General features: G+C 61.8%; 76 protein-coding genes, 1 tRNA gene and 1 pseudogene. 47 read left to right on the top strand and 31 right to left on the bottom strand.

Annotated elements, in window-relative coordinates; genetic code table 11:
• The first annotated feature begins 103 nt into the window (after positions 1–103).
• The 14 genes from folP (at position 104) to ABWY06_RS25665 (ending at position 14,649) form a co-directional block, all read left to right on the top strand.
• Complete coding sequence (gene folP, locus ABWY06_RS25730) at positions 104–937, top strand: dihydropteroate synthase (protein ID WP_502948256.1); 834 nt, start codon at positions 104–106, stop codon at positions 935–937.
• A gap of 8 nt (positions 938–945) precedes the next feature.
• Complete coding sequence (gene glmM / locus ABWY06_RS25725) at positions 946–2,283, top strand: phosphoglucosamine mutase (RefSeq protein ID WP_353928424.1); 1,338 nt, start codon at positions 946–948, stop codon at positions 2,281–2,283.
• 65 nt (positions 2,284–2,348) lie between these two features.
• Complete coding sequence (gene tpiA / locus ABWY06_RS25720; protein ID WP_353928423.1) at positions 2,349–3,104, top strand: triose-phosphate isomerase; 756 nt, start codon at positions 2,349–2,351, stop codon at positions 3,102–3,104.
• A 4-nt stretch (positions 3,105–3,108) separates the two neighbouring features.
• A complete protein-coding gene (gene secG / locus ABWY06_RS25715; protein WP_353928422.1) occupies positions 3,109–3,489 on the top strand; it encodes a preprotein translocase subunit SecG in 381 nt (126 codons plus the stop codon).
• 10 nt (positions 3,490–3,499) lie between these two features.
• Positions 3,500–3,585, top strand: a tRNA-Leu gene (locus ABWY06_RS25710).
• Between the two features lie 309 nt (positions 3,586–3,894).
• The gene (rimP, locus tag ABWY06_RS25705; RefSeq protein ID WP_353928421.1) at positions 3,895–4,353 is read left to right on the top strand and encodes a ribosome maturation factor RimP; all 459 of its coding nucleotides are present in this window, start codon (positions 3,895–3,897) and stop codon (positions 4,351–4,353) included.
• 47 nt (positions 4,354–4,400) lie between these two features.
• Positions 4,401–5,882, top strand: coding sequence for a transcription termination factor NusA (gene nusA, locus ABWY06_RS25700; RefSeq protein WP_353928420.1), 1,482 nt, complete (start codon positions 4,401–4,403; stop codon positions 5,880–5,882).
• Between the two features lie 27 nt (positions 5,883–5,909).
• A complete protein-coding gene (gene infB, locus ABWY06_RS25695; protein ID WP_353928419.1) occupies positions 5,910–8,426 on the top strand; it encodes a translation initiation factor IF-2 in 2,517 nt (838 codons plus the stop codon).
• A gap of 135 nt (positions 8,427–8,561) precedes the next feature.
• On the top strand, positions 8,562–8,978 hold the full coding sequence (gene rbfA / locus ABWY06_RS25690; protein ID WP_353928418.1) for a 30S ribosome-binding factor RbfA: 417 nt from the start codon (positions 8,562–8,564) through the stop codon (positions 8,976–8,978).
• 4 nt (positions 8,979–8,982) lie between these two features.
• A complete protein-coding gene (gene truB / locus ABWY06_RS25685) occupies positions 8,983–9,900 on the top strand; it encodes a tRNA pseudouridine(55) synthase TruB (protein ID WP_353928417.1) in 918 nt (305 codons plus the stop codon).
• 94 nt (positions 9,901–9,994) lie between these two features.
• Positions 9,995–10,264, top strand: coding sequence for a 30S ribosomal protein S15 (gene rpsO, locus ABWY06_RS25680; RefSeq protein ID WP_213880640.1), 270 nt, complete (start codon positions 9,995–9,997; stop codon positions 10,262–10,264).
• Positions 10,265–10,446: 182 nt separating this feature from the next.
• Positions 10,447–12,552 carry a polyribonucleotide nucleotidyltransferase gene (gene pnp / locus ABWY06_RS25675; protein WP_353928416.1) on the top strand — a complete coding sequence of 702 codons (2,106 nt, stop codon included), beginning with the start codon at positions 10,447–10,449 and terminating at the stop codon, positions 12,550–12,552.
• A 103-nt stretch (positions 12,553–12,655) separates the two neighbouring features.
• Positions 12,656–14,071: a hypothetical protein gene (locus ABWY06_RS25670; RefSeq protein WP_353928415.1), complete on the top strand. Its 1,416-nt coding sequence runs from the start codon at positions 12,656–12,658 to the stop codon at positions 14,069–14,071.
• A gap of 221 nt (positions 14,072–14,292) precedes the next feature.
• Positions 14,293–14,649 carry a BON domain-containing protein gene (locus ABWY06_RS25665; RefSeq protein ID WP_353928428.1) on the top strand — a complete coding sequence of 119 codons (357 nt, stop codon included), beginning with the start codon at positions 14,293–14,295 and terminating at the stop codon, positions 14,647–14,649.
• A 110-nt stretch (positions 14,650–14,759) separates the two neighbouring features.
• On the opposite strand, the gene ABWY06_RS25660 is transcribed toward ABWY06_RS25665, so the two are convergent.
• The 9 genes from ABWY06_RS25660 to ABWY06_RS25620 form a co-directional block, all read right to left on the bottom strand.
• Positions 14,760–16,211, bottom strand: a complete 1,452-nt coding sequence (locus tag ABWY06_RS25660) for a rhomboid family intramembrane serine protease (protein WP_353928414.1) — start codon at positions 16,209–16,211, stop codon at positions 14,760–14,762.
• Between the two features lie 133 nt (positions 16,212–16,344).
• On the bottom strand, positions 16,345–16,629 hold the full coding sequence (locus ABWY06_RS25655) for a DUF2845 domain-containing protein (RefSeq protein WP_353928413.1): 285 nt from the start codon (positions 16,627–16,629) through the stop codon (positions 16,345–16,347).
• A gap of 34 nt (positions 16,630–16,663) precedes the next feature.
• Positions 16,664–16,966, bottom strand: coding sequence for a DUF2845 domain-containing protein (locus tag ABWY06_RS25650; RefSeq protein WP_353928412.1), 303 nt, complete (start codon positions 16,964–16,966; stop codon positions 16,664–16,666).
• A gap of 83 nt (positions 16,967–17,049) precedes the next feature.
• Positions 17,050–17,349, bottom strand: coding sequence for a DUF2845 domain-containing protein (locus tag ABWY06_RS25645; RefSeq protein ID WP_502948255.1), 300 nt, complete (start codon positions 17,347–17,349; stop codon positions 17,050–17,052).
• Complete coding sequence (locus ABWY06_RS25640; RefSeq protein ID WP_353928411.1) at positions 17,346–20,264, bottom strand: DUF748 domain-containing protein; 2,919 nt, start codon at positions 20,262–20,264, stop codon at positions 17,346–17,348. Before ABWY06_RS25640 ends, ABWY06_RS25645 begins: the two co-directional genes overlap by 4 nt.
• A 98-nt stretch (positions 20,265–20,362) precedes the next feature.
• Positions 20,363–21,379, bottom strand: coding sequence for a class I SAM-dependent rRNA methyltransferase (locus ABWY06_RS25635; RefSeq protein ID WP_353928410.1), 1,017 nt, complete (start codon positions 21,377–21,379; stop codon positions 20,363–20,365).
• A 160-nt stretch (positions 21,380–21,539) separates the two neighbouring features.
• Entirely contained in the window at positions 21,540–22,721 is a 1,182-nt protein-coding gene (locus ABWY06_RS25630) for an acetyl-CoA C-acetyltransferase (protein WP_353928409.1), read from the bottom strand.
• A gap of 156 nt (positions 22,722–22,877) precedes the next feature.
• A complete protein-coding gene (locus tag ABWY06_RS25625) occupies positions 22,878–25,184 on the bottom strand; it encodes a hypothetical protein (protein WP_353928408.1) in 2,307 nt (768 codons plus the stop codon).
• 125 nt (positions 25,185–25,309) lie between these two features.
• Positions 25,310–27,604: a hypothetical protein gene (locus tag ABWY06_RS25620; RefSeq protein WP_353928407.1), complete on the bottom strand. Its 2,295-nt coding sequence runs from the start codon at positions 27,602–27,604 to the stop codon at positions 25,310–25,312.
• Between the two features lie 884 nt (positions 27,605–28,488).
• On the opposite strand from ABWY06_RS25620, the gene ABWY06_RS25615 reads away from it, so the two are divergent.
• The 9 genes and pseudogenes from ABWY06_RS25615 (at position 28,489) to ABWY06_RS25575 (ending at position 41,373) form a co-directional block, all read left to right on the top strand.
• Positions 28,489–29,211, top strand: a complete 723-nt coding sequence (locus tag ABWY06_RS25615) for an ABC transporter permease (RefSeq protein WP_353928406.1) — start codon at positions 28,489–28,491, stop codon at positions 29,209–29,211.
• Between the two features lie 2 nt (positions 29,212–29,213).
• Complete coding sequence (locus ABWY06_RS25610) at positions 29,214–29,882, top strand: ABC transporter ATP-binding protein (protein ID WP_353928405.1); 669 nt, start codon at positions 29,214–29,216, stop codon at positions 29,880–29,882.
• Positions 29,879–31,603 (top strand): FkbM family methyltransferase, encoded by a 1,725-nt coding sequence (locus ABWY06_RS25605; RefSeq protein ID WP_353928404.1) that lies wholly within the window; start codon positions 29,879–29,881, stop codon positions 31,601–31,603. The genes ABWY06_RS25610 and ABWY06_RS25605 overlap by 4 nt, the downstream gene beginning before the upstream one ends.
• A gap of 13 nt (positions 31,604–31,616) precedes the next feature.
• Positions 31,617–34,142, top strand: coding sequence for a glycosyltransferase (locus tag ABWY06_RS25600; RefSeq protein ID WP_353928403.1), 2,526 nt, complete (start codon positions 31,617–31,619; stop codon positions 34,140–34,142).
• The gene (locus tag ABWY06_RS25595) at positions 34,142–35,509 is read left to right on the top strand and encodes a sulfotransferase family protein (protein WP_353928426.1); all 1,368 of its coding nucleotides are present in this window, start codon (positions 34,142–34,144) and stop codon (positions 35,507–35,509) included. Before ABWY06_RS25600 ends, ABWY06_RS25595 begins: the two co-directional genes overlap by 1 nt.
• Before the next feature lie 196 nt (positions 35,510–35,705).
• Positions 35,706–36,818, top strand: a complete 1,113-nt coding sequence (locus ABWY06_RS25590) for a sulfotransferase family protein (RefSeq protein WP_353928402.1) — start codon at positions 35,706–35,708, stop codon at positions 36,816–36,818.
• Complete coding sequence (locus ABWY06_RS25585; RefSeq protein ID WP_353928401.1) at positions 36,819–37,553, top strand: sulfotransferase family 2 domain-containing protein; 735 nt, start codon at positions 36,819–36,821, stop codon at positions 37,551–37,553.
• Between the two features lie 248 nt (positions 37,554–37,801).
• Positions 37,802–38,928 (top strand): annotated as a pseudogene (locus tag ABWY06_RS25580) (acyltransferase family protein).
• 498 nt (positions 38,929–39,426) lie between these two features.
• Complete coding sequence (locus tag ABWY06_RS25575; protein ID WP_353928400.1) at positions 39,427–41,373, top strand: acyltransferase family protein; 1,947 nt, start codon at positions 39,427–39,429, stop codon at positions 41,371–41,373.
• Positions 41,374–41,478: 105 nt separating this feature from the next.
• Here the strand turns inward: ABWY06_RS25575 and ABWY06_RS25570 are convergent, their stop codons facing one another.
• The 3 genes from ABWY06_RS25570 to ABWY06_RS25560 form a co-directional block, all read right to left on the bottom strand.
• The gene (locus tag ABWY06_RS25570) at positions 41,479–42,462 is read right to left on the bottom strand and encodes a hypothetical protein (RefSeq protein WP_353928399.1); all 984 of its coding nucleotides are present in this window, start codon (positions 42,460–42,462) and stop codon (positions 41,479–41,481) included.
• A gap of 598 nt (positions 42,463–43,060) precedes the next feature.
• The gene (acs, locus tag ABWY06_RS25565; protein WP_353928398.1) at positions 43,061–44,998 is read right to left on the bottom strand and encodes an acetate--CoA ligase; all 1,938 of its coding nucleotides are present in this window, start codon (positions 44,996–44,998) and stop codon (positions 43,061–43,063) included.
• 35 nt (positions 44,999–45,033) lie between these two features.
• Complete coding sequence (locus ABWY06_RS25560; protein ID WP_353928397.1) at positions 45,034–46,218, bottom strand: DJ-1/PfpI family protein; 1,185 nt, start codon at positions 46,216–46,218, stop codon at positions 45,034–45,036.
• Positions 46,219–46,347: 129 nt separating this feature from the next.
• Between ABWY06_RS25560 and ABWY06_RS25555 the strand changes: the two genes are divergently transcribed.
• A complete protein-coding gene (locus tag ABWY06_RS25555; RefSeq protein ID WP_353928396.1) occupies positions 46,348–47,337 on the top strand; it encodes a GlxA family transcriptional regulator in 990 nt (329 codons plus the stop codon).
• 91 nt (positions 47,338–47,428) lie between these two features.
• Here the strand turns inward: ABWY06_RS25555 and pgi are convergent, their stop codons facing one another.
• From pgi to dksA, 11 genes are all read right to left on the bottom strand, one after another.
• Positions 47,429–49,093, bottom strand: coding sequence for a glucose-6-phosphate isomerase (gene pgi / locus ABWY06_RS25550; RefSeq protein ID WP_353928395.1), 1,665 nt, complete (start codon positions 49,091–49,093; stop codon positions 47,429–47,431).
• An 86-nt stretch (positions 49,094–49,179) separates the two neighbouring features.
• Entirely contained in the window at positions 49,180–49,560 is a 381-nt protein-coding gene (panD, locus tag ABWY06_RS25545) for an aspartate 1-decarboxylase (RefSeq protein WP_353928394.1), read from the bottom strand.
• 66 nt (positions 49,561–49,626) lie between these two features.
• Positions 49,627–50,487, bottom strand: coding sequence for a pantoate--beta-alanine ligase (gene panC / locus ABWY06_RS25540; protein ID WP_353928393.1), 861 nt, complete (start codon positions 50,485–50,487; stop codon positions 49,627–49,629).
• Positions 50,484–51,284: a 3-methyl-2-oxobutanoate hydroxymethyltransferase gene (gene panB / locus ABWY06_RS25535; RefSeq protein WP_353928392.1), complete on the bottom strand. Its 801-nt coding sequence runs from the start codon at positions 51,282–51,284 to the stop codon at positions 50,484–50,486. Before panB ends, panC begins: the two co-directional genes overlap by 4 nt.
• Before the next feature lie 179 nt (positions 51,285–51,463).
• Positions 51,464–51,946: a 2-amino-4-hydroxy-6-hydroxymethyldihydropteridine diphosphokinase gene (gene folK, locus ABWY06_RS25530; protein ID WP_353928391.1), complete on the bottom strand. Its 483-nt coding sequence runs from the start codon at positions 51,944–51,946 to the stop codon at positions 51,464–51,466.
• Positions 51,943–53,337, bottom strand: coding sequence for a polynucleotide adenylyltransferase PcnB (locus tag ABWY06_RS25525; RefSeq protein WP_353928390.1), 1,395 nt, complete (start codon positions 53,335–53,337; stop codon positions 51,943–51,945). The genes folK and ABWY06_RS25525 overlap by 4 nt, the downstream gene beginning before the upstream one ends.
• 801 nt (positions 53,338–54,138) lie before the next feature.
• Entirely contained in the window at positions 54,139–55,575 is a 1,437-nt protein-coding gene (locus tag ABWY06_RS25520) for a sigma-54-dependent transcriptional regulator (protein WP_353928389.1), read from the bottom strand.
• Between the two features lie 33 nt (positions 55,576–55,608).
• Positions 55,609–58,563, bottom strand: coding sequence for a sensor histidine kinase (locus tag ABWY06_RS25515; RefSeq protein ID WP_353928388.1), 2,955 nt, complete (start codon positions 58,561–58,563; stop codon positions 55,609–55,611).
• An 84-nt stretch (positions 58,564–58,647) separates the two neighbouring features.
• Positions 58,648–58,824: a hypothetical protein gene (locus ABWY06_RS25510; protein ID WP_003095129.1), complete on the bottom strand. Its 177-nt coding sequence runs from the start codon at positions 58,822–58,824 to the stop codon at positions 58,648–58,650.
• Positions 58,825–58,948: 124 nt separating this feature from the next.
• Entirely contained in the window at positions 58,949–59,836 is an 888-nt protein-coding gene (gene gluQRS / locus ABWY06_RS25505; RefSeq protein WP_353928387.1) for a tRNA glutamyl-Q(34) synthetase GluQRS, read from the bottom strand.
• Between the two features lie 135 nt (positions 59,837–59,971).
• Entirely contained in the window at positions 59,972–60,415 is a 444-nt protein-coding gene (dksA, locus tag ABWY06_RS25500) for an RNA polymerase-binding protein DksA (protein WP_353928386.1), read from the bottom strand.
• Positions 60,416–60,610: 195 nt separating this feature from the next.
• Here dksA and ABWY06_RS25495 point away from each other — a divergent pair, with 195 nt between their 5' ends.
• Positions 60,611–61,783 (top strand): pyridoxal phosphate-dependent aminotransferase, encoded by a 1,173-nt coding sequence (locus ABWY06_RS25495; RefSeq protein ID WP_353928385.1) that lies wholly within the window; start codon positions 60,611–60,613, stop codon positions 61,781–61,783.
• Positions 61,783–62,490 (top strand): DNA/RNA nuclease SfsA, encoded by a 708-nt coding sequence (sfsA, locus tag ABWY06_RS25490; RefSeq protein ID WP_353928384.1) that lies wholly within the window; start codon positions 61,783–61,785, stop codon positions 62,488–62,490. Before ABWY06_RS25495 ends, sfsA begins: the two co-directional genes overlap by 1 nt.
• 167 nt (positions 62,491–62,657) lie before the next feature.
• On the opposite strand, the gene ABWY06_RS25485 is transcribed toward sfsA, so the two are convergent.
• A complete protein-coding gene (locus ABWY06_RS25485) occupies positions 62,658–62,975 on the bottom strand; it encodes a Rieske (2Fe-2S) protein (protein WP_353928383.1) in 318 nt (105 codons plus the stop codon).
• Positions 62,976–63,190: 215 nt separating this feature from the next.
• Positions 63,191–65,413, bottom strand: a complete 2,223-nt coding sequence (locus tag ABWY06_RS25480; protein ID WP_353928382.1) for a TonB-dependent hemoglobin/transferrin/lactoferrin family receptor — start codon at positions 65,411–65,413, stop codon at positions 63,191–63,193.
• Between the two features lie 136 nt (positions 65,414–65,549).
• On the opposite strand from ABWY06_RS25480, the gene ABWY06_RS25475 reads away from it, so the two are divergent.
• The 14 genes from ABWY06_RS25475 to ABWY06_RS25410 all read left to right on the top strand — a co-directional run bounded on the left by ABWY06_RS25475 (position 65,550) and on the right by ABWY06_RS25410 (position 79,761).
• Positions 65,550–66,251, top strand: a complete 702-nt coding sequence (locus ABWY06_RS25475) for an energy transducer TonB (RefSeq protein ID WP_353928381.1) — start codon at positions 65,550–65,552, stop codon at positions 66,249–66,251.
• A 22-nt stretch (positions 66,252–66,273) separates the two neighbouring features.
• On the top strand, positions 66,274–67,353 hold the full coding sequence (locus tag ABWY06_RS25470) for a hemin-degrading factor (protein WP_353928380.1): 1,080 nt from the start codon (positions 66,274–66,276) through the stop codon (positions 67,351–67,353).
• 122 nt (positions 67,354–67,475) lie between these two features.
• The gene (locus ABWY06_RS25465; protein WP_353928379.1) at positions 67,476–68,369 is read left to right on the top strand and encodes a heme/hemin ABC transporter substrate-binding protein; all 894 of its coding nucleotides are present in this window, start codon (positions 67,476–67,478) and stop codon (positions 68,367–68,369) included.
• Between the two features lie 50 nt (positions 68,370–68,419).
• Positions 68,420–69,403 carry a FecCD family ABC transporter permease gene (locus ABWY06_RS25460; RefSeq protein WP_353928425.1) on the top strand — a complete coding sequence of 328 codons (984 nt, stop codon included), beginning with the start codon at positions 68,420–68,422 and terminating at the stop codon, positions 69,401–69,403.
• Positions 69,403–70,170 carry a heme ABC transporter ATP-binding protein gene (locus ABWY06_RS25455; RefSeq protein WP_353928378.1) on the top strand — a complete coding sequence of 256 codons (768 nt, stop codon included), beginning with the start codon at positions 69,403–69,405 and terminating at the stop codon, positions 70,168–70,170. Before ABWY06_RS25460 ends, ABWY06_RS25455 begins: the two co-directional genes overlap by 1 nt.
• Before the next feature lie 17 nt (positions 70,171–70,187).
• A complete protein-coding gene (locus ABWY06_RS25450) occupies positions 70,188–71,069 on the top strand; it encodes a ChaN family lipoprotein (protein WP_353928377.1) in 882 nt (293 codons plus the stop codon).
• Positions 71,070–71,324: 255 nt separating this feature from the next.
• Entirely contained in the window at positions 71,325–71,813 is a 489-nt protein-coding gene (cdd, locus tag ABWY06_RS25445) for a cytidine deaminase (protein WP_353928376.1), read from the top strand.
• An 80-nt stretch (positions 71,814–71,893) separates the two neighbouring features.
• Entirely contained in the window at positions 71,894–73,153 is a 1,260-nt protein-coding gene (locus ABWY06_RS25440; protein WP_353928375.1) for a NupC/NupG family nucleoside CNT transporter, read from the top strand.
• 92 nt (positions 73,154–73,245) lie between these two features.
• Positions 73,246–74,064 (top strand): outer membrane protein OmpK, encoded by an 819-nt coding sequence (locus ABWY06_RS25435; protein WP_353928374.1) that lies wholly within the window; start codon positions 73,246–73,248, stop codon positions 74,062–74,064.
• Between the two features lie 74 nt (positions 74,065–74,138).
• Positions 74,139–74,912, top strand: coding sequence for a deoxyribose-phosphate aldolase (gene deoC / locus ABWY06_RS25430; RefSeq protein ID WP_353928373.1), 774 nt, complete (start codon positions 74,139–74,141; stop codon positions 74,910–74,912).
• Position 74,913: 1 nt separating this feature from the next.
• Positions 74,914–76,221 (top strand): thymidine phosphorylase, encoded by a 1,308-nt coding sequence (gene deoA / locus ABWY06_RS25425; RefSeq protein ID WP_353928372.1) that lies wholly within the window; start codon positions 74,914–74,916, stop codon positions 76,219–76,221.
• A gap of 11 nt (positions 76,222–76,232) precedes the next feature.
• Entirely contained in the window at positions 76,233–77,471 is a 1,239-nt protein-coding gene (locus ABWY06_RS25420; protein WP_353928371.1) for a phosphopentomutase, read from the top strand.
• Complete coding sequence (gene deoD, locus ABWY06_RS25415) at positions 77,471–78,181, top strand: purine-nucleoside phosphorylase (protein ID WP_353928370.1); 711 nt, start codon at positions 77,471–77,473, stop codon at positions 78,179–78,181. The genes ABWY06_RS25420 and deoD overlap by 1 nt, the downstream gene beginning before the upstream one ends.
• Positions 78,182–78,408: 227 nt before the next feature.
• Positions 78,409–79,761, top strand: a complete 1,353-nt coding sequence (locus tag ABWY06_RS25410; protein ID WP_353928369.1) for a diguanylate cyclase domain-containing protein — start codon at positions 78,409–78,411, stop codon at positions 79,759–79,761.
• Positions 79,762–80,034: 273 nt separating this feature from the next.
• Here ABWY06_RS25410 and ABWY06_RS25405 read toward each other — a convergent pair whose 3' ends face one another.
• From ABWY06_RS25405 to ABWY06_RS25385, 5 genes are all read right to left on the bottom strand, one after another.
• On the bottom strand, positions 80,035–80,835 hold the full coding sequence (locus ABWY06_RS25405) for a Crp/Fnr family transcriptional regulator (protein WP_353928368.1): 801 nt from the start codon (positions 80,833–80,835) through the stop codon (positions 80,035–80,037).
• Between the two features lie 103 nt (positions 80,836–80,938).
• Positions 80,939–81,211: a TfoX/Sxy family protein gene (locus ABWY06_RS25400; protein ID WP_353928367.1), complete on the bottom strand. Its 273-nt coding sequence runs from the start codon at positions 81,209–81,211 to the stop codon at positions 80,939–80,941.
• The gene (locus tag ABWY06_RS25395; protein ID WP_353928366.1) at positions 81,212–81,985 is read right to left on the bottom strand and encodes a class I SAM-dependent methyltransferase; all 774 of its coding nucleotides are present in this window, start codon (positions 81,983–81,985) and stop codon (positions 81,212–81,214) included.
• Positions 81,982–82,329, bottom strand: a complete 348-nt coding sequence (locus tag ABWY06_RS25390) for a pentapeptide repeat-containing protein (RefSeq protein ID WP_353928365.1) — start codon at positions 82,327–82,329, stop codon at positions 81,982–81,984. The genes ABWY06_RS25395 and ABWY06_RS25390 overlap by 4 nt, the downstream gene beginning before the upstream one ends.
• Before the next feature lie 73 nt (positions 82,330–82,402).
• The gene (locus ABWY06_RS25385) at positions 82,403–83,965 is read right to left on the bottom strand and encodes a bifunctional aminoglycoside phosphotransferase/ATP-binding protein (RefSeq protein WP_353928364.1); all 1,563 of its coding nucleotides are present in this window, start codon (positions 83,963–83,965) and stop codon (positions 82,403–82,405) included.
• A gap of 116 nt (positions 83,966–84,081) precedes the next feature.
• Between ABWY06_RS25385 and mrcB the strand changes: the two genes are divergently transcribed.
• From mrcB to ABWY06_RS25370, 3 genes are read left to right on the top strand one after another with little or no spacing between them, the layout of a single operon-like run.
• Positions 84,082–86,400 (top strand): penicillin-binding protein 1B, encoded by a 2,319-nt coding sequence (mrcB, locus tag ABWY06_RS25380; RefSeq protein WP_353928363.1) that lies wholly within the window; start codon positions 84,082–84,084, stop codon positions 86,398–86,400.
• Between the two features lie 10 nt (positions 86,401–86,410).
• Positions 86,411–87,124: a tetratricopeptide repeat protein gene (locus ABWY06_RS25375; protein ID WP_353928362.1), complete on the top strand. Its 714-nt coding sequence runs from the start codon at positions 86,411–86,413 to the stop codon at positions 87,122–87,124.
• On the top strand, positions 87,124–87,453 hold the full coding sequence (locus tag ABWY06_RS25370; RefSeq protein ID WP_353928361.1) for a YqcC family protein: 330 nt from the start codon (positions 87,124–87,126) through the stop codon (positions 87,451–87,453). Before ABWY06_RS25375 ends, ABWY06_RS25370 begins: the two co-directional genes overlap by 1 nt.
• A 24-nt stretch (positions 87,454–87,477) precedes the next feature.
• On the opposite strand, the gene ABWY06_RS25365 is transcribed toward ABWY06_RS25370, so the two are convergent.
• The gene (locus tag ABWY06_RS25365; RefSeq protein WP_353928360.1) at positions 87,478–87,918 is read right to left on the bottom strand and encodes a DUF4124 domain-containing protein; all 441 of its coding nucleotides are present in this window, start codon (positions 87,916–87,918) and stop codon (positions 87,478–87,480) included.
• 406 nt (positions 87,919–88,324) lie between these two features.
• Here ABWY06_RS25365 and ABWY06_RS25360 point away from each other — a divergent pair, with 406 nt between their 5' ends.
• The 4 genes from ABWY06_RS25360 (at position 88,325) to pssA (ending at position 92,587) form a co-directional block, all read left to right on the top strand.
• Complete coding sequence (locus tag ABWY06_RS25360) at positions 88,325–90,049, top strand: acetolactate synthase 3 large subunit (RefSeq protein WP_353928359.1); 1,725 nt, start codon at positions 88,325–88,327, stop codon at positions 90,047–90,049.
• A gap of 3 nt (positions 90,050–90,052) precedes the next feature.
• Positions 90,053–90,544: an acetolactate synthase small subunit gene (gene ilvN / locus ABWY06_RS25355; RefSeq protein ID WP_353928358.1), complete on the top strand. Its 492-nt coding sequence runs from the start codon at positions 90,053–90,055 to the stop codon at positions 90,542–90,544.
• A 47-nt stretch (positions 90,545–90,591) separates the two neighbouring features.
• On the top strand, positions 90,592–91,608 hold the full coding sequence (gene ilvC, locus ABWY06_RS25350) for a ketol-acid reductoisomerase (protein ID WP_353928357.1): 1,017 nt from the start codon (positions 90,592–90,594) through the stop codon (positions 91,606–91,608).
• A 151-nt stretch (positions 91,609–91,759) separates the two neighbouring features.
• Positions 91,760–92,587, top strand: a complete 828-nt coding sequence (gene pssA / locus ABWY06_RS25345) for a CDP-diacylglycerol--serine O-phosphatidyltransferase (protein WP_353928356.1) — start codon at positions 91,760–91,762, stop codon at positions 92,585–92,587.
• Positions 92,588–93,762 lie beyond the last annotated feature (1,175 nt).

The raw sequence follows: 93,762 nt of genomic DNA, 5'->3' as shown, positions 1-93,762 counted from the left end.
GTCGGGGTTAACGGGGTTTGGGCCATGGTGGGGGGTTTTGGCCCCGAGACGCCATTCGGTGGTCCGGCCGCCGACCACTGTGTCTGCCAGGCCTGTTCCCCCCCTGAGCCGGGTGCCTGGTGGCAGCCGGCTTCTCGACCTGTCCCGCCCCCAGGTGATGGGGATCCTGAATGTCACGCCCGACTCCTTTTCCGATGGCGGCCGCTTCGCCGCCGTCGACCTGGCGCTGCGGCATGCCGAAGCCATGGTTGCGGCCGGCGCCAGCCTGATCGATGTCGGTGGTGAGTCGACCCGGCCGGGCGCGCCAGTGGTTTCGGCGGAGCAGGAGCTGGCGCGGGTGGCGCCGGTGGTGGAGGCGCTGGGTCGGGAGCTGGACGTGATCGTTTCGGTGGACACCTCCACGCCCGAGGTGATCCGTGAAAGCGCCCGCCTGGGCGCGGGCCTGATCAACGACGTGCGCGCCCTGCGCCGCGACGGTGCGTTGCAGGCCGCCGCGGACAGCGGTTTGCCGGTGTGCCTGATGCATATGCAGGGCGAGCCCGGGACCATGCAGCGCAATCCGCAGTACCAGGATCTGCTGGGCGAGGTGCAGGATTTCCTGCAGGCGCGCATGCAGGCCTGTATTGCGGCAGGCATAGCCGAGCAGCGAATCATTCTGGATCCGGGTTTTGGGTTCGCCAAAACCCTGGCGCATAACCTCAGTTTGTTCAAACACCTGGCGCGGCTGCATGCATTGGGTCGACCGCTGTTGGTCGGCGTCTCGCGCAAAAGCATGATTGGTCAGGCGCTGGGGCGCGAGGTCGACCAGCGGTTGGCTGGTGGGCTGGCCTTGGCCGCCTTGGCCGTGACCCAGGGCGCCGCTATTTTACGTGTGCACGATGTCGCGGAAACGGTCGACGTGCTGCGCATGATCGCGGCCGTTCAGGCCGCAGAATAAGGATCGCTATGAGCAGAAAATATTTTGGCACCGATGGCATTCGCGGTCGCGTCGGTCAGTACCCCATTACCCCCGACTTTATGCTCAAGCTGGGCTGGGCGGCGGGCATGGCCTTTCGCCGTCAGGGCGCCTGCCGGGTACTGATCGGCAAGGACACGCGCATTTCGGGCTATATGTTCGAATCCGCCCTGGAGGCCGGTTTGTCGGCGGCGGGCGCCGATGTGATGCTGTTGGGGCCTATGCCGACGCCGGCGATCGCCTACCTGACACGTACCTTTCATGCCGAGGCGGGTATCGTCATCAGTGCCTCGCACAACCCCCACGACGACAACGGCATCAAGTTCTTCTCTGGGCAGGGTACCAAGCTGCCGGATGATATCGAGTTGATGATCGAAGAGCTGCTCGACGCGCCCATGACCGTGGTCGAGTCCGCGCAGCTCGGCAAGGTGTCGCGAATCAACGATGCGGCCGGTCGCTATATCGAATTCTGCAAGAGCAGCGTCCCTACCAGCACCGATTTTGCCGGGTTGAAGCTGGTGATCGACTGTGCTCATGGAGCCGCCTATAAAGTCGCACCCAGCGTGTTTCGCGAGCTGGGGGCCGAGGTGGTGGTGCTGTCCGCGCAGCCCAACGGCCTGAATATCAACGACCAGTGCGGTTCGACCCACACCGAGGCGTTGCAGGCGGCGGTGCTGGCCCATCAGGCGGATTTTGGCATTGCCCTGGACGGCGATGCCGATCGGGTGTTGATGGTCGACCATACCGGTGTGCTGGTCGACGGCGACGAGCTGTTGTTTATCATTGCCCGCGATCTGCAGGAGCGCGGCAAGTTGCGCGGCGGCGTGGTTGGTACCCTGATGAGTAATCTGGGTCTGGAGCTGGCCCTGGCCGAGCTGCAGATACCCTTCGTTCGCGCCCAGGTGGGCGACCGTTATGTCATCGCCGAATTGCAGGAGCGCAACTGGCAGCTGGGTGGTGAAGGGTCGGGGCACCTGGTATGCCTGCAACACACCACCACCGGCGATGCGATCATCGCTGCCCTGCAGGTGATGATGGCGCTCAAGCGGCGGGAGCAGAGCCTGGCGGAGGCGAGGCAGGGGCTGCGCAAGTGCCCGCAAGTGCTGTTGAACGTGCGCTTCGCCGGTGGCGAGAATCCGGTCGAGCATCCGACGGTGCAGGCGGCCTGCGCACGCGTCACTGAGCGGATGGCGGGGCGCGGCCGGGTGTTGCTGCGCAAGTCCGGTACCGAGCCGCTGGTGCGCGTGATGGTCGAAGGCGAGGACGAAGTGTTGGTGCGGGGTTACGCCGAGGAGTTGGTGGGCGTGGTTAGCGAAATCTGTGCCTGAATCGGCTTGCCAGTGCGCGGGTGGTTGGGTAACATCTGCGCCCACTTTGATCGACGGGGTACGGCATGCGTCGTCCTTTGGTAGCTGGTAACTGGAAGATGCACGGTACCCGCGCCAGCGTCGCTGAGCTGATCGAAGGCCTTGGCCAACTGGCTCTGCCGGTGAGTGTCGACGTGGCGGTGTTCCCGTCCAGCCTGCATATCGCTCAAGTGATTGGCGCGTTTGAAGGGTCCGCTATCGTGGTGGGTGCGCAGGATTGTGCGCAGCAGCCACAGCAGGGGGCCTTGACCGGTGAGGTGGCGTCCAGCCAGTTGCTGGACATCGGTTGTAGTCTGGTACTGGTGGGGCACTCCGAGCGGCGTTTGTTGCTGGGTGAAGATGACGAAGTCGTCTGCCGCAAGTTTGCCGCGGCGCTGCACGAGGGTTTGACGCCGGTGCTCTGTGTCGGTGAGACCCAGCAGCAGCGCGAGGCCGGCAACACCCTTGAGGTGGTCGGGCGGCAGTTGAGTGCGGTTGTCGAGCAGTTGGGTGTGGCGGTGTTTGCTCGGGCGGTGGTGGCTTACGAGCCAGTCTGGGCAATTGGTACGGGCCTGACTGCTACGCCGCAGCAAGCGCAGGATGTGCACGCGGCGATACGCGCGCAACTGGCGGCTGAAGATGCCGAGGTGGCGCGGGGTGTACGGATTCTCTATGGCGGCAGTGTAAAGGCGGCCAGTGCGGTCGAACTATTCGGCATGCCGGATATCGATGGGGGGCTTGTTGGTGGAGCCTCTCTGAATGCGGATGAGTTCGGTGCGATCTGTCGCGCCGCAGGAAGCTGAAGACATGCTGGAAACAGTCGTAATAGTGATTCATTTGTTGGGTGCCCTGGGTGTCGTGGCGTTGGTATTGCTGCAGCAGGGTAAAGGTGCCGATGCAGGTGCTTCGTTTGGTTCGGGCGCGTCGGGTACCGTATTCGGTAGTCAAGGTTCCTCTACCTTTCTGAGTCGAGTTACTGCTATACTGGCCACCGCTTTTTTCATAACCAGCTTGGGTTTAGGTTACTTTGCTAAACAGAAGTCTGATCAGCTGACCCAGGTCGGCTTGCCAGATCCGGCGGTGATGGAAGTGCAGCAAAAACCGGTCGTCGAAGATGTACCGGTGCTCGAAGAACAAAAGCCGGCGACTAACGCGGCAGATGTACCTCAGGTTCCAGAGCAGAAGTAACACGCGTTTTGCCGAGGTGGTGGAATTGGTAGACACGCTACCTTGAGGTGGTAGTGGCCATAGGCTGTAGGGGTTCGAGTCCCCTCCTCGGTACCAATTGAAGCAAGAAGGCCCGCTGTATGCGGGCTTTCTTGTTCGCAGGAGTTCGGTTGACCCTTTGTTGGGTTCGGCCGTATACTTCGCCCCCCAGCTTTGGCGAGGGGCGAGGCAGTCTGGTAGCTCGTCGGGCCTAGTGCCCCAAGGTCGCTGGTTTATTCCAAGTCCTCGCAGCCAGTCCCAGCGAAGCCCCTTTTTAGGGGCTTTTTGTTAGCTGGAGACTTACAAGTCGCCTGTCCGGCGGCTTTCGGGATGGGCGTTTCGCCCATTTTTTATTTTTATTTTGCTTAGCGTGCACAGGGGGTTCAGGTGTCGAGCAAGCTAGAACAGTTGCAGGCCTTGCTGGCCCCGGTCATCGAGGCGCTTGGTTATCAATGCTGGGGTATTGAGTTCCTGTCCCAGGGCCGGCATTCGTTGCTGCGCATTTATATCGATCATGCCAACGGGGTATTGATCGAAGATTGTGAAACGGTCAGCCGACAGATCAGCGGTGTGCTGGATGTCGAGGACCCCATCAGTGCTGAGTACACCCTCGAGGTGTCCTCGCCGGGCATGGATCGGCCGTTGTTCACCATCGAGCAGTTCGCGCTGCACGCCGGTGATCAGGTGAAAATCAAGCTGCGCACGCCATTTGATGGGCGCCGCAATTTTCAAGGCCTTCTGCGTGGCGTGGAGGACCAGGATGTGGTGGTGCTGGTGGAAGACCACGAATACTTGTTGCCAATCGATTCGATCGATAAGGCCAACATCATTCCCAGTTTTGACTGAGACGCGGATCCCGCGGATCCAATGGATTGCGAAAGGCGAGGCGTACGATGAGCAAAGAAGTACTGCTGGTTGTTGAGTCGGTATCCAATGAAAAAGGCGTACCGGCCAGCGTGATTTTTGAAGCGTTGGAACTGGCGTTGGCCACTGCGACGAAAAAACGTTTCGACGTTGAAGTGGAACTGCGGGTGGAGATCAACCGCCAGACCGGTAATTATGAAACCTTCCGGTGCTGGACGGTGGTCGATGACCAGTCGCTCAACAACTTGGCCTCGGAGCTGACGCTCGACGAAGCGCGTGAGCAGAAGCCCGATGCCCAGCTCGGTGAGCTGATCGAAGAGAAGATCGAGTCCATCGAGTTTGGTCGTATCGCTGCCCAGACCGCCAAACAGGTGATAGTGCAGAAGGTCCGTGAAGCCGAGCGCGCTCAAGTGGTGGAAGCCTACCGCGAGCGCCTGGGCGAGATCATCGCCGGTACTGTTAAGAAGGTTACCCGCGACAATGTGATCGTCGACCTGGGTAACAACGCCGAGGCCTTGCTGGCGCGTGAAGACATCATTTCCCGTGAGACTTTCCGGGTGGGCGCGCGCTTGCGTGCGCTGCTCAAGGAAATTCGTACGGAAAACCGCGGGCCACAGCTGATTCTCTCGCGCACCGCGCCAGAAATGCTGATCGAGCTGTTCCGCATCGAAGTACCGGAAATCGCCGAAGAGCTCATCGAAGTGATGGGCGCTTCCCGGGATCCGGGTTCACGGGCCAAATTGGCCGTGCGTTCCAAGGACAAGCGCATCGATCCGCAAGGTGCCTGCATTGGCATGCGTGGTTCGCGTGTGCAGGCCGTGTCCGGCGAACTGGCCGGTGAGCGTGTCGACATCGTGCTGTGGGACGACAATCCCGCGCAGTTCGTGATCAACGCCATGTCGCCCGCTGAAGTCGCCGCCATCATCGTCGATGAGGATGCCCATGCCATGGACATCGCCGTCGCCGAAGATAACCTGGCGCAAGCCATTGGCCGCGGGGGTCAAAACGTCCGTCTGGCCAGCCAGTTGACCGGCTGGACCCTGAACGTGATGACCGAAGCGGACATTCAGGCCAAGCAACAAGCGGAAACAGGCGACATCCTGCAGAACTTCATCGACGAGCTGGAAGTCGACGAAGAGCTGGCCCAGGTACTGGTCGAAGAAGGCTTTACCAGCCTGGAAGAAATCGCCTACGTGCCGATGGAAGAAATGCTCAGCATCGATGGTTTCGACGAGGAGATCGTCACCGAGCTACGCGCTCGTGCCAAGGATCGCCTGTTGACCAAAGCCATCGCCAACGAGGAAAAGCTGGCAGATGTCCATCCGGCCGACGACCTGCTCTCGCTAGAGGGTATGGACAAGGCGCTTGCGCATGAACTGGCAGTGCGCGGCGTTATTAACCGCGAAGACCTGGCCGAGCAGTCGATAGATGACTTGCTCGACATCGACGGTATCGACGCTGAGCGTGCCGGCAAGTTGATCATGGCCGCCCGAGCCCATTGGTTCGAATAAGCAGTTGCGGCCTGAGGAGAGAAATGCATGACGCAAGTCACGGTTAAAGAACTGGCCCAAGTGGTCAATACGCCGGTTGAACGCCTGCTGCAGCAAATGCGTGAGGCGGGTCTCCCGCACAGCACTGCCGAGCAAGCGGTGACCGACGCTGAGAAACAGGCCCTGTTGGCCCATCTCAAAAGCAGTCACGGCGAAAAAGTGGAAGAGCCGCGCAAGATTACCTTGCAGCGCAAGACCACCAGCACCCTGCGGGTGGCCGGTAGCAAGACCATCAGCGTCGAAGTGCGCAAGAAGAAGACGTTCGTCAAGCGCAGCCCCGAAGAAATCGAGGCCGAGAAGAAGCGTGAGCTGGACGAACAACGTGCTCAGGAAGCAGCTGCTCGCCTGAAGGCTGAGGAAGAGGCCAAGCGCCGCGCCGAAGACAGCGCGCGCCAGCAGCCGTCTGCCGACGCCGTCGCCAGCCCGGCCAGCGCCGCGCCCGCCGCCGCGCCGGTCCCGACTTCCGCGCCGGTGCTCGACAGCGCCCCGGTGGCCGCGCCGGCCAATGCCGAGCGCAAGAAGGAAGAGCCGCGTCGTCCGGACAAACCACGCAACGACGACAGCGATCGCCGTGGCGACCGCAAGAACGTGCCGCACCGCGCCTCCGTCAAGGAGAAGGAAAAGGCTCCGGCACCCCGTGTCGCGCCGCGCACCACTGATGAAGAAAGCGACAGCCACCGTCGTGGCGGCCGTGGCAAGGCCAAGCTGAAGAAGCGTAACCAGCACGGCTTCCAGAGCCCGACCGGTCCGGTCGTGCGTGACGTCGCCATCGGCGAGACCATCACTGTGGGTGAGTTGTCCCAGCAGATGTCGGTCAAGGCCGCGGAAGTGATCAAGTTCATGTTCAAGATGGGCACCCCGGTGACCATCAACCAGGTTCTGGATCAGGAAACGGCCCAGTTGATCGCCGAGGAGCTGGGCCACAAGGTCAAGCTGGTCAGCGACAACGCTCTGGAAGACCAATTGGCCGAGTCGCTGAAGTTCGAAGGCGAAACCTTCGCCCGTGCGCCGGTGGTGACCGTCATGGGCCACGTCGACCACGGCAAGACGTCCTTGCTCGACTATATCCGTCGCGCCAAGGTGGCCGCCGGTGAGGCCGGTGGTATCACCCAGCACATTGGTGCTTACCACGTGGAAACCGACCGTGGCATGGTGACCTTCCTCGATACCCCGGGTCACGCGGCGTTCACCGCCATGCGTGCCCGTGGTGCCAAGGCCACCGACATCGTGATTCTGGTAGTGGCGGCGGACGACGGCGTGATGCCGCAGACCGTCGAAGCCGTTCAGCACGCCAAGGCGGCCGGTGTGCCGCTGGTGGTCGCGGTGAACAAGATCGACAAGCCGGGCGCCGACCTCGATCGCATTCGTAGCGAACTGTCGGTACACGGTGTGACCTCAGAAGAGTGGGGCGGTGACACCCCCTTTGTCTCGGTGTCGGCGAAAGTCGGTACCGGTGTCGACGACCTGCTGGAAGCCGTGCTGCTGCAGGCCGAGATCCTCGAGCTGAAGGCCACGCCTTCCGCGCCGGGTCGCGGTGTGGTGGTCGAGTCGCGGTTGGACAAGGGTCGTGGCCCGGTGGCCACCGTGCTGGTCCAGGACGGTACCCTGCGTCAAGGCGACATGGTACTGGTCGGTTCCAACTTCGGCCGTATCCGCGCCATGCTCGACGAAAACGGCAAGCCGGTTAAAGAAGCCGGCCCGTCGATCCCGGTCGAGATCCTCGGCCTGGACGGCACCCCGGATGCGGGTGACGAATTGAGCGTGCTGACCGACGAGAAGAAGGCCCGTGAAGTGGCCCTGTTCCGTCAAGGCAAGTTCCGCGAGGTCAAGCTGGCCCGTGCTCACGCCGGCAAGCTGGAAAATATCTTCGAGAACATGGGCCAGGAAGAGAAGAAGACGCTCAACATCGTCCTCAAATCCGACGTCCGTGGTTCGCTGGAAGCCTTGCAGGGCGCCTTGGGCGGCCTGGGCAACGACGAAGTGCAGGTGCGTGTGGTCGGTGGTGGCGTCGGTGGTATCACCGAGAGCGACGCCAACCTGGCCCTGGCGTCCAGCGCGGTGCTGTTCGGCTTCAACGTGCGTGCCGATGCCGGCGCGCGCAAGATCGTCGAGCAGGAAGGTCTGGATATGCGTTACTACAACGTGATCTACGACATCATCGAAGACGTGAAAAAAGCCCTGACCGGCATGCTCGGCAGCGATGTTCGCGAGAATATCCTGGGTATCGCCGAAGTGCGCGATGTGTTCCGTTCGCCGAAGTTCGGCGCCATCGCTGGCTGCATGGTCATCGAAGGTGTCGTTCACCGTAACCGTCCGATCCGCGTACTGCGCGAGGAGGTGGTGATGTTCGAGGGTGAAGTCGAGTCGCTGCGCCGCTTCAAGGACGACATGTCTGAAGTGCGCGCCGGCATGGAATGCGGCATCGGCGTCAAGAGCTACAACGACGTCAAGGTCGGCGACAAGATCGAGGTGTTCGAGAAGGTCCAGGTGGCGCGCAGCCTTTAAGCCGCGTGCCATGGCAAGCGCCCCCAGCGGGGCGCCTGTACAACGCAACGCCCGGCCCGACTTTGTCAGGCCGGGCGATTGCCGCTTTCAGACCGCCGGGTTTGCCCCGGCGGGCAGTGACAGGTAGCAGTGATAATGGCAAAAGAATATAGCCGTACCCAGCGCATTGGCGATCAGATGCAGCGCGAACTGGCGCAGTTGATCCGCCGCGAAATCAAGGACCCGCGTGTCGGTCTGGTGACCATCACCGCCGTGGAAGTCAGCCGCGACGTCGGTCACGCGAAGATCTTCATCACCGTGATGGGACAGGACAGCGCCGAGGACATCAAGCAGAACATCAAGGTGCTCAACGACGCCGCCGGTTTCCTGCGTATGCAGTTGGCCCGGGCGATGAAGCTGCGCAGCGTGCCGCAGTTGCATTTCCACTACGACGAAAGCGTGATGCGTGGTGCGCACCTGTCGGCGCTGATCGAGCGCGCGGTGGCGGAGGACGGTCAACACCCCGGTGCGGTTGCGGACGAAAGCGATCCCCAGGTCGAAGGCAAGGAGTAAGCCGGTGGCCCAGGTAAAGCGTATTCGTCGTAACGTCAGTGGCATTATCCTGCTCGACAAGCCCAAGGGCTTTACGTCCAACGGGGCCTTGCAGAAGGTGCGCTGGCTGCTCAATGCGGAGAAGGCCGGTCACACCGGCAGCCTCGATCCCCTGGCCACCGGCGTGTTGCCCCTGTGTTTCGGTGAGGCGACCAAGTTTTCCCAATACCTGCTGGATGCCGACAAGGGCTACGAGACGGTGATGCAGCTGGGCGTTACCACGACCACGGCGGATGCCGAGGGCGAGGTGCTTGAGCGTCGCGAAGTGACCGTTGGTCGTGCCGATCTGGAACCCTTGCTGGACAGATTTCGTGGAGATATCAGTCAGATACCGCCCATGTATTCGGCCCTCAAACGCGATGGACAGCCGCTTTACAAGCTGGCGCGGGCCGGACAGGTAGTGGAGCGCGAGGCGCGTTCTGTTACTATCACGCGCCTGGAATTGCTGAGCTTCGAGGGTGACCGGGTGCGCCTGGCCGTCGATTGCACCAAAGGCACCTATATCCGCACGCTGGTCGAGGACATCGGTCAGTTGCTGGGCTGCGGTGCCCATGTGGCCGAGTTGCGCCGTACCCAGGCCGGGCCGTTCGCCTTGGCCCAGACCGTCACGCTGGAGGCGCTCGAACAGGCCCACGCGGACGGCGGCCATGAGGCGGTCGACCAGTTCCTGCAGCCGTCGGACAGTGGCTTGTTGCACTGGCCATTGCTGCAGTTTTCGGAACACAGTTCGTTTTACTGGCTGCAGGGGCAGCCGGTGCGTGCCGCGGACGGGCCGAAATTCGGTATGGTCCGGGTGCAGGATCACAACGGTCGCTTTATCGGTATCGGTGAAGTGAGCGAAGACGGGCGCATTGCGCCGCGTCGACTGATTCGGTCGGAATGATCGATGTGAGGATGGCTGTTAATAGGCACGGTCAGCCCTCTTTTAAAAACACGGGAAGTGATTCCCGGCCTGTTACCTCAGAGGAATAGCCACCATGGCACTGAGCGTTGAAGAAAAAGCCCAAATCGTAACTGACTACCAGCAAGCTGTAGGCGACACCGGTTCGCCGGAAGTGCAAGTTGCACTGCTGACCGCCAACATCAACAAGCTGCAAGGTCACTTCAAGGCCAACGGCAAAGACCACCACTCCCGTCGTGGTCTGATCCGTATGGTAAACCAGCGTCGCAAGCTGCTGGATTACCTGAAGGGTAAGGACACCACACGTTACAGCACCCTGATCGGGCGCCTGGGTCTGCGTCGCTAACACCGACGTTGCTAGAGGTTGGCTGTCTGTCGTCCGGTGCCGGTTTGCGGTGCTTGGCGGCAGGCTCCCAGCCTCAAGTTTTATCTGGACAGCCCTCGGGTCCGAATCCCGCCGTTGCCCCCAAATTCGCATCACCTGCTCTTCCCCAGATTCCCCAAGGCAAAAAAGAAGGTAACGACACCGTGAACCCGGTTATCAAGAAATTCCAGTTCGGTCAGTCGACCGTCACCCTCGAGACAGGCCGTATTGCCCGTCAAGCCTCCGGCGCCGTGCTGGTTACCGTCGATGACGACGTCACCGTACTGGTGACCGTGGTTGGCGCCAAGACCGCCGACCCAAGCAAGGGCTTCTTCCCGCTCTCCGTGCACTACCAGGAAAAAACCTACGCCGCCGGCAAGATCCCTGGCGGTTTCTTCAAGCGCGAAGCCCGTCCTTCGGAAAAAGAAACCCTGACCTCGCGCCTGATCGACCGGCCGATCCGTCCGCTGTTTCCAGAAGGCTTCATGAATGAAGTGCAGGTCATCTGCACCGTGGTTTCCACCAGCAAGAAGACCGATCCCGACGTTGCCGCCATGATCGGCACCTCGGCCGCCCTGGCTATCTCCGGTATCCCCTTCAGCGGCCCGATCGGCGCTGCCCGCGTGGCCTTCCACGAAAGCACCGGTTACCTGCTGAACCCGACCTATGAGCAGCTCAAGGCCTCGAGCCTGGACATGGTCGTGGCCGGTACCTCGGACGCGGTGCTGATGGTGGAGTCCGAAGCCAAGGAACTGACCGAAGACCAAATGCTGGGCGCCGTGCTGTTCGCCCACGACGAATTCCAGGCGGTGATCAAGGCCGTGGCCGAGTTGGCCGCCGAAGTGGGCAAGCCAACCTGGGACTGGAAAGCCAAGCCGGAAAATACCGCGCTGCTGGGCGCCATTCGCAGCGAGTTCGGCGAAGCGATTTCCCAGGCTTACACCCTCACGGTCAAGCACGAGCGTTATGCCCGTCTGGGCGAGCTGAAGGAGCAGGTCGTCGCCAAGCTGTCTGGAGCCGAAGGGCAACCGAGCGCTGGCGAAGTGAAGGAGGCCTTCGGCGAAATCGAATACCGCACCGTGCGCGAGAACATCGTCAACGGCAAACCGCGGATCGACGGCCGTGACACCCGTACCGTGCGCCCGCTGGCTATTGAAGTCGGCGTGCTGAGCAAGACCCACGGCTCGGCGTTGTTCACCCGTGGCGAGACACAGGCCCTGGTCGTCGCGACCCTGGGCACCGCCCGTGACGCGCAGTTGCTGGACACCTTGGAAGGCGAGCGCAAAGACCCCTTTATGCTGCACTACAACTTCCCGCCCTACTCGGTGGGCGAGTGCGGTCGCATGGGGGGCGCTGGTCGCCGCGAAATCGGCCACGGCCGCCTGGCGCGCCGCAGCATCGCCGCCATGTTGCCAGCGGCAGACGTCTTCCCCTACACCATCCGCGTGGTGTCGGAAATCACCGAATCCAACGGCTCCAGTTCCATGGCGTCGGTTTGCGGTGCCTCCCTGGCGCTGATGGACGCTGGTGTGCCGATGAAGGCTCCGGTGGCCGGTATCGCCATGGGCTTGGTCAAGGAAGGCGAGAAGTTCGCCATCCTGACCGACATCCTGGGTGACGAAGATCACCTGGGCGACATGGACTTCAAGGTGGCCGGTACTGCCAAGGGCGTGACCGCCCTGCAGATGGACATCAAGATCCAGGGCATCACCGAAGAGATCATGGAGATCGCCCTGGGCCAAGCCCTGGAAGCGCGTCTGAACATCCTTGGTCAGATGAACCAGGTGATCGCCACCTCGCGTACCGAGCTGTCGGCCAATGCACCGACCATGATCGCGATGAAGATCGACACCGACAAGATCCGTGACGTGATCGGCAAGGGCGGCGCCACCATTCGCAGCATCTGCGAAGAGACCAAGGCCTCGATCGATATCGAGGACGACGGCAGCATCAAAATCTTTGGCGAAACCAAGGAAGCCGCCGAAGCCGCGCGTCAGCGCGTCCTGGGGATCACTGCTGAAGCCGAGATCGGCAAGATCTATATCGGCAAGGTGGAGCGGATCGTCGATTTCGGCGCTTTCGTGAACATCCTGCCCGGCAAGGACGGTTTGGTGCATATCTCCATGCTCAGCGACGAGCGTGTGGAAAAAGTCACCGACGTGCTCAAGGAAGGTCAGGAGGTCAAGGTGCTGGTACTGGACGTGGACAACCGCGGCCGGATCAAACTGTCGATCAAGGATGTGGCGGCAGCCGAAGCTTCGGGCGTTTAATTCCGAACGCGGTTAACGCTTAACGAGAGGGCCCCTTGCGGGCCCTCTTTTTTTGCCCGGACAATAGGCACCACTCGCCGCGCTCGATAAGGACCGCACGTTCATGGAAATAACCCACTGCCACTATCATCCGGCGCAGCCGGCGACTTGGCATTGCTCGACTTGTCCGCGTTCCTACGGTGACTGCTGCATCCCGTTGAACGCCGACGCGCCTGAAGAACATCCAGCATGCCCTTTATGCCGCAGCCAGTTGGCGTTTTTAGGGGCATCCAACAGTGCCCAGCCGTTCTGGGAGCGGATTCCCAGTTTTTTCCTGTACGGCTTTCAGACAGGACCCTTGTCGGTCTGCGCCGTGTTGGCCCTGGCCAGTCTGTTTATGCCCAGTTGGCTGGTACTGTGGCTGGCCCTGTTCAGCGTGGCGACCAAGTATTTTTACAGCGTGATCGAGGCCAGCAGCCAGGCCTTGCGTGAGGCGCCGAGCCTGGCCAGTGCTTTCAGTGGCGAGGGGTTTGGCCTGTTCTTTCAGCAATTGGCGGTGTTATTCCTGGCGTTCGGCGTGCTCTGGCTGGCCGCGAGCTTTGACAGCGAGGCCTTGTACTGGGGCGTCAGTATTGCCCTGCTCCTGGCGATGCCCGCCAGCATCATCCGTCTGGCGTTGGACAAGACCCTGAGCGCGGCGTTGAGCCCTGAAGACGTCGGCCAGGTGATCAAGGCCATGGGCTGGCGTTACCTGATCCTGTGTGTGTTTCTCTTTATTCTCTGGCAGTCGCCGCAGGTCATTACCTATATGTTGGCCAACGGTTTGCCGCGGGTAGTGCTGATGCCGATTGGGGTATTTCTCTTCGGCTACTTTGGCGTGGTGATGTGCGCCATGATGGGCTATGCGGTCTATCAGTATCAGGGGCCACTGGGTTACGTGATCGCTGACGATGATGGGCAGGCCGCCTTTCCGGCGGCGGAGTACTTGCGTCGACGTGCCCTCGCTGAAGCCCAGGTGCGGGTCAAGGAAGGGCAGAGCGGTTCAGCGCTGGAAGTTCTGGCGACCGCCTTGGAGCGTGACCCGGACGATCTCAAGCTGAATGAGCGTTTTCATCAGCTGTTGTTTGGCCTGAAGGCGTCGGAACGCTGCCTGCGCCATCTAGCGCATTACCTGCCGCTGGCGATGCGCCTCAACCCCGCTCAGGCGGCCAGCGCGCTGCTCAATGCCCGTCAACTCAAAGCGGACTACCTGCCGGAGGACGCACTGGTCTGCGAGCGCCTCGCCGAGGTGTTGTTGGCGCGGCACAAAACTCGCGAAGCCTTGAGCTTGCTGCGTAATCTGCACCAGCGCTTTCCCACTTACCCGCACATTGCCCGGGCCTATATTCTCGCCGCACAAGGCTATGCCGAAGGGCTGGGGCAACTGGAGCCGGCACAAAAGTTGTTGGCTTATGTGCGGGCCAAATACCCCCAGTCTCCCCTGTTGGCGGAAGTGACGGTGCTGGAGAACACCCTGGCGCGCCTGGCCGCCCAGGCTTGAGTGTTGGTTGGTTCAGGTCATGCAGCTTGCATCTGCGATTGGCTCTGATCATGCAAACTGCACGATCCCGGGGCTGAAGGAGTTTTTTAACCTGTTGATAAATAAGGTTAATTCACTCAGATGTGAATTGGCATGGCCGCTGCAATATCACTCTGGAAATCGTGGCTCGGCCTGGCCCGGCCGTAGCATCCCATAGAGCAGCAGGAGTGAGACCTATGAACATGCCTTTTAATAAACTGATCATCGCCGCCACGGCTGCCAGTGCCTTGAGCTTGGGTGTTGCCCCGGTGGTGTTTGCCGCCTCCAATGGCCAGGCGCCGCTGATGGTCGCGGCCAACGCCGTGGAGAATACTGAAGAGGTTGTTACTGACACCTGGATTACCAGCAAGGTCAAGTCCAGCTTTGTGGCGGACGATAGCCTGAGTGCACTGGACATCAAGGTGGAGACCAATAAGGGCGTCGTCTCGCTGTCAGGCGTGGTGGCCAGCGATGCCGAGCGTGATCTGGCGGTCAGCACCGCCAAGGCCATCAAGGGTGTACAAGCCGTTTCTGCCGATGGCTTGAAATCCGCTGACTAAGTCCAAATACAAGCGCGGCATCGGCCTGTAGCGATGCCGTGTCAGTCTTTGGCGGTACCGATAAACCCCGGTGGCGAAAGCCCCGGGTTTTTTTTTGCCGGGATCCGCGCTCAGTGGCGGCCCAAATGCTGTTGATAGAGGCCCAGTTGCGCGGTCTGTTCGGCCTCCGGATAATTCCCGCGCAGGAACTGGTGCAGTTCGGCGACGCCGCGCAAGTCGCGCAGTGGGCCCAATTGTTTGGCCAATTGCAGCGTCAGTGCCGGCAACTGGGAGGGCTGTTGACTCGCCTTGATCAGCCGTCGCCAGCAGGCGAGTGCGCGCACGCCATCGTTATCGCGCAATAGCCGTTGCAGCAGGTGCAGCTGCACGGCGGGGTGATGAAGCAGTGATTGCTCGGCACTGTCATCGGCCAGGCGTCGCACCAGCCCCATGGCCTCGGCATGCATGGGCAGGCTGAACAGTTGTTTCAGCAGTGCCCCCAGCAGCGCCTTGTCCTGACGGCTTTTAGCCACCGGATACAGGCGTTCGAGCAGCACTAGTCGCCCCGGGTAGCGGGTCAACAGGTCGAGACCGCGGGGGGCGGCCTGCTCGAGGGCGAAGTCGCCGATCAGTTTGTCGAGCGCCGCGCATTCGCGCTTGAACGGCGCGTCGGGGTCTTCCTTGTTCAGATAGGCTTCGTCCACTTTCAGGCCGCCGCCGAGACGTGGCAGCCAGACCAGCAGGAACCCTGCGCCCAGGCCACCGAGGTGTGCGTAATAGTTGGTGTTGTCATTGGCGAGTAACAGGCCATAGAGTTCCTTGCCCATCCAAACGGGCAGGATCCATAAGGCTGGCGCGCGGAAATAGCCAAAAAACGGACCTACCCAATAGAAGAAATTGATGCGCCTGAGCCCGTAAACGCCCAGGTACATACCCATCAAGCCGGCGATGGCGCCCGAGGCGCCGATGCCGCTGACCCATACCGGATCCATCACCCACCAGAGCAGGTGCGAGGCCAAACCGCTGGTCAGGTACAGGCTCAAATAAACCCAACGGCCAAGGGCGATTTCCAACGCAAAGCCGAAGATAAACAGAAACACCATATTGCCCAACAAATGACTGAAACTGCCATGCAGGAACATGGCGCCAAATAGCCCCTGTACGGTGAATTTGGCCGGGATAAAACCGAATCGATAACTGCTGATCAGATCTCGCGCCGCCTCGGCTTTCTGGCGCGTCGCTTGCCAGCTAGGGTCGGCTTTGTAGGCGGGTAGTTGATGCAGGGTTTGCTCGAACGCCAGGTCACTGAGTAGCATACCGGCCAAATCGTTGCGTTTCAGGGCGGCGACCTGTTTGCCCTCCTCAACGTCGAGTTTGTGTCTGACAACCAATGCCTCGACGAACAGCTGCCGCTCGCGGCTGAGCAAGCCTGCATCCAGATAGAGTTTGACTGCTTCTTGCTGGCGCGCCGCATCGCCGCCCTGGTAAGCGAAATAGACCAGAGTATTGAGCAGAATCAGCAGCAGGGTCAGGACCGGTGGTTTTTTCCAGTCCAGCGGGTGTTCGGCGGGTACGATCAGCATGGCAGCGGTTCATGACGACAGGGAGGCGGCAAGCCTAGGGGGTAGCCGGACGCCTGTCCATGGGGTGCATGAGCGCTGGCCTGAACGCCAGGCCGGGCATGTGGCAATGGCGTTGGCGGGGATACCTGGCCAGTTAGCCGCGCTTGCTGTCGACTTTTTTCAGCAGGCCACCTTCGAACTTGAGGAAATACATCATCCCGCCCTCGCGTGGTCCATAGACCCACTCCTCCATCTGGACTTCAGTGCGCAGGCTGGCGTCTTTGGTGTAGCCGACAACGGAGCGGCTGGCGGGTTCGCCGCACTTGATCAGTACTTCGGAACTTCTCTGTCCTTCACTGACGATGCCTTTTTCGCAGCGCAGTCCAGCCTGCGCACTGCCAGCGAAGCAGAGGCTGGCAGCGATGAGCAGGTGTTTCATGGTGTCCATGGTGGTCCTTGATCTGGGAGATGATTCAGGGTTTGCGTTTGCTTTCAATTTTCGTCAGATATCCCCCGACGAATTGCAAATAGTAGTACATACCACTGCGTGGGCCATAGACCCATTCTTCGGCCGGCTGTTCGCTTCGATAGCCATAAGCATCGACCACTTCTCGATAACCCAGCTCGGTCTGGCTTTGCGGCGCTCCGCACTTGTCCAGCACCTCACCGGCGTAATCGTTCAGGCTGATGATCGCACTGCTACAACGCAGGGTGGAGGTGGCTTGAGCCCCACAACTGGCCAATAGAAGGCAGGCGGCGAACAGGGTTGTTTTCATGGAGACTCCAATACGTACGAGATGCCAATCAAACCTCGGTAGGACAGGCCCGGTCTGATGGTCGCCCTTGGCCGGAAACAGGCTCAACGCTTGCGTCGGCTTTCGATCCGGGTCAGGCGGTTGCCTTCGAATGTCAGGATTCGCAGCATGCCATTGGTGGGGCCGTACACCCACTCCTCGACCTTGAGCTCGCGCTGTTCGTTGCCGGCCAAACTGTAACCGATCAGGTCGCGGTAGGTGGGTTCGCCGCAACGTTCCAGCACCTCAAAGGCGCGCTCACCCACGCTGATCAGCTGGCTGCCACAGCGCATGGTGTCGGCGCAGGCCGAGGGGGCGAAGCCGATAGCCAGCGCCAGGAGTGCGAGCTGTCCCTTCAACCTCACTCGCTCCCCAGATGCAGCTGGGTGGCGACCCGACCGTCGGCCTGGGCTTGTCCGACCGAGGTGTCCAGCAAATACACCCGCTGATCCTGCAAGCCGCCGCGCTCGACCAGATACGCCTTGATGCTGGAGGCCCGGGCTTGGCCGAGTTTTCGCAGCAACAAGGTGCTTTGCCCCCATGAGTCGATCACCGTCTGGCGCTGTCGGGCATAACGTTCCTCATCAGGCAACTGCGCCCACTCGGCAGGCGGTTGCTGTTTCAGCCGAGCTCGGTAGATGGCTTCCAGCAGGCTGGCTTTTTCGTCTTCGGGTACCTCGAGCAAGCTGGCTTCGGCCGGCACCGTGTCACCGCGGCGCTGCAGGATCTTGTACAGGTTGTTCTGGTACTCGCGCTGCAGGCGTTGCTCCGCCAGCAGTGGGCCGTCACTGCTCTGGGCACTGATGCCTTCGACCTCCAAGCGCAGTGCCGGGCGCTCCTGCAGGGCCTTGGCCAACAGGTCCAGCGCGGCTTGCGCGGGGCCGTCCAGTACGTCGCTGCCCGGGGCGAATTGCACCGTGCTCAAATCCACTTCGCCGGCACCGCTGACCAGGCCGCCAATAAATTTGAACGGGGCCTGGGCGGCGCGCAGCACCAGGTTGCGCAGGGTCTGCCAGACGATCGGCATAACGCTGAACTGCGGGTTGTTGAGGTCGCCGGAGACGGGCAGTTCGATGGAAATCCGTCCTTCGGTGTCCTTGAGCAGGGCCACCGCCAGGCGAATCGGCAGGTCCACCGCACTGGGGCTGTCGACCCGCTCACCCAGTTCCAGGTTTTCCAGGACCACCTTGTTTTCGGCGCTCAGCTGGCCTTTTTCGATGCGGTAGACCAGGTCGAGGTTGAGACGGCCCTTGCGAATGCGGAAGCCGGCGAACTTGCCGGAGTAGGGCGTCAGGGTGGTCAGTTCGACGTTCTTGAAACGGGTGGCAATATCCAGGCTGTCCAGCGGGTCGAAGGGGTTGACCTTGCCCTGGATACTCACCGGTGCATAACGGTCGACCTTGCCCTGGATCTCGACACTGGCAGCGCCCGTCTTGCGGCTGTCGAGAGTGCCAATCCGACCGTTGAGTTGCTGAATGGCGGTGGCGAAATCCGGCGTCAGGCTGAAATCGGCAAAATTGGCCGAGCCGTCCGCAATTTTAATTTCGCCGATACGGATACCCAAGGGGCGGCCCTCGGGCGTGGGCTCGGTCGCCGCCGCAGGGGGCTGGGGAACCAGCAAATCACTGAGGTTGGTGGTCAGGTCCTCATTGATGATAAAACGCGCATAGGGTTGCGCCAGTGCCAGGCTGTTGATGCTCAGGCTGTCGCCGTGACGGTAGTCCAGCCCCTCGAGGGTCAGTTTCTGCCACTTGAGCAAGTCGCGTTCCTTGAGGGTATCGAGCAGGTGCAACTGATCCAGCTCGGCGCGTCCGCTCAGGCTCAGGGCCGGCGGAGTGTCGCCTTTCAGCGCGACGGCCAGGTCGGCCCCGAGCAGGCCACTGCGCAGTTCCAGCCGGACAAAGGGGCTGAGATAGGCTTGCGCCAGGCGCAGGTCGAGGGCCTGGGTGGCGACCTGCAGGGTTGTACTGAGCGGCGTCAGTTGAACCTCGCCGCTGACCTTGAGTCGGCCCTGCTTGCCCACGCCGCTGTCCAGGGTCAGGTGAAAGGGGCTCTGGCCCAGGCTGTCGAAGTCTTTCAAGTCCAGGTTCAGCGGGCCCAACTCGAGGGCGACTTCGGGCGTGGGCAGCCGATCGGCCAGGTGGACGCGGTAGTCGCGCAGTTGAGTGTCCGTGAGCAACACTTGCCAGGGCCGGGGAGCGCCCTTGGCGGCACTGGCCGTTGGCGCTTTGTCCGGTGCCGCGGCCGGCGTTGCCGGGGGTGGAGTGGCAGGCGCAGTGGCCGGGTCGCCAGCGAACAGCTTTTGCCAATCCAGTTGGCCATCGGCTTCGCGAGCGGCCCAGGTTTCCAGGCCCTGGCTGCGAATCTTGCCCAGCACCACCTGTTGTTTGACCAGGTCCAGGGAGATGTCGCTGATCTCCAGCTGGGCCAGGCGCACCAAGGGTCGATTGTCCGGCGCCTTGATGGCGAAGGTGGACAGCTCCAACGTGCCGTTGAGCAGCTTAAGCTCGGTGCCCTTGGACAGGTCGAGGCGGTAGTCGGTGGCCAGATTCACCACGCCGTTTTCCAAGACCAAGGGCACGGCATCGCGGACATAAGGCCAGAACAGCTTCATGCGGCTGTCGCTGATCTTGAGCCGGCCCTCGGAGCGGATCGGCACCAAGCCCAGGCTGCCGCTCCAGTCGAGCCGGCTGCCGGCGGGCCCCGAGGCGACCAGGGTCATTTCCGCGTTGTCCTCCGGCAGGGTGCTCAGGCGCTTGAGTTCGAAGTCCAGGGTGTCGTAGCTGAATTCGATCGGCTCGCTGGGACGCAGGTCGCGAAAATGCAGGCTGCCGCCGCTCAACTGGATACGGTCGATTCGCAGTGCCAGCGGCTCGCTGGGAGGGGGGCTGGGCTCGCTGGGCGGCACCTTGAACAGCTGGGTCAGGTTCAGCTGACCGTCCTTGGCGAACAGCAGCTCGGCATGGGGTTTGGCCAGTTCGACGGCCTCCAGGTGCACGGCGCCGCTCCACAGGCTGTCCGCCTGCAGGTTGGCGTACAGGCGCTCGAAGGCTACTTGCTCCTGGTCCGCGGCACCCAGGTGCAGGCCCCACAGGCTCAGCTCGAGGCTGAAGGGGTTGAGCTCCATGCGTTCCAGGCGTGCCGGCACCTGGCTGAGCTGGCTCAGCTGCTGGTTGGCAATGCGCAAGGCGATGCCCGGCAGCACAAGAAAACCGAGCAGGCTATAAAGCCCCAGGGCGAACAGCAAGGCGCCACAGGCGCGTTTCAATCCCTTTGACATGATCTGGCGTCATCTTTCCCGAGCGAAGGTGCCTTGGAGTATGGCACGACACCAGGGTTCCTCGCGCCACAGCGCTGCCAGTGGAAACCCGCCCGCCGTCACAGTTGCAGGATCAGTGTCTTCAGCGGGGGTTGGCCGTCCTGTGAGGGGAAGTCAGCCGCCGGTGGCAGCACCTGGCAATTGCGGACCGGTCGGCCCAGTTTGCTGGCGCAGCGCAGCACCTGTTCGCGCCAGTCGTCTAGGGCGACTTTCGCCAGGTTGTTGCAGCACACCAGCACCCCGTCCTCGGCGGTCGTCAGCAGGGCCGGTTTAAGCAGGCTCTGGTAGTCTCGCAGCAGGTCGACGGTGCCAAAGGCGCTCTTGGCCCAGGCCGGTGGGTCAAGAAACACCAGGTCGAATTGCTGCGGTTCGAGCCGGGTGTAGGCGGGCAGGGCCTTGCCGCGCCGGGCGGCGATCGGCAGGCCGGCCCACTGGCGAATGGCCGGGAAATAATCGGACTGGATAAACGCCATGGTCCCTAAGTCCGGGTTGAGCGCAGCATTTTCACGGCCTACCGCCAGGTTGGTTTCGGCGAAATCGAGGTTGCACACCGAGCGCGCACCCCCGGCCGCGGCACTCAAGCCCACGCCACAGGTGTAGGCGAACAGGTTGAGTACCGACTTGCCGGCGCTGTGCGCCTTGACCCAGCCGCGCGCGGTGCGCAGGTCGAGGAACAACAGCGGGTCCTGGCCGGCATGACGGCCGCGGACGCGGTAGTTCAGCCCCCATTCGTGGCCCACACGGTCCGCCAGGGCCGCCGGCTCCGGCCGGTACACCGGGTCCTCGCGATCGATTCGCGAATTGCCCTGGGAGCGGTCGTTGTAGATCAGTTCGCTGGTCAGCCCCAGCGACTCGTCGACCAGGTCCTGGACCTCCAACAGCGCGTCGCGGGTCAGTGGACTGTGAAAGGTCTGGACCAACAATTGAGGGCCGTAGCGGTCCACCGTCACACCGGCGGCGCCTTCCTGGCTGCCATGAAAGAGCCGATAGCAATCGGTGCCCTGGGCGTGGCAGTCGGTCAGCAACGCCTGGCGGGCATCCAGTGCGGCGCGCAGCGCCGGCTTCAAAGTGGACATGCGCGGCCCCTCGAAATAAAAGGCCGGCAGTTTATCAGCCGGCCAACAAAAACGCCGACCTGGAAAGGGTCGGCGTTTTTGTCACGGCGGGTAGCGGAGGGGGCCCCTGTGCGGGTAGGCCTTGCTCATGTCAGAACGGCAGGCCGCCTGACCGGCTTGCTCAGTCGCGCTCGATGGCCAGCGCCACGCCCTGACCGCCGCCGATACACAGGGTGGCCAGGCCTTTTTTCACGTCGCGGCGGATCATCTCGTGCAGCAGCGTCACCAGTACCCGGCAGCCCGATGCGCCGATGGGGTGGCCCAGGGCGATGGCGCCACCGTTGACATTGACCTTGCTCGCATCCCAGCCCAGTTCCTGGCCGACCGACAGCGCCTGGGCGGCGAAGGCCTCGTTGGCTTCGATCAGGTCCAACTGGTCCAGGGTCCAGCCGGCCTTGTCCAGGCAGCGGCGGGTCGCCGACACTGGGCCGATGCCCATGATCGCCGGGTCGACGCCGGCGTTGGCATAGGCGGCAATGCGTGCCAGCACCGGCAGGCCCAGGGCCTGGGCCTTGCGCGCGCTCATCAGCAACACGGCGGCCGCACCGTCGTTGAGGCTGGACGCGTTGCCGGCAGTGACCGAACCGTCTTTCTTGAAGGCCGGTTTGAGTTTGCCCAACGACTCGGCGGTGGTGCCGGCGCGGGGCTGCTCGTCGGTGACGAAGGCCAAGGGTTCGCCTTTGCGCTGGGGCACCAGGATCGGGGTGATCTGCTCGACGAAACGGCCTGCCTCGATCGCGGCCACGGCTTTCTGCTGGGAGGTGGCGGCAAAGGCATCCTGGGCTTCACGGCTGATGCCGTACTTGTCCACCAGGTTTTCCGCGGTGATGCCCATGTGGTAATCGTTGAAGGCATCCCACAGGCCGTCGCTGATCATGCTGTCGATCAGCGACGTATGGCCCATGCGCAGCCCGGTGCGGGCACCCGGCATCACATAGTTGGCCAGGCTCATGTTTTCCTGGCCGCCGGCGATGATCACCTCGGCATCGCCGCAGCGGATCGCCTGGGCACCCAGGTGCAGCGCCTTGAGGCCCGAACCGCAGACCTTGTTCAGGGTCAGGGCCGGGACCGCATGGGGTAGCCCGGCTTTGATCGCGGCCTGGCGTGCGGGGTTTTGCCCGGCGCCGGCGGTCAGTACCTGACCGAGTATCACCTCGTCGACTTCGGCGCCGTCCAGACCGGTCTGGGCCAGCAACTGGCGGATCACCGCGGCGCCCAGGTCCACGGCAGGGATGGCGGCCAGCGCGCCTTGGAAACTGCCCACGGCGGTGCGGGTGGCGGCGACTATCACGACATCTTGCATGGTCAGTTCCTCAGGAGCGGCGGTGGGCGCGGCGCGCCGCGGCAAAGGGGCATGTTGGCACAGTGACCCGGGGGCGGCCAGTCGCGAACCCATGGGTCATGGCCTGAGACGCCGGTCAGGCACGGGGGTTCCGTATTCGGGTCGCTGTCGTCCGTTTCAGTGGCTGCGCTTCTTGAAGGCGACCACCAGTAGCGCCCAGGCCTGATTGCGGATCTTCCCTGTCGGCCCCTGGGTGGTGATCTCGCGCAGCAGCGGCGGGGGCAGAAAGGCGTTGCTCAGTGCCCGCTCCGGATCGCGGACGGCCAGCTGGCGCAGGGCGACTTCCGAGAGCGCGGGGTTTAGTGCGGCGCTTTGGGCCACGTCCTGGTCGGCATCCTGCAGCAGGATTTCAATCTGGGCGCTGGACAGGTGAGCGTTACAGGCCACGGCGTTGCGCAGCGGCTGCAGCGCACTGGTGGCCATGGCGGGCCACCAACTCGAGTCAGGCAAAGGGCGCAGGGCCTCGAGCGCGGCCAGCAGGGCGCGGTCTTCCGCATAGCGGCGTGCCAGGCTGGCCTGCAGCAGTGCGCGGGGACTGTAGTGCTGTGCCAGGACACGGGGTGCCCACTCCCTGTGGCTGTGCCAGTGGGGGGCGAGCAGCGCCAGGACTTCGGCGGGCAACTGCCGTTGGCTAAGCAGAGTGCCCGCCAGGTAGGAGTCAGGCGAGTCCAGGGCCAGGCGCGCCATGGCGAGCAAGGCGGCATCGCTGACCGCCGTACTCATCAGCAAATGGTCGACGGCCGGGCCTGGTGAGTCCACCCACGCCGGATAGCCCTCATACCCCGCCGGCAGCGGCGCGCGGCGAGCTGCGTGCCAGCGTTGCAGCTGGCGCACCAGCTGCAGTTGCACGGCTGGCGCCAGCGCCGGGTTTTCCCCCAGCCCTTCCTGCAGCTCGTAGTCCTTGTCGGAGAGGGCGAGCAGCAGTGACTGCAGCTCGCCGCTGGTGGCGATGCTGGCCAGCGTGGCATTGAGCAAGCGCAACTGAGGATCGCGCCAGGCCGACACTTGGCGGGTCACCGCAAGGGCGGGGAATACCGCCGCGCGTACCCCCTCCTGGGAATCCCTGAGCAAGGTTTCGGCAAGCGCGTCGCGTTGCGGCTGTGTCAGCTCGCCGGTCGAAATACCCAGGGCCTGCTCGGCCAGTTGGCCCGCCAGCGCCACGCGCACCTCGGTGACCGGATCCCGGACCAGGGCCTGGCTCTGGGCCAGCGACAAGGGGGTGGTCGCGACTCCCGCACGGACCCGCGCGTCGGGGTCAGCGGCCAACCGCTCGCGGACCTGCCGGGGCAGGCGACGGGCATGATCTGGGTGTTGCAGCAGGTTGCCGCGCACCAGGGGGTCGTTGTCCGCGGCCAAGACGAGCAGCATCGCCACGGACAGGTCCGCATGCTGGGCGACCAAACGCCGCACGCGGGCATCGGGGGAGGCGCCCAATTGCGCCACCAGGGTGGCTGGCACGGCGTCGCCGGACAATAGGGCCTCGGCCAGGGGCGGGTCGACCTTGGCCGGGTCGCCCACCACATCGGGATCCGGCGCGCGGGCAGCCAGCAATTGCCGCACCCGCGGATCGCCCTCGGCGAGCAGCCGGGCACGCAAGCTCGGTTCCAGGTCGGCCTGGGCGGCAAGCACCTGGCTGACCAGGGGATCGCGACCAACCAGCGTTGCCTTGTCGCCACTGCTTCTGTCCAGGGCGGCGGCAAGGTCGTCTATCAGCGAGGCGGGGGCCATTGGCTGACGAAACAGCGGCAGGCCGTCGTGCAGGCGCTGACTGACAAGCTCAAAGTCAGCCGTCCACATCTCGCCCTCGACGTTGTAACGGTGGGGTTCGAACACTTCTGGCAGCAGGTGGCGCGTGACCAATGCCGCCTGCGGGGGATCGAGCCACCGCTCATCGTTATGGGCGAACTGGACCTGTCCCAGCCGATACTGACTGTTCTTGCGACTCACGATCAGCCCATGGGCATTGACCCTGCCCTTGACCTCGAAGGTGAACGGGCTGCGCTCATCATTCTGGGCGAACACCAGGCCCTGGGCATCGAGGTCGCCGTCCACGTAGAGCGAACCTTCGCTGACCAGGTTATCGACCCGCAAATCGCCGAGCACCACCAACCTGCCGCGGTAGAGGTCGTCATAGTCGCCGGCGATGCTCAGGTCGCCCTCCACCACCAGCGCCTGATTGTTCTCGAAGGAGTTGTCGATGCGCAGGTCACCCCGGTGGATCTGCCAGTCGACATAACTCTCCTCGAAGTGATTGCGCAGGGCATGGGGGGCCAGTCGATCGCTCAGGCGTTGACGCTCAGTGGCGGACAGCGGTTTAAGCTTTATCTGGTGACTACTGACCCAGGCCGCGGCCAGGCTCGAAGTGCTGGGTGCCCAGCAGAACCCGCCACACAGGGAAATAAGGGCAACCAACAAGCGCGACATGGGCGACGTCCGAAGGGAAGAGGGGCAGGTAGGACGTTGCTCAGCGCGCCACCGAATGGTGTCGCCGCCGGGTAATGGTAATGGGCATCGCGGCAGCTGCCCGGGCCGCGACGACCCGGGACCGCTTAGCGGCTGCGCTTGAGCAAAATCAGCAGTTTCTCCTGGGCGTCCTCGCGGATCTCCCAGGTTTGGCCCTGGGTCGCCAGCTCGCGCAGTAGCGCCTCGGGCACCGCATCGTTGGCCAGCGCCAGCTCCGGATCGCGCAAGGCCACTTGGCGCAGGCTTGTTTCGCTCAGGGCGGGGTTGTAGGCCGCCGCCAGTGCCACGTCTTCGACTGGGTCCTGCAGCAAGGTTTCGAGCTGCGCGGCCGGCAAGTTCACGTTGTGCGCGACGGCCTCGCGCAACTCCTCGATCGGGTTGGCCGCCATCGCCGTCCACCAGGCCGAATCCGGTTGCCGGTGCAGGGTCTTGAGCGCAATCGCCAGTTTGGTATTGCTGTCGTACCAGCGTGGCAGCGCCATCTCCAGCTGTTCGCGGGAGGCGTGACGCTGGAGTATGAGGGTCAACGACCAGTCCTCGTTGAGCGGAAAATCGCGCCAACGTTCATCCAGCAGTGCCAACGCCTCCGGTGGCAGGTCGTGCTGATTGTACAGCGTCGTCTCGAGCGGGGGGCGCACGTCGCGGGCGGTGGCCAGCAGTGCCGCGTCGGTCACGTTGGGGTTACCCAGCAATTCGTCCAGGGCGGTTTGCGCCGTTTCGTCGGGACCGTCCTCATCCGGGCTGGAAAAGACGCCGAGCAGCGACGGCTCGGCATTTTTCACCAGCTGCAATTGAACGGTGGGAGGGATCGCGGGGTTTTCCGCGATGCGCTCGTGTTGCGCATAGTCCTTGCCCGCCGCCGTCAACAGCAGCCCCAGCAACTCGCCACTGGTGGCGACCTCGGCCAAGGCTTCGTTGCGCAGGCGCAGCTGTGGGTCACGCCAGGCCTGGACTTGGCGCTCGGGGCTGAGCGCCGGGAACACGGCCAGGCGGACGCTATCCTCGGGATCCTGCACCAGGCTGTCGGCCACGGCCTCGCGCTGCTGCGTCGTTAGCTCGCCGGCGCGCACCCCCAGCGTCTGTTCGGCCAGCAACCGGCCCAGTGCGGCACGGACTTCGGTCACCGGGTCCTTGCTCAGGGTTTGAGTCAACGTCAGCGGCAGCGGGGTGGCGGCGATGGCCGCCCGCACCTGGGCGTCGGCATCCCGCGCCAGTGCTTCGCGGCGGTTGAGCGGCAAACGTTGGGCATTGTCGTCGATGCTCACCAGGTTGCGCCGTACCTCGGTGTCGTCATCGCCCGCCAGGACCAGTAGTTGCGCTGACGGCAGGTCGCTTTTGGTGGCCACCAGGCGCCGCACCTGCGGGTCCGGGGAGGCGGCCAACTGCACCAGCAGGGCCGGCGACAGGGCCTCGCTGGCCAGGACCGTCTCGGCCAGTTCGGGGCTGACCTTGTCCGGGTCGCCCACCACGTCCTCGTCGGGTGAGCGCGCCGCCAACAGGTTTCGCACCTCCGGGTCCGCCGTGGCGAGCAGGCGACTGCGCAGGGGCTTGTCCAGCTCGGCATGGGCGGCCAATACCCGATCGATCAGGGGGTCACTGCCCACCAGCGCGACCTTGGCTTTGGCGTTGGAGCCCAGGGCGGTACTCAGGTCCTCGACCAACGCGGCGGGGGCTGGCTGCTGGCGAAACAACGGCTCGCCGGCGCGCATACGCGATACGGCATGGTCGTAGCTCGGCGTGCTCAGCGGGTTGTCCTCCTCGAACTCCTCCACATCGTAGAGCTCAGGCACCAGGTGCCGTACGGCCAGCGCGGCCTGCTCGGCGTCGGTGCCGGCCATGTCGTCATAGACAAAGCCCAGCTGACCGCTTTCATAACTGCTGGACTTGTCATGCACGACCAGGCCGCGGGCATTGACCTTGCCGTCCACCTCGAAGGTGAAGTCGTTGTACTCGGCGATCACCAACCCGCTGGCATTGAGGTCGCCCTGCACATAGAGCGAACCCCAGCTCATCAGGTCGTCGACCTGCAGGTTGCCCAGCACCACCAGCAGGCCAATGCCATCGCCATAATCGTCGTAGTCGCCGGCGATGGTCAGGTTGCCGTCCACCACCAGGCCATGGCTGTTGTCGAAGGACCCGTCGATGCGCAGGTCGCCCTTGTGCACTATCCAGCCGATGTCCGGGTCGCCCAGGTAGTCGCCGATCTGACTGGCGCTCAGGCGCGTGCGCAGGGCGCCGAGCTCGGCCTTGGACATGCTGGCATAACCGGGTTGTTCGACCAGGGTGGAGCTGTCCAGCCAGGTGGCGGCCAGGCTGGCTGGACTGAGTGAACAGCAGAGCAGGCCGAACACCGGGAGTAAAAGCGCAAGGCGGGGCAACATAGAGGATCCAGAGCGGGTTGTTAGAGATGGGGCAGCAGTTTAACGCGTGTGAGCGCGCCGATCGCGGTTTGCTTTAGTTCGCTTAAGGGCGCAAGAGCGGACCAGCCGGCTTGAAGCAGGCCTGCCCTGTTGGATCCGCCTGCGGCGCGGGGTGCTGTGCAGGTCCTGCGTTAAAGCTGCTACTTTGTGGAGAGGCGCTGATATGAGCGTCGCGGAAAACCGCTCGGTAGCGGCCTCCATAGCCGGAAAGCATCACCCCCAAGAGTGGTTGGCGCCACGTGGCCCATTGCCGCGTGGTTTACGGAAAAAATGCGTCCGCGTTGGCGGTGGCGAATGCTGCCGCGCCCGTACCACTCGGCTGAAGTGTCAGCGGCGCTGAAAAAGTGACGTTTTCAAGCGTGAAGCGGTCAATCTTCGGTCAGTTCTGATAATGCAGTGTTCAGGAGCATCGAATGAAGTTTAGGAACTGTGGTAGCGGCAACGAATGTGGTTCACAAACCCCTGCATGTTACTTCCTGACACGCTGCCTTGCCCATGAGTGACCTTGAGTCCTTAGGTGGTGCGCTACAGGCTAGCCATGGCCTTGACGGCCGGCTCTCTGCACGGTTTTCATCCCCCGCTAGCGACGCGCGTTCTGACGCGCGCAGCATACGGGTCAGCACTGAACTGGCCGAGGCGTTTCCAGCCAGAAGCCCAGCACGACCTGTGGAACCCAGGCATAGCGGCCACTGATTCACAGGAACACCAGCAGCGCTTTCAGGGTTGCCCTCGACCACGATCACGCCCTTCACCAACTCCCTCAGTTAGGCTTTTGCATGCAGCTTGCGTCATCGAACCATCATTCCCTTTCACGCGTTCTGCGGGTCGCCTGGCTGAGATCCTGGATGGGCCTTAAATCCGAGTCCCGCAGCACGCGCCTTGGCTACCTGTGGTGGCTAATCGAACCTGCACTGCACATTGCGGTGTACTACTTGGCGTTTGGTGTGCTGCTCAGACACGGTGATGACGATTACATCGCCTTCCTGCTGGTCGGGGTGGTGCACTGGCTGTGGTTCTCCAAAAGCATCATGAATGCCAGTCAGTCGATCTTGGTGGGCCGCGAACTCATTCTGCAGCTGCCGTTGCATACAGGCATATTCCCCCTGGCGGAAATATTTCGGGATCTGCTAAAGCAGCTGGTGGTGGTCGCGGTGTTGCTGCTCAGCCTGCGGCTGATGGGCTACTTACCGAGCGCATTCTGGTTGTACTACCCCGTGATATTTGCCTTGCAGGTCCTGCTGACACTGCCCTGCGCGGGCTTGGTTGCCGCCCTGACCCCCTATATGCCCGATTTGCGCGTGATCGTGCCGGCCTGTTTGCAACTTGGCATGTTCGTGTCAGGTGTATTTTTCGGCCGTGATCTGATTCCAGCCGAGTACCAGTGGCTGCTGCATCTGAATCCGGCATATCTGTTGCTTGAAAGCTACCGTGACATTTTGATTCGTGAGCAACAACCTGCCTGGGGCATGCTGGGACAAATGACGCTTGGTCTGATGCTGTTCAGCGCGCTGGTGATCGTGCTGTTTTCGCGCCTTAATCGGCATTTCGCTCGCATCATTCAGGATTGAACATGGCACGCTTACTCCTCGAATTGGAAGAGGTGCACTTGATGTACCGCCTGCGCCGATCCATCTTTCGCACCTCCACGCACGCGGTCATCAATGGTGTAAGCCTAAAGGTCCACGAAGGCCAGCGCCTTGGCATAATGGGGCACAACGGGGCTGGAAAAACCACTTTACTGCGGTTGATGGCCGGCATCTATGCCCCTGATCGGGGGCGAGTGGTTAACCATGGTGCCCGGGTTTCGCTGTTGTCGTTGCAGGCAGGTTTCGACCCGCGTCTCAATGGCTGGGACAACGCCATACTGAGTGGAGTGCTGATGGGCATGAGTCTAAAAGAGACGAAACAGCGCTTGAATAAAATTCATGAATTCAGTGAACTAGGCGATCAGATGGGCGATCTGCTGGGTACCTACTCGTCCGGCATGCGTGCTCGTCTCGGTTTTGCTGTTGCCCTTTCGATGAACGTTGATTTGCTCCTGATCGACGAAGTGCTATCGGTGGGTGACCAGGACTTTCAGAAAAAATCCGAGGAGGCGGTCAGGGACGCCGTTGCTCAAGGATGCGCTCTGGTGCTGGTTTCCCACTCGCCAATCAAGCTGAAGACTTGGACTGATACGGTCCTAGCGTTCGAGCACGGCGCGATTCAGACTGCCAGTCTTGTCGAAGCCGTTCTATGAGTAGAATGATCAGTTACGCTCAAAATTTTGAAGACGTCATCCTTGAGCGCATTTTCAAGGATCAGTCAGATGGATTTTATGTCGATATAGGTGCGTGCCACCCTATTTATGACTCGGTCACCCATCATTTTTATCTTAAGGGCTGGCAGGGGGTCAATCTAGAACCACAGCCCGTCTTGTTTGACGAATTGACCGCTGTGCGCCCGCGCGATATCAACCTGAGATGCTGCGCCGGTCAGCAAGCAGGCCAGCTGAGCTTGGCTATTACCAAGGACATCGGTACCTCCACCCTGGATCCGGAATTGGCCGAGGTCTACCGGCGCGAGCAGGCGGTGGTGGAGGAAATCAGTGTCAGCGTCGTTACGTTGAACCAGGTATGGGACGAACATGTCGGTACGCGACAGGTTGATTTTCTAAAGATCGATGTGGAGGGTTTTGAGAAAAACGTCCTGCTGGGGGCGGACTTTGAGAAAGTCGCTCCCGCGCTCATTGTGATTGAAGCGACACGGCCCAATTCAGACAGGCTGTGCCATGAGCAATGGGAGTCGCTTTTGCTGGGGCACTATGTTTTTTTCTATTTTGATGGCCTCAATAGGTTCTATCAGCGTAAAGGCCTGGCTCTACCCGGCTGTAGCAATACGGTCGCGCCTAATGTGTTCGACCAGTTCAAGACCTACCCGCAGATTCTCTTGGAGCGAGCCAATGCCAGGTTGCACGAAGAAAGGCTTGAGTTGACTCGGCAGCTCCAAGGGGCGCAAGGACAAGTCGTTGATAAGGAAGTTGCCTTGGCGGCAGCGGCGGACGCCTATCAAGACCTGCAACTCAGTTTCCAGGTTAAAGCCGACGAATTGCAATGTGCGCAGACGCTGCTACAGGGTGAGGAGATTGCCCGGACTGGTAGCGCGCGCGAGCGTCTACCCGCAACGGAATCTCCTGAGCGGGCTGGACAATGTCTGCTGGAAGAGTTCAATGGGGCCCTGCTCACTGAACGAGAGGACTTACGCGAGCAATTACAAATTGCCTTTAGCCACCTTGCCGACAAGGAGCAGGCGCTTGCCGATGCAGCAACCGCTTACCAGTCCCTTCAGGCTGCTTACCAGATCAAAGAAGATGAGTTGCGAAAGGTACTGGGGGCATGGCGCCGCGAAAATATCGCCCAGAGCGCACTGGGTAGCGACCACGCAGCGGATGCCTTGGAGCCTGGCGTAGCGTCATTGCCATCCTTGCTGGAGCAATTCAATGCCCTATTGCTTGATGAAAGGGAGGCCCTGCGAGAGCAATTGAAGTTGGCTCACGTTCAAAGCCTTGGCAAGGAGCAAGCACTGTTAGATGCGGCAGATGCCTATCAGGCGCTGGCGGGGGTCGTACAGGCGAAAGAAGCTGAGTTGCAGCACGCTCAAGAGTTGCTGGGTCGGAAGGAGGAAGAATTGTTGGATGCGTCCCAAACGTGTCAACGATTGATGTCTGCGCATGAACTTCAGTACAGCGATCTATCGAATTTGCTACAGCAGCACAGCTTGGGTATTCGAGAGGCTAACAGTGCTTACGAAAGCCTGCAAAATGAGATGTATCGAAAAGACACCGCTTTGGCAGAGGCCGCACAGGCGCATAGCTGTTTGCAAGAGGCGTTCGATGAAAAACTCAAAGAGTTAGAAACTCTCCATGCAACCCTTGCCGCGCGCTCGTGGAGCGCTGTCGGTGAAGTTAAAGAATCTCATTGAGAATGGATGCCGCATGATCTCAATCACAAATAATGATGTATGCGTTTTCACCATTGTCTCTAACAATTATTTGCACTATGCCAATACGCTGTTCGACAGCATCAAGGAGTTTTGTCCGCAGGCGGACCTGGTATTGGGGTTGTGCGATCGACGAACACCGGAAACTGTGTGTCCAGGCGCCGAAATCGTGGAGATTAGCGAGCTGGATATTCCCGATTTGGGTACGTTTATCTACCAGTATTCGATCTTGGAGCTCAATACGGCGATAAAGCCTTATGTGGTCGAATTGTTAATGGATCGAGGATATAAGCGGGTTATCTATTTTGATCCCGATATCCGTGTTGCCAGCTCGCTCGACCAAATGCTCGGTCTTCTCCAGCAGTATAATGTTCTGCTCACGCCCCATCTTACCGACCTGCTCGATGACGGAAAGTGGCCGACCGAGTTGAGTATTCTCCAAGCCGGTACTTACAATCTGGGCTATATTGCGCTGCGTGCCTGCCCTGAGACGCGTAAATTCGTCAAGTGGTGGCAGGCGAAACTTTATAAAGAGTGCGTCGTCGACCTGCCGCGTAACCTGTTCGTCGACCAGAAATGGATGGACTTGGTGCCCGGTATGTTCGACGGCGTTTATGTCAACCGCGATCCAAGCTGGAACCTTGCTTACTGGAACCTGAATCATCGCGACCTGCAGCAGTCAGGCGACGGCCATTTTACGGTCGAGGGTAGACCGCTGACGTTCTTTCATTTCTCCGGTTTTTCCATCGACGCCAGCACCCTCAGCAAGCACCAGAGCCGCTTTGAAAAGGGCCCGCGCGGTTCACCGCTACGCGAGTTGTGCACGCTTTATGAAGAGGCCTTGACCCGCAACGGAATCTCGCATTTCAAAACCTTGCCTTATGCTTTCAGCCATTTCGCCGATGGAACCTCTGTTCCGGATGCCGCCCGCCGCTTGATTCGCACTGGCGTGCAATTCGAGGGCGTGGACTTTTTCGATGCTAGCCAATGCCCGCGCATCCATTCGTTCCTTAACCAAGCTGTTCCCTCGCATAAGGGCGGTATCACGCTGACTGCGCTCGCCCTGGCGTTGTGGAGCTCACGAGCCGACTTGCGGGAGGCCTTCCCGGCAGTTGAAAGCGTCGACAGCATCCGCTTTGCCGAATGGTTTCTCGATGCGGCTCCACGTGAGGCTGGCTTCACCCACATTTACCTGGAGCCGGTTCGACTGGAGTTGGAACGGGCTCGCGGGACCCTTGCTGCCCAGCCGCAAAGCATCGGCGAGTCATTGATCAGTCGTGCATTTCGCACCATCTGGCGGCAACGTCGTCGCATTCCGCTGAATATGCGCATTGCCTTGGCGCCTTACGCGGGGTGGGTGCTTAAGCGCGCCTATCCACGACCCGAACTGCTTCCGGCTCCGCCACGCTGCAATGAGGCGGGTATCAACCTGATCGGCTACTTGCACGCCGAGAGCGGTGTGGGTGAGGCGGCCAGGGCTTCATTACGCGCGATTCGTGGTTCGGGCCTGCCCTATGCGTTGATCGATTATCGACTGGGCAATATTTCGCGTATGGGGGAAGTGTTGGAGGGGCATACCAATCAGGCTTATTACCCCATTAATCTCATGCATGTGAATGCTGACCAGAGCCGGATTGCTCGAGAACATTTAGGCAGCGAGCTTTTTCGCGACCGCTATACAATCGGTTATTGGTATTGGGAAATGCCGGTATTCCCTGAATTTCTGCATTTCGCCTATGATCAGGTCGACGAAATATGGGTTTCGACAGAATATAATCGAATTGCCATTTCTCAATTCACCGATAAACCGGTGACCGTGATCCCGCCGGCTATTGAGGTGAACATTGAAAAGCCCCTGAGCCGCGAAGAGCTGCATTTGCCCGAAAGTACTTTTATTTTCCTGCACATGTCGGATGCCCTCAGCATGCCGGAGCGAAAAAATCCGAGTGGGGTCATCCAGGCTTTCCTGCAGGCATTTGGCAGCCAGCCTGACCTCGATGTAAAACTGTTGATCAAGCTGTCCAATCTCGAGAAACAACCGAAATTGGCTGAGGAAGTCTACGGCGCCATGGAAATCGACAAACGTATCCAGTTAATCGATGGCTACTTGGACCGCAATACCCTCAATAATCTAATGAACGCCTGTAATTGTTATGTGAGCTTGCACCGTGCGGAAGGCTTCGGCTTGCCGATTGCCGAGGCCATGTATCTGAGTAAACCCGTGATTGCAACCCCGTGGTCAGGCAACGTGGACTTTATGAATCCAGAAAACTCGGTGCCTATCAACTACACCTTGGTAGAACTCCTGGAGGACATCGGCCCTTATCAGAAAGGCCAGGTCTGGGCCGATCCGGATATCGCCGATGCGGCGACAAAAATGCTCGAGCTTTTCAGTTCTCCAGAGAAAGCCGCGGCCATTGGCGTCGAGGCGGCAAGGACAATGAGAGCTCAGTGCAATCCTGCACGCGTCGCAGGGCTGATCAGTAAGCGCAACGAAGAAATCATGGAGGGAAGGGCTTGATGCATTCCAGCGCGCGCGCGATGACAGAATCTGTCGACCCTTTCCACGTCCGGGTGAGCGCTGTTGAATTGCAGCCGCGCCGCCCTGGGCTGATCCAGTCGCTTTTTTTGGAGGCCCCGCGGGTTAAGGATTGGGTCAACGGTAGTGTGCTGACTATTGTGGGTTGGTTTATCCCCGGAGATGGGATCCTGTTGGCGCGGGCGCTAATTGTACACCAGGGTAAAGTGCTCAAACGAACCCTGATCAATATACCGAGACCTGACGTATTAGGTGCCATCCCTGCCGCAGCGGGCACTTGTGTTGGGTTTCATTGCGAGTTGAGCCTGCTTGGACTCAGCAAATACACCGAGTTGGAAATCATTGTATCCTACGATGACAAGCAGTTTAGCGAGCGTCAGCGGCTATTGCTTTATAAGCTTGTGGTCGAAAAGAAAAGCAAGCTGATGGTCGAGTCCAAGTATCAGCCCGTTCAAGTAACTGCTATCGGCAGGAGTGGCACCACGTTGTTGATGCAGGTGCTTAACCAGCATCCGCAGGTGCTGACTACCAATTTCTACCCCTATGAAGTCAAACTGGCCACTTACTGGTTGCAGTTACTTAAGGTGGTTGCCGCACCCGCAGATTTGGAGTGCTCTTCACACCCGGATCAGTTTGAAGGCACTCAGGAAAGTATCGGGCATAATCCATATAGTCATCCCGAGTATATCGGTCAATATAAATTGACCTCGGCCATTCGAAATTACTACGATGTTTCTGTTGTGCGGTCCATTGCCCAGTTGGTTGTGGGTAAGATTAATGAATATTATGAAATAGTTGCAGAGGAAGAAGGGAAGCTTCAGGCTAAGTATTTTGCAGAAAAATCGTTGCCCAATCACATCAACGCACTGTGTGCTGATGTCTTCGATCATCCCAAGGAAATCATCCTGACGCGGGATTTTCGCGACATAATATGTTCTGCACGTGCATTCAATGAGAAGCGCAAAACCAAGGCCTTTGGCAGGGATACGGTGGCAGACGATTTCGAGTGGGTTGATGTGCTCGCCAACTCGGGTGCTCGGCGTATGCAGCAAGCCTGGTTGGAGCGAAAGGGGCACTCGCTGCATGTAAAATACGAAGACCTGATTCTCGATCCTGAGCATGAAATCAGTAGAATCCTGAATTACCTTGATGTGGAAAATGGCCCGAGCACGGTCGCCGGTATCCGCCAGGCGGTATTCTCCGACGTGGCGAGTGTTTCCAAGCACAAGACCACTGAAAATCCGAGCCTGTCCATTGGCCGTTGGAGGACGGACATGGACGACAACCTTAAGGCGCATTGTAAGTTGAGGCTGGGTGAGGTGTTGGATACATTTGGTTATGAGGTATGAAATAGCGATGCTGAGCCTCGGCGCCATTCACCATGTCTGGCGTGCGACGCACTGTTGCCTGGTGGCACTATGGCCTTGGCTGTTTTAACTAACAGGTGCGGGTTGAGAACAGGCTGCCGACGGGATGATTGGCGTTGGTCGGTGTGGCGAAAGGAATGGACAACTGGGGTTTCAGGTTTTTCATTAAGGTGCTGAAATGGCTATTTTTATAAAAAAAATAAAAACCCTATTTTTTCTGTCGCCGGGTACCGGAAGCACTTCTCTTTCGAGTTGGTTGATCGAGCATATGGATGGTGAATGGGTTCTGGATCCGCTTGCATACCCCCTGAATTATAAGCATGCCACGCCCGAGGAGGTCAAAGCAGCGGGGCTGCAGCTGTCTGAGTTTATAGTGGCGACCACCACGCGTCATCCCCTGGATTTTTATATAAGCCAGTATAATACGAAATCCATACGGGTTTTTGATGACCCCTGGTTCCACAAGGCGAAAAAAAGCTCGTTCAAGGATTTTTTACGGTTATTTGTCGAGGCCGCCCCTGAAGGGGTTGTGCATCCAGTCTACATAAGGTCAGCCGACGTTATATTTAGAAAAGAATGCTTGGAACGTGACGTTAATGAATTTCTTCAGCTGCTAGGTGCGCAGGAAGTGGCATCGTTACCGCAACTGAATGTCGCGCGCAATCTCAGTCATGATTTTTCAGACTGGTACGACGAAGAATCCAAGCAGTGGGTCCTGAAAAAGCATAAAGTGCACTTCGATCAGTTTGAGTATTCTGACGGGAAACTGGCGCCGGGTGGGTCCATGCGAATATCCAATGGCCTATCTGTAAAATCGGATGCCCTTGGGCTACCTGGGCAGCGCGTGATAGCGCTGTTGCAAGAACGCTACTGCCGGCAGTTGGCGGCCTGTGAAATGCGCGAGGGCCTGGATTTTACCATGGACCAGCCGCTGGCAGGCGATGGCTGGCATAACCGCGAGTCCGATGGTCACACCTATTGGCGTTTTACCGGTCCAGGCAGTGAGGCGAGCTTGCTGTTTCCCAAGGTGTTCGCTGCTCGTGCCCAATTGAGAATTTCGATATTTCATGCGGTGACTCCAGAGCATGTAGACAATCTAAGGGTGACCTACAATGGTTGCTTACTTGCCCTGATACACCGTGAGGCCAGGGTGCTGGAATACTCTATTCCGACGGAGGCGATGTGCGCGCTGCCCTATACTCAACTGGGATTTTCGACGCTGCCCAGTCAGCGTCCCGATCGCGATAGTCGGCTGCTGGGTGTCGCGATTCAACGAGTTGAGATTTGTTGAATGAATAAACAGGATCGGTATTTGTATTTGCATATACCCAAGACAGGAGGTGTCTCATTTCGGCAGGTTATTGAGAACGCCTTTCATGTGAATGAAGTTCTGCATGTGTTGAATCCGAAAGAGATACTCGAACATACGGACGATTCATTAGCACGCTATCGCTTTGTCCATGGGCATTTCAGCGCTTTCCACGTCGAGCATCTCTACAGCTTCAAGAAAATTACAAGTTTGCGTGATCCAGTGGCGCGTTGTTTGTCAGCTTATGATTTTTGGCGTGGTTTGACTGATTCTTCCGATTGGCCAGAGAACAGCCGGGCGCAGATCAGGCGATCGAAGGCGTTCTCGTTGGAAGAGTTAATCGACTTTCCGGACTGGCTGACCTCGAAGCATTTCAATAATCATCAAGTCCGCATGCTCAGAGGGGCGGTGGAGGAGACCGCAGCCGTAACAGCGGAGCATTTGGCCATGGCACTGAAAAACCTGGAATCCTTCTCGTTTATAGCCCTTAATGAACAGTTGCAACAGTCAAGGGAAATGCTTTGTCTGAAGTTCGGCTTTTTTCTCGCGAGCTCTTCTGTACGCTTGAATCAATCCAGTAATCGCAGCTCGGTGTTGCCGGAACTTATAGAAAAGCTCACGGTGGCCAATTCGTTGGATATCCAGCTGCTACAAAGTTTACGGGGTAGGGGGCTTGCAGCTATTAATAATATTGATTTATCGCATTGGGGGAGCTGAAAATTTTCTGATGAAAGACTGACTGGCGCGTTGGCGTATGCTTACTGCTTATTGTAAAGAATCATTATCAGCAAACGGGGCGAGCGGTCAGTGCGGGCGCCAAGGCAAAAACACTGCCAGCTTTGACGGAGCAGCGCTAGTACATTTAATGGAATGCGGATGCCTGGTGGCGTCGAAAGCCCGCCGTAGAAGCGAGACGGCAGTATGAAATTAGGCCAATAAAGCGGATCGATGCAGGGGAGAAAGCAATGACGGCATATCCAACAGGCGCTTCGCCCGATTTGGTCATACAGCCAATAGAGGCACTGCGGGCGTTGGCCTGTTTGATGGTCGTGTATTGCCATATTGTAGGTCGGCCGGTCGTTGTATTTAATGAGAGCTGGGGGCCCTATACGCTGATCAGTAAATTCATCACTGCTCCATTGGGAATTATTCAGAACTTTGGTTTCCTGGGGGTGGCTTTGTTTTTCATGATTAGCGGATTTATCGTTACCCATACGAGTCTTTCCGAAAATCGCGGAGCTTTCTAGTAAAGCGGCTATTCCGAATTTACCCCGCGCTCTTTGTGGCGGTGGGTGCAACTGTATTATTGGTGAAGCAAGCTGTCGCCGCGGGGTTGACTGATGGGGCCATTGGCATAGGGTATACCGATGCAGTGCTTTCCGCGTTTGGAGTTTCTACAGGACTTACAAAAAAAGCCGTCCTGGATGTCGGTTGGACCATCACCATTGAGCTGCTTTTTTACGCACACATATTGGTATTTTTGCCATGGTTAAAAGCAAAGCCGGCGTTAACAATCTTGTTGTTCACTGGGTGGTCGATCCTCTTGACATATATCGGAAAGGTTCATCCCCATTTCCTGCCTTGGCCATTCGGTGTTTTTTCATTATTAGGTGCATTTTTTCCGATATTTTCAATAGGCATGGTAATTTATTTCAACTGGAGTGGGCGCATAGCGATGAGCACCGCCACTGCATTGGGAGTTGCGCCATGGGTTGCATTGATCCTAAATTTCGGTATTGCCCATCCAGAGAAAATCCCCACCCCTGGCTCCCACACTACACAGGTTGCCTATGCACTGTTTATCTGTATTTCGGCGTTGTGGATATATGCTAATTGTGCAATAAAAAATAATGGCCTAGTCAGGTTTTTTGCAAAAATTAGCTACTCCCTTTATTTAATTCATTTGCCATTTGGTTTCGCAATCAGCAGCCTTGTTTATCCGCGCTTCGGATTGTCAATAGCCTTGGCCGCGAGCTTTGCTGCGGTGGTTGCTCTCTCTGCAATCATCTACTATTTAGTTGAAAAGCCAGCGCAAAGGGGAGGGCGGGCATTTCTGTCCATGACTACTGCCGGCACGCGCGTCAACGAATAGCCTTGGAAATATGCCCATGAGCGTAGAGGCTGCGGTTCGCAATAGCTTGCCATTTTTGAAATTTTCGTTCTCTGGTGATTAGCGTATTGTGAATTTGTGGTGTGTTCAGTGAACGCTAGGCTCAAGGTTTTTTGAGGTAACCACGAAGAGGGCAGCGACAGTTAGCGTGGACGCAGATAGGACCACTACGGCTGCGGCACGGCAGTAATGCGTATCTACCTATAACGGAATTCGTTAAAAATATACCGGTCTATGGCATCTTCTGGCGCGGGGCTGTGACTAGGCATGGGCGGTGGGGCCTGCTACCATTCACAGCTGCGCTCTGCCACGCTATGAAGTGTCAGGTGTTACAGGAATTACAATGAGCGGTTCAGTTCGCTTAGAGTCTGAATATGAGTTTTTTTTATAGAGCGATTTGTATGCGGGGCTTAAGGCAAGTGCATCTGTTTATAAAGCATTGAATTTTCTACGTTGAGATGATCAGGAAGAGTTTTAGAGTTGAAAAAGATCTATAATCCGGAAATTGATGGTCTGCGCTCCGTAGCGGTTCTTTCAGTCATTTTTTTCCATTTTGGGGTGGCAGGTTTTTCCGGCGGTTTTGTCGGGGTTGACGTATTCTTTGTCATCAGTGGTTTTCTGATTAGCCGTCTTATTTTTTCTGAGGTGGAGCGTGGGGCTTTCAGCTATTCACGTTTTTTTAGGCGACGTGTGCGCAGGTTATTTCCCGCGCTTTTTGCCACTTTGGTAGGCACGTTTTTTTGCGGTGCGCTTGTGCTGGCACCAGAAGACCTGGAGAAACTGTCTGGTTCACTGGTGTATTCGGTATTTTCTCTTTCGAATATTTTCTTTTGGCAGCAAAGTGGTTATTTCGATACGGATGCGACGCTTAAGCCGCTGCTGCATACTTGGTCGTTAGGGGTTGAAGAGCAATTTTATTTAATCTGGCCGGTATGTATTGTCCTGCTTTATAAGACGCTTGGACGTAAATCGTTCCCAGTCCTCATGGCGCTGGCTGGAGTGGCCAGTCTGCTGGCTTGCGAGCGCGTACTGAGCAGCTCTCCGTCGGCTGCTTATTATCTGATGCCGTTGCGTGTATTCGAGTTCGTAGTCGGCGCCTTGCTGTTCTGGAGCCAATCCCTGCATGCGCTACCCGCCCGTGCGAAGGCGGCACTGGGCGTTTTTGGAATCGTGATGATTGGCTACGCTATTTACGCGTTCAACGAACTAACACGCTTTCCCGGTGCCAATGCACTCGTTCCTTGTGTCGGGGCTGCACTGGTGATTTACGCGGGCCAAGAGGGCGTTGTGGGCCGTGTGCTTGCTTCTCGTGTATGCGTTGGAGTCGGCCTGATCAGTTACTCACTTTATCTGACCCATTGGCCGCTCGTGGTGTTCTATAAATATATAACGGACCAGCAGCTGAGGCTTGCCGAACAGCTAGGTTTGCTGGTTGCGACTTTTGGGCTGTCGCTGATCCTGTATTTTTGGGTTGAGAGACCCTTTAGGCAGGTTCAGAGAGGTTGGAAGATACTGGGTGTGAGTACATTTGGGGTGGGTGTCGCTGTTTTTTCATTAATGATTATCTTGCCGGCTGCCCACGCTTGGGCTAATAAGGGATGGGCATGGCGTTTCAAAGATGGCGAGCAGTTCCTAACTCGCTACGATATCAATAATCTGAAATATGTATGGGCTCGATGGGAAGCCCTGCCGCCAAATAATGTCGTTGGGCCGGGAAAGAGGAATGTCTATTTGCTCGGTGACTCTCAAGCTGCCGATATGCTCAACGTCATTGAGTCCTCCAGTGTATTGGCTGCCAACAATGCGGAGGTTACCGTATATCATATTCCCTTTATGTGCGGAGCAGTGGTTGTCGATGCGGAAAAACTAGAACGGTTTTATGCGATCGAGAACAAGATTTTTCTCGAAACTAAGACGGCCAGAAAGGATTGTGAGGTGCCGCGAGCGGAAGGATTCGCTGTCGAGCGACTGAAAACCGCCGATCTTATAATTTTAAGCCCGTATTGGTGGGAGTACCTTGTTGGTTACTTGCCCGCAACGATTGAAAAAATTCGTGAGTCCTCAACGGCGCCTATCATTGTGGTCGGGCAAAAGCATATGCTGGCCAGCAGCACGAGTATTTTCATGAAGCACCAGACGCTGAACGGTATCGAATGGGCTGCTAGGCATTTTATCGATCCAAAGTCTGTTCGTGTTAATTCGGAACTGCAGAAAAGTGCTGGTAAAAATAACGTCTATTTTTTCAATCCGCTTGATATTATTTGTCAGGCCGCTATGGGTTGCAAAGTTTTTGGCAGCGAAGGTGGCCCGATAATGTACGATACCCATCATTTGACGCCTGAGGGAGCTGCATTTGTTGCAAGTTCTTTTAGTGAATGGTTATTAAGAAATATCTCACTCGCTGAAAAATCAGTTTCAGAGCGCTAGGTGTTTTTCGTGATGTCTGCTTTTGTCGCGGGGCGTTAGGGGTGTGCTAAGGCCGCGGAGTCTGTATCACTATCGCTTAAAAAGCGTTTTGCCGATGCCGCCAAGCTAGGCTTGGGCAGTACTATTGCGTTGGCTGAACAGCATCTGCGCGTGGAGGTAGAGGTGTCTGTCGGTACTCACGAGTTCTTCCAGTACCGTTGCTAACTGCGGCGTCAGTTGCGCACGCTCCGTTATCCTGTAGTTGCCAGGGTCACCTGTGATGTCGTTCAGCACCATTTTTTTCTGGATGCTATTGGGCACGGTCAAGTCCAGTGAGGTAAAGATCGATCGAACTGAAACGTCGTAGTGCTCAAGTAGGCCAAACGCCGTCATTTCCTGAAGACGCTTAAGGGCTATGTCGGCCTTTGCAGAAATATCGGTGAGCACGAGGTCTTGCGCCACAACTGGCCAGACTTCGATCGGCAGGTTGTCGACCAATGTCCGTGTCATGCCATTATTCAGATAGGGGTGCATTCGGACACTCGGGTGTCTGAAAAAAGCCACCGCATCGAGCTGAATTGCCAGCCGAGCCAACGCCCACTCATTACGCTCCACCACTTCCGGGCGATGGGCCCTGAGAAAATTGTAAAGAGACAGCAGGCGCGCAACTGGTTCGCGCAGAAAGGTAATGATCCGTTTCTCACCTGGGATCAGTTGGCAGGACACCAGGTCGTAGTGACCGGAGAAAAAGCGGTATTGCAGAAGTTGTCCTGCCGGCATATTTTTCAAACCGTTGAAACGCTCCGGGCAGACTTGCTCGTCGGCGAACGCCTGCCTCAGCAGGTCGTGCAAGGTGGTGCCCCCGGTCTTGGGGCAATGCAGAAAGACCACTTTTGGCACATGCACTGCGTTCCAGTTGGGGAATGCTACAGGCTCCTGGGGGAGGCGGGTGCCAGGCTGCAGTTGCCTGAATTCGTCGCTTTCCAGCAGCGATTTTCTGAGGGAGAGGCTGTCCTTATGCTGCTGATGGAAGGTGATCGACTGTTCGCTCTCGGGTTCGCGCCCTAAAATCAGCCGATAAGCCCAGATGACGGTTTCACGATCGATCATTTTAGTGCCTTGTTCGTTATCACATGGTTTCGACTATACCGGCTGCTCTCCAGAGCAGACAACGGTTGCTTAATCCCGCCCTGGTTGCTGCAACGAGGGGGGACGATGGCAATTACCAGCAGCCAGCAGCGACGTTACCTGGTAGCTGATATTTTCTGGTGGCGCCGGGGATTTTACGCGGACCTTCAAGTTTTCGTTGAGCGTAATCCTCGGGGCAAAGGCCGGTCGTACTATTATTTTGTACGGATTTTTCGCCACGGCTGAACCCTGTCTCGTGAGACGTTGTTGGACCGGGGGCATTTTCATGTGTCGATTGCTCGAGGCATACGGATCCGCTGACACCTGACGAGTGCGGTGTTACGCATCTTTGCCAATAATTCTTATGGGCTGTTCGATACGTTGGCCAGTCCCTTTACTGGGTGTCAACGCCAAAGCGGAGTTCAGAACGGGCCGACGCCGGTATCACGCGCTCGTTACAGGCGAACAGATAAAAAATCGAAACGGTTCTTGGGCGAGATCCATAAGGATTCAACCGCTGCTGCTGGTGCCAAGTGGCAGCTACCGGCGCACCGTTCAGCGGTGCGCCAGGCCCGGATGCTTAGCGGTTCAGTCGCGTCTCGATCAGCCCGTCGACCACCGAGGGGTCGGCCAGGGTCGAGGTGTCGCCCAAGCTGTCCAGCTCGTTGCAGGCGATCTTGCGCAGGATGCGTCGCATGATCTTGCCTGAGCGGGTCTTGGGCAGCGCGGGTGCCCACTGGATCAGTTCGGGCCGGGCAAAGCCGCCGATCTCCTTGCTGACCAGGGCCAGCAGTTCCTTCTTCAGCGCGTCGTCCGGCTCTATCCCATGCATGGCAGTGACGAAGGCGTAAATGCCTTGCCCTTTCAGGTCATGTGGGTAGCCGACCACCGCGGCTTCAGCCACCGCGTCGTGCAGCACCAGTGCGCTTTCCACTTCGGCGGTACCGATGCGATGCCCGGACACGTTGATCACGTCGTCGACCCGGCCGGTGATCCAGTAGTAACCGTCTTCATCGCGGCGTGCGCCATCACCGGTGAAGTAGTAGCCGGGATAGGGTTTGAAGTAGGTATCGAGCATTCGCTGATGATCGCCGTAGACGCTGCGGATCTGGCTCGGCCAGCTGGCCTTAATCGCCAGTACGCCGCTGCCAGGCCCCTCGATTTCCTGCGCCTGTTCATCCAGCAGCACCGGTTGTACGCCAAAGAACGGGCGGGTCGCCGAGCCTGGCTTGAGCAAGGTGGCGCCGGGCAGCGGGGTGATCATGATGCTGCCAGTTTCGGTCTGCCACCAGGTGTCGACGATCGGGCAACGCTGCTCACCCACTATCTGGAAGTACCACTCCCAGGCTTCGGGGTTGATCGGTTCACCAACGCTGCCAAGCAAGCGCAGGCTGCTGCGCGAGGTATTGAGTACCGGCTGGTCGCCTTCGCGCATCAGGGCGCGCAGGGCGGTGGGCGCGGTGTAGAAAATATTCACCTGGTGTTTGTCGATCACCTGCCAGAAACGCGAGGCGTCCGGGTAGTTCGGCACCCCTTCGAACACCAGGGTGGTGGCGCCATTGGCCAGTGGCCCATAGACGATATAGCTGTGACCGGTGACCCAGCCGACGTCGGCAGTGCACCAGTAGATATCGCCGTCATGGTAGTCGAACACGTACTTGTGGGTCATGGCGGCCATCAGCAGGTAACCGCCGGTGCTGTGCAATACGCCCTTGGGTTTGCCGGTGGAACCTGAGGTATAGAGGATAAACAGCGGGTCCTCGGCGTCCATTGGCTCCGGCGGGCAGTCGGCGCTGGCCTGGTGCAGGGCCTCGTGGTACCAGAGGTCGCGTCCGGGCGTCCAGTCGACCTGACCCTGGGTGCGCTCGATCACCAGCACGGTGCTGACGTCCGGACAATTCTTCAGGGCTTGGTCGACATTGCGCTTGAGCCCGACGTATTTGCCACCGCGTACGCCTTCATCGGCAGTGATTACGGTACGGCAGTCGGCATCCAGGATGCGGTCGCGCAGTGCGTCTGGAGAGAAACCACCGAACACCACCGAGTGCACCGCGCCGATACGGGCGCAGGCGAGCATGGCGTAGGTGGCTTCCGGCACCATGGGCATGTAGATGCACACCCGGTCGCCTTTTTTCACGCCGCGGCTTTTCAGCACATTGGCCAGGCGGCACACGTGATGGTGAAGCTTCTTGTAGGTGATCTGCGCCGACTCGCTGGGGTTGTCACCTTCCCAGATGATCGCGATCTGCTCGCTGCGGCTGTCCAGGTGGCGGTCGATGCAGTTGTAGCTGACGTTCAGCTGGCCACCCTTGAACCAGGCCCCCTGACCATTCAGCAAGTCGCCTTGGTAGACGCTGTCCCAGGGTTTGGACCAGTCGAGGAACGCCCGGGCCTGTTCGGCCCAGAAGATTTCCGGTTGATCCACCGATTGCTGGTACAGGCGCAGGTAGTCGTCGTTGTCCAAGTGCGCCCGTTGGCGTACCGCTTCGGCGACGGGGTGCTGGGTGATGGCGAGCATGGCGGGTCCTTTTTTGTTGTGATGCCACAAGCCGATTAGGGTGCACCCAAGCGCGCACCCGGTTCAAGTGCTGGCACGTTGTTAGACGTCGACGGCAGGGCGCGGGGGTATTCCAACTGCAGGGCGACCAAACGTGCACTGCTCTCGCCATACTCCCTGGCGATGGCGCCGAGGGTTAGCTCCAAGGCGGTGATGGGGTGTGCCGGATCCAGCGCCGGCAGCAGGCGGTCAGGCTGCTCTTCGCTGCCCGGCCTACTGTCCGGCAGCAGGCGCAACCCACGTCGCGTCAGTAGCGGTGCGCGCGACGTGGCCAGGCTGACGGCGGTGGAACGGTAGGTGCGTGAGTAGGCGTCAGCGGTCAGCGCCAGGGCGATTTCGTCGACCCCGGGGGCCACGGCGATGCCCAGGGTTTCATGGCGCCAGAACAGCAGCAGGTTGCGGGCGGCGCCGTAGTAATCCTCGAGACTGAGCCGAAAGGGTCTGCTGTCATGGATGTTGGACCATTCGGTGACACCCAGCTCCCGTGCCACCTCAGTCGCCCTGGCGGTGCCGGCAATGGCTTCGACCAGTGCCAGGGAGGCCGGGACCGCCGCCGCGGCGCCGCTGGTGGTGACGATCCGGCCGTCAACCAGATAGCGGCTGTTACTGTGCCACCGGGTGCCGGGGAAATGCTTCCGGCGTTCCGTTTCCGAGTACCAGTGACCAGTGGCACGCAGCCCTTGCAGCAGGCCGGCGTGGCCCAGTACCAGTACCCCGTCACACACGCCGATCACGGTCGCGCCTTTGCCGTACTGGGCGGCCACCCAGCCGGTCAGCTGCGCATCCTGGCTGTGGTGCACCGCCGGCACTATCAGGTAGTCGGCGCCCTCGGGAAAGCGCCGGTCGAAGTCCTCTATCGTGGCCTGCGCCTCGAATCGCAGGGCCGGCATCATGTGCAGCGGGCCCTCCCGGGTGGCGACGGCCAGCACGTCGGCTGTCGCGGATTGCTGCAGGATGCCATAGGGCACTACATAGTCGATCAGTTCGGTCATGCGGTTCTCACCGATCACCGCGACCACCGGACGGCTGCGGCCGAAGCGGGGCTGGTAACGCGTAAGGACAGCAGTGTGTGCCTCGGACGCGAGCAGCCCATTGCCGCCTGCGGTTTCCCGCGCGCCTGAGGTCAGCAACGCCGCGCCCAGTGCGCATAACACTCCCGACAGTAGCCATAACTGGCGCATCGCTCGATTCTCCTGGAAAGCGCGGCGCCGGGCCGGTGCCGCCGCTGAGGCCTAGCCTCCGCGCCAGCCAGTTGGCGTAAATGACATTCATCAGTGAAAATCTGCCAATCTGCCCGGCCAGGGGGCCTTATGTCGCTCGCACCTTTGTCAACCGCGGTCCCACACTCGGTGGTGGTGGTGATCTTTCCCGCATTCCAGCTCTTGGATGCCAGCGGTCCGCTGGAAGTATTCAGCGCGGCCGCGACCCTGCAGCCAGCGCCGCTACCCTATCGGGTGCGGGTGGTTTCGGTCGCGGGCGGGGCGGTGCAGTCAGGCGCCGGGCTGGCGGTGCTCAGCGAGCCCCTGCCGGAGCCCCACAGCCTGGCGGGCTGCACCTTGATCCTCGTTGGAGGGTTCGGGGTTTTGCCCGCCGCTGCGGAGGGCAGCCTGTTGCGCTGGCTGGTCCTGGCCGCCCCGCGTGCGTCGCGCTGCTGCTCGGTCTGCACCGGAGCCTTTCTGCTGGCCCAGGCGGGCTTGCTGGATGGCCGCACGGCCGTCACCCACTGGCGTTATGCTGCGGCCCTGCGGCGTTATTACCCCAAGGTTCGGGTGCTCGACGACGCGCTGTTTATCAAGGATGGTCCGATCTACAGCTCGGCCGGCGTGACCGCCGGTATCGACCTGTGCCTGAGCCTGGTGGAGGAAGACCTTGGCCGGGCGTTGGCCCTGCGGGTGGCCAAGGAGCTGGTGGTGCACCTGAAACGGGCCGGTGGACAGCGCCAATTCAGCGCCGAGTTGCTGGCGCAGACGGCGCCTGAGTGCGGGCTGATCGCCGACTTGAGCGCCTGGCTCAAGTCGCGGCTGCAGCAGCCGTTGAATGTGGAACTCATGGCGCAAGCCGTCGCGGTATCGCCACGCACGCTGCACCGCCGTTGCCAGGCCGAGTTGGCCATGACGCCAGCCCAGTACCTGCTGCGACTGCGTCTGGAGGCGGCCTGCCGACTGCTCGAAGGCGGGACAATCTCGCTGAAGCGCATCGCCCTGTTGAGCGGTTTCGGTTCGGAGTACAACCTGCGACGGGCGTTCGTCCAAGGGCTGCAGGTGACACCCAGCGAATACCGTTTGCGCTTTTGCCGTTAGGGCGTTTTTTGCGTGGTGCCGTGTCCGCGCCCTGAGTCCCTTGCCCGGCAGGTTGTCGGGCAAGGGCTCGTGGCACCGGGGCCTGTTGGCCCTAGCCGCGGTGGCGACCGCGGAAGTAGTCGATCAGGCCTTGGGTCGAGGCGTCCTCGGCAGCCGGCTCGTCGGACCCGGTCAGGCGCTGGTAGACGCCCTTGCCCAATTCCTTGCCCAGTTCCACGCCCCATTGATCGAACGCGTTGATGCCCCAGATGGCGCTCTGCACAAACACCTTGTGCTCGTACAGGGCGACCAGTGCGCCGAGGCGACGCGGGCTGACCCGCTCCAGTACCAGGGTGTTGCTCGGGCGATTGCCGGCGATCACCTTGTGCGGCGCCAGGCGCTGCACTTCGGCCTCGGGCAATGACTTGGCGCGCAGTTCCTGTTCGGCTTCCTCGCGGGTCTTGCCCAGCATCAGCGCCTGACTCTGGGACAGGCAATTGGCGTACAGCCACTGGTGGTGATCGGCCACCGGGTTGTAGCTGACCACCGGCACGATAAAGTCCGCTGGAATCAGCTGGGTGCCCTGGTGCAGCAACTGGTGATAGGCGTGCTGGCCGTTGCAACCCACCCCGCCCCAGATCACCGGGCCGCTTTCGCAGCTGACCGGGCTGCCGTCCTGGCGCACGCTCTTGCCGTTGGACTCCATGTCCAATTGCTGCAGGTGCTTGGTGATATTGCGCAGGTAGTGATCGTAGGGAAGGATGGCCTGGCTCTGGGCGTTCCAGAAATTGCCATACCAGATCCCCAGCAAGGCCAGCAGCACCGGCATGTTGCTTTCGAATGGCGCGCTCTGGAAGTGCTGGTCCATGCCATAGGCGCCGGACAGCAGTTCCTTGAAGTTGGACATGCCGATGGCCAGGGCGATCGGCAGGCCGATGGCCGACCACAGGGAGTAACGTCCGCCCACCCAGTCCCACATGGGGAAGATGTTCTCTTCGCGGATGCCGAACGACACCGCCGCTTCGCGATTGCTCGAGACGGCGATAAAGTGGCGGTACAGTTGTGTTTCCGGGCCGCCCTGGGCCAGGTACCAGCCACGGGCCGCCTGAGCGTTTTTCAGGGTTTCCAGGGTGTTGAAGGACTTCGACGACACGATAAACAGCGTGGTTTCGGCATGCAGTTTGGCCGACAGCTCATGGAACTCGCTGCCGTCGATATTGGCCAGGTAATGGCAGCGCACGCCCTTTTGCGCAAACGGCAGCAAGGCTTCGGAAACCAGCTGCGGTCCGAGGAAGGAGCCACCGATGCCGATGTTCACCACGTCGGTGATGGGCTTTTCGGTATAGCCGCGCCACAGGCCGTCGTGGATGCGCACCACCAGTTCGGTCATCTGGTTGAGGACCCGGTGCACTTCGGGCATCACGTTGACGCCGGCCACAGTCAGGCGTTCGCCCACCGGCCGGCGCAAGGCCGTGTGCAGCGCCGGGCGGCACTCCGAGGCGTTGACCAGGTCGCCGTCGAACAGCGCGCGAATCGAGCGATCCAGGCCCACTTCACGGGCCAGGCTGACCAGCAGCTCGCGGGTCTGGGGGGTGATCAGGTTCTTCGAATAATCGAGGAACAGGCCACAGCCACTCAGCGAGAACTCCTTGAACCGCTGGGGATCGCCGGCAAAGGCCTCGCGCATGCTGAAATGTTGCATGGTTTCGCGGTGCTGGCGCAGTGCCTGCCAGGAGGGCAGGGCCGTGACGTCGAGCGGGTGTTGGTAGTACGCCATGGGCTTGCGCTTCCTTATTGACGAGCAACCTTTGAACAGTAAAAAGCCCGGAGTGTTCCGGGCTTTGAAGTTTTCGCTGCGGGGGCTTAAGCGACCTGCACCGGAATCGCATTGCTGGTATGGCTGAGCTGGTTGCCCGGCGCCATGTAGAGCATGCGTGGCTTGAAGTTCGCCAGCTCGGCTTCGGCGTAATGAGCATAGGCGCAGATGATCACGCGGTCACCGACCTTGGCTTTGTGCGCGGCGGCGCCGTTGACCGAAATCATCCGCGACCCGGCCTCGCCACGGATGGCGTAGGTGGTGAAACGCTCACCGTTATCGACGTTATAGATCTGGATCTGCTCGTACTCGCGAATGCCGGAAAGGTCCAGCCAGTCGCCGTCGATGGCACAGGAGCCTTCGTAGTCGAGCACAGCGTGGGTGACTTCGGCACGGTGCAGTTTGGCCTTGAGCATGATGGCGTGCATGGCGGTTTCCTTGACGGTCCACAGACGGCGGCAGAGTGTGCCCGAACCCTACTGGGCGAGCAAGATTCAGTGTGGCGCTGCCACCTCGAAGGCCAGGTTGTCGATCAGCCGGGTGCTGCCCAGGTAGGCGGCCGCCAGGATGACCAGGTGGCGATCGTCGCTGCCGGCAGGGCGCAGTTGATCGGCTTCACGTATTTCCAGGTAGTCCGGGCGTAGCCCGGCTTTTTTCAGCTGGCTTTTGCCGCTTTTGACCAGTTTGGCGAAATCGCGCTCGCCCGCGTCTATGGCGGCTGCCAGTTGTTGCAGGGTGGCGTAGAGCGTCGGGGCGATCGCCCGCTGGGCTTCGTCCAGATAACCGTTGCGCGATGACAGCGCCAGGCCATCGGCGGCCCGTACGGTCGGTTCACCAATGATCTGCACCGGCAGGTTGAGGTCGCGCACCAGGGCGCGGATCACCGCCAACTGCTGGAAGTCCTTCTGGCCGAACACCGCGACATCCGGTTGCACCATATTGAACAGCTTGCTCACCACCGTGGCCACGCCTTCGAAGTGTCCGGGGCGACTGGCACCGCACAGGCCTTCGGACACCCCCGGTACGCTGACGCGGGTCTGCCCGTCCATGCCCTGCGGGTACATTTCCGCGACACTCGGCGCGAACAGCAGGTGGCAGCCGGCAACCAGCAGTGTTTCCTGATCGGCGACGAGGGTCCGCGGGTAGGTCGCCAGGTCTTCGCTGGGGCCGAACTGCAAGGGATTGACAAAGATGCTGGCGACCACGAAGTCGGCCCGTTGGCCGGCTTTTTCCACCAGCGCGGCGTGGCCGCTGTGCAGGTTGCCCATGGTCGGCACGAAACCGATCGAACGGCCTTCGGCGCGGGCATGGGCGACGGCCGCGCGCAGTTCGCGGACGCTGTGGACGGTGATCATGCAGAGAATCCATGTTCGGCGGTGGGAAAGGCCACGGCCTTGACCGCGCGTACGTAAGCGGCCAGCGCGGCGGGGACGTTCGGTTGGCCGTCGAGGAAATTTTTCACGAATTTGGCGGTGCGACCGGTCAGCGACAGGCCGAGCATATCGTGCAGGACCAGTACCTGACCGTCGGTGCCGGCGCCAGCGCCGATGCCGATCACCGGAATTTTCACCGCCTGGGTGATCTCGGTGGCCAGGTCGCTGGGCACGCATTCGAGCAACAGCATGGCCGCGCCTGCCTGCTCCAGGGCAATGGCATCGGCACGCATCTGCCGGGCCTGGGCTTCCTGGCGGCCCTGGACCTTGTAGCCACCGAGCAGGTTCACCGCCTGGGGCGTCAGCCCGAGGTGAGCGCAGACCGGTACGCCACGCTCGGCCAGCAGGCGAATGGGTTCGGCCAGCCAGGCCGCACCTTCGAGCTTGACCATATGGGCGCCTGCCTGCATCAGCGCGCCGGCGCTGTGCAGGGTCTGCTCGGCGGTGGCGTAGGCCATAAAGGGCAGGTCGGCGAGAATCAGCGCGCCCTGGGTGCCCCGCTTGACGCAGGCGACATGGTACGCCATGTCCACCAGGCTGACGGGCAGGGTGCTGTCATGGCCTTGCAGGACCATGCCCAGCGAGTCGCCCACCAACAGCACTTCCACGCCGGCCTGGCAGCAGGCCTGGGCGAAAGTGGCGTCATAGCAGGTGAGCATGGCGATTTTTTCGCCGCTCTGCTTGAGGCTTTGCAAAGTGGTCAGGGTAATGTCGGGCATGGGGAAGTGTCCTTATCGACCTAGGTCCTGCCGGGTTAACGGGGATGCCGGTAACGCCCGGCAGCCTCTCCGGTGCACCGGCTCGGGGCAGCGGGACGCCTATAGTCGTGATGGGGAAGGCTGAAGTCAATTGCGGGTGTTACCCCTGGTTACCGGCGTTACCTCGGCATGGGCCCCTCTCAGAGTCGCTCCAGGCCCACGAAAGGGCAGCCCTGCAACAGCTCGGTAAGGCGGCGACCATCGGGCAGCTGCAGTTCTGGCGCAATGTCCGCCAGGGGGTAGAGGACAAACGGCCGTGCCTGCAGATGATAGTGGGGAACGATCAGGCGCGGTTCGTCGAGCAAACGTTCGCCGAACAGCAGGATATCCAGGTCCAGGGTCCGCGGGCCCCAGCGTTCGGCTTTGCGCGTGCGCCCCTGACCCTGCTCGATCGCCTGCAAGGCATCGAGCAAAACCAGGGGTTCCAGCCGGGTATCCAGCGCGGCCACGGCGTTCACGTAACGCGGCTGGTCGGCGGGACCCAGGGGGTCGCTGGCGTAAAACGCGGAGTGTCGATGCAGCTGGGTGGCGGGCAGGGCCGCCAGCGCGGCCAGGGCCTGGCGCAATTGCGCCAGGGGGTCGGCCAGGTTGCTGCCCAGGCCGATATAGACCCGTTCGCTCATTCGCCGCTGGGCGTGCTGCGTTTACGTTTGGCGCCGCCGCTGCGCCGGCGTTTACGAGGCGCACCGTTAACGGCGTCTTCCTTGCTGCCCAGGTCGCGGATCATGCTGCGACGCTCGCTGTCGGTGGCGTCCTGATAATCCGTCCACCAGTCACCCAGCCCGCCGAGGTCTTCGCCGGCGTCTTCGCGCAGCAGCAGGAAGTCGTAGCCGGCGCGGAAACGCGGATTTTCCAGCAACAGGTCGGCGCGTTTGCCCTGGCGACGAGGCAAGCGTTCCTGCATGTCCCAGATCTCGCGGATCGGGATGGTGAACCGTTTGGGAATGGCGATGCGCTGGCACTGTTCGGCGATCAGCTGATGCGCCGCTTCCTGCATGGCGGGGATCGGCGGCATACCGCGGTCCTGCATCAACAGCACCCGCGCCGGCAGCGCCGGCCAAAGGAGCGCGGCGAAGAGGAAGGCGGGAGTGACGGTTTTGCCTTTGTGAATCCGCGAGTCGGTGCTGGCCAGGGCCAGGCGGATCAGCTTGTCGGTGTACTCCGGGTTGCGCTTGAGCGCTGCGGCACTGGCCGGAAACAGCGGTTCGAACAGCTCCAGCTCGATCAGCAATTCGTAGACGTACTCGGCGTACCCGGCCAGGAACAGCTTGAGCACCTCGTCGAACAGACGGGCCGAGGGGATTTCACGCAGCATCGGTGCCAGGCGGCGAATGGGCGCGGCGCTGTGCGGCTCGATCTCGAAATCCAGTTTGGCGGCGAAACGCACGGCGCGCAGCATGCGCACCGGGTCTTCCTGGTAACGCTGCTCAGGGTCGCCAATCAGGCGGATCTGCTGGTTACGGATATCGTGCATGCCGCGGGCATAGTCGAGGATGCGTTCGCCGGTGACGTCGAAGTAGAGCGCGTTGATGGTGAAATCGCGGCGCTGGGCATCGTCTTCCAGGCTGCCGTAGACGTTGTCGCGCAGGATCCGGCCGCTCTCGTTGCGCGAGGACAGGTTGCTGTCTTCGTCGTCATCACCTTCCTGGGGATGGTTGGCGCGGAAGGTGGCAACTTCGATAATCTCGCGGCCGAAGTGCACATGCACCAACTTGAACCGTCGGCCGATCACCCGGGCGTTGCGAAACTCTGCCCGGACCTGTTCGGGGGTGGCGCTGGTGGCCACGTCGAAATCCTTGGGGTCAATGTCGATCAGCAGGTCACGTACGCAACCGCCGACCAGATAGGCCTGGTAGCCTGCGCTTTGCAAACGTTCGACCACGCTCACCGCGTACCGGCTGAATTGCCCGCGGCGCAGCGGATGCTGCTGCGCGCTAAGGATTTCAGGCGTGCTGCGAACGTGTTTGGCGCGACGCAAGGGTGAACGCAAAGACTGGAACAGCTTTTTCAGCATGGGATGCACTGTTTGACGAAATGGTCGGCCAGCAGAACAAATGACCGCAGGGTAGGTGCGGATTCTAGCATTGAGTCGGGGGGAAGGTGTACGTGGCGAGGGGTGTCTGGCGAAGCTACTGGGGGAGCCGAGGCTCCCCCCCAAGTAGGTGCGTGCTTTGTTTTTATTATTATGTCGGACCTGTTGTTTTTGTTGTCGGTCCGTTCCCGTAAGCCTCTGGCTTCGAGAAAATCTCCCAATGAGGGAGTCAAGAGCAAACGTATTTTTTTGGATGCTGACGCTGCCATTGTCGTGCGACTCAACCAGTTCAGGCACTGCATGGGTGCAGTTTTATTGTTCTCGGCCTGGTCGTGGGGCAAGCCCCTTAGGCAATTCCTCTCCAAAAGAATCAGTTAGCTGCGCCTCCGCGTTGTTGTAGTTATTGTGCTGGAGTCGATACGTCTTATTTTTGTTGTAGGGGCCGTGCTTCTTATTGTTGTTGTACGGAAGTAATAGCAGGAGCCGTGCCAGTTTTTGTGAATCCTTATAAAACAAGGGCTTGGCGAATTTTGCTGTGCCGGTTGCGGTCGAAAATGGCGCTCTTCCCGTTACCATTAGACCCGGCTTTGTTACGAGGTGTGAGCGCGGTAACAGCGCTGGGGAACTCAACTCGCAGTGGCGTGGTCAGCGCTGGCGGCCCGTCGCTGTCAGCTCAGGAGGTATCAGCGCGGCAAGAAGGCATATTTCGCTAGCGTTGTGTCGGGGGAGACCGCGCGGGCGATCCGAGCCACGGCCTGCGCAGCCGTGGCGTCGATCGCGGTGTCAGGTGCCGGTGGCGGCACTGGTCTTGCGCCGCGGGATCCCCAGGCGCTGGCGGCGTTCCCACAGGCATTTGCGGCTGATGCCCAGCTTGCGTGCCAGTTCGGTTTCGGTCATGTGGTCCTGGTGCTCGAGGACGAAGTGCTGGAAGTAGTCCTCCAGGGACAGGTCCTCGGTGGGCTCATGGTTGCTGCTGGTGCTGCCTTGCTGGGGCGGCAAGCCGAGGAAGTCATCATCCACCAGGTCGCCCAGTTCGATGTCGATCCCCAGCAACTCGGCGCTGATCTGCGGGCTCTCGCAGAGGATCACCGCGCGCTCGATGGCGTTCTCCAGTTCCCGCACGTTACCTGGCCAGGAGTACTGACGTATCGCTTGCTCGGCATCCGGCGCGAAGCGCAAGTCGCTGCGACCCATGCGGGTGGCCTGGCGGGTGAGGAAGAGCTGGGCGATCTCGCTGACGTCGGCCCCGCGCTCACGCAGGGCCGGCAACTTCAGGGCAATCACATGGAGGCGGTAGAACAGGTCTTCACGGAACTGGCCGACCTTGGCCAAGCTTTTCAGGTCGCGGTGGGTGGCGGCGATCAGGCGGACATCGACCTTCTGCGATTGCACCGAGCCAACGCGGCGGATCTCGCCTTCCTGCAGCACGCGTAACAGGCGAGCCTGGGCCTCGAGCGGCAGCTCGCCGATCTCGTCGAGAAACAGGGTGCCGCCGTCGGCCGCCTCGACCAGGCCGGCGCGACCGGCGCTGGCGCCGGTAAAGGCGCCTTTTTCATGGCCGAACAATTCCGACTCGATCAGGCTTTCCGGAATCGCGGCGCAGTTCACCGAGATCATCGGCGCCTTGGCCCGGCGGGACAGGTTGTGCAGGGCGCGGGCGACCAGCTCCTTGCCCGTGCCTGATTCGCCCTGGATCAGCACGGTGGAGTCGGTGGGCGCGACCTTGCGGATCTTGCTGTACAGGTCCTGCATGGGGATGCAGGAGCCGATGATGCCGATCTCGCCATTGCTGGCATCCGCGCCCTTGTCGCCCTTGTCGCCCTTGTCGGCGCCACGGGTGGCGGGGGCGCTGCGGTCGCCTTTGTTTTCCAGGCGGTCGCGCAGGATGCGCGCCACTGCCTGCAGCATTTCGTCGTGGTCGAAGGGTTTGGCGATGTAATCGACCGCGCCCATCTTCATCGAGTCCACCGCCGAACGCAGGCTGGCGTAGCTGGTCATGATCAGCACCGGGGTGCCCTGGCCGAGCTTGATCAGCTCGGTGCCGGGCGCGCCGGGCAGGCGCAGGTCACTGACGATCAGGTCGAAACTGGCGATGCTGAACCGCTCCTGGGCTTCCTGCACCGAGCCGGCTTCGCTGACCTGGTACTGGTTGCGCTCCAGCAGGCGGCGCAGGGCCGAGCGGATAATGGTTTCGTCTTCGACGATCAGGATATGAGGCATTAAATTCGGTCTCTCGACAGTCTCTGGTCGCTGTTAAATCGCGGCGGGCGTTGCCTCGGCATGCCGAGGCAGCGTCACCCGAATCCGGGTGCCGCGCTGGTGCCCGGGGTCTGTCGGGCTGTCGATTGTTATCTGTCCATAATGCTCTTCCACGATCGAATAGACCAGTGCGAGCCCCAGGCCCGTCCCTTCCCCCGGGTCCTTGGTGGTGAAAAACGGTTCGAACAGGCGATCCATGATGGCCTTGGGAATGCCGCTGCCCTCGTCCTCGACGATCAGGTCCACGGTGTGCTCACAGGCTTCGCTCCTGACCCGTATGACGCCGCGCGGCGGCGACGCATCACGGGCATTGGACAGAAGGTTGATCAGCACCTGCGCCAGGCGTTGCGGGTCGCCTTCGGCGCGGTGCTCGGGGTCGCAAAGGTTGAAAAACTGCACTTCGATGCTGCGCTTGTTCAGCGACAGCAGGCCGATGGCGTCCTGGGCCACCTCGGCCAGGCTGACAGCCTCGTCGGCCTGCTGGCGGCCACCGGCATGGGCGAAACTCATCAGCGACTGAACGATGCGCGAGACCCGCTTGGTCTGCTCGATGATCTGGCTGCTGATTTCGCTCAGCTCGCCATCCTCCTCGCGCTCCTCGCGCAGGTTCTGCGCCAGGCAGGCGATACCGGTGATCGGGTTACCGATCTCGTGGGCTACCCCGGCCGCCAGGCGGCCAATACTGGCCAGGCGTTCGGAGTGCACCAGCTTGTCCTCGAGCATCTGCGTTTCCGTGAGGTCCTCGACCAACAGCACCAGGCCGGTGTTGCCGGGCGCCAGGGGTTCGTCGATGGCCGCCTTGTGCAGGTTGAGCCAGCGGGTTTGGCCATCCAGCGCCAGGCGTTGTTTGTGCAGGTGTTCGTCAGGCAGGTTGATAAAGCCTTCCAGCAAGGCGTTCCAGGGCTCGCCAATGGCGCCCAGGCGAGAACCGACCACCCGTTGCGCGGGGATGCCGGTGAGGTCCTCCATGGCGCGGTTCCACATCAGCACCTCCTGGTCCTTGGCCAGCGAGCAGACGCCCATGGGCAGCTCCTGCAAGGTTTGCCGGTGGTAGCGACGCAGGGCGTCAAGTTCGGCGGCCAGGCCGGTGAGGCGCGAGTGGTAGTCCTCGAGCCGGCTTTCGATAAAGTGGATATCCTCGGTGACATAGCCTTCGCTGCCGGATTTGTAGGGCAGGAAGGTCTCGACTATGTCCTGGGCCACGCTGGGGCCCATCAGCCCGGAGAGGTTGGCTTCCAGGCGGTCGCGCAGGCGACGCAGGGCATAGGGACGGTTTTCGTCGAAGGGCAGGTGCAGGTCGCGCAGGGCCTGCTCGATTTCGCGTTGGGCGGTTTTCGCGCCCAGCGGCTTGGCCAGCTGAGCGGCGAACTCCTGGGGTGACACCGCCAGCAGTTCACGCCGTTGCGGGCGCCGCACATTGTCCACCGCGCAGGCCTCGGCGGCGCTTTTTTCCTCGCTGCTGGCTTCGGTGAACAGCGACACCAGGGTGAACACCACGACGTTGGCGGCCAGCGAGCCAATGGCCGCCAAGTGCCAGCTGGTGTCGTCCAGCACATAGATGACGTTGAAGAACGGCAGGTAAAAACCCTGCAGGTTGCCCACCAGCGGCAGCAGCATGCTGACCAGCCAGACCACGATGCCGGTCAGCAGGCCGGCGATAAAACCACGCCGGTTGGCGGTCGGCCAGTACAGCACCGAGAGTACGCCGGGGAGGAACTGCAGGGTGGCGACGAAGGCGACTATGCCCAGGTTGGCCAGGTCCTGCTCGGCGCCCAGCAGCAGGTAGAACCCGTAGCCGGCCATGATGATGGCGATGATCAGGGCGCGGCGGGTCCACTTCAACCAGCGGTAGATATTGCCTTCGGCCGGTGGCTGGTAGAGCGGCAGCACCAGGTGGTTGAGGGCCATGCCCGACAGCGCCAGGGTGGTCACGATGATCAGGCCACTGGAGGCCGACAGGCCACCGACATAGGCGATCAGGGCCAGCGCCTTGCTGTTGACCGCGATGCCCAGGCCCAGGGTGAAGTACTCGGGGTTGGTGGTGGCCCCCAGCTTCAGGCAGGCCCAGAGGATCAGCGGCACCGCCAGGCTCATCAGCAGCAGGAACAGCGGCAGGCCCCAACTGGCACTGACCATCGCGCGGGGATTGAGGTTCTCGGTAAAGGTCATGTGGTACATGTGCGGCATGACGATGGCGGAGGCGAAGAACACCAGCAACAGGGTGCGCCACGGGCCTTCCTGCAGCGGGGTGTGCATGGCCGCCAGGGTGGCCTGGTTCTGCAGCAGCCAGATTTCCAGTTGGTGCGGGCCGCCGAACACGCCATACAGGGCATACAGGCCGATCCCCCCCAGGGCCACCAGCTTGACCACCGATTCGAAGGCGATGGCGAAGACCAGGCCCTCGTGTTTTTCCCGGGTGGCTATATGGCGGGCACCAAAAAGAATGGTGAACAGGATGATCAGGCCGCAAAAACTCAGGGCCACCCGCTGCTGCACCGGCTCGCGGGTAAGGATGCCGATCGAGTCCGCCACCGCCTGGATCTGCAGCGCCAGCAGCGGCAACACGCCGACCAGCATAAACAGGGTGGTCAGTGCGCCGGCCCAGGTGCTGCGAAAGCGAAAGGCGAACAGGTCGGCCAGCGACGACAGCTGGTAGGTGCGGGTGATGCGCAGGATCGGGTACAGCAGCACCGGTGCCAGCAGAAAGGCCCCGGAGACCCCCAAGTAGCTGGAGAGAAAGCCAAAGCCATACTGGTAGGCCAGGCCGACCGTGCCGTAGAACGCCCAGGCGCTGGCATAAACCCCCAGCGACAGGGTGTAGATCAGCGGGTGACGGATCAGCCAGTGGGGAATGATGCCGCGTTCGCTGATCCAGGCCACACCAAACAGGACCAACAGGTAGGCGGCGCTGATCAGCATCAGCTGGCTCAGGCTAAAGCTCGTCAGCATCGGCTGGACTCTGCGAATAAAGGTAAAGGACGGTGCCGCGGGCGATCATCATCAGGGTGAACGACGCTTGCCGGGAGCCATGGGTCAAAGCTCATCGGCATCGCGCTGGCTCTGAAGGATAAAGGTGACGACGATCAGGATCAGCCACAGCAGGTAGGGGCGATACCAGGCCCCGTTGGGGTCTATCCACCAGTCCATGATGGCCGGGGAAAACAGGTAGATCCCCACCACCAGGAGGAGGACCAGTCGGTAGATGTACATGGCGGATCCCGTGTCGATAATCGGGCGATGGTGCAGGAGAGCAGCTACAAGCTGCAAGTCATAAGGGCAGGGTCAGGGGTAACGCCTGTTACTTGAAGCTTGCGGCTTGAAGCTTATCGCTGCTTCATTCCAACTGCGCCTCGGCCAGGGCGCGGCTGCGCGGGATGGCCGTGGCGTCCCACTGCGCGATGCCCCAGGCCAGTACTTCGCGAGCCCCCGCGCGGGTCAACTGCGCTGGCGGCTTCTGACCCAGGGCGCGAAGGGCACGGACCAGCAAGGGGGCGGCCTGGTCGGTGGGCAGCGGCGCGGAGCGGTAGGACTTGCCGAGTTTATGCCCGTCGGGCTGGATGATCAGCGGCACGTGCAGGTAGCGTGGTTGACGCAACCCCAGCAGCTCCTGCAGGTACAGCTGGCGGGGCGTCGAGTCGAGCAGGTCGGCGCCGCGCACCACATCGGTCACGCCCTGCCAGGCATCGTCCAGCACCACGGCCAGTTGATAGGCGTACAGTCCGTCACGGCGGCGGATAACGAAATCACCGACGTCCCCGGCCAGGTGCTGACTGAAGTCGCCCTGGATCCGGTCGCTAAAGCCGTAGTTCAGCTGCGGCACGCGCAGCCGGATGGCGGCGTCGTCGGCGGCATGCCCAGCGTCGCGGCAGAATCCCGGATAGACGCCGCCATAGGGCTCCAGGCGTTTGCGCGAGCAGCGGCAGGCATACGCCAGGCCCTGGCGAAACAGCTGCTCGAGCACCTGGGCGTAGGCCGCATGGCGCTGGCTCTGGCGGATGCACTCGCCGTCCCACTCGAGGCCGTAGGCGCCGAGGGTGTCGAGGATCGCCGCCTGGGCACCTTCGACCTCTCGGGGCGGATCGAGGTCTTCCATGCGCAACAACCATTGGCCCCCCTGGGCACGGGCATCCAGATAGGAGGCCAGGGCGGCGACCAGCGAACCGAAATGCAGGTAACCGCTGGGGGTGGGCGCAAAACGTCCGGTGTAGGCAGGGAGGGTCATCGGCAGGGTCGGTAACGGACTATGGGGGTCACTGTGCTACAAGGGCGCGGGGCTGTCGATGCGGGTTGCTCGCCACAGAGCGGCGCATATGCAAACGGGGCGCCTAAGCGCCCCGTTGTTCAATCGCTGCCTGAATCAGGAACCGATCTGCTTTTCCTTGATTTCAGCGAGGGTCTTGCAATCGATGCAGAGGGTTGCAGTCGGACGGGCCTCGAGACGGCGGATGCCGATTTCGACGCCGCACGAATCGCACCAGCCGTAATCGTTGTCCTCGATCAACTGCAGGGTCTCGTCGATCTTCTTGATCAGCTTGCGCTCGCGATCGCGGGCGCGCAGCTCCAGGCTGAACTCTTCTTCCTGACTGGCCCGGTCGGCTGGGTCGGGAAAATTCGCCGCTTCGTCCTGCATATGATGCACAGTCCGGTCGACTTCCTGCATCAGTTCCAACTTCCACTTATTGAGGATGTCGGTGAAGTGGGCGCGCATCGGGTCACTCATGTACTCCTCGCCCTTTACTTCTTTATAGGGTTCGAAACCACGGTTGAGTGAGGTGCTCTTTGCTTTTGCTTTGGTGGGCATGGATGACCGCCTCTTAGTCTTTCTAATCACTGCGCAGGATAAGTCGATACCGTCTTTTTTGCCGGCCCTGCGGCTGCAAGCGGGCGAACTTACCAGATCGACTAGGGGCGCGCCACTCCCGGTTGTCGAGGTTGCTGCCGTTTACCCGGCCCTTTGGTTAGAATCCGCGGCCCGGTTCCTCATTAAGGAAGGCCCATGGCCACATCCTACAGTGCACGCAGTCGCGCCATCGAGCCCTTCCATGTGATGGCGCTGCTGTCGCGCGCCAATCAACTGCAGGCCGAGGGTCACGACGTCATTCACCTGGAAATCGGCGAGCCGGACTTCAGTACCGCCGCGCCCATAGTCGCGGCCGGGCAAGCCGCCTTGGCCAATGGCCATACGCGCTATACCGCTGCCCGTGGCCTGCCAGCACTGCGCCAGGCCATCGCCGGATTTTACCAACAGCGCTACCGCTTGAGCATAGACCCGGAACGGATCCTGATTACGCCCGGCGGCTCCGGCGCGCTGTTACTGGCCACCAGCCTGTTGGTCGATCCCGGTAAGCACTGGTTGCTGGCCGACCCCGGCTACCCCTGCAACCGGCACTTCCTGCGACTGGTGGAAGGGGCCGCGCAGCTGGTGCCGGTCGGGCCCGCGGAGCGCTACCAGCTCAACGGCGCACTGCTGGCCAAACATTGGAATGCCGACAGCGTCGGCGCCCTGGTCGCCTCGCCGGCCAACCCCACGGGGACCTTGCTGTCGCGCGCCGAGCTGGCGGAGCTGTCGAGCGCGGTGGATCAGCGCGGCGGCCACCTGGTGGTGGACGAGATCTACCACGGCCTGACCTACGGGCAGGACGCGACCAGCGTGCTGGAAGTGAACGACCAGGCCTTTGTGCTCAACAGCTTCTCCAAGTATTTCGGCATGACCGGCTGGCGCCTGGGGTGGCTGGTCGCACCGCCCGCCGCGGTACCGGAACTGGAGAAGCTGGCGCAAAACCTCTATATCAGCGCGCCGAGCATGGCCCAGTACGCCGCATTGGCCTGTTTCGAACCGGCTACCCTGGAGATTCTCGAGGAGCGCCGGCATGAATTCGGTCGTCGCCGCGATTTCCTCCTGCCGGCCCTGCGCGAATTGGGCTTTGGTATTGCGGTGGAGCCGGAGGGCGCGTTTTACCTGTATGCCGATATTCGTGCCTTTGGCGGCGATGCCTTTGCCTTCTGCCGGCATTTTCTGGAAACCGAACACCTGGCGATTACCCCGGGGCTGGATTTCGGCCACTACCAGGCGGGTCACCATGTGCGCTTCGCCTACACCCAGAGTCTGCCGCGTTTGCAGCAGGCGGTCGAACGCCTGGCCCGCGGCCTGAAAAGCTGGCGGCCCTGATGCAGTTTGTTCCCGCGCTGGAGGAAGGGCGGCTGGTACAGCGCTACAAGCGTTTCCTGGCCGATATCGAGACCGCCGCGGGTGAGCGGCTGACCATCCACTGCCCCAATACCGGTTCGATGCTCAATTGCATGAGCCCGGGCGGACGGCTGTGGTTCAGTCGCAGCAACGACCCCAAGCGTAAATTGCCCGGCACCTGGGAGTTGAGCGAAACGCCCCAGGGGCGGTTGGCCTGCGTCAATACCGGGCGCGCCAACGGGCTGATCGAGTCGGCGCTCAACGCGGGCATCATCGGCGAACTGGCCGGCTTCGATAGCCTGCGGCGCGAAGTGGCCTATGGTCAGGAGCGCAGCCGGGTGGATTTTCGCCTGGACTATGATGGCGCGCCGGCCTTCGTCGAGGTCAAGAGCGTGACCCTGGGGTTCGCCGATTCGCCGGTAGCGGCCTTCCCCGATGCGGTGAGCCTGCGCGGAGCCAAGCACCTGCGCGAGCTGGCGCACCTGGCGCGCCAGGGGATTCGCGCGGTGCAGCTGTATTGCGTCAATCTGTCGGGCGTCGAGGCGGTGCGGGTGGCCGAGGAGATTGATCCGGGCTATGCCGCCGCGTTGCGTGAAGCAGTGGCCGCGGGGGTCGAGGTGCTGGCCTACGGCGCCGAGCTGTCGCCCGAACAGGTGCGAGTCAGCCATCGCCTCGAGGTGATTCTCTAGCTTGTTTTGGGGACGACGGTGAATCAACAGACCCCGTCATACCCGCGCAGGCGAGTCTCCAGAGGCTTCACAGCACCAGGGTTCCGGTCTTCGTGGTGACCGCGGTGAATGTACAGACCTCGTCATACCCGCGCAGGCGGGTATCCAGAAGCTTTACAGCCGCTGGGTTAGAGTGTCACCCAGATCGCCTCGGCGTCTTCCCGGCAGGCCAGGGCGGTCAGCGACTGACCCGCGCAGGGGCCGGCCACGCATTCTCCGGAGTCGATCAGAAACAGCGCGCCGTGGGTGGCGCACTGCAGCAGGCTGCCGCTGTGGTCGAGGAACTGGTCCGGCAGCCACTCCAGGGGAATGCCGCGGTGCGGGCAGCGGTTCAGGTAGGCATGGACCTGGCCATCCTTGCGCACGGCCAGCAGGCGCACCTCGTCCAGCACAAAACCGCGACTCTGGCCTTCGGCCAATTCCGCGGGGGTACATAGGGCTTTCATCGCAGTCTCCCGGGCAGGTGCGCATTATCGCGCACCGCCTGGGTTTGCCAAAGGCCTAGTGGCCTGTTTGCCTAGTTCGATTAGTTAATTTCGCCGCCTGACGTCCCGATACGGCGTTGCTGCTCCTCGCCATAGCGGACTATGACTCGTCGCAGCGCCTTGTCTCAGAACCCCAGGCATTCGAACTTAAGTTAACCCACTAACCAAACAGGCCACTAGATCTCCCAGATCAGGTTTAGCGCCGCGTTACGCCCGGGCTGGGTATAACGGTTCAGGCTCGGGCTGTTCTCGGTCAGGCCGCGCACATCGCCCCACTGGCTGTACTGCTGGTCGGTCAGGTTGAACAGGCCGGCATTCAGCGACAGCTGCTCGGTGACCTGCCAGTAGCTGGTGAGGTCGAGCGTGCCGTAGCCGGAGGGCTGGTACTGACCGGCCAGTTGGGTATCGTCGACCCGCGTCTTGGCCGACACCAAGGTCCAGTTCAACTCGCCGCCAAAGGCGCCCGAGGGGGCGTCGTAGCCCAGGCCGAACACCGCCTTGAGCGGGTCGATGCTGTTGATCGGCTGGCCGCTGCCTTCGTCCTCGCCCCGGGCGTAGGCGAGAGCGCCGCGCAGGTGGGTGCCGGCGGGCAGGCCGAACTGGTCGAGGAACAATTCACCCTTGGCCTCGGCGCCGCGGATGGTGACCCGGTCCAGGTTCTGGTATTGGAAGGTCATGCGGTTATTGCCGGTGGGGTCGTTCGCCAGGGTGACCTGCTCGATAAAGTCCTCGTAGCGATTATAGAACAGCGCCAGGCCGAAGCTGCCGACCTGATACTTGCCGCGCAGGCCCAACTCGTAGCTGTCGCTGGTTTCCGCTTCCAGGTCGGGGTTGGCGATGGTCTGGTAACCCCGGGCGAAGTTGACGAATTCGCCGAAGATATCCACCGCATTGGGCGTGCGAAAACCGGCGGCGTATTGGCCGTACAGGCTGTGGGCGTCGTCCAGCTGATAGGTCAGGCCAAACTTGGGTGACAGCGCGTGATCGCTATAGTCGGCCGGGTCGGTGTCGATCGGCTGGCTGTTGAGGAATTCGCGGCTGACCTCCGGCTTCATTTCATAGTGGTCATAACGCAGGCCAGGCAGCAGGGTCCAACGGCCGAGGCTGATGCTGTCCTGGGCGAACAGCGCGTACTCGGTGGAGGTCGGGTCCGGGAAGTCGCTCAGCGGGAAAGTTTCATCGCCCGGCGCCGCGGGCACCGGGCTGCCGCTGTCGGCATAGACCTCGCTGCCGCGGCGCAGGTCGGAGCTGTCCAGGCGTTTGAGGTCGACACCATAGATCAGTTGATGACGGGCCGCGCCGGTGTCGAATTGCTTGTCGAACTTGCTGCTCAGGCTCCACAGCTGTTCCTGGTAGTTCGAATCGCGGTTGCGCAGGCGCGGCCGCCCGGCACTGAAACGTTGCTGCTCGGTCTGCTGGCGAATCTGACTGTCCTGGTAGCTCAATTGCCATTCGGCGCGGTCGGCCAGTGGACCACCGAGCTCGAAACGGTGCAGCAGGCTCAGGCGCTCGCGGTCGGTGCTGTCGGTGGCATCCGAGGTGCGCACCGTGGCACTGGTGCTGTAGTCGCTGAGCAAGCGGGTATCGGCGTCGTCCTGGTAACGGTCGTAAGTCAACTGCAGGCGGTCATGCTCGCCGTAGTCCCAGCCCAGCTTGGCCAACAGGTTGTCGGCGCTGTAGTCCTGGGGGTTGGCCTGCTCGCGTGCGCTGCCGATGCCGCCCTGACCACCGTGACTGTCCAGGGCATGGCCGTCGCGGCGACCCAGGTGCAGCAGGCCGTCGAGTGGGCCCTGGCGTCCGGCCAGGGTCAGGCTGCGTTGCCAGCTGTCGTCGGCGCTGTCGTAGCCGGTTTTCAGGCGGGTGTAAAAGTCGTCGCCCTCGTCCAGGTAGTCGCCAGCATCCTTGGTCAGGAAGCTGACCGCGCCGCCAATCGCATCGCTGCCGTAAAGCGAGGAGGCGGGGCCGCGGATGATCTCCACCTGCTTCAGGGTGTCCGCGTCTACGTAGTTGCGCCGCGCGTCGAGGAAGGGACCGAAGGTGAAGGCGTCCGGGACCGACACACCGTCGACCTGGGTCAGCACCCGGTTACCGCCGATACCGCGAATGGTGAACCCGCCCAGGCCAAAACGGCTGCCAGTGCCGCTGACCGACACGCCGGGTTCGTAACGCACCAAGTCCTTAATGTTCTTGACCATGCCCTGGTCGATGTCGCGCTCGGTCTGCACCGAGACCGTGCTGGGCACCTGGTCGAGTGTTTGCTCGTTACGGGTGGCGGTCACGGTGATGCTGTCGAACTGGGTGGCAGGCTCCTTTTCCGTTTCGCTGGCCAGCGCAAGGGTTGGGGAGAGCAGCAGCAAGGCCAGCCAGGGGCGGCGAGCGAAAGGCGGGCGTGAGGGCATGTCGGGGGCTCCTTGAGCGTGGAAGGCGAGTGGCTGCTATGGCCATCGGTTGGCGTCGGCGGCAGACGTTAACGATCTTGACATGCGAATGCAAATTATTATCATATAGATTAACTTGTTTTATGCCGGGCCCGACATGCGCCGATTGCCCCTCTTTCTGCTGCTTTCGCTGGCGCTGCATGCGGCCTCCAGCCAGCTGCTGCGCCTGCCCTCGAGCTCGGCTGGGATCGCATCGCCAGGCCCGGAGCCGATGCAGGTCAGCCTGGTGTCCTGGGCGCCCTTGCAGGCGCCCGCAACAGCGTCGAAGCCAGCGGCGGCGGTCGAGCATGCCCAGGCCGTAGCGTCGCCACCGGCATCCGCCGCGCCGACCGCGGCCGTGCGCCCGGTTGCCGTAGCGCGCCCGGCTCGACGGCAGCCTGTCGCTACGGCCGCCGCAGCCCCCGCCAGGCCGGCACCCGTGGCAGCGGCTGGCGCAGCCCCAATTCGCGCCAGGGCCGCAGCGGCGCCAGCGCCGTCGGTAACCAGTCCTGCGCCGCCGCCCCCGGCGGAAAAATTCAGTCAGGCGCCCGCTTTCCTCGCGCCGCCGCTGCAGCCGCGCTACCCGGCTCAGGCGCGCCGGCGCAACCAGCGCGGCACCGTGGTGCTGGAAGTGCGTCTGGATGAACAGGGCCGCCAGCGGGCGCTGCAAGTGCTGCGTTCCTCGGGGGTCGCCAGCCTCGACCAGGCGGCGCTGCAAGCCGTGGCCGCCTGGCGTTTTCGTCCGGAAACCGATGCCGGGCGCAGCGTCCCGAGCCGCGTACACATTCCCATCGAATTCGCCCTGACGGCGAGCCGTTGACCCTTCACTCAGGAGATCGAACATGAGCCTACAGACCCAGCCCGCCGCGCCGAGCAACGACCTTTTTTTGGCCTGGCAGGTGCTGCGCGCCGAACAGCCGCGCCTGCGTGCACGGGATGCGGCAGAACGCCTGGCGGTCAGCGAGGCCGAGCTGATGGCCAGCCGCCTGGGTACCGATGCGGTGCGCCTGCGTCCGGACTGGGCGGACCTGCTGCCGGCCCTGGGCGACCTGGGCCTGGTGATGGCCCTGACGCGCAATGAGCACTGCGTGCACGAGCGCCGCGGGCACTACCGCGAGGTCACCGTCAGCGGGCAGATGGGTCTGGTGGTGTCGGCCGATATCGACCTGCGGCTGTTCCTCGGTGGCTGGTCCAGTGTGTTCGCCCTCGAGGAAACCACCGCCAAGGGCCCCCAACGCAGTGTGCAAGTGTTCGATCGTCAGGGGAACGCGGTGCACAAGGTGTATTTGACCGAGGACAGCCAGCTCGAGGCCTGGGCGCCGTTGCTCGAGCGTTTTCGCGCGCCGCAGCAAAGCAGCGCGCTGGAGCTGGCACCGCTGGCGGTGCGTGAGCCGCCGGCCGCTGACGGCAGTATCGATATCGATGCGCTGCGGGTCGGCTGGTCGACGCTTAAGGACACCCACCATTTTTTCGCCCTGCTGAAAAAACACGGTGCGCAACGTACCCAGGCCTTGCGCCTGGCTGGCTCCGAGTGGGCCGAGCCGTTGGCGCCGAGCGAGTTGCCGAAGCTGCTGGAGGCGGCAGGGGTGGGCGGGGTGCCGATCATGGTGTTTGTCGGCAACCGTCATTGCATCCAGATCCACAGTGGCCCGGTGCACAACCTGCGCTGGATGGACAGCTGGTTCAACGTGCTCGATCCGCTGTTCAACCTGCACCTGAAAACCCAGTCGGTGGTGGAGTTGTGGCGGGTGCGCAAGCCCAGCACCGACGGCATCATCACCAGCTGGGAAGCCTTCGATGCCGAGGGCGAGCTGATCGTGCAGCTGTTTGGCGCGCGTAAACCGGGCGTGCCCGAACGTACGGACTGGCGCGCCCTGGCTGAAGCCGCGGCCCCCCTGGACGTGGCCGTCGAGGCGGTCTAACCCCGGTTGTGCCGCTGCGGCCCGAGTGTCGTGGCGGATGCGGACCGACCGGCTGCGCGCCGGGATTTTTATCGGCTGGGCGGCACTGCCGCTCCCCTGCCTTCTTGCGATGGATTCCCCCTATGCGTCTGACTCGTTTTCTCGCCGGCCTCTGCGCGGCCGCTCTCACCTTGCCGGCCCTGGCCGAACCCGCGACGAAGCGCTGGGTCAGCGCCGGTGGGGGGCTTAGCGAGTGGGTGGTGGCGCTGGGCGGGGAAAGCGCCCTGGTCGGGGTCGACAGCACCAGCCAGCATCCGTCGTCGCTCAAGGCGCTGCCAAGCATCGGTTATCAGCGGCAGTTGTCCGCCGAGGGCATTCTCGCCCTGCACCCCGACCTGCTGCTGGGCAGCGAGGAGATGGGCCCGCCGCCGGTACTGGAGCAGTTGCGTGGCGCCGGCGTGCGCATCGAAACCCTCTCGGCCCGGGCCGACCTGGCCACTTTGGCCAGCAACCTGCAGCGCCTCGGCGACCTGCTCGGCGCGCCGCAGCGGGCCAGCCAGGCACGGACCGAGTTCCAACGACGCCTGCAGGCGCAGGCCGCCTGGGTCGACGCGGCGCGGGCCAAGCAGGCGACGCCGGGCGTGTTGATGCTGCTCGGGCATGCGGGGGCCAGCCCCATGGCGGCGGGCCGCGACACGGCGGCGACCTGGTTGATCGGGCGGGCCGGTGGGCGCAACCTCACCGTTCACCTTGGCTATAAGGCCCTGTCCAGCGAGGCGCTGTTGGCCCTGGATCCCGACGTGGTGATTTTCGCCGACCGCAGCCTGCAGGGCGCGGCGGCCCGGGAAGCATTGCTCAAGCACAACCCGGCACTGGCAGCCACCCGCGCCGCCCGTGATGGGCGTTTGCTGTCGCTGGACCCGACCTTGCTGGTGGGGGGCTTGGGGCCGCGCGTACCCGCGGCGCTGGCGGAGCTGGCCAACGCCTTTTATCCTGCGGGCCACGCCTTGAGCGCCACCGCCACGAGCCAACCATGACCCTTGCTGTTCAGCCGCGCCGCCTGTTTATCGCCTTGAGCGTGTTGCTGCTGCTGGCGCTCTGGTTGTCCCTGGCCCTGGGGCCGGTCAACCTGCCGTTGCTCAGTACCGCCAAGGCCGCCTTACGCCTGCTCGGCCTGCCCCTGGAGGGCGCGGGGCTCGAGCAGGCGGAGTTGATCCTCGGCCAGATCCGCCTGCCACGGACCTTGCTGGGGCTGGCGGTGGGCGCCGTGCTGGCGCTGTCGGGGGTGGCCATGCAGGGGCTGTTTCGCAATCCGCTGGCCGATCCCGGCTTGGTCGGAGTCTCCAGTGGCGCGGCCCTGGGGGCGGCCATCGCCATAGTCGGAGGCAGCGCCTGGGGTGGCCTGCCGCCGGCCGTCGCGCCCTATCTGCTGTCGATCTGCGCCTTCGCCGGTGGGCTGGGGGTGACCGCCTTGGTCTACCGTCTGGGGCGGCGCGACGGTCGTACCAGCGTGGCGACCATGTTGCTGGCCGGCATTGCCCTGACCGCCCTGGCCGGCGCGGTGATCGGCCTGTTCACCTACCTGGCCGACGATGCCACCTTGCGCAGCCTGACGTTCTGGAACCTGGGCAGCCTCAATGGCGCCAGTTACGCGCGCCTCTGGCCGCTGCTGCTGGTCACGGTGACGGTGGCGCTGTGGTTACCCTGGCGGGCACGCGGGCTGAATGCCCTGTTGTTGGGAGAGTCGGAGGCGCGCCACCTGGGGTTCGAGGTGGAGCGGCTCAAGCGCGAATTGGTGTTTTGCACCGCCCTGGGGGTGGGTGCCGCGGTGGCGGCCGCCGGTATGATCGGCTTTATCGGCCTGGTGGTGCCGCCCCTGGTGCGTCTGCTGGTGGGGCCCGACCACCGGGTACTGCTGCCGGCGTCGGCGTTGGCCGGCGCCAGCCTGCTATTGTTCGCCGACCTCATCGCGCGGCTGGCTTTGGCGCCGGCGGAGCTGCCGATCGGCATCGTCACCGCGATGTTGGGTGCGCCTTTTTTCATCTATTTGCTGTTGCGGAGTCGAGTCTGATGCTGTGCGCGGAGCAGTTGCAGGTCTGCCGGGGCACTCAGACCGTCCTGGCGGGTATCGACCTGGCGTTGCAGCCGGGTGAGGTGCTGGGCGTGCTGGGACCCAATGGGGCGGGCAAAAGCACGTTGCTGGGCGCGCTGTGCGGTGAACTGCCGGCGGCCGAAGGGCGGGTGCTGCTCGACGGCAAGCCTTTGTCGGCCTGGAGCGGTCCGTCGCGGGCGCGGCGTCTGGCGGTGTTGCCGCAGCAGTCGACCCTGGACTTTGCCTTTCGGGTCGAGGAAGTGGTGGCCCTGGGACGTTTGCCCCATGCCAGCGGCCGCGAGCGCGATGGCCAGGTTGTCGCCGAGGCCCTGGCCGCGGCCGATGCCGGGCACCTGATCGGACGCAGTTACCTGGCGCTGTCGGGGGGCGAACGCCAGCGGGTGCACCTGGCCCGCGTATTGGCCCAACTCTGGCCCGGCGAGCAGGGCCAAGTGTTATTGCTGGACGAGCCCACCTCCATGCTCGATCCCCTGCACCAGCACACCATCCTGCAGGCGGTGTGCCGATTTGCCGAACGCGGTGCGGCGGTGCTGGTGATACTGCATGACCTCAACCTGGCCGCCCGCTATTGTGACCGGCTCTTGCTGCTGCAGGCCGGCCGGCCCCAGGCGCTGGGTACCCCGCAGCAGGTGTTGCGCGCGGCACCGCTGTACGCGGTCTTCGGTTTGGAGGTGCTGGTGCAGGTTCACCCCGAGCGCGGCCACCCCTTGATAGTCGCGCGTTGAGCGGACAGGGAGCTCGTATGCGAATGTTAGTGGTGGGCCTTTGTGCACTGTTGACCGCGTGCCAAGGCGCGGCCTTGCTGCCACCTCCGGCCTGGCTCAGCCCCGAGGGCCGCGATCATGCCGACCTGGGGCAGATCCGCGATCTGCGCAATGACCGCACGCTGACTCCGGCGCAGTTGGTCGAGGCCCTGGCCGAGGCGCCCTGGGTGCTGATTGGCGAGCAACACGACAATCCCGATCACCATGCCCTGCAACTCTGGTTGTTGCGCGGCCTGGCGCAACAGCGACCGACCGGCAGCCTGTTGCTGGAAATGCTCGGCCCCGACCAGCAGGCGCGAGTCGATCTGGCCCAGGCGGCCTCCCGTGACGGCCAGCCGCCGCCGGACTTGATGGGGGCGTTGAGCTGGCAGCCCGGTTGGGACTGGTCGCTGTACGGTCCGCTGCTGGGGTACGCCCTGCGCCAGCCTTATCCGGTGCGGGCGGCCAACCTGAGTCGGGCGCAGATGCTGCAGGTTTACCGGCAGCCGTCGGCCTTGCCGGGCGCCGCGTCGACGGCGCCTGCGGTGCAGACGGCGCTGCTCGAGGATATCCGGCACTCCCACTGTGGCCTGCTGCCCGAGGCGCAGCTGCCGGCGATGCTCGCCGTGCAGCAACAACGCGACCGGCGTATGGCCGAGGCACTGCTGGCCGCCCCGGCGCCAGCGCTGTTGTTGGCCGGAGCCTTTCACAGCCGTCGCGACCTGGGCGTGCCCCTGCACCTGGCAGACCTGGGTGCAGCGACGGGGCGGGTGCTGATACTGGCCGAGGTCGGCAAGCCGGTCACGGCCGCGCAAGCCGATTTCGTCTGGTACAGCGCTGCGCTGCCCGCCCAGGACCACTGCGCCGCATTGCGGCGTTGACCCCCACCTAAGTTCAGTCAACGCCCGGCGCCCGCCGGGCGGCCCTTGCCGCTGATCATTTCGTGACCGCGTCGAGGTTAGGCGAGTTGTTGTCTGTGGTTTAGTGCCGCCTTGCACCAAAAGCTGTCCTTACTGGCAGCTTTTTTTGTTTTTGGTGCAAGCTAGGCTACTCTCTGCGCGGAGATAACCGCCGCTATTGGCAGATATATGCCAAAAATAATAATAAAATCAGGTAATTACTGAATTTATAGGCAGTTGGCGCAGCTTTTGCTGTTGTTGCCTGAAGAGACAGGTTGCCAATGTAGATCAGGAGCGTCAATGAACAATAAGAGTGGACCAGGGGCTTCAACGACACGGCTGGCGTCCATGCTGCAGGCCGCCAAAGAGGCTGCCTCACATGCCTATTGCCGGTACTCGGATTTCCCGGTGGGGGCGGCCCTGCTGACGGCCGAGGGCGACATCATCAGCGGCTGCAATGTCGAAAATGCCTCCTACGGCCTGACCAATTGCGCCGAGCGCAGCGCCTTGTTCGCGGCCATCAGCCAGGGCCATGAGCCGCGCAGTTTCCAGGCGTTGATGGTGTATGCGCCGAAGATGGCGACCATCAGCCCCTGTGGCGCGTGCCGGCAGGTGATCAGTGAACTGTTGTCGGCGGATTGCCCGGTGTACTGCTGTGGCAGCGACGAGACGCAGTTGAAGACCTGGCGCAGCGATGAGCTGTTGCCCGGGGCCTTTGCCCTTTGAGCGGCGCCTGAGCCTCGCCTCGGTGCGTCGCACGCGTCGGTCCTCTTTCTGATTTCCCCTGTTTTCGGGAGCGTTACGCCATGAGTGTTATTGGCATTGTGGTTCTGTTGCTGATTGCCATCGCTTTTTCCAGCAATCGCCGGGCGATCCGCCCGCGCACCGTGATCGGTGCTTTTCTGATCCAGGCCAGCCTGGGCGCGTTTGTGCTCTATGTGCCCTCCGGTCAGGACATCCTCACCCACCTGTCGGACGCCGTGTCGGCCTTGCAAGCATGCGCCAACCAGGGCATCACCTTTCTGTTTGGCGGCTTGACCAGCGACAAGATGTTCGAGGTGTTCGGCGGCCAGGGTTTTATCTTCGCCCTGCGTGTCTTGCCCTTGATCGTGTTTTTCAGTGCCTTTATCTCCGTGCTCTATTACCTGGGCGTAATGAGCCTGGTGATTCGCGTGCTCGGCGGTGGCTTGCGCTGGCTGCTGGGTACCAGCCGTACCGAGTCGATGTCGGCGACGGCGAACATCTTCGTCGGTCAGACCGAGGCGCCCCTGGTGGTGCGGCCCTTTATCCCGAACATGACCCGTTCCGAGTTGTTTGCCGTGATGGTCGGCGGCCTGGCGTCGGTGGCCGGCTCGGTGTTGATCGGCTACGCCAGCCTGGGCATCGAGCTCAAGTACCTGATCGCGGCCAGCTTTATGGCGGCGCCAGGCGGCTTGCTGATGGCCAAATTGATGGAGCCGGAAACCGGCACGCCCAAGGACGACCCGAGCGACATTGACAACGCGGACGAGGAAAAGCCGGTCAACGTGCTGGATGCCGCGGCGAGCGGTGCCTCCAGTGGTCTGCAGCTTGCGCTGAACGTAGGGGCCATGCTGCTGGTGTTCATTGCCCTGATCGCCGTCCTCAACGGCTTGCTTGGTTGGGTCGGTGGCTGGTTCGGCTACCCCAGCGTGAGCCTGCAAGGCCTGCTCGGTTATGTCTTCGCGCCCCTGGCCTACGTGCTGGGCGTGCCCTGGGCCGAGGCAATTACGGCCGGTAGTTTTATCGGCCAGAAGCTGGTGCTCAACGAGTTCGTCGCCTACATCGATTTCGCCCGTTACGTCGACCCGGTCAAGGCGCTGGAGAGCGGTGTGCAGGTGCTGTCGAACCAGACCCAGGTGATCGTCACCTTTGCCCTGTGCGGCTTCGCCAACCTGTCGTCGGTGGGCATCCTGTTGGGTGGCCTGGGTGTTATGGCGCCCAACCGTCGCCATGAACTGGCGCAGTTGGGCATGAAGGCCGTGCTGGCCGGCACCCTGTCGAACCTGATGAGCGCCGCGCTGGCGGGCGTTTTCGTCAGCCTGTGAGACCGCCGCGCGGGCGGCCCTTGCCGTCCGCGCCGAGCCGGTAGCGTCCTCACCCTATCGTTGAAGAACTCAATTCTAAAAAGGAGAGCCCAGTGCTGCAGACCCTTGATCGCTTTTTTCGCCATTCGGCCCTGACCCTCTGCGCTTTGGCCGTGTCGACCCTGGCAAGTGCCGCCGCGCGGGCCGACGCACTGGACCCGGTATGGTCCTTTCGGAATGTCTCGCTCAATTACCTGGACTGGTCAAAGGGCACTGAAGAGCGCACCGCCAGCAACGCGGCCAAGGGCGATTTTTTCTTCCTCGAGCTCGAGGGCGGCGTGGGTTACACATGGGGCGAGTTCTACGGTTTCGCCGACCTGGAAAACCCGGGTAACGATCACCGCGAGCAGGATGGCCGCGACAACTTGCGCAGCGCGGCGAAGGTGACCTCGCACATATACCTGGGCGAGTCGCCGTTCTCGGTCTACCTGCATGTCTACGATTTTCGCGACTACGGGTTCGACGTACGCGAACAGGACCAGATCCTCGGGTTCGGTTATCGCCACACCTTCGACAATGGCCTGTGGGTCAAGCCGTTCCTCGGCGCTGCCCATGTCAACAGCAACAGTTATACCGGCATGAATGGCTATATGCTCGGCTGGGTCGCCGGCTACGACTTCCAGGCCCTGGAGCAGAAGTTCAGCCTGACCAACTGGCACGAGATGACCTTCGAGCGCGACGACGACTACCTGAGCCAGAACTATGTCAATGGCACGGCCGACGCGCTGGGCAACAACGGTGCCGTGGCGCTCTGGTGGCACCCGCTGTCCGAGGTGACCGCCGGTGTGCAGTACCGTTACTCGGTCAACAAGCTCGGCACGCCCGAGGCTTACCAGAACGCGACCATCTACACCGTCAAATATAACTTCTAAGAAAACCACGGCTGGCCCCGTAGCCTGCGAGGGTGGGGCGGCTACCCTTTTGTTCCACTGCCGAGAGACTCCCGATGGACTTGGATCGACTAGTGGCCCAACAGGCGATCGGCCTGCTGGACCTGACCTCCCTGAATGCGGACGATACCGATGAACGGATCCGCGCGCTCTGCCGCCGTGCCCTGAGCCCGGCCGGTGCGGTGGCCGCCGTCTGCGTCTATCCGCGCTTCGTCGCGCTGGCCCGCCAGACGCTCGACAGCCTGGGTGGTACGCAGGTGCGCGTGGCCACGGTGACCAACTTCCCGGCCGGCGCGGCGGATGTCCAAGGTGCGGCCGAAGAGACCCTGGCCGCAGTGTTGGCGGGTGCCGACGAGGTGGACGTGGTCTACCCCTACACGGCCTTGCGACGTGGGGACCGGCAGGTCGGGCGGGACCTGGTGCGGGCGTGCAAACAGGCCTGTGGCGAGCGTGCGTTGCTCAAGGTCATCCTGGAAACCGGTGAGCTGGCCGAACCTGAGCTGATTCGCCAGGCCAGCCTGGATGCCATCGACGCCGGTGCCGACTTTATCAAGACCAGCACCGGCAAGGTGACGGTCAACGCCAGCGAGCACGCGGCGCGGCTGATGCTGGCCGCCATCGCCGAGCGCGGTGGCCGGGTTGGCTTCAAGCCGGCAGGGGGCATACGTACCTTGGCCGACGCGAAAACCTATATCCAGCTGGCTGGCGACGCACTGGGGGCCGACTGGGTCAGCGCGGCGCATCTGCGCCTGGGCGCGTCGAGCCTGCTGGACGAGTTGTTGACGCACCTGGGGCAGGGCGCTCCGGGTTCCACTGCGGAGGGATATTGATATGTGGCTGGCTCAGGAAGTGATTCGGCAAAAACGCGATGGCTTGGTGCTCGACGCGGCGGACATCCAGCGGTTTGTCCAAGGCATCCAGGACGGCAGCTTGAGTGAAGGCCAGGTGGCGGCCTTCGCCATGGCGGTGTTGCTCAAGGGCATGACCCTGGAGGAGCGCATCGCCCTGACCCAGGCCATGCGCGACTCCGGCCAAGTGCTGCAGTGGGACCTTCCCGGCCCGGTGGTGGATAAACATTCCACCGGTGGCGTCGGCGATCTGGTCAGCCTGGTGTTGGCGCCGTTGCTGGCCGCCTGCGGCTGTTACGTGCCGATGATTTCCGGGCGTGGCCTGGGCCATACCGGCGGCACCCTGGACAAACTCGAGAGCATCCCGGGTTATTGCACCCAGCCGGATCCTGAGCGGCTGCGGGCCGTGGTGGCCGAGGTCGGCTGCGCGGTCATCGGCCAGACGGCTGACTTGGCCCCGGCCGACAAGCGCCTGTACGGCATCCGTGACGTGACCGGCACGGTGGAGTCCATCGACCTGATCACCGCCTCGATCCTGGCGAAAAAACTGGCGGCCGGCCTGGACGTGCTGATCATGGACGTCAAGGTGGGCAACGGCGCCTTTATGAACGACCCGGCCCAGGCCCATGCCCTCGCCGAGAGCATCGTCGCCGTGGCCAATGGCGCGGGGGTCAAGACCCGCGCGCTGATCACCGACATGAACCAGCCCCTGGCGCGCAGTGCCGGCAATGCACTGGAAGTGGAGGAAGCCCTGGCCCTGCTCAAGGGCGAGGTGCGCAGCCCGCGCCTGTGGGAAGTGACCCTGGCCCTGGCCGAGGAAAGCCTGGTGGCCGCCGGCCTGGCGCCGGACCTGGCGACCGCCCGTGAGCGCCTGCTGGCCGCCTGGCACAGCGGCGAAGCGTTGCAACGCTTCCTGCGCATGGTCGAGGCGCTTGGCGGTCCTGCCGACTTGCATGTCAAACCCTGGCAGCACCTGCCCTGGGCGCCGGTGGTCCACCCGATCTACCCGGAACAGCCTGGGGTGGTGCAGCAGATCGATACCCGCGCCATTGGCGTGGCGGTGATCGGCCTGGGTGGTGGGCGCCGTCGGCCGGAAGATATGATCGACGGGTCGGTGGGTTTCAGTGCGCTGGCCCTGCCGGGCGAGGCGGTGGGTCCCGAGCGGCCCCTGGCGCTGGTGCATGCCCGTGACGTCGAGGCGGCGCAACGGGCGGAACAATCCCTGCGCGCGGCCTATGTCCTGGGTAACGGCGAGCCGACGGCCCGTGAATTGATCAGTGAGCGCCTCTAGGAGCTGAACCCATGAAAAGAGCCTTGCTGCTGGTGCTCGACTCCTTTGGCATCGGTGCCAGCGCCGATGCCGAGCGCTTCGGTGATGTCGGTGCCAATACCTTCCAGCATATCGCCGAGGCCTGTGCCCGCGGCGAGGCTGACAATGGCCAGCGCCACGGGCCACTGCAACTGCCCAACCTGGCGGCGCTGGGCCTGGGCCATGCCGCGGCGCTCAGCGCCGGGGTCTACCCGCCTGGCTTCAGCGCTGAACAGCCGGCGCACGGTGCCTATGGTTATGCCCGTGAGCTGTCCAGCGGCAAGGACACGCCGTCCGGTCACTGGGAGATGGCCGGGGTGCCGGTGCTCAGCGACTGGGGCTATTTCAGTGAACCGACAAATTGCTTTCCGCCGGCGCTGCTCGATGAGCTGATCCGCCGTGGCGGGTTGCCGGGCATCCTCGGCAATTGCCACGCCTCGGGCACCACCATCCTCGAGGCGCTGGGCGAGGAACACCGACGCACGGGCAAACCCATCTGTTACACCTCGGCCGACAGCGTGTTCCAGATCGCTGCCCATGAAGACAGTTTTGGTCTGCAGCGGCTGCTGGACCTGTGCCTGCTCGCCCGCGAGCTGTGCGACGACTACAACATCGGTCGGGTCATTGCCCGTCCGTTTACGGGCGACAGCCCGGCGACGTTCCGGCGCACCGGCAACCGCCGGGACTATGCCGTACCGCCACCGGCCCCGACCGTGCTCGACCGCCTGTGCGAGGCGGGTGGTCAGGTGTTCGCCGTGGGCAAGATCGGCGATATCTTCGCCCACCGCGGGATCAGCCGGCTGTACAAGGGCGATGGCAACGACGCGCTGTTCGACAGCACCTTGCAGGCCCTGGCCGAGGCGCCCTCGGGGTGCCTGGTGTTCAGCAACTTCGTCGATTTCGACATGCTCTATGGCCATCGCCGGGATATCGCCGGCTACGCCCAGGCGCTGGAGGCGTTCGATCGACAGTTGCCGCTGTTGCTGGCGGCCCTGGGGCCGGACGATTTGCTGCTGCTCTCGGCGGACCATGGCTGTGATCCCAGCTGGCCAGGCAGCGACCATACCCGCGAGCATGTGCCGGTACTGGCCTATGGCGCGGGCGTGCGCGCCGGCAGCTTGGGCGAGCGGGGCAGTTTCGCCGACATCGGCCAGACCCTGGCCGCGTTTTTCGACCTGGCGCCCTGTAGCCATGGTCAATCCTTTCTTAATAATGCGGAGCGTCGTTCCTGATGGCCACACCCCATATCAGCGCCCAGGTGGGCGAGTTTGCCGAAACCGTCCTGATGCCGGGCGATCCGTTGCGGGCCAAGATGATCGCCGAGACCTACCTGAGCGATGTGCAGCAGGTCAATGGCGTGCGCAACATGCTTGGCTTCACCGGGCACTACAAGGGCCAGCGCATCTCGGTGATGGGCTCGGGCATGGGCATCCCGTCCGTGTCCATCTATGCCCACGAGCTGTTCAGCCAATACGGCGTGCAGCGTATCGTGCGGGTCGGCAGTTGCGGTTCGGTGCAGACCGGCGTGCGGGTGCGCGACCTGGTGATCGCCCAGGGTGCTTCCACCGACTCGATGGTCAATCGCAAGCGCCTGGCCGGTTTCGATTTTGCCGCCCTTGCCGATTATCGGTTGCTGGCGCGCACGGTGCAGGTGGCCGAGGCGCGCAATCAGGCGGTGCATATAGGTAACGTGTTTTCCGCCGACCTGTTTTATGAGCCGGATCCCGAGTTGTTCGCGCGCATGACCCGCATGGGCATCCTCGCCGTTGAAATGGAGGCCGCCGGCCTCTATGGCGTGGCCGCCGAACTGGGCCGCCAGGCCCTGACCGTGCTGACCGTCAGCGACCATATTCTGGAAGGCGAAAAACTCAGCGCCGAGCAGCGCCAGGAGGATTTCCACGACATGGTGCAGTTGACCCTGGAAGCGGTCATCGGTCTCTGACGCCTAACCCCTGCCGTGGTCCTCAGGGTTGGTTTCGCTGGGCTACGGCGGGGCCCGTGACAAAGAAATAGCCTATTGCCATAACGCCAGGTGCAATCCAAGCTAGGCTGTAACTGCGGCAGTCCCGAAAATTGCGCTTGCCGCGCCCGCCAGGATCGGCGACGGGCTGTTGGGCGATAGGCGCGCCGACAGCAGGGGCGCTTTGCCCCAGCACAGGGTGCGCGCGAGTGACAGACAAACCACAGCCCCTCCCACTTGCCAGTTTCGTCGACCTGTTGCTCGACGCTATCTGCGTGGTCGATATGGATGGGCGTTTCGTTTCGGTCAGTGCCGCCTGCGAACGGATTTTTGGTTATACGCCAGACGAGTTGGTGGGGCGCAATATGCTCGACCTGGTGTTGCCCGAGGATCACGCCAAAACGCGCCAAGCGGCCGCCGAGGTGGTGGCTGGACAGTCCAAGAGCGGTTTCGAGAACCGCTACCTGCACAAGGACGGGCATGTCGTGCACATCATGTGGTCAGCGCGCTGGTCCGAGGCCGATCAGGTGCGGGTGGCGGTCGCGCGAGACATCACCGAGCGCAAGCGCACCGAGTCATTGCAGGCCGCGCTCTACCGGATTTCCGAAGCAGCCCATGCCAGTGAAAATGTGTTGGCGCTCTTCCAGCGTATCCACCAGATCGTCGGTGAGTTGCTGCCCGCGGATAATTTCTCGGTGATGCTCTACGACGAGGCTTCGGGTGAGCTGCGGTCGGCCTATCACGTCGACCTCCAAGGGCAGGTACCGCATAGCCATCGGCTCGACGCCAATACGGCCTGTGCCCAGGTGATGCGTACGGGCCAGACCCTGTTGCTGACACCCGAATCGCGGCTGGCCGCGGGCGCCGTCGAACAGTCGCCCTATTGGTTGGGTGTGCCGCTGCAGTCGTGCAACGGCACCATCGGCGCCATGGTCCTGCAGGGTTATGCCGGTGGCGCCAGTTATAGCGCCCAGGATCAGGAACTGCTGCAGTTCGTCTCGACCCAGATTGCCGATGCCATCGAGCGCAAGCAGTTGCATAGTCGCCTGCAGTTTATCGCTCGCCATGATCCCCTGACGGGCCTGCCCAATCGCGCGCTGCTGGCCGACCGGCTGAGCACTGCCCTGGCTCGCGCGCGGCGCGAGCAGGGTCGTCTGGCGCTGCTGTACCTGGATCTGGACAAGTTCAAGGAGGTCAACGACAACTGCGGGCATGCTGCCGGCGACTTGTTGCTGCAAGTGGTCGCACTGCGCTTGCGCCAGTGTGTGAGGGAGTCGGACACCGTGGCGCGGATTGGCGGCGACGAATTCGTCATTTTGCTCGAAAGTATTCAACTGGATGAGCACGCCTGGGCATTGGCGGAAAAGATTCGCAACGCGCTTAACCAGCCGTTTGACTTGGGCGGCTATCAGCAGTCGGTATTGCCCAGCATCGGCATGGCGCTTTACCCGGAGCATGGCGATCAGGAGCAGCGCCTGCTGCAGCTGGCCGATGAGGCGATGTATGTGGCGAAGAGAAGCGGCGGTAACCGCGCCTTGCGCGCTTCGGTGCCAGCGGCGTAAGGCGTTGCCTGGATGCCAAACCGCGGACAAAAAAAGACCCGGGTGTGAGCCGGGTCAAATAACCGTGTTTAGCCTGATGAGGAGATAACCTGAAGATTCCGACTGAATGGTCTCTTTAGCTTATCGACTGATCTCGCGACCAGTTGTGATAATAATAACAATTCTCATTTCGATGTCAAGCTTTCATCCTGCACTTTTTTTGGCGCTGTCCAAACGCGTTGCCCAGATGCACAAAACCCGGCGCTGGGCCGGGTTGATGGCGCGGCAGAGCGCTTACCCGGCAACGGACGGAAGGCGCAATTGGGTCACTTCCTTGTTCAGCAGGTCGATCCTGCGGGCCATGCTTTCGATCAGGCTGTGAGCGATCCGCGGGTTGCTCTGCATCAAGCTGAGAAATTGCTCCTTGGGGATCACCATGACCGTGCACGGCTCGCTGGCCAGTACGGTGGCGCTACGTTTTTCCCGGGTGAACACCGCCATGGCGCCGAAAATCTCGTCCTTTTGGACGTCGCCGACTTTTTGTCCATCGACGTAGGCCTCGGCATAGCCTTCGATGATGATAAAGACATGGTCTGCTTCATCACCTTGGTGGATCAATTCCTCGCCGGCGGCGAAATGCTGGAAGCCGGTGGCGGGGCGAATTTCCGGTTGTTTCAGGCGGGCCAATGCGTCCGACAAAAGCGCGGTGTGACCAATTAGGTACTGAATGAACAATTCTTGTCGCTGTTCATCGGCGTAGATGTGTTTGAACACGTCGCTGCGCGCGTAGGGAATCAGGCTCAGAGGTTCTTCGCTGGTGTATCGGCAGCTCGGTAGCTCGATCCCTTGGCGCAGTCCCACGAGGTCGCCTTCCTGCAGGTAAAACAGCGGTCGCCCATCGACCAAGGCATGCAGCAGGCCATTCTCGATGATAAACAACTGGTTGCTCGGCAGGACTTGGGCCAGGTCTTCGACACGTTCCAGCAGCAAGGGTGCACCGGCCGGGCTCAAGCCTTCCAGTAGTTGAGACGGGATGCTCTGCAGTCGATTGATCAGCTGATCGGCGTAGGCCGGTTGCTCCCCGAGTAAGTACATACACTGATTCCTTGAACTGGCAGGTGACGAGAATACACGAACGTCCTTTTCACGATAGGCGCCTAGCGCCTTGGCGTAAATCCTGGGGCGTGTAGATTGTGAGCTAGCTCTTGTTCTGCGCGGCGCCGGCCTCGAGTTGCAGGTTCAGTTCGGCTTTGTGGGCGGCCGGCAGGTCATTCCAATGCATGTCGAGCAAGGCGCCTTCTATGGCATACAGCAGCACTCGCGAAGCCCGAAAACCCCGCGCGCGCACCGCCCGGTAGGCGCTTACCGCGCCCAGGCGTCTCAAGTCCGTGGCGCTGTGGATGCCAACTGCATGCAACCATTGGGCCGAAGTCTTGCCCAGGTTCTTCAAGTGCTGCAATTCATCATTCATTCAGCCTCCGTGCATCAGGTGCTGGCCGGCGGGAAAACCCATGAGAAAGTGTAGCGGCCAGTGGACCAGGCGTGGCCGGTTGATATCGCCCCATGCCTGGCGCAGGGGCTCGTGGAGCTCGGCAAGTGGATCACGCCCGTGCATCTGCTCCCAGCGCTGCACGGCCGACCAGGTGCGCAGGTAGCCCAGCAGATGCCCGAAGCTCCACTGCGCCTGCAGTGCGAAAGTGGGGGGTTGCAGCCGCGGGAAGGGCGGCTGGACGTCGCGGTAGCCGGCATCCACGCTGGCGCGCCCCGGGGGCCAGTGGCCGGCCAGGGTGACGCGGTAAAATTGCTCGATCACCCGGTCGAGCAGTGGCTCGATGCGCATAAGCCCGTAGCACCAGGCGCAGAACAGGCCGCCGGGCTTGAGCAGTCGCGCGGCTTCCGAGAAAAAAGCCGGGGTGGCGAACCAGTGCAAGGCCTGGGCGACGACGATCAGGTCGAGGCAGGCGCTGGGCAGCGGCTGTGTCTCGGCGTTGGCGGCGAAACGGCTCAGCCTGGGGGCGTCCGGCATGGCGCGCAGCTGCTCGAGGCTGGCATCGCAAGCCAGCACCCGATCGAAGTGTTCGAGCAGTGGGGCGCTGGCCTGGCCGTTACCACAGGCAATGTCCAGGGCGCAGCGGTGCGCGGGGCTGTGGGCGGCAAGCCAGTGGAAGAGCGCCGGTGGGTAGTGCGGTCGGAAACTCGCATAGGCCTGCGTCCGCGCTCCGAACAGCGCGACCACGTCGCTCATGGACGAGTCCGGTAACGCAGCCGGGTGCCGAAATTGACCGACATCAGGATCTCGTCGGCGCTCAGTTCGGCGGGGAAGTAAGCGCCCGATATCTGCGCATGGGCCAGGCTGGCGCCCTCCAGCGCCGCCTGGCGCAGGTCAACGCCGCGCAGGTCAGCGCCACGAAAGTAGGCATCGGTGAAGTCGATGCGTTCGGCCTGCAAGGTGCGCAGGTCGATGCCGCGAAAGTCGCCGCCCACCAGATCGATCGGGCCCGAGGTGGGTTTCTGTTGGTTAAAGGCGACAATATCGTCGTTGTGCAGCAGGCGATACAGCGGATGATCCAGTTGGCGCGGCAGGCTCATGGCAAGGGGTCCGGTGAAGGTATCACCGGCAGTATAGAAGTCGCACCGCGCTCTGCGCGGTGCGCGGGTGCCTTTAAAGGCCGGGCAGGCGGGTACGGATGCGCGCAACCAGGCTGTCGAGGCTGGCGCTGTCGTGGGTGTCGACGCGTTTGCTGTGCAACAGCTCGTCTTCGTTCAGCGGTTCGCGGCTGGCCTGTTGCGCCTGGATCACCTCCAGCGTGGCATCCGAGGGGTCGCGCCCGTCGTTCTGGCGCTGCTCCAGCCAGCCGGCAATCACCTCGTTGGGCGCCTGGCAGTCAAGGATCAGGAACGGGGTGCCGGTGTGTTCGGCCGCTTGCCAGGCGGTCTGACGTTGGGCCTGTTTAAGGTAGGTGGCATCGATGATCACCGGGAAGCCGGCATGCAGTACCGTTTCGGCCAGTTGGTGCAGGCGGTCGTAGGTGCTGCTGCTGGCGGCCGGGTCGTAGATGCCGCTGTTCAAATGCCCCTGGGTGCCGGCGGGCTGTTCGCCGAACAAGCGCTTGCGCTCGACGTCGGAGCGCAGGCGGACCGCCCCGAGCGCTTCAACCAGGCGCATGGCCACATGACTCTTGCCGACGGCCGAGACCCCGTGGGTAATGGCCAGGAAGCGTGACGGTATGGCGCTATAGCTTTCCGCGAGGTCGGCGTAACGGCGGTACTGACGCAGAATCACCGCACGCTGCACGGCATCCGCTTCGTGCCCCAGGCTGAACAGGCTGACCTTGCCCCGTACCATGGCGCGGTAGGCTTTATAGAAGTTCATCAGTTCCAGCGCGTCGTAATCGCCGGTGTGTTCCAGCCAGCCACTGAGGAAGCGGCGCGCCAGGGGTTTGAGCCCGCGATCTTCCAGGTCCATGACCAGAAAGGCACTGTCCGCGGTGGTGTCGGTCAGGCGAAAGGGTTCGTTGAATTCGATGCAGTCGAACAGCACCACCTGGCCGTCGATCAGCGCGGCGTTGCCTAGATGGATGTCGCCGTGGCATTCGCGGATAAAGCCTTGCGCTTTACGCCGCTCGAGCAAGGGCAGCAGGCGGGCGTAACTGCTTTCGGCCCAGGCCTCCAAGGCGTCCAGTTGCACCAGGTCGGCCTTGTCCTTGAGCAGCGGGCGGATCTGTTCGAAGTTTTGCCGCACCGGCGCCATCACCGCTTCCGGTGTGCCCAGCTCGTGCTCGACGGGGACGGTCGGCGTGTTCAGGTGAAAGGTGGCAATCTGCTGGGCCAGCGCATCGATATGCTGATCGGACAGTTCGCCACGGGCCTGGATCTCGCCGAGGAGGTGGCTCTGCGGGAACTGCCGCATCTTGATCGCATACTCGATGACCGGGCCATCGCCATTGAGCTGCGGTGCCTCGGCACTGCCGGTGATCGGCAGTACGTCCAAATACAGGTCCTGGGTCAGGCGCCCGTTCAGGCGCAGTTCTTCCTGACAAAAATGCTGTCGTGCCGCCAGGTCGGTAAAGTCGAGAAAGCCAAAATTGACTGGTTTCTTGAGCTTGTAGGCGAAGGGGCCGGTGAGCAGCACCCAGGAGATATGGGTCTCGATGACCTGGAAACCTTCCACCGGGTGGGGGTAGAGGGCCGGGTTCTGCAGGGCTGCAAGCAGGGACTGGCTCACGGTGGTTCCTTGGAAGTCAGGCAAATGGAAGGCCGCATTATGGCGGCTGAGTCGCGCCGTGCAAACCGTTGGTGCGCGCCTGTCGGTCGGGGGCAAAGTGCGTATAATGCGCCGCCATGACTCGTCCCCGCACTTCTCGTTCGCGTTCCAAACCCCGTTCCGGCGGCCTTCGTACCTGGCTGGGCTGGGTTTTAAAGCTCGGTCTGGTGGGGCTGGTGGTGCTGGCCGGCTTCGCCGTGTACCTCGATGCGGTGGTGCAGGAGAAGTTTTCCGGCAAGCGCTGGACGGTGCCGGCCAAGGTCTACGCTCGGCCATTGGAGCTGTTCGAGGGGCAGAAGCTGTCCAAGGAAGATTTCCTCATTGAGCTCGATGCCTTGGGCTACCGACGCGAAAGCGCAGTCAGTGGTCCGGGTGCGGCAGTGGTGAGCGGCGGCAACGTTGACCTGTACACCCGGGGCTTTCAATTTTATGAAGGCGCCGAGCCCGCGCAACCGGTGCGGGTGCGTTTTTCCGGCGATTATGTCGCCGGCCTGACCCAGGCCAATGGCGCCAAGCTGGCGGTCGCACGGCTCGAACCCATGCTGATTGGCGGTCTGTACCCGGCGCACCACGAAGACCGTATCCTGATCAAGCTGGACCAGGTGCCGCCCTACCTGCTGGAAACCCTAGTGGCGGTCGAGGATCGGGAGTTCTACCACCACTTGGGGGTATCGCCCAAATCCATCGCCCGCGCGGTCTGGATCAACGCGTCGTCCGGTCAATTGCGCCAGGGTGGTAGCACCCTGACCCAGCAGCTGGTGAAGAATTTCTACCTGACCAATGAGCGCAGCCTGACGCGTAAGCTGACCGAAGCCATGATGGCGGTCCTGCTGGAGCTGCACTACGAGAAGAATGACATCCTCGAGTCCTACCTGAACGAAGTGTTCCTCGGCCAGGATGGGCAGCGTGCGGTGCACGGTTTTGGCCTGGCCAGTCAGTATTTCTTTAGCCAGCCGCTGGCCGAGCTCAAGTTGCACCAAGTGGCGCTGCTGGTCGGCATGGTCAAGGGCCCGACTGTATACAACCCGCGACGCAACCCTGAGCAAGCCCTCAAACGGCGCAACGTGGTGCTCGATGTATTGCTCGAGCAGGGCGTGGCCAGCGCCGAAGAAGTCGCCGCGGCCAAACTGATGCCGCTTGGCGTGACCCAGCGTGGCAGCCTGGCCGACAGCTCGTTTCCCGCCTTTCTGGACCTGGTCAAACGTCAGTTGCGCGAGGATTACCGCGAGGAAGACCTGACCGAGGAAGGCCTGCGTATCTTCACCAGCTTTGATCCCATTCTGCAGCTGAAGGCTGAGGCCGCGCTCAGCGATAGCCTGAAGCGCCTGTCCGGGCGCAAGGGCGTGGACGAGGTCGAGGCTGCGGTGGTGGTGACCAATCCGGAAACCGGCGAAGTGCAGGTGTTGATCGGCAGCCGCCAGCCGCGCTTTGCCGGTTTCAATCGGGCGCTGGACGCCGTTCGCCCGATCGGTTCGTTGATCAAACCGGCGATTTTCCTCACTGCCCTGGAGCGTCCCAGCCAGTATTCCCTGACCAGTTGGTTGGCGGACGAGCCGTTCTCCGTGAAAGGTCAGGACGGCCAGGTGTGGCGCCCGCAAAATTACGACCGCAAGGCCCATGGCAGTGTGTACCTGTACCAGGCCCTGGCCCAATCCTACAACCTGTCTACGGCCAAGCTGGGCCTGGAACTGGGCGTGCCTACGGTACTCAAAACCCTGGAGCGCCTGGGGGTGGTCCGGGAGTGGCCAGCCTATCCGTCGATGTTGCTGGGGGCCGGGGGCTTGAGTCCCATGGAGGTGGCGACCATGTACCAGACCATCGCCAGCGGTGGATTCAATACGCCATTACGCGGTATTCGCAGTGTACTGACCGCTGAGGGTGAGCCGCTCAAGCGCTACCCCTTCCAGATCCAGCAGCGCTTCGATCCGGGCGCCATTTACCTGACCCAGAACGCCATGCAACGCACCATGCGCGAAGGCACTGGGCGGTCGGTCTACAGTCAGTTGCCCGCGGCGCTGAACCTGGCCGGCAAGACCGGCACCAGCAATGATTCGCGCGACAGCTGGTTCGCCGGCTTTAGCCAGGACCTGCTGGCGGTGGTCTGGCTGGGGCGCGATGACAATGGCCCGACACCGTTGACCGGTGCCACCGGTGCGCTGCAGGTCTGGACTGGCTTTATGGCCAAGGCCGACCCGCTGCCGCTGGACATGCCGTTGCCGGACAATGTGGTGCAGGCCTGGATCGACCCGAGCAATGGTCAGGGCTCGGATCCCAGCTGCACCAACGCCATACAGATGCCGTATATTCGCGGCAGCGAGCCGACCCCCGGCGGCGCCTGCGGGATTCAAGCACCAGTGGATTCCGTGATGGATTGGGTCAAGGGCTGGGTAGAATGAGAGGTCTAATGTGACTAGATGGTGGATTCCCGTGTTGGCGGCCACAACTTTGCTGGCCGGCTGCTCGACAGCCCAGCGGGGTGCGATTCCGGTGGTGGAGGCGGGTGCTTCCGTTTCCGAGGAGCAGGAGGGCGGCGGCTCCTCGCCTTACCGTGCGCCGGTGGCCGTGCCGCGAGCACTGCCTGAGGACTCGGGCGTGGTGGTGATGGTACCGGGCGCCGGTAACAGTACTGCGCCGATTCAGCGTTATCCGGCCTCCGCTGGCGCCGCCGCGCCCATCACGCCAGGCCCGATCGTTCCGGGACCGGGCAACGGCGCGCCAATGAGTCCAGGTGGCGTGATCGCCCCGAACATGCCGAACGGTGTGCCCTCCGGTGGTACGCTGGCCGCTGACGAGCAGCTTGATGGCCCGGTATTGGCCTTGTTGACCACCGCTCAACAACAACAAGGCGGAGGCGACCTCAATGGCGCCTCGTCCAGCCTGGAGCGCGCCCAGCGCATCGCGCCCCGAGAACCACAGGTGCTCTACCGGTTGGCCGAGGTGCGTCTGGCCCAGGGCGATGCCGCCCAGGCGGAGCAGTTCGCACGGCGTGGTTTGACCTATGCCAACGGGCGTCCGGCCTTGCAGGCCAGCCTCTGGTCGTTGATCGGCCAGGCACGTGAGCGCCAGGGCGACCCGGCGGGCGCGGCGCAAGCCCGTGAACGGGCCAGGGTTAACCTCTGATGGATCCGCGTCGACCTTTGCTGGCCGATAATCTCCTGCTGATCGAGCGTGAGCTGCGTCAGCAGGGTTGGTGGGATGTCGCGCCACCCAGCGCTCAGGCGCTCGCCAGTGATGCCCCGTTTTGTGTGGACAGTCTGGCACTGGAGCAGTGGTTGCAATGGGTGCTTCTGCCGCGCATGGGCGCGTTGCTGGCTGCGGGGGGGGCTTTGCCCTCTGCCTCAGGTATCCAGGCGATGGCTGAGTTGGCGTTTGCCGAGCGTCTCCCCCAGGCGGGCAGGCTGTTGACGGCGCTGGGAGAGTTCGATCGCCTGATGCAGGCCCGTTTCTAGCGGGCCCCGTGGTCGAAAGCGACGTTACTTGCACTTCTCGGCGATACCCTTTTCGCTCTCGGCGATGCGGGCCTGGCGTTCTTCCTCGGTCAGGCGACGGGTTTCACCTTTGTCCTCTACTTGCACCCTTGGGTTGTTGCGCAGTTGGGCCAGGTTGCCGCGCACGTTTTCGCAGTATTTCTTGCGTTCAACTTCCTTGATGGCAACTTCTTTTTTGACCTTTTCATCCAGCGCTTTCTGCTCCGGGTCGTCCGCGCCCACCCCGGCTGCAGGGGTCGCGGGTGCTGCGGCAGGTGCCTTGGGCGGAGCGATAACCGTATTGATTTCGGTGGCCGCCTGCCCCTGCGGCGGTTGCGCGCCAAAATGCGTATTGCCTTGCGCGTCCACCCATTTGTAGACCTGACTGGCCATCGCGCTGGCGCTCAGGGCAAGCAGCAGGCTGCCGGTGAGAATAGTGCGTCGCATGCTCTTTCCTTCTGTTAGCTGCAGAACCTAGGTAGCTACTATAACCAAAACTGGGGTCTCGTCATCCTGCGCTGTGTCACAGCAACCGATTGAAGAATACGTTACGGATGACTTGACTTGGGCGGGGCTATTCCCAACAATTCATCGTTCGCTGTAGTGGAGTCGGCCGCAAGCAGGCTTTAGCTCAGCAGACATGAGGCGCATACCCGTGCCGACCTTGTTACACCCGCAACGCGTTACCTCGCGCTGGGTGGGAAAATCCCGCAACACTTAGGGGTTCTCCCAATACTTGCTCAGTAGTAGCTGACGTAGTCGGCGACCACCGTCGCTCATGCTCTGCTGGCAGTAAACCTATTTCAGGCCGTCCCACAGCGGGCGGTTTTCTGGCGTTTTAGAGGTGAACAACGTGGAGCTTTTATCTGGCGCTGAAATGGTCGTCCGCTTTCTGCGTGACGAAGGCGTTAAGCATATCTATGGGTACCCCGGCGGCGCCCTCCTGCATATTTATGATGCCTTGTTCAAGGAACCGGAAGTCACCCATATCCTGGTGCGTCACGAGCAGGCGGCCACCCATATGGCTGACGGTTATGCCCGTGCTACTGGCAAGGCCGGCGTGGTACTGGTGACCTCAGGTCCCGGTGCGACCAATGCCATCACCGGCATCGCCACCGCCTATATGGACTCAATTCCGATGGTCGTGCTGTCGGGCCAGGTGCCCAGCACCATGGTCGGCACCGATGCGTTCCAGGAAACCGACATGATCGGTATTTCCCGGCCGATCGTGAAACACAGTTTTATGATCAAGCACCCGTCGGAAATTCCCGAGGTGATGAAAAAGGCGTTCTACATCGCCCAGTCCGGCCGTCCCGGTCCCGTGGTGGTCGATATCCCCAAGGATATGACCAACCCGGCGGAGAAATTCGAGTACGTCTACCCCAAGAAGGCCAAGCTGCGCTCCTACAGCCCGGCCCTGCGTGGGCATTCCGGGCAGATCCGCAAGGCCGCCGAAATGCTGCTGGCGGCCAAGCGCCCGATCCTCTATGCCGGTGGCGGCGTGATCATGGGCAATGCCTCGGCACCGCTGACCGAAGTGGCGCAGATGCTCAACCTGCCGGTGACCAACACTCTGATGGGCTTGGGTGGTTACCCAGGCACCGATCGCCAGTTCCTCGGCATGCTCGGTATGCATGGCAGCTACACCGCCAACCTGGCCATGCACCATGCCGATGTGATTCTGGCGGTGGGCGCGCGTTTCGATGATCGGGTGATCAATGGCGCGAGCAAGTTTTGCCCGAACGCCAAGATTATCCATATCGATATCGACCCGGCGTCGATCTCCAAAACCATCAAGGCTGATGTACCGATCGTCGGTCCGGTGGAAAGCGTGCTGACCGAGATGGTGGCGATCCTCAAGGATATCGGCGAGTCGCCGAGCAAGGAGTCCTTGGCGGGTTGGTGGAAACAGATCGAGGAATGGCGCGGCAGTCGTGGCATGTTTCCCTATGACAAGGGCGACGGCAGCGTCATCAAGCCGCAGACGGTGATCGAGACGCTCAGCGAAGTCACCGGCGGCGACGCTTACGTCACCTCCGACGTGGGCCAGCACCAGATGTTCGCCGCCCAGTACTATCGATTCAACAAGCCCAATCGCTGGATCAACTCCGGCGGCCTGGGCACCATGGGCTTCGGCTTTCCGGCGGCCATGGGCGTCAAACTGAATTTCCCCGATGAGGAAGTGGCTTGTGTCACCGGGGAAGGCAGCATCCAGATGAACATCCAGGAGCTGTCGACCTGCCTGCAGTACGGGCTGCCGGTGAAAATCGTCAACCTGAACAACGGTGCCCTGGGCATGGTCCGCCAATGGCAGGACATGATGTACAGCAGCCGCCATTCGCATTCCTACATGGAGTCGCTGCCGGACTTCGTCAAGTTGGCCGAGGCCTATGGCCACGTCGGCATGCGCATCACCGAGCTGAAGGATCTCAAGCCGATGATGGAGCAGGCGTTTGCGATGAAGGATCGCCTGGTGTTCCTCGATATCCAGGTGGACACCAGCGAGCACGTCTACCCGATGCAGATCAAAGACGGTGCGATGCGCGACATGTGGCTGAGCAAGACGGAGCGGACCTAAACCATGCGACACATCATTTCCCTGTTGCTGGAAAACGAGCCGGGCGCCCTGTCCCGCGTCGTGGGTCTGTTTTCCCAGCGCAACTACAACATCGAAAGCCTGACCGTCGCCCCGACCGAAGACCCGACCCTGTCGCGTCTGACCTTGACCACCGTTGGCCACGATGAGGTGATCGAGCAGATCACCAAGAACCTCAACAAGCTGATCGAAGTGGTCAAGCTGGTCGACCTGTCGGAAAGCGCCCATATCGAGCGCGAACTGATGCTGGTCAAGGTCAAGGCCACCGGTGCTCAGCGCGCCGAGATCAAGCGCACCACGGATATTTTTCGTGGGCAGATCGTCGATGTCACCAGCAGCGTTTACACCATCCAGTTGGCCGGCACGACCGACAAGCTGGACAGTTTCATCCAGGCCGTCGGCACCAGTTCGATTCTGGAAACCGTCCGCAGTGGTGTCACCGGCATAGCCCGCGGCGACAAAGTACTGAGCATCTAATCATTTAGCGAATGGCCCGAGCGGCCTAGTATCAATAGGGGAATTCCATGAAAGTGTTTTACGACAAAGACTGCGACCTCTCGATCATCCAGGGTAAGAAGGTCGCCATCATCGGTTACGGTTCCCAGGGGCATGCCCAGGCCTGCAACCTGAAGGACTCCGGTGTTGATGTCACCGTCGGTCTGCGTCCGGGTTCCGCTACCGTCGCCAAGGCCCAGGCCCATGGCCTGAAAGTCACTGACGTGCCTTCGGCCGTCGCGGCCGCTGACCTGGTAATGATCCTGACACCGGATGAGTTCCAGTCGCAGCTGTACAAGAACGAAGTCGAGCCGAACCTGAAGAAAGGCGCCACCCTGGCCTTCTCCCACGGTTTCGCCATCCACTACAACCAGGTGGTGCCGAGGGCCGATCTGGACGTGATCATGATCGCACCGAAAGCCCCGGGTCACACCGTGCGCTCCGAGTTCGTCAAGGGCGGTGGTATTCCCGACCTGATCGCCATCTATCAGGATGCGTCCGGCAATGCCAAGAATGTCGCCCTGTCCTACGCCTCGGGTGTGGGTGGCGGTCGTACCGGCATCATCGAAACCACCTTCAAGGATGAAACCGAAACCGACCTGTTCGGTGAGCAAGCCGTTCTGTGTGGTGGTACCGTCGAACTGGTCAAGGCCGGTTTCGAGACCCTGGTCGAAGCTGGCTATGCGCCGGAAATGGCCTATTTCGAATGCCTGCACGAACTCAAGTTGATCGTCGACCTGATGTATGAAGGCGGCATTGCCAACATGAACTACTCGATCTCCAACAATGCCGAGTATGGCGAGTACGTGACCGGTCCGGAAATCATCAACGCCGAGTCCCGTCAGGCCATGCGCAACGCACTCAAGCGCATCCAGGACGGCGAGTACGCCAAGATGTTTATCGCCGAAGGCGCTGCCAACTACCCGTCGATGACCGCCAAGCGCCGCAACAACGCCGCGCACGGTATCGAAGTAGTAGGTGAGCAGCTGCGTTCGATGATGCCTTGGATCTCGGCGAACAAGATCGTCGACAAGAGCAAGAACTAAGTCCGCAGGCACTCGAAAAAACGCGGCCTAGGCCGCGTTTTTTTATGGGCGCTGCCCGGCTTCTGCTATAAAGCCTGATTCGCCGCGGCCGGGAACGAACCCGTGTCGCCGGTCCAGGTCGAACCTCGAAACCAGTCGCAAGGTGTTGTTCATGAACGAACGTCCAGAGGAGCCCGTCGTGGCCCCCGATGCAGAAAGCCTGCTGCCGATCGATGAGCATATTGAAGAAGGACATGACGCCGAAGGGCGCAAGGTCCGTCATCGCGGTATTTATCTGCTGCCCAACCTATTTACTACTGGCAACCTGTTTGCCGGTTTCTACGCGATCATCAATGCCATGAACGGCAACTTCTACGTAGCGGCGGCCGCGGTGTTCGTCGCCATGGTGCTCGACGGCCTGGATGGTCGGGTGGCGCGCCTGACTAATACCCAAAGCGCCTTCGGTGCCGAGTATGACTCCTTGTCGGACATGGTGGCCTTTGGTGTGGCGCCGGCTTTGCTGGCGTTCGAGTGGGCGTTGAGCAGCATGGGCAAGGTGGGCTGGATGGTTGCCTTTATCTATGTGGCGGCCGCTGCACTGCGCCTGGCGCGCTTCAATACCCAGGTCGGCACGGCCGACAAGCGTTACTTTATCGGCCTGGCCAGTCCGGCGGCGGCTGGCGTGGTGGCTGGTACGGTCTGGGCCTTCAGTGATCTGGGGGTCAAGGGCACGGAAATGTCGGTATTTATTGTCGTGGTATTCGCCATTTTGGTGGCGGCTGCCGGGATGCTGATGGTCAGCAATATCAAGTACTACAGCTTTAAGGACCTGGACCTCAAGGGGCGCGTGCCCTTCGTGGCGATTCTGGTGGTGGTGCTGGTGTTCGCAGTCGTGTTCAGCGATCCGCCGCGGATCCTGCTGCTGATTTTCCTCGCCTACGCCGCCTCGGGGCCGGTGCAATACCTGTTGCAATTGCGTCGCCGTAAAACGGTTGAGTGACGTGATTTCGCCTGGCCTCCGCGGTCTATTGGTGCGTCAAGCCGCCATAGTCGCGCAGTGGTCATGCTGACCTACGTGCCTGGGGCCTTGTGGGAGTCGGCGTACCTAGGCCTGTTGCCTCTAGCCATGCGCGCCGGTGCGGCCATGCGCATGGTATCCACAGGCGTTATTCGCTATGGCGGCCTGGGCCCATGGGGCAGGGCCCGTAGCCGTCTGCTTCGGCGATAAACCGAAGTCTGCGCAATGGCAGGCAGGTCCGTCGATAGAGGCGTTTACGCCTTGCGGCGATGCCACCCATCACCACAACAACTTCTATGCGTTCGGCACCGATAAGGGCGATCCGGCACGTCATGCCTTGGGGTTCAAAAAGGAGCCCTGGCAGTTAGTGATCGAGGGGGAGGTAGGAAAGGCTGGCACTTACGGTATAGATGAGCTGACCAAGCCTCATGTCCTGGCCGGACCTATCTGCGCTGCGTGGAAGGATGGTCGATGGCCATTCCCTGGCTGGGGTTTTCCCTGGGCGCCTGTGCCGTGTTTTGATCGGGATGAATATGGGGCAGTTGCCGAGCGACTTGAGCCAGCCCCCTTATAGAGTGGGGGGCTTTGTGGGCTTGCTGCTGGCGCTGAGTTCCTTGCAAAAGGCAGTGCGACGCGGGAAACCACTGCATGGGTTGGTATATGTCATGTTGGGCCTGGGGTTGCTGCACTTCCTGTGGCTCGTCCGGCCGATAGGGATGAGGGGTTGATCTACGCCGCCTCCAGGGCGTTCTTGCTGTTATCACGCGATCCTCCTATTAATTAATAGGCGGCTGCCAAGGCTAAAAGGAGTGGCCTGGGGTAAAGAAGCGGCATTGGTTGGAAATAGGCCTTGACGGCAGTTCTGGCGGGCCTATAATGCGCACCTCTTCCGGCGTGAACATCTCGGAAAACGGCTTGTAAATCAAGCAGTTAGCTTAAAAAGAGGGGTTGCTAAGCGGTGTAGATCGCGTAGAATGCGGCGGGTCGACAGGGTGGTGGTAGAGTCCGGTTGGCGAGTTGGGACATGAAGTGAAAGCGGTTGCAGGATGAGGTTGACAGCGGTTGGAAACGCTGTAGAATTCGCCTCCCGCTGACACGGAAGCCCAGGCTGAAGTGAAGCGCAAGTGGTTGAAGTGGCTGGATAAACAAGTCGCTTG

Source organism: Pseudomonas sp. (assembly GCF_040514055.1).
Lineage (GTDB): Bacteria > Pseudomonadota > Gammaproteobacteria > Pseudomonadales > Pseudomonadaceae > Aquipseudomonas.
This window is presented reverse-complemented; position numbering and strand designations above follow the sequence as displayed.

What these genes read in the sequence shown, in the direction of transcription:
- glmM (WP_353928424.1), top strand. Translation starts at nt 946, where the DNA reads ATGAGCAGAAAATATTTTGGCACCGATGGCATTCGCGGTCGCGTCGGT.
- tpiA (WP_353928423.1), top strand. Translation starts at nt 2,349, where the DNA reads ATGCGTCGTCCTTTGGTAGCTGGTAACTGGAAGATGCACGGTACCCGC.
- secG (WP_353928422.1), top strand. Translation starts at nt 3,109, where the DNA reads ATGCTGGAAACAGTCGTAATAGTGATTCATTTGTTGGGTGCCCTGGGT.
- nusA (WP_353928420.1), top strand. Translation starts at nt 4,401, where the DNA reads ATGAGCAAAGAAGTACTGCTGGTTGTTGAGTCGGTATCCAATGAAAAA.
- infB (WP_353928419.1), top strand. Translation starts at nt 5,910, where the DNA reads ATGACGCAAGTCACGGTTAAAGAACTGGCCCAAGTGGTCAATACGCCG.
- rbfA (WP_353928418.1), top strand. Translation starts at nt 8,562, where the DNA reads ATGGCAAAAGAATATAGCCGTACCCAGCGCATTGGCGATCAGATGCAG.
- rpsO (WP_213880640.1), top strand. Translation starts at nt 9,995, where the DNA reads ATGGCACTGAGCGTTGAAGAAAAAGCCCAAATCGTAACTGACTACCAG.
- ABWY06_RS25670 (WP_353928415.1), top strand. Translation starts at nt 12,656, where the DNA reads ATGGAAATAACCCACTGCCACTATCATCCGGCGCAGCCGGCGACTTGG.
- ABWY06_RS25665 (WP_353928428.1), top strand. Translation starts at nt 14,293, where the DNA reads ATGCCTTTTAATAAACTGATCATCGCCGCCACGGCTGCCAGTGCCTTG.
- ABWY06_RS25660 (WP_353928414.1), bottom strand. Translation starts at nt 16,211, where the DNA reads ATGCTGATCGTACCCGCCGAACACCCGCTGGACTGGAAAAAACCACCG.
- ABWY06_RS25655 (WP_353928413.1), bottom strand. Translation starts at nt 16,629, where the DNA reads ATGAAACACCTGCTCATCGCTGCCAGCCTCTGCTTCGCTGGCAGTGCG.
- ABWY06_RS25650 (WP_353928412.1), bottom strand. Translation starts at nt 16,966, where the DNA reads ATGAAAACAACCCTGTTCGCCGCCTGCCTTCTATTGGCCAGTTGTGGG.
- ABWY06_RS25640 (WP_353928411.1), bottom strand. Translation starts at nt 20,264, where the DNA reads ATGTCAAAGGGATTGAAACGCGCCTGTGGCGCCTTGCTGTTCGCCCTG.
- ABWY06_RS25635 (WP_353928410.1), bottom strand. Translation starts at nt 21,379, where the DNA reads ATGTCCACTTTGAAGCCGGCGCTGCGCGCCGCACTGGATGCCCGCCAG.
- ABWY06_RS25630 (WP_353928409.1), bottom strand. Translation starts at nt 22,721, where the DNA reads ATGCAAGATGTCGTGATAGTCGCCGCCACCCGCACCGCCGTGGGCAGT.
- ABWY06_RS25625 (WP_353928408.1), bottom strand. Translation starts at nt 25,184, where the DNA reads ATGTCGCGCTTGTTGGTTGCCCTTATTTCCCTGTGTGGCGGGTTCTGC.
- ABWY06_RS25620 (WP_353928407.1), bottom strand. Translation starts at nt 27,604, where the DNA reads ATGTTGCCCCGCCTTGCGCTTTTACTCCCGGTGTTCGGCCTGCTCTGC.
- ABWY06_RS25615 (WP_353928406.1), top strand. Translation starts at nt 28,489, where the DNA reads ATGGGCCTTAAATCCGAGTCCCGCAGCACGCGCCTTGGCTACCTGTGG.
- ABWY06_RS25610 (WP_353928405.1), top strand. Translation starts at nt 29,214, where the DNA reads ATGGCACGCTTACTCCTCGAATTGGAAGAGGTGCACTTGATGTACCGC.
- ABWY06_RS25605 (WP_353928404.1), top strand. Translation starts at nt 29,879, where the DNA reads ATGAGTAGAATGATCAGTTACGCTCAAAATTTTGAAGACGTCATCCTT.
- ABWY06_RS25600 (WP_353928403.1), top strand. Translation starts at nt 31,617, where the DNA reads ATGATCTCAATCACAAATAATGATGTATGCGTTTTCACCATTGTCTCT.
- ABWY06_RS25595 (WP_353928426.1), top strand. Translation starts at nt 34,142, where the DNA reads ATGCATTCCAGCGCGCGCGCGATGACAGAATCTGTCGACCCTTTCCAC.
- ABWY06_RS25590 (WP_353928402.1), top strand. Translation starts at nt 35,706, where the DNA reads ATGGCTATTTTTATAAAAAAAATAAAAACCCTATTTTTTCTGTCGCCG.
- ABWY06_RS25585 (WP_353928401.1), top strand. Translation starts at nt 36,819, where the DNA reads ATGAATAAACAGGATCGGTATTTGTATTTGCATATACCCAAGACAGGA.
- ABWY06_RS25570 (WP_353928399.1), bottom strand. Translation starts at nt 42,462, where the DNA reads ATGATCGATCGTGAAACCGTCATCTGGGCTTATCGGCTGATTTTAGGG.
- acs (WP_353928398.1), bottom strand. Translation starts at nt 44,998, where the DNA reads ATGCTCGCCATCACCCAGCACCCCGTCGCCGAAGCGGTACGCCAACGG.
- ABWY06_RS25560 (WP_353928397.1), bottom strand. Translation starts at nt 46,218, where the DNA reads ATGCGCCAGTTATGGCTACTGTCGGGAGTGTTATGCGCACTGGGCGCG.
- ABWY06_RS25555 (WP_353928396.1), top strand. Translation starts at nt 46,348, where the DNA reads ATGTCGCTCGCACCTTTGTCAACCGCGGTCCCACACTCGGTGGTGGTG.
- pgi (WP_353928395.1), bottom strand. Translation starts at nt 49,093, where the DNA reads ATGGCGTACTACCAACACCCGCTCGACGTCACGGCCCTGCCCTCCTGG.
- panD (WP_353928394.1), bottom strand. Translation starts at nt 49,560, where the DNA reads ATGCACGCCATCATGCTCAAGGCCAAACTGCACCGTGCCGAAGTCACC.
- panC (WP_353928393.1), bottom strand. Translation starts at nt 50,487, where the DNA reads ATGATCACCGTCCACAGCGTCCGCGAACTGCGCGCGGCCGTCGCCCAT.
- panB (WP_353928392.1), bottom strand. Translation starts at nt 51,284, where the DNA reads ATGCCCGACATTACCCTGACCACTTTGCAAAGCCTCAAGCAGAGCGGC.
- folK (WP_353928391.1), bottom strand. Translation starts at nt 51,946, where the DNA reads ATGAGCGAACGGGTCTATATCGGCCTGGGCAGCAACCTGGCCGACCCC.
- ABWY06_RS25525 (WP_353928390.1), bottom strand. Translation starts at nt 53,337, where the DNA reads ATGCTGAAAAAGCTGTTCCAGTCTTTGCGTTCACCCTTGCGTCGCGCC.
- ABWY06_RS25520 (WP_353928389.1), bottom strand. Translation starts at nt 55,575, where the DNA reads ATGCCTCATATCCTGATCGTCGAAGACGAAACCATTATCCGCTCGGCC.
- ABWY06_RS25515 (WP_353928388.1), bottom strand. Translation starts at nt 58,563, where the DNA reads ATGCTGACGAGCTTTAGCCTGAGCCAGCTGATGCTGATCAGCGCCGCC.
- ABWY06_RS25510 (WP_003095129.1), bottom strand. Translation starts at nt 58,824, where the DNA reads ATGTACATCTACCGACTGGTCCTCCTCCTGGTGGTGGGGATCTACCTG.
- gluQRS (WP_353928387.1), bottom strand. Translation starts at nt 59,836, where the DNA reads ATGACCCTCCCTGCCTACACCGGACGTTTTGCGCCCACCCCCAGCGGT.
- dksA (WP_353928386.1), bottom strand. Translation starts at nt 60,415, where the DNA reads ATGCCCACCAAAGCAAAAGCAAAGAGCACCTCACTCAACCGTGGTTTC.
- ABWY06_RS25495 (WP_353928385.1), top strand. Translation starts at nt 60,611, where the DNA reads ATGGCCACATCCTACAGTGCACGCAGTCGCGCCATCGAGCCCTTCCAT.
- sfsA (WP_353928384.1), top strand. Translation starts at nt 61,783, where the DNA reads ATGCAGTTTGTTCCCGCGCTGGAGGAAGGGCGGCTGGTACAGCGCTAC.
- ABWY06_RS25485 (WP_353928383.1), bottom strand. Translation starts at nt 62,975, where the DNA reads ATGAAAGCCCTATGTACCCCCGCGGAATTGGCCGAAGGCCAGAGTCGC.
- ABWY06_RS25480 (WP_353928382.1), bottom strand. Translation starts at nt 65,413, where the DNA reads ATGCCCTCACGCCCGCCTTTCGCTCGCCGCCCCTGGCTGGCCTTGCTG.
- ABWY06_RS25475 (WP_353928381.1), top strand. Translation starts at nt 65,550, where the DNA reads ATGCGCCGATTGCCCCTCTTTCTGCTGCTTTCGCTGGCGCTGCATGCG.
- ABWY06_RS25470 (WP_353928380.1), top strand. Translation starts at nt 66,274, where the DNA reads ATGAGCCTACAGACCCAGCCCGCCGCGCCGAGCAACGACCTTTTTTTG.
- ABWY06_RS25465 (WP_353928379.1), top strand. Translation starts at nt 67,476, where the DNA reads ATGCGTCTGACTCGTTTTCTCGCCGGCCTCTGCGCGGCCGCTCTCACC.
- ABWY06_RS25455 (WP_353928378.1), top strand. Translation starts at nt 69,403, where the DNA reads ATGCTGTGCGCGGAGCAGTTGCAGGTCTGCCGGGGCACTCAGACCGTC.
- ABWY06_RS25450 (WP_353928377.1), top strand. Translation starts at nt 70,188, where the DNA reads ATGCGAATGTTAGTGGTGGGCCTTTGTGCACTGTTGACCGCGTGCCAA.
- ABWY06_RS25440 (WP_353928375.1), top strand. Translation starts at nt 71,894, where the DNA reads ATGAGTGTTATTGGCATTGTGGTTCTGTTGCTGATTGCCATCGCTTTT.
- deoC (WP_353928373.1), top strand. Translation starts at nt 74,139, where the DNA reads ATGGACTTGGATCGACTAGTGGCCCAACAGGCGATCGGCCTGCTGGAC.
- deoA (WP_353928372.1), top strand. Translation starts at nt 74,914, where the DNA reads ATGTGGCTGGCTCAGGAAGTGATTCGGCAAAAACGCGATGGCTTGGTG.
- ABWY06_RS25420 (WP_353928371.1), top strand. Translation starts at nt 76,233, where the DNA reads ATGAAAAGAGCCTTGCTGCTGGTGCTCGACTCCTTTGGCATCGGTGCC.
- deoD (WP_353928370.1), top strand. Translation starts at nt 77,471, where the DNA reads ATGGCCACACCCCATATCAGCGCCCAGGTGGGCGAGTTTGCCGAAACC.
- ABWY06_RS25405 (WP_353928368.1), bottom strand. Translation starts at nt 80,835, where the DNA reads ATGTACTTACTCGGGGAGCAACCGGCCTACGCCGATCAGCTGATCAAT.
- ABWY06_RS25400 (WP_353928367.1), bottom strand. Translation starts at nt 81,211, where the DNA reads ATGAATGATGAATTGCAGCACTTGAAGAACCTGGGCAAGACTTCGGCC.
- ABWY06_RS25395 (WP_353928366.1), bottom strand. Translation starts at nt 81,985, where the DNA reads ATGAGCGACGTGGTCGCGCTGTTCGGAGCGCGGACGCAGGCCTATGCG.
- ABWY06_RS25390 (WP_353928365.1), bottom strand. Translation starts at nt 82,329, where the DNA reads ATGAGCCTGCCGCGCCAACTGGATCATCCGCTGTATCGCCTGCTGCAC.
- mrcB (WP_353928363.1), top strand. Translation starts at nt 84,082, where the DNA reads ATGACTCGTCCCCGCACTTCTCGTTCGCGTTCCAAACCCCGTTCCGGC.
- ABWY06_RS25370 (WP_353928361.1), top strand. Translation starts at nt 87,124, where the DNA reads ATGGATCCGCGTCGACCTTTGCTGGCCGATAATCTCCTGCTGATCGAG.
- ABWY06_RS25365 (WP_353928360.1), bottom strand. Translation starts at nt 87,918, where the DNA reads ATGCGACGCACTATTCTCACCGGCAGCCTGCTGCTTGCCCTGAGCGCC.
- ilvN (WP_353928358.1), top strand. Translation starts at nt 90,053, where the DNA reads ATGCGACACATCATTTCCCTGTTGCTGGAAAACGAGCCGGGCGCCCTG.
- ilvC (WP_353928357.1), top strand. Translation starts at nt 90,592, where the DNA reads ATGAAAGTGTTTTACGACAAAGACTGCGACCTCTCGATCATCCAGGGT.
- pssA (WP_353928356.1), top strand. Translation starts at nt 91,760, where the DNA reads ATGAACGAACGTCCAGAGGAGCCCGTCGTGGCCCCCGATGCAGAAAGC.